The organism is Rheinheimera aquimaris (assembly GCF_020531985.1).
In the GTDB taxonomy this organism is placed as follows: domain Bacteria; phylum Pseudomonadota; class Gammaproteobacteria; order Enterobacterales; family Alteromonadaceae; genus Alishewanella; species Alishewanella aquimaris.
In genome coordinates, this window is the sequence record NZ_JAJAVQ010000001.1 from 287,246 (window position 1) to 402,588 (window position 115,343).

The following is a 115,343-nucleotide window of genomic DNA, read 5'->3' on the forward strand; positions in this document are numbered from 1 at the left end:
GCCATTTACCTGGGGAACGATATTGTTGATTGCCACTGATGCTAAAGCGCTGATAGCCGTGATTGACCACATCAACACCAAAGCGTTGCATCAGGGCCAGCGTAATGTCGATATAAGGCTTGGATACCAACTCGCCAATAATCTCTATTTCACTGTTACCGTTAAGTAACGGCGCCACCATTAATACTGCAGTTAAAAACTGGCTTGAAATACTGCCATCGATTTTTATCGTGCCACCGTTCAGTGGCTGGCCTTTAATACGCAAAGGCGGAAAACCATCTTGCTGTAAATAGTTTATCTCCGCATGCCACTGCTGCAACGCATCAACTAAGTGACCAATTGGCCGCTCATACATGCGGGGCTCGCCAGTCAGGGTAACATCGACACTGGATGCGGCTAACGCCGCAGTTAAAGGCCGCATGGCGGTGCCGGCGTTGCCGAGAAACAGGGTGATGGCATGAGGATGACTAAATAACCCGCCCAGCCCCTGTACCTTACACTCAGTGCGGCACGGCGACAGTGTGTAGTTGACCCCAAGCGAGGTTAGCGCATTAAGCATGTGCCTGACATCGTCACTATCAAGTAAGTTACTGATCTGCGTTGTGCCTTCTGCCAGAGCCGCAAGAAGCAACACCCGGTTAGAGATGCTTTTTGAGCCCGGCAAATGTACTTCGCCGTTAACTTTCGCAATGGGTTCTAATGTCAGTGTCTTCATCCGTGCACCCGCTCAAATTCTTGCATAAAACTTACCAGGGTTTGTACGCCTTCCAGTGGCATAGCGTTGTAAATACTGGCCCGCATACCGCCAACCATACGATGGCCTTTAAGTGCCAGCAGGCCATGATGCTCCGCCTGTTCGACAAACATATCATTCAAACGCTCATCGCCAAGGAAAAAAGGCACATTCATCCAAGAGCGGTAGCTTGGGTCCACATCGTTAGAGTAGAAGTCACTTTTATCAATATAATCATAAAGTAAAGTAGCCTTCGCTTGGTTACGCGTAGCCATGGCGGTTACGCCACCCTGGTGTTTTAACCATTTAAACACCAGCCCGGCGAGATACCAGGCAAAAGTTGGTGGTGTATTAAACATGCTGTCATTTTCAGCAGCCAGACGATAATCCAGCACGGAAGGAATAACGGTTTCTTTAGACGGCAATAAATCTTCGCGTACGATAGCCAGTGTTAAACCGGAAGGACCGATATTTTTCTGTGCGCCAGCATAGATCACGCCATAACGGCTGATATCGATTGGCCTTGATAAAATCGTTGACGATAAATCCGCGATAATTGGGCTGCTGGTATCAGGCAAACCGGTAAACTCAACACCGTCTACGGTTTCATTCGGGCAACAATGCACATAAGCGGCACCTGCTGTTAGTTGCCAGTCTGATGGTGCAACGATTGAGCGAATACCTTCCGCCGTCTTCTGGCGGATATCCTGCACATTAATCTGGCCGTATTTAGTTGCTTCTTCAACCGCTGATTTGGACCAGGCACCGGAGACGATGTAGTCGGCAGTTTGTCCTGCCTTTAACAAATTCAATGGTACTGCCGAGAATTGGCCACGACCACCGCCGTGCATAAATAACACTTTATAATTCTGCGGAATAGCGAGCAAATCGCGTAAATCTTGTTCCGCTTGCGCGGCGACCTGAATAAATGCCTTGCTGCGGTGGCTAAGCTCCATCACTGAGCAACCCTGCTGTTGCCAGTTTATAAACTCCTGTTGTGCCTGCTGCATTACCTCTACCGGCAACATTGCCGGCCCGGCACAAAAATTAAAGGTGGTCATAATGTACTACTTGCTCCTGAATTAGCGTTCTAATGCACTGGCTTGGTTGTTAAACGTGCCGCCGGCTTAACCGGTCTTTTATCTGCGCTTAAAAGCAAAACGAGCGCAAAAGCGCCCGTTTTATCTGGGTGTTACTCTTCTTCATCCTGCGCTAACTGCGTATCGGTCAGTACAGTGCTTGCGGCTTTCTCTGCTTCTGCCGCTGCTAACTCTTCAGCATCCTGGATTTCGTCAATCTTTTCCACGCCAACTACTTTTTCGTTGTCTGCGGTGCGGATCAGAATAACGCCCTGGGTATTACGGCCAACTTCAGATACTTCGTTGACACGGGTACGAACCAGAGTGCCTTTGTTTGAAATCATCATGATTTCATCCAGCTCATTTACCTGTACGGCACCTACAACCAGGCCATTACGCTCTGATACTTTAATCGACACAACGCCCTGTGTAGCACGGCTCTTCGCCGGGTATTCCTGTAGTGCCGTGCGTTTACCGTAACCGTTTTCGGTGACTGTCAGTACCGGGCCATTGCCATTTGGAATGATCAATGAAACCACTGAGCCACCTTCGCGCAATTTAATACCGCGTACGCCCGTTGCGGTACGACCCATGCTACGCACCTGATCTTCAGCAAACCGTACTACTTTGCCGTCATCTGAGAACAGCATTATTTCACTGCTACCATCGGTAATGCCGACGCCGATTAAGCGGTCGCCGTCGTTCAGGTTAACCGCAATAATACCGTTAGAGCGCGGGCGCGAGTATTCAGTCAGTGCGGTTTTCTTCACGGTACCATTAGCCGTTGCCATGAAGACGTATTTGTTTTCTTCGTATTCACGTACCGGCAGAATAGCATTAATGCGCTCACCTTCTTCCAGTGGCAGTAAGTTCACGATTGGCTTACCGCGCGCCGTGCGGCTGGCCAGTGGCAACTGATATACTTTCATCCAGTACAGACGGCCACGGTTAGAGAAACACAGAATAGTGTCGTGCGTGCTGGCTACCAGCAGTTTGTCGACAAAATCTTCATCTTTTACTGTGGTGGCGGCTTTACCTTTACCACCACGACGCTGTGCTTCGTAATCTGATAACGGCTGGTACTTGGCATAACCTAAGTGAGACAGTGTAACCACTACATCTTCTTCGGTGATCAAGTCTTCCATATTGATATCCAGCATATTGTCCTGGATATCAGTGCGACGCGCGTCGCCATATTGCTCTTTTACCGCCTGCAACTCTTCACAGATCACTTCCATTAAGCGCTCTGGGCTTGCCAGAATATGCAGCAATTCAGCAATCAGTTCTAATAACTGCTTGTATTCGTCAAGGATCTTCTCGTGCTCAAGTCCGGTCAGCTTATGCAAGCGTAAATCCAGAATGGCCTGTGCCTGCTGCTCAGTTAAGAAGTATTTACCGTCACGAATACCAAAATGCGCTTCCAGCCACTCTGGGCGGGCAGCGTCTTGCCCTGCCCGTTCCAGCATGGCGCTTACATCACCTAACTGCCAGCCGCGATCGACTAAACGTAGTTTCGCTTCTGCCGGGCTGGGCGAGGTTTTAATCAGCTCGATAATTTCGTCGATGTTTGCCAGCGCTATAGCCAAACCTTCCAGGATGTGGGCGCGATCGCGTGCTTTACGTAAATCGTAAACAGTGCGGCGGGTTACCACTTCACGGCGGTGCAGCACAAAACACTGCAACATCTCTTTGAGGCTTAACAGCTTAGGCTGGCCCTGATCCAGTGCCACCATGTTGATACCAAACACGGTTTGCATTTGGGTGTTGGCATACAGCTGGTTCAGCATTACATCACTGGATTCACCGCGCTTAAGCTCGATGACAATACGCATACCGTCTTTATCAGACTCATCACGTAGCGCCGAGATACCTTCAATGCGTTTTTCTTTAACCAGTTCGGCAATCTTTTCAATCAGACGCGCTTTGTTAACCTGATACGGGATCTCATTAACGATAATGGCTTCGCGGCCGGTTTTCTCGTCAGTTTCAATCTCGGTTTTAGCGCGGATATACACCTTACCCCGGCCGGTACGATAGGCCTCTTCAATACCTTTACGGCCGTTGATAATAGCCGCCGTGGGGAAATCCGGCCCCGGGATAAATTGCATCAATTCATGCAGTTCAATATCAGGGTTCGCAATCAACGCTAAACAGCCGTCAATCACTTCCGTTAAGTTATGTGGCGGTATATTGGTCGCCATACCAACTGCAATACCGCTTGAACCGTTTACCAGCAGATTAGGTACCTTGGTGGGCATAACCGCCGGAATTTGTTCAGTACCGTCGTAGTTAGGCACATAGTCGACAGTTTCTTTATCAAGATCGGCCAGCAATTCGTGCGCAATGCGCGCCATACGTACTTCGGTATAACGCATCGCTGCAGCAGAATCACCATCGATAGAACCGAAGTTGCCCTGGCCATCAACCAGCATGTAACGCAGTGAAAACGGTTGCGCCATACGTACAATAGTGTCGTACACAGCACTGTCGCCGTGCGGGTGATATTTACCGATAACGTCACCTACCACACGGGCAGACTTTTTATAGGCTTTGTTCCAGTCATTGCCCAGTTCCTTCATAGCGAACAATACGCGACGATGTACTGGCTTTAAACCATCCCTTACATCCGGTAAGGCGCGGCCAACAATAACGCTCATGGCATAATCGAGGTACGAATTCTTTAATTCGTCTTCGATATTAATAGGAACTATTTCTCTGGCCAGATCTGTCATAAAACGCTAATTTCCCTTAAAATCAGATAGATAACTCGCTTTTGTCGATGTTATAAAGCGCGAGACAACGCAGGATTCTAACACAGAAAATCCCGCTTGCCATGCATGAAATGCAGTGCAAATCTATCAGCGGCATTGCCGTAACAGGTCAAGGCTTTATAATGCGCAAAAACCTAAGAGCTAGAACATATGACTGCAGATGCAAAACAGCCCCAAGTTAACGTCGATCCGGATGAAATCGCTAAATTTAACGATATCGCCTCACGCTGGTGGGATCCGGACGGTGAATTTAAACCCTTGCACTTATTAAACCCGGTACGCCTGAGTTATATCAGTGACGAGTTGCAGGGTCTGTTTGGTAAAACAGTTATCGACATAGGTTGTGGCGGCGGTATTTTGGCTGAAAGCATGGCTCGCAGCGGGGCCAATGTGACCGGTCTTGATATGGCGCAAGACTCGCTGAATGTCGCCAGACTGCATGCACTGGAAGCTGGCGTGACGATTAACTATCAACAAGCCACAGCCGAGCAATATGCAGCAGAACACGGTGAGCAATTCGATGTCGTTACCTGTATGGAGATGCTGGAGCATGTGCCTGAACCTATGTCAGTGATTCAGGCTTGTGCGGATTTGGCAAAGCCAGGCGCCACCCTATTCTTCTCAACGCTGAATAAAACCTGGAAAGCTTACCTGTTAGCTATTGTAGGTGCAGAGCATGTTATGAAATTGGTGCCTAAAGGCACGCATGAGTTTAGTAAATTCATCCGTCCGTCCACGCTTATGCGCTATCTGGAACAGGCCGGTCTTGAAATCACTGACACCACGGGTTTGCATTTTAACCCGGTCAGTAACAGCTTTAAGACAGGCCCGGGGCTGGATGTCAATTACATCGTTGTTGCACGTAAACCAGCCTGAAACTCCGGGGCTGGTGATTTTATCCGCACTCAAATAGCTACTCGCTATAAAAAAAAGTTTGATAGAACAAATAAATTTAATCAGAAAAAAAGCTTGCGTAAGGCAGGCTTTTCTCAGCACACTAGCGGCGCGGTTAGCAGCCACTTACCGCTAATTCAGACGACATTTTTTCCCTTTCGTCAAGCCTTGCAAAAAGATCTGATCCACACTATCTTGTGATTACTTTCTTAAAAGCATCTATATGTTGTGTAATTAAGCAACAATAGCTGCTGATATAATGGCCGTGCGCTACATGGCTGACTATAACCATTAATAACAACCGAAATGGAAATCTGCAGCAATGACTCAATCTCTATTCGTCACTAAACGTGATGGCCGCCGTGAACCTTTAGATCTGGATAAAATTCACCGCGTAATTACCTGGGCGGCCGAAGGTTTATCTAATGTGTCGGTGTCTCAGGTAGAGCTCAAGTCTCATATCCAGTTTTATGATGGTATTAAATCCGAAGATATTCATGAAACCATTATTAAGGCTGCCGCAGATCTGATTTCAAAAGACAGCCCTGACTATCAGTACCTTGCTGCCCGTTTAGCCGTATTCCATTTACGCAAAAAAGCCTATGGCCAATTCGAGCCGCCGCATTTATATGACCATGTGGTAAAAATGGTTGAAGCACGCCGTTATGACCAGCATATTCTTGCCGATTACAGCCGTGAAGAGCTGGAGCAGATGAACAGCTTTATTGACCACAGTCGCGATCTGAATTTCAGCTACGCTGCAGTGAAGCAACTTGAGGGTAAGTATCTGGTGCAGAACCGGGTAACCGGTGCTATTTACGAAAGCGCACAGTTCTTATATATTCTGGTTGCGGCCTGTTTGTTTGCTAATTACCCCAAGGCAACCCGTCTGGATTACGTGCGTCGCTTCTATGACGCTTGCTCATTATTCAAACTGTCACTGCCAACACCGATTATGTCAGGTGTACGCACGCCTACCCGTCAGTTCAGCTCTTGTGTGCTGATTGAGTGTGGCGATAGCCTTGATTCAATCAACGCTACCTCAAGTGCCATCGTAAAATACGTTAGCCAGCGTGCCGGTATTGGCATCAACGCCGGTCGCATTCGTGCGCTGGGCAGCCCGATCCGTAACGGAGAGGCATTCCACACCGGTTGTATTCCGTTTTACAAGCACTTTCAGACTGCGGTAAAAAGCTGCTCGCAAGGTGGTGTACGCGGCGGCGCTGCAACATTGTTTTATCCGCTGTGGCACCTTGAGGTGGAATCACTGCTCGTACTGAAAAATAACCGTGGTGTTGAAGAGAACCGTGTCCGTCATTTGGATTACGGCGTGCAGTTTAACCGCCTGATGTACACCCGCTTAATTAAAGATGATTATATTACGCTGTTTAGCCCATCTGATGTTCCTGGCTTATACGATGCGTTTTTTGAAGATCAGGAAAAGTTTGAGCAGCTGTATGTTCAGTACGAAAACGACAGCAGTATCCGCAAAAAACGCTTAAAAGCGCTGGAACTGTTTACGCTGTTTATGCAGGAACGCGCCAGTACCGGCCGTATCTATCTGCAGAACGTTGACCACTGTAATACTCACAGCCCGTTCAACCCGAAATTTGCTCCGGTTCGCCAGAGTAACCTGTGTCTGGAAATCGCGCTGCCAACTAAGCCGATGAACGATGTGAATGACCCGGACGGCGAAATAGCACTTTGCACCCTGTCGGCATTTAACCTGGGCGCAATTGAGAACTTATCAGAGCTGGAAGAATTAGCTGAGCTGGCCGTACGCTCATTAGATAGCCTGCTGGATTATCAGGACTACCCTATTCCGGCTGCTTTCCATGCGTCTATTAACCGCCGTACCTTAGGCGTGGGTGTAATAAACTATGCCTACTATCTGGCAAAAAATGGCGTTAAATATTCTGACGGTTCAGCTAATGGCCTGACTCACCGTACTTTTGAAGCAATACAGTATTACCTGTTAAAAGCCTCAAACAAGCTGGCGCAGGAATTCGGTGCTTGCCCGAAATTTAACGAGACGACCTACGCTGAGGGCATTCTGCCGATCGATACCTATAAAAAGGATCTGGATAAAGTCTGCACAGAAGCGCTTCAGCTGGACTGGGAGCAATTGCGTAAAGATATTCTGACCCATGGTCTGCGTAACTCGACATTGTCAGCGCTAATGCCGTCAGAAACCTCGTCGCAAATTTCCAACGCGACCAATGGTATTGAACCACCACGGGGCCATATCAGCGTTAAAGCCAGTAAAGACGGTATTCTAAAGCAGGTTGTTCCAGAGTATGAGCGACTGAAAAATAACTATGAATTGCTGTGGGATATTCCGAATAACACCGGTTATCTGACACTGGTTGCGATTATGCAGAAGTTTATAGATCAGACAATTTCGGCCAATACCAACTACGACCCGAATAAGTTCGAAGGTGGTAAGGTACCTATGAAGCTGTTATTACAGGATCTGTTGTCGGCGTATAAGCTGGGTGTGAAAACCATGTACTACCACAATACCCGTGACGGTGCAGCGGATGTCCAGGAAGATATCAAAGCTGAGCCCGAAGATGATGGCTGTGCAGGCGGCGCCTGTAAAATTTAAGCATTGAGTAAACGGGCTACTTAGGTAGCCCGTACTTTGTATTGAACCTCTGTTAGGAAGATAAGTGGCAATGGCGTACACAACCTTCAACCGACAAATTAATGATCAGATGAAAGAACCGATGTTCTTCGGTAACCCGGTTAATGTCTCCCGTTACGATCAGCAAAAATACGGTATTTTTGAGAAACTGATTGAAAAGCAGCTGAGTTTTTTCTGGCGTCCGGAAGAAGTAGATGTCAGTAAAGATCGCATTGACTACCAAAACCTGCCAGAGCACGAAAAGCACATTTTTATCAGCAACCTGAAATACCAGACTCTGCTTGATTCAGTTCAGGGCCGTTCACCTAATGTGGCGTTTTTACCTATTGTTTCTCTGCCTGAGCTGGAAACCTGGATAGAAACCTGGGCGTTTAGCGAAACCATTCACAGCCGCAGTTATACTCATATCGTGCGTAATATCAGTGCCGAACCGCATAAGGTCTTTGACGATATTATGCTGAATGAAAAAATTCTGCAGCGCGCAGAAGATGTTACCCGTTACTACGACGCGTTGATTGATGGCATAAACCTGTATCAGCGCTGCGGTGAAGGTACGCATACCATTAACGGTGAAACCGAGACTATCAGCCTGTATGAGCTTAAGCGCCGGCTGTATCTGTGTGTGATGTCAGTGAACGTACTTGAAGCTATCCGTTTTTATGTCAGCTTTGCCTGCAGTTTTGCCTTTGCCGAACGCGAGTTAATGGAAGGTAATGCTAAAATTATCCGCCTGATTGCCCGCGATGAAGCACTGCATTTAACCGGCACCCAACATATGCTGAATATAATGGCAGCCGGTGATGACGACCCACAGATGGCGCAAATTGCCAAAGAATGTGAAGAAGAAGCTTACGCAATCTTCCGCAAAGCTGCGGAGCAGGAAAAAGACTGGGCTGAGTTTCTGTTTAAAGATGGTTCAATGATCGGTCTGAATAAAGATATTCTGTGCCAGTACGTTGAATACATTACCAATAGCCGGATGCAGGCAATTGGGTTAAAAGCCATCTTCCCTACCACTCAAAATCCTATTCCGTGGATCAACACCTGGCTGGTGTCAGATAACGTACAGGTGGCGCCGCAGGAAGCAGAAATTAGCTCATACCTGGTTGGTCAGATAGACAACGAAGTTGATGGTGCTGATTTTGGCGACTTCGACCTGTAATTGTAGTGATGCCCAGCGTTAAAATAAGCGGCGGTGCTGTTATTGATTTTGACGGTAGCCGCCGTACGCTGCTTGACGCGCTGGAGCAGCAGAAACTCGATGTAAATTTTCATTGCCGTGAAGGATACTGTGGGGCTTGTCGCTGTAAGTTGCTTCAGGGAGAAGTGCGCTACCTGAACGAACCGCTGGCATTTGTCCGTAAAGGTGAGTTTTTACCTTGCTGTAGCATTCCGCTGACAGATATCGATATTGAAATCCCCTGACATCGTGGTAATTTACCGGCAAATGCCGCAGACTACGCGCCAATAACCCCGATCTTTAAGGAGATCACTGATGAAAGCCTTGCTGTTACTTATTGCTTCTGGTCTGGCAACTGTAGATGTGCCGCACTATGAGCAATTATTGGCCAAAGCCCAGTATACAGAACTGGAACATCAGCTGGTGCAACAAGACAACTATAAGCAGAATGCAGATTTGCTGGTGATTTATGCCAGAGCGTTAATTGCACAAAAGAGACTGGAAGACGCCAATACGTTATTAAATTATGCCGTTGAAACATTCCCACAAAATAGCGAGCTGGCTTATCTTGGCGGCTTAAGCAAAATTCGTCTTGCCAGCGATGGTAATGTGTTCTCCGCTAAAGATCGTGCAGCACGGGGCGTCGCGCTGCTACAAAAAGCGGTCAGTCTTAAACCCGACCATTATGCAGCCCGCCAGGCATTAATTGACTTTTATAGCATAGCGCCCGCTGCTGCTGGTGGTGATAAAGCCTTAGCTCTGCAAATGACAGAACAACTGGCAAAAGAAAGCCCGGCACAGGCACTACTGGCGCAAACCAGGGTTTTACTTAACGACAATAAACCTACAGAAGCTTTGGCGTTACTCAATAGTATGATGCCGGATCCGCCTAATGCCAGACTGCTGGCACGCAAAGCGCAGATTGAAAACGAACTGGCCGAATTTGATGCAGCTTTTCACAGCTATAAGCAAGCGGCAGAATATGCCACTGATTTAACAGATAAGTACAACGCGCTCTATCATATTGGCAGGCTGGCTGTTATCGCTGACCAGGACGCAAATGCCGGTATAAAGGCACTGCAGCAGTATTTACAGTTTTATCATGATACCGAAAATAAAACTCTGCCTTGGGCCACATTGAGATTGGCACAACTAATGTATCGTACCGGTGATACTTATGAGGCAACGTTGCTGGTAAGCAATCTGACCCACGTACAGGTAGAAGATGAAGAATTTAATTTAATTCTGGTTAGTCTGTTAAGTGCGTTAAAAGCCAAGCAGGCGGCAGAGATCCAGCACGAATTGCCACAGCACGCGGTGGATGGCACCGCCGCAGCAAACACAAAGCAGGAAAACTAAGCTTTCCTGCTTTGCCGTACTTATTATTTACGGATACCTTCAACGCTCAAATCCAGCTGCACTGTCGCAGATGCCGGACCTAAATCAGTATTAATAGCGAAGTCTTTCAACGTCAGTGTGGTGGTGCCGGCAAAACCTGCACGGTATCCGCCCCACGGATCTTTACCCTCACCCAGTTTCTCAGCCGCAATGACAACTTCTTTGGTCACGCCGTTAAGCGTCAGGTTACCATAAAGATCGAACTTGTCGCCTGATTTAGGCTCAATGCGTGTACTAACAAACGTTGCCTTAGGATGTTTGCTGACGTTCAGGAAATCACCACTACGTAAGTGTTTATCGCGTTCTGCATGGTTTGAATCAACACTGCTGGTGTCAATTGTCAGCTGAATTTTAGCATCCTTTAGCTTGTCAGCGTCATAGCTGAAGTCACCGGAAAAAGTGTTAAAACGGCCATATAACCAGCTGTATCCCAAATGGCTAATCTTGAACTGAACAAATGCATGCGCACCTTGCGTGTCAATGGCGTAATCTGCCGCTTGCGCTGGCACGGCCATCAAACCGGCCAGTGACGCTGCTAACAATAGCTTTTTCATCATAATCTCCTGAAGTTAAGGTCTTTTTCCAAACATACGTTTAAGGGTATGGTCTTTGTCAATAAAGTGGTGCTTTACTGCGGCCAGCCCGTGCAGGGTGGCTAAAAAAATTAAACTATAAGCCACGTATTCGTGTACCAAGCCAGCAATATCGGCTTGATTCTCAAACAACGCGCCAAGTGACGGCACTTCAAACCAAGTGAACACAGCTATGGCTCTGCCGTCTTCAGTGGATATCAGATAGCCACTGAGCACCAGTACAGTAATACCCAGATACAAACATAACTGCATCATCGCCGATAATTGCTTTTCCCAGCTTTTATGTGTCGCGAGCGCTTTGGGCGGCGGACTGATAAAACGCCAGCACAAGCGGAAAATCATCGCTAACGCCATTAATATACCTATGCTCTTATGCCAGTATGGTGCAGTTTTGTACCACTCGCTGTAATAGCTTAAATCTACCATCCAAAAGCCCAGTGCAAACAAGCCAAATACGACCAGCGCAATTAACCAGTGCAGTAACACACTGACCAAACCATAGTGAGTAAGACTGTTTTTGAACATGCAGAGCTCCTTGATAACGCCACGATAATAAACCAATAAAACCTTTATAAAATTACATTATTGTCGATATTTCATTCTAATTTATCGAACGTTACAACATCTAAGGCAGAGAAGCAGCCAAATAAAAAGCCAGCATAACGCTGGCTTTTTATTATAGGGAGCTAAAAGGCTTATTCAAACTTACCATCACGGATATGCTTTTCACCGCGTTGCTTAGCCAACTCAACCTGACGCTGGCGCTCTGCAAACGAGGCTTTTTGCTCGGCAGTAGTATTTTGAAAGCAATGCGGACAGCTTAGTCCCTTAACATAGTTGTCAGATAACATTTCTTCTTTGGATAAAGGCATACGACAAGCGTAGCACTGATCATAACTACCTTGTTCAAGGCCATGTTTCACTGCTACCCGTTGATCAAATACGAAGCACTCACCTTGCCACAAGCTTTTTTCTTCAGGCATGTCTTCGAGATACTTTAAAATACCACCGTCAAGATGATAAACCTCATCAAAGCCCTGCTCTTTTAAATAAGCGGTGGATTTTTCACAGCGAATACCGCCTGTGCAGAACATCGCTACTTTTTTATGCTTGCGCTTGTCGAGATTATCAGCTGCCCACTGTGGGAATTCGCGAAACGTAGTGGTATTCGGGTTAACCGCGTTCTTAAAGGTACCGATGGCGACTTCATAATCGTTGCGGGTATCGATTAATACCGTATCAGGATCAGAGATAAGTGTGTTCCAATCTTCACCTTTAACATAGGTACCAACAATATTGGCAGGATCGATACCTTCAACGCCCATAGTTACAATTTCTTTTTTCAGCTTCACCTTGGTGCGGTAAAAAGCCAGCTCTTCTGACAGCGATTCTTTATAGCTCATGCCGGTAAAACGGCCATCGGCATCCAGCCAGGCTTTCACCGCATCGACACCCTCGCGCGAGCCACAAATAGTACCGTTAATCCCCTCTTCCGCCAGTAATAAAGTGCCTTTGACTTTATTCGCAACCATCGTATCGTACAGGGTGTCACGTAAGGTGACATAATCGGCTAAACGCACAAACTTATATAAAGCAGCAACTACGTACATATCAAACCTCTTGCAGGGCCGGATCGCAAATCCGGAGCAATTAAAAAAACGCGCGTATTATACCGTCCATGCTACTGATAGCAAGGCCATAGGGTTAATGCGGCTTTTCCAGCAGTGATGCCAGATTAAGTTGCACCAGGTGCTCCCCATCAGTAATACAGAGTTGGGGGTCCTCACGCCAGACACTGAGTTTCATATGACTTTTCAGCATCAGGCTGAACGCCGCAAGTTGCTCAGCACTTAGTGTAAAAATACGCTGATTCGCAACAACGTTATGGCGAACCTTATCGGTTTCGGCTTCATCCAGTACTAGCAGTAGTTCATCTGCCAGATGAGAAGCCCGTAGAAGACGTTTTTCCGGCAACAATTCCAGTTGGCACCACAACTGCAAATGATGCTGTGGATCTTCAATATAAATATCAGGTGATTTGCCGCCAGATCCATCTTTGGCAAAATGAGGTTGTTGTTCGTACAAACTCAGGTAAGTTAATAAACGCTTGGCAAAATGGCCGGCAGTTTCGCCAAGCCATGGCGAAATATAGTGGCGTTGTTGTTGATACATATGACTGGCGTCACAACTGTAACTGAGATCCACTGTTACCACTTTACTGGCCATTTGCATGGATATTCCCCATCAGGTCAGACTTTGCCTGACAGCGACAAAGTTTAGCTGCTAAAACTACTGACGACCAGATGCATAGCTAATGCCAATAGTAACCCCCCCATTACACGGTCAAACCAATAACCTTTAAGTAGCAAAAAACCTCTTACTTTTGTGTGAGTTAGAACCACAGACAGCATACAGAACCAGGCAGCTGTCGCAACAGACATGTAAAGCCCGTAAATAACTTTGTAATTAAGTGGCGTATCAGGTGAAATAATGACTGCAAACAACGACAGAAAAAATAATGTCGCTTTTGGATTCAGACCGTTGGTAATAAAGCCAGCAATGAACGACTTGCCGGCAGACGGAACGGCATCGGCTATCTTATGTTCAGAGAGCTGTTCAGCCTCTGCCGGTGCCTTACTTCTTAGCGCCTGCACGCCGATGTAGAACAAATATGCCGCTGCTGCCAGACTCAGTGTTTTGAATAACCATGGCGTGGTTTTAATAAGCACCGCAATACCGACTAACGACCAGGTGACGTGCAACAGTATCGCCAGGCCTATACCGATACTGGCATAAACCGCCTGCTTGCGGCCAAAACGGACTGCATAGCGCAGCACTATGGCAAAATCAGGCCCGGGACTGGCAACAGCCATCAGATGTACCGCAGCAATAAGTAAAAATTCCGGCCAAAACAACATAGGGTGATGCTCATATAACAAAAAGCAGCATTCTAATGATATAACAGCTTATTACGCCAGCATTTAGTCATTCTGGTAGTAACTTTTGCCCGCTATTCGCATCACAACTTGCCGCTAGGCCTTAAAACTGTAAAATGTTATAACATCACCGACCATAGCACTACACAGGGAATACCATGCGCCGCTCTAACCCTTTTCTTCGTAAACCACTTGCCCGGTACAGCGCGTTGGCAGCTGCTATTTTTCTAACTTCGCCTTTATCTGCCCAGCAGTATGCTGAGCGTTATTCAGGCGTGGTAACTGACCTGCAAGGTCAGCCATTGAAAAATGCCCGCATCCATGTTCATGGCCGTCAGCAATATGTATATGCTGATGATCAGGGGCGTTTTAGTATTCAGGCTCCGCCTAATGCTGAACTGCATATTATTGCTAAAGGCTACACCGACAGTTTCGTCACAGTTGACAGCGCCCAGCAGTCGCTGAATATTCAGCTGTCTCCCGGTGCAATCGAGCGCGTCACCGTGACAGCATCCGGTATTCATCAGAGTAACCTGGAAATGGCGACCCCGGTGTCAGTATTAAGTGCCGAAGAGCTTAGCAAACGCACAGAGCCAACTATCGGTGAAACATTGAAGTACGAACCGGGTGTGCACGCGAATTACTATGGCCCCGTGGCTTCCAGTCCGGTGATCCGTGGTCTGGATGGCCCCAGAGTTAAAGTGCTGAACAACGGTTTGGATACTGCTGATGTATCACGGGTCGGCCCGGATCATGCCATTACTGCAGATGCCATTACCGCGCAACAAATTGAAGTGCTGCGCGGCCCGGCAACACTGTTATATGGAAGTGGTGCTATAGGCGGTGTGGTGAACGTGGTTGATAACCGTATTCCCCGCCAGCTACGCGCCGAAAGCGAGACGAAACTGGAAAGCCGCTATAGCGATGTATCTGAAGAAAAAACCGTTGCGTTAAATCATGAAGGCAGCCGCTCTAACATTGCCTGGCACCTGGATGGCTTTAATCGCGATGCGACCGATTATGAGGTGCCAACGTTTATCAATGATGAGAGCGAGACGCTGACGACCCTGGAAAATTCCTGGCTGCAAAGTAAAGCCCTGAATGGTGGCTTAAGTTATATTGGCGAACGTGGTTTACTGGGATTCAGTGTTGGCAGGTTAGAGTCTGATTACGGTATCCCTGGGCATCATCACGATGAGCACGAAGACGGCGAAGAGCATGAAGACGCGGATCCTAAAAGCGTATTCGCCAGGTTAAAACAAAACCGCTTTACGCTGGCCGGTGAATGGTATCACCCTGTTAAAGGTGTTGAAACCCTGGCACTGACAGCGGCTTATACTGATTATCAGCATCAGGAAATAGAGCACGATGTACCCGGCACCACCTTTAAAAATAAAGCGCTGGAAAGCCGTTTGACGATAGAGCACGAAGAGCTGGCGGGCTGGCACGGTTTAGTCGGATATCATATACAGCAAAGCGACTACCAGGCCTTTGGCGAAGAAGCGTTTACGCCCGATTCTGATAGTCTGTCGCAAGCGCTGTTTGTGCTGGAGGAAAAACAGTTTGGCAATCTTAGTGCTCAGTTAGGCGGCCGGATTGAGTACGTCAAACATGACGCCAAACCTTTGTCAGATACCGCCATCTCAGGTGCCGTAAAAGACAGTTTCACCGCTGTCAGCGCATCTGCCGGTGTAGTGTGGGAGTTTATCCCCGGCTTTTCCTGGGCTTTTGCCATCAGCCACTCAGAGCGGGCGCCAAGTGCCGCAGAGCTTTATGCTAATGGTGCCCATATGGCGACCAGTAGCTATGAGCTTGGCCTTGGTTACCAGCTGCAGAACGGCGACATTGTGCTGACAGAGCACGAAGCTGAAAAGGAAGCAGCAAACAATATCGATATCACCTTTCGTAGTTTTAAAGGTGATCTGACCTTTACCTACAATTTCTTCTATAACAAAATTAATGACTATCTGTATTTAGCTGATACCGGTCTTACCATGGCTGACTTATCTGCTGATCATGGCGAAGATGACGAGCATCTGCACGATGATTTCCCGCTATATCAGTATCAACAGCAGGATGCGACCTTGTACGGCTTGGAGTTCGAAGCACGTTATCAGTTGAATAATTCAAACGCCTTGTTGGTGTTTTTCGACGCCGTGCGGGCAAAACTGGATAACGACGGCTACTTACCTCGCATTCCACCTTATAAAACCGGCTTGGGATATCAGTACAGCGGCATCAGCTGGAGCGCCGACCTAGGTGTAACGCGTTACGCTAAACAGGACAAGGTTGCTCAGTACGAGAGCCCTACTGCAGCGTACACCTTGCTGGACGCCAATATAAATTATGACTTCAGCATATCACAGCTCGATATGACGGCGTTTTTACGTGCAACTAACGTGACTGACGAACTGGCGTTTGTGCATAGTTCTTTTATCAAGCAAGACGCGCCTTTACCCGGTCGAGCTATTACTGTGGGGATCAGAGCTACATTCTGAGCAAGCTAAATCCCGGCTGCTATTCTGGTTGCCGGGATTTACAGATAGCGATCTTTAAATCTGCCCCACTGGTAATAAGCCTGCTGGCCTAAACGTCTGAAAGCAGGTAGTGGAAAGGTGCGTAGCGGCGTCTGATAGATTGGGAGTTCTGGCAATGGCAGCCCCATAGCCAGTTCAGCCAGCCGGCGCCCGGCCTGAGTGCTGAATGACACGCCACTGCCACAATAGCCAGCAGCGTAAAAAAGATTTTTGCCGTCCTGCACCACACGGGGTAAATCGTCAAATGACACGGCAACCCAACCGCTCCAGTGATACTCGTATGACACATCCTGTAGCACCGGGAAGCAAGTTTTAAGTGCCTGTAGTAAGCGCTGTGGATATTTGGGGTTAGCGGCATCTTTGCCATGCACGGCGCTACGCCCGCCGAACAAAATCCTGTTATCAGGCAGCTTGCGGTAGTAATACTTCAATGCTCTGGTGTCCATTACCAGCTGAGTATGATTAAGGCCGGTCTGCAGGATTTGCTGCTCTGTCAGTGGTTTTGTCACGATGACGCTGCTAAGGACGGGTAAACAGGCTTCATTAAGGGTTGGATAAAAGCTCTTCGCAGTATAAGCATTGGTCGCCATAACCAACTGCTTACAATGCACGTTAGCTTCTGGGGTGTGTAAAATAAAGCCCTCGGCTGTCCGTTGCCAGTGCAATACCGGGGAGCCAGTATATAGTTTTACGCCGTGTTCCAAAGCAAGCTGGCCATAGCCTTGAACAAGAGCCAGCGGGTTCACGCCAAAACAATCTGGAAACCGGATTGCGCCATATGCCTGAGCATTATGCATATACTCAGCGCGAAGCACCTCTTCAGACAAGTGTTGAACCTTATAGCCAAATTGTTTCTGCAAAAATTCGGCCTGCAGCGGCAGATCTTTTGCCAGCGAAGCGTTATGGGCAACTTTAAGGTAACCTGCAGGTTGCGCCTGACAAGTAATGTTACCCTGTCTCATCATATCCTTTACCAGCGTAATGGCCTCACCGTACTCCTGAAAAAATAGCCGGGCACAATCGATGCCAAACTTCTGGCCAAGCTGTGCCATCCCAAGCCGGCCAGTGCCGCGCAACACAAAACCAGCATTGCGACCGCTACAGCCCCAGCCAGTTTGATGTGCATCAAGCACAACGACTTCACGCGAAAACTGCTTAGCCAGCTGAAAAGCACAGCTCAGGCCGGTGTAACCCGCGCCTATGACAACAACATCAGTTTGAATGTCATGCCGAAGTGGCAAGGTTACTACACCGGGTTCTGTGTGATTGGCCCAATACGATGAAGGATAAGGCGCGTTGCAGCCAATTTGCTGATTTACCAAAGGATCATACAACATAGACACCCCGGAATTACCGCTAAAAAACCAAGACCATTTCTGCTGCGCTGCAGCGGCACAAGGCGCCACAAACAGGGCAATAATAACCGGCAGATTCAGACAAATGCCGCCATTTGTCAGGGTGTACTTTCAACAGCGTCGCTCCTGCCTGACTAAAATACTGCTGAGCGGCATTACCCGGGCTTTCCCGCCAGATATGTGCCAGCCCGGCCAAAGCCCCTTGCTGCTTCAGTGCCTGTACAGACTGGCGTAACAGTGCCGACGCCACGCCCTGCCCCCGTGCAGCTACTGTAACCCCTACTGACTTAAAGTACGCCATACGATCTAACGGCACTGGCCACAGCGCCTCACTGCACCAACTGTCACTGTGCCATTGCCCGGCGGCAAAACTCAGCCGGTATCCGATAATGTCACCTGTGTTATCAACTGCAACAAAGCTGGCATTGATGCCGTTTTTCACGCCCTGACATTGCATCGACTGCAGACTGGCGTTATCCAGGTAATTATCGCCATGGATCTGGTTGGCAAGTTCCACCACAGTAGGAAAATGTTCTGGGGTAAGTTTTGTAATTAACACAGTGAGTTATCCATAGGTAATTCATCCTGTTGTTATAAAGCAGTTAAACGCCTAAACGCAATCTCTTTTGGGTTGTGCAATCGTTGGCATTTTACCTATATGAGGGATGAAATAACAAAAATATACGATAGACAACTGCCAAGTTATCCAATATGGTTAATAGGACGCAAAAACAAAAACATAAGCGTTGGGTAGATAAAATAATAATCCAGGAACAGAGCTATGAAAAAACAAAGTAAATATCATCCGGTTGCGCGTGCGGTAAAGTTTAGTCTGGCGGCTTCACTGTCTTTAGGCATCAGTTCAGTCGCGCTGGCACAGGAAGAAAGCTCAGCCAGTGCTCAGAAAGAGCAAAGTGTTGAAAAAATAGCAGTTGTAGGTACCCGCTCTGCGCCGCGGTCTATTGGTGACTCTCCGGTGCCAGTAGATATCATTGGTGGCGAAGAGCTGAATAAGAATGGTAACAGCGATATGCTGAACCTAATCAGCACAACAGTGCCATCACTTAACGTTCACGCCCAGCCAATCAGCGATGCGGCGACACTGATCCGTCCGATTAACTTACGCGGCCTGTCGTCGGACAGCACACTGATTTTGTTAAATGGCAAGCGCCGTCACCGCGCGTCGGTTATTTCCTTCTTAGGTGGTGGTATCAATGATGGCGCCCAGGGCCCGGATATCTCGGTAATTCCGGGTATCGCACTAAAGCAAGTCGAAGTTCTGCGTGACGGTGCTGCTGCTCAGTACGGTTCAGACGCTATAGCTGGCGTAATTAACTTTGTACTGAAAGATGCAGCAGAAGGCGGCAGTATTGAAGTTAAACATGGCGAGTATTATGAAGGAGACGGTACTTCTACCGAGGTAGCCGCTAACGTCGGCATGCCGTTGACCAAAGACGGCTTCGTTAACGTTAGTATGCAATACAAAAACGTGGATGCTACCAGCCGCAGTGTGCAGCGTGGTGATGCTCAGGGTTTAATTGATGGCGGTAATACCTTTGTCGCGACACCCGCGCAAATCTGGGGCTCACCTGAAATCAAAGATGATATTACCATTTTTGCCAATGCAGGCTTAGACCTTGGCAACGGTGGTGAAGCCTATATGTTTGGTAACTACTCTGAGCGTGATGTGCGTGGTGGTTTTTATTACCGCAACCCACACAACCGCGGCGGCGTATTCTCAAATGACGGCGGCGAAACGCTGGAAGTGGTTGATTTAGATGGCACCGGCGGTTGTAATAACGTTGCAATCGGTGGCCTGAATCATCAGGAAATCACTGATAAAGTTAATGCGCTGCCTGATAACTGTTTCACCTTCTTCCAGATGTTCCCGGGCGGTTTTACGCCAAATTTTGGTGGCAACATTACCGATACATCTTTAGCACTTGGCACCAAAGGCGAGTTTAAAACTGGTTTTATGGAAGGCATCTTATATGACTTCAGCGGAGTTGTTGGCCGCAGTGAATCGACCTTCCAGCTATTTAACTCTGTAAACGCCTCACTTGGCCCTGAAACACCGACTGATTTCAATGCCGGTAAATATATCCAACTGGAAAAGACCTTCACGGCAGATTTTGTTAAATATGTACCAGCCGGTTTGTATGAAGACTTAACTGTTGCCTTCGGTGCACAGTGGACTGAAGAAAGCTTTGAAATTGTTGCCGGCGAGCAGGCATCCTGGGAAGTTGGTCCTTATGTTGACCAGGGCTTAAGCAACGGCTCCAACGGTTTCCCAGGCTTCCAGCCACAAACTGCCGGCACCTCAACCCGGCGTAACTATGCTGCTTATGCCGAAGTAGAAGCTGAATTCACAGAAAAGTTGCTTGGTGCACTGGCAGTGCGCTTTGAAGACTATGACAGCTTTGGTACCACTACAAACTATAAGCTGACCGGTCAGTACCGTTTAACCGATGACTGGGCACTGCGTGCTTCAACCAGCACCGGCTTCCGTGCCCCCACCGTTGGTCAGGCGAATGTCAGTAACGTTCGTACTGAACTGAATCAGGGCGTGCTAGTTGATGTCGGCGTACTGCCGCCAACCAACCCGGTTGCAATCTTAAAAGGTGCAACAGAGCTGGAACCGGAAGAATCAACCAGCTATGCATTTGGTGTGGTTTATACCGGCTACGATTTCTTTATCACAGCCGATTACTATCGCATTGACGTTGATGACCGTATCAGCCAGTCCACAGCCTTTGAAGTAACACAGGATGAGATCGATGCGTTAAAAGCCGCAGGTGTGCGTGGTATTGATTCATTAACCAGCATCACTTACCTGACCAACGACTTTGATACCCGTACTCAGGGCGTTGATGTGGTTGCCAACTACTCCATGGACTTGTTTGACGGTCGCAGCAGTTTTGCACTGGCATACAACTGGAACGACACCGAGGTTACCCGTTTCACCGATATTACCGGTGAATTCCGTGTATCCAGGCTGGAAAACGATCTGCCGAATCATCGTGCAACGTTTACTTGGACTCAGAGCTGGGATGACTTATCGATGTTCCTGCGGACAAACTATTACGGTAGTTATCAGGGCGTACATGCGGACGATCCGGGCTTTGCTGTGAATGCAACCTGGGAAGTAACGCTGGATGCAGAAGTCAGCTACTTCGTGAATGATAATTTCATTGTATCTGTTGGTGCGCAGAACCTGCTGGATAATGAACCGGCTGAATTACCGGAAGAGTGGAAAACCATATTGGGAGGCAAGTACTTTGAAACCTCACCTATGGGTATCAATGGTGGCTACTGGTATTTAAAAGGAACCTATAAGTTCTGATAGTTACACTGAAATAGCTCAAAAAATCCGCCGTTAAGGCGGATTTTTTTATGCCGTGAAATCAGTCCTTGGTTACTGCCGTCAGTAACGCCTGCAACGGGTGACGAGGTTTGTCACCCATCAACCTTTTTACCTGGCTACGGCAGGAAAAGCCTGTAACCAGAACTTTTTCTGTGCCGTATTTTTCAACAGGCGTACGCCAGCTCATATCAAACAGAGCCTTAGAGTTTTCCAGATTCTGGGCTTCATGACCATATGTGCCCGCCATACCACAACAGCCTACGCTCACTGGTGTCAAACTCATACCGACGTTACTGAATATTTGTTGCCATGCTTTCTCTGTTGCCGGCAACGCGGTTTTCTCTGTACAGTGTGCCAGTAAGGCATAGTCCCCGGCAGCCTTTACCGGCGGTAATGTTTGCTGCACCAGCCACTCATGTAACAGCTGAACATGGAAATTGCCGCGTTTATCTGCAAGCGCTTTATTGTATTCATCCCGGTATACCAGCACCAATGAAGCATCCAGCCCAAGCATAGGGATATTCAGCTGCTGAAGCTGATTTAAAAACTGTGCAGCCGTCGCTGCAGTGTGGGCAAACTGGCGCAAGAACCCTTTAACATGCTGCGGCTTACCATTCGGTTTAAAGGGTAATAGCACCGGGGAGTAACCAAACTTTTCCAGCAGGCTTAATGCATCATGCACCAGTTCCGCTTCGTAAAAGCTAGTGAATGGGTCTTGCACCAGTAACACCGTTTTTAACCGCTGCGACTCAGTTAGTTGCTGCAGCTGCGCTAAATCAAACCGGTATTTACCCCCAATCTGCTTCGTCAGTGACGGTACAGACAGCAGCGGTGTATCAACATAACCAACCGTTTTCTTCAGTATTTTCGCGGTAAGATCACGTTTGAGAATAAAATTAACCAGCCGCGGCGCTTTTGCTAACAGTGGCGCCGTGCGTTCAATATTGCCAACAATATAATCTTTAGCCGGGCGCAGATAACGGCTATGGTACAGCTGTAAGAAACGAGAGCGGAACGCTGGTACGTCAACTTTAACCGGGCATTGCCCTGCGCAGGCTTTACAAGCCAGGCAGCCTTCCATCGCGGCCATCACCTCGTGCGAGAAGTCTTCCTCGCCCTGTCGTTTGGCAAGAGTGTTTTTAAGACGCGGCCACAACGTACTTAAACCTGACCGCGTACCTTGTAGCTGCTGCTCGTGTTCGAGAACATCAAAACCGCTGTTGTGTGCCAGTCGTAACCACTCACGCATCAAGCCTGCCCGCCCTTTAGGGCTGTGCCGCCTGTCTTTTGTCACCTTGCTGGACGGGCACATCGGCGAGGTTTCTTCGTAGTTAAAGCACAAGCCATTACCATTGCAGTTTAAGCTGCTGTCAAAGCTGTCTTTTACTGCTACGGGTATCTGCCGGTCAAACCAGGCACGTTTTTGATCGTCCACTGACACCAGTTTATCGGCACTGTTATAAGGCGTACAAATTTTGCCAGGGTTAACCCTGTTACGCGGGTCGAATGCCGCTTTGATTTTACGCAGCTCAGTAAACAGCTCTTCGCCAAAAAATGCCGGGCCATACTCACTGCGATAACCTTTGCCATGTTCGCCCCACATCAGGCCACCGTATTTGGCCGTAAGTGCTACAACCTGATCTGAAATGGTTCTTAGTAGTTTTTCCTGTTCAGGGTCGCATAAATCCAGCGCAGGCCGTACATGCAAAACACCAGCATCAACATGACCAAACATACCATACTGCAAACCGTGACTGTCCAGCAGAGCGCGAAACTCCAGAATAAAGTCAGCCAGATTTTCCGGCGGTACCGCGGTATCTTCTGCGAAGGCCAAAGGCTTCTGCTTGCCTTGCGTATTGCCCAGTAAACCTACTGCCTTCTTACGCATTGCATAAATATTATTAATCGCTACCGTATCATAGGTAAGCTGATAGCCGATAATGCCATCCGTTTTATCCGCTATTGCGGTATCCAGCCGTGCAGTAAGCGCGGTTATTTTCTGCTCAATACTGGCTTGCTCTTCAGCATTATACTCAACCATATTGAGCCCCTGCATATCGATACCGGGCACATCGGTTATCAAATCTTTTACCTGATGCCAGATAATATCGCGACGGGCTAAGTTCAGCACTTTGCTATCAACAGTCTCTACAGAGGTTGCGTCTGCCGCCACCAGAAAGGGTGCATTGCGAAGTGCACTTTCAAAGCTGTCATATTTAACATTGACCAGGCACTTGTATTTGGCGATAGGCGTAATATTCAGCTTTGCTTCAACAACAAATCCAAGCGAGCCCTCTGAACCGGTGATGATGCGGGATAAATCAAACTCAGTCAGATCATCATTAAATACATGCTCCAGATCGTAACCGGTTAAAAAGCGGTTTAAGCGGGGAAATTTATCCAGGATCTGCGGACGAAAATTACGGCAGCTGTCCAGCACCTGACGGTAGATGCGACCAATACTGTTTGACTGCTCTGCCCGGTGTTCGGCTTCAAAAGTAGCCATTTTATGCGTCTTTAACACATTACCGTCTATCAGTACTGTTTTTAACGCCAACACATGGTCGCTGGTTTTACCATAAACCAGTGAACCCTGACCCGATGCATCGGTGTTAATCATGCCACCAATTGTCGCCCGGTTAGACGTCGACAGATCAGGTGAAAAGAAAAAGCCATAAGGTTTTAAAAAAGCGTTCAGCTGATCTTTAATGACGCCAGCCTGTACCCGCACCCAACGCTGCTCAACATTCAGCTCAAGGATATTGCGCATATGGCGTGATAAATCTACCACGACATGTTCCGTCAGAGATTGACCATTGGTGCCGGTACCCCCGCCGCGAGGGCTAAATTTGATATGGGAAAAGCTTGAAGTCTGCGCCAGAGAGGTCAGGATCACCAGGTCATCTGTCGTTTTTGGCAAAACAACTGCCTGCGGCAAGGTTTGGTAGATGCTGTTATCTGTCGCTACTGCTAAACGGCTACCATAGCTGGTTTCAATATCACCGCTAAAACCGGCCGCGACCAGCGCTTTGTTAAATGCAACAATACTGGCATCTAATGCCAACTCAGGATTAAGCTTTGGGATCATAACTGCAGACACTCGGCAATAAGTGCCTGCAGTATAACATTAACTTGATAACAGGGTCAGCTGGCTGCCGGACGGAATTTCTGCTGGATCCCGCGTAAAAAATACCTGAGTACCTGATCCTGACATTCGCGATAATGCCGGTGGTCAGGCCGGCGGAAAAACGCACTCAGTTCAGATTTCCCCAGACGAAAATCTGCCGTGTTCAGTAGGTTGATAATATCGTCATCTTTTAAATCAAACGCTATTTTAAGCTTTCGCAACATGATGTTGTGATTCAACCTGGTTTCCGGCGCTGGTATTTCACCATCTCTGGCGCCGCGACGTTGAATAATAAGACCATTTAAAAACCTGGCCATCAATTCATCGCTTACGGCGCTGAACCCTTCGTCTTCATCTTTTTTCAGCCAAGACACAACCTGCTCTTTGGTCACGTTTGCCCCACCCAGAGCAAAAATATCAATCATGCCATAGTCATGAACATTCAGGCTGTAGCGCAAGCTACGCAATACATCGTTTGGAGTCAAAGTTAGGCCCTGTAGCGGATAATTGGGAAGTGGCTATTATAATAACACAGCCAGCCAGAAATCATCAGACAAGCGGCTTTGTCAGGGTAAATGCCCAAGTTTGCTGGCTTTTGTAGCCAGGTAGCGATGGCTATGTGCCGTGGTTTTAACCCTGTGCTGAACCCTTTCCAGAACATTCACACCGGCGTCAGTCAGCGCCTTTAGTTTGCGCGGATTGTTCGTTAACAGCCGGATTTGTTTAATACCCAGTTGCTCGAACATCTGCGCAGCAATATCGTATTCGCGCATGTCAGGTAAAAACCCCAAAATTTCATTAGCCTCTACGGTATCAAAGCCTTTATCCTGCTCGGCATAGGCGCGGATTTTATTAATCAAACCTATACCACGGCCTTCCTGCCTTAAGTAAAGAATACAACCCCGCCCTAAGTCTGCAATTTTTCGCATCGCGGCTTCTAACTGCGGGCCACAATCGCAGCGCAGGCTAAACAGCGCATCTCCGGTTAAGCATTCAGAGTGCACCCTCGCCAGCACAGGTTCCTCACCACTAACGTCGCCAAGCGTCAGTGCTACATGCTCTTTGCCGTTTGGCGCTTCAAAGCCGTGCAAGCGGAACTCTGCAAAAGGTGTAGGTAGTAATGTTGACGTTACAAGTTTTAATTTCATCATGACATCTCAGCTAGTGGCTGCAACACAACAGCGCAGGCTTTATTGGGCCACTGCTACAGTAATTCAAGCCAGACAGATACCGTTATTATAGCCTTTGGCCAGATAGCGGCCGCTTATTGTGATAATATCACACTTGCGGCACGCTCACTATGGTTGTGTTGCTTACAGCTGGGCACTCTTCTGCGGATCTGTTGGCTGGCTGGTCACTTTTGCCTCCTGCAACGCATGGGCAGAAATTAAACTGACTAGTTCAACATCCCCCGGAATGGCTGCACCGGTGTTGGCTGTAATGACATGTAGCTTCTTATCTTTAATATACAACAGCGGCAAAGCGCCATCGCCGTATCGACGCTGAAAATGTTCAAACGTAAAATTCTCAGTTATGTTTGTAGTTTTAATCACAGCGCCTCTGGCAACCAAGCTCGATAACTTAGCGTAAGAGACCTGTTCGCCAAATAAGCTAAGCTGTTTAACATAGGTTTCCGACATTTGATGACGGGCGCTGCCGGGTTCTGAGTTATTTAAACCGAATACTTTATTGACGCCATATACGTCCTGAAAGTGAAAATTTACCAGCGGGTTTAACTGACGATACGGCGAAATAACAAACACCCGGCCAATACCAGTCAGATCAAGGTAAGTTTCAGCATGTTCTGATGCCGGGTTCCCAAAATAGACCGGTATGTTATCCATTCTGGCAAGTCGTATATTGTCCCAGTTGGTATCGGCCAGCACCACACGGATTTGTTTGCTTTGTAGCACCTTGGCCAGATCACGGGAAAAACGCGATGCACCAAAAATCAACAGCCCTTGATTTGACCCCGCCGATACCCCCAACCATTTCGCCCAGCTGCCTGCGGTAAGGCTTTGCACTACTACTGTTCCGATGATGACCAGAAACACCAGTGGCACGATATGTTCAGCACCAGCGTAGCCGAGGCTTTCAAGTTTAATGGCAAATAATGACGACACAGCTGCAGCCACTATACCCCGCGGGGCTACCCAACTTAAAAACCATTTATCAGCACTTTTTAAAGAAGATCCCAATGCCGAAACCCAAACACTCAGTGGTCTGGCAACAAACATCACCACCAGTAATAACCCCAGGCCACCAAAGCCAAGATCCAGTACTGCAGCAGAGTCCAGCCGTGCAGCCAACAGAATAAACAGCGCTGAAATTAGCAGCACGGTTAAGGTTTCTTTAAATTCCAGAATATCGGCGATATCGACGCCGCGCATATTGGCAAGCCAAATCCCCATTACGGTAACCGTTAATAAACCCGATTCTTCCTGCAACAAATTTGAGCCGACAAAAACGCCCAGCACGATCGTTAATACAGCAGTATTTTGCAGGTAATGCGGCAGCAAATTTTTTCTAAGTACGATACCTACCAGATAACCGGATAATGCACCAAGGCCAAAGCCGATAGACAACATCAGGCCCAGTGCTGTCAGGACGTGATTACCTGATTCTGACGAAAACGCTATATACTCAAACACCAAAACCGCAATAAGCGCGCCTAACGGGTCGATAACAATACCTTCCCAGCGCAAAATACTGGCCAGTTTTGATGTTGGCCTGACACTTCGGAGCATCGGCACAATAACTGTCGGCCCGGTCACCACCACCAGGGCGCCAAACAACATGGCGATTTCCCAGCTAAACCCTACCAGAACGTATGATGCTAATGTGATACACGCCCAGGTTATTGCTGCCCCTATGGTAACCAGGCTCGTTACCATGCGACCATGGCTTTTAATTTCTTTAAAGTTCAGTGTCAGTGAACCTTCAAACAGAATCACCGCCACACCAAGAGAGATAATCGGAAACAACAAGTCACCGAACAATTCGTCCGGGTCCAGAACGCCCAGAGCCGGCCCAAGCAGTAAGCCTGCTACCAACAATGGTAAAATAGCCGGCAGTCTGAGCTTCCAGCCCAGCCATTGACAAAATAACGATACGATACCTAAAAGCGCCAGCGTGGCAGAAATTTTTTCCATGAGAACCCTGTAAGACGTTCAGCCCGTATAAAGATGGCTTAAAAACATAGTTTTAGCATGAATCATGCTACACAGCGAAAAGAATAATCCCAGTATTATGCCATGTTATTACCGTACGATGATCAGTATCGGGCATGCAATTTAAGATAACTCAGGTACAATACGCGCCTCTATATTGTTATCCGAGTCTGTTATGCTTAGTTTTTTTGAGCGTATTATCAAGCCCTTTCCTGCCGCTGAACCAACACAACCCCCTAAAGGCATCTGGGCTTTCTGTCGCCACTATACCAAAGGTATGGAGGCTTCTCTCATTCTTATGTCTATCAGCACTGCTTTACTGGCAATGATGGAAGTATCGTTGTTCAGCTTTATGGGCCAGTTGGTTGACTGGTTGGTAAAAAATGACCCGCAAAGCCTGTTTACCGAGGAGCGCAGCACACTGATAAAAATGGCTTTATTCACGGTAATACTGCTACCGGCGTTGAGTTTTTTCCATGCGGCCATTGTTCACCAAACGTTACTCGGTAACTATCCGATGTCTATCCGTTGGCTGGCACACCGTTATTTGCTTCGCCAGAGCATAAGTTTTTACCAGAACGATTTTGCCGGACGTATAGCAACCAAAGTGATGCAAACATCTCTTGCGGTGCGCGAAACGGTGATGAAACTCCTCGATGTCATGGTCTATGTGCTGGTGTATTTTGGTTCCATGCTGTTTTTTATCGCCGAAGCAGATATACGCCTGGTGCTACCGATGTTGGTATGGCTAGCCATTTACATTGCCATGCAATTTTATTTTGTACCCCGGTTAAAGGCGGCTTCTACCCGTCAGGCTGATGCGCGTTCAGAAATGACTGGTCGTATTGTCGACAGCTATACCAATATCACTACCATCAAGCTGTTCTCACACACCAATCGCGAAGAAGCTTACGCAAAAGACAGTATGGAGGTGTTTTTAAAGCCGGTATACCGCCAGATGCGCTTAGCAACTGGTTTAAGTGTGTCGGTACAGACACTTAACTACTTACTGGTGTTTAGCATCGCCGCACTATCAATCTATCTTTGGTCAGATAACGCTATCAGTGTTGGTGCTATCGCTATTGCTGTCAGCCTGGCGCTACGCTTAAACGGCATGGCGCAATGGATCATGTGGGAAGTCAGCAGTTTATTTGAAAATATTGGCACCGTGGCCGATGGTATTACCACGCTGTCGCAGCCGGCACAGGTTAATAATATCCCCAATGCTAAAGCACTTACCGTCAACCAGGGCGCGATCCGCTTCGAGCAGGTCGGCTTTAACTACGGTAAAGCAGCAGATAACGGCAAGGCCGCCGTGCTGCAGCAACTTAATTTGGATATAAAGCCGGGCGAAAAAGTTGGATTAGTAGGCCGCTCAGGGGCCGGAAAATCAACATTGGTTAACCTGCTGCTACGTTTTTACGATGTCGAAAGCGGCAGAATATTGATTGACGGCCAGGATATCAGTCAGGTGGACCAGGAAAGCTTGCGTCAGCACATCGCCATGGTGACACAGGATACCTCTTTGCTGCACCGCTCCGTCCGTGACAACATCGTGTATGGTAAACCCGATGCTTCTGAAGCAGAGTTGCTGCTTGCGGCAGAGCAAGCTGAGGCAACTGATTTTATTGCTGAACTGACAGATCCTAAAGGCAACACCGGTTTTGACGCTCAGGTTGGCGAGCGAGGGGTTAAATTATCCGGTGGCCAGCGCCAGCGCATTGCTATAGCCCGGGTGCTGCTGAAGAATGCTCCTATCCTGATCCTGGATGAAGCAACCTCAGCATTGGATTCTGAAGTTGAAGCCGCAATTCAAAACAGCCTTAATAGCCTGATGGCAGGAAAAACCGTTATTGCCATTGCGCACCGCCTGTCAACAATTGCACAGATGGACCGGCTTATCGTACTTGACCAGGGTGCTATTGTAGAACAAGGCAGCCACAGTGAGCTTATCGCATCAGGCGGTATTTACGCTCAGCTGTGGGCACATCAAACCGGTGGTTTTATTGGCGTAGATTAATATCAGAACACGTCCCGCTGTAATTTCTTAGCTTTACGCGCTGCACGGTAATCGGCAAATTGAGGAGCCAGAGCCGTCAGCGCAGATCCCAACACTACCAAAGCTGCACCAATCCACGACCAGATATTAAGCACTTGCGCACTGATAAAATCTGGTAGCTGCCATGCAAGTAACTGGGCAAATAAAATAGTAAACAAAGGCGTCACAGCCAGCACTGCGCTAACTTTAGATGCTTCCCAATGATGCAAGGCTTCAGCAAAAGCGCCATACGCCACAACAGTATTCAGACAGCAGAAAACCAGTAACCCCCAGTGTAAAGCAGTCATCGTTTGCAAAGGCGAAAAGTCTGATACCGGTATAAAAGCAACAGTGCCGGCCACATAAAGCAGATACATAATTTGTTTTGAGCTGTAGTGCATAAGCAGCTGCTTTTGCGCCAGAGCATAGGCCGCCCATGTCACAGCTGCCGCAATCACCAACAGTACGCCCAGCGTTTCGCTACCGGCATATTGCAGCAGCTGCACTAATCGCTCGTTAAAAAACAGTAGTAAACCGGCAACCAAGCTAAAAGCTCCTACTTTTTGCCAAAGCAACAACTGCTCTTTGAATATCACCACACCACCTAACATCATCAGAAATGGCGCTAACTGTATAACAACCTGGCCAGTCTCTGCGCTAAGATAGTTAAGCCCACTCAGATACATGATGTAGTTGGATAACAAACCAAGCACAGCAATGATCATCAGGCTGCCAGCCTTTTTGCTGAGCAGTAAACGCAGTTTTGGCAGTTTTCCGCTTAGCCAAAGCCACAATCCAACCATCACAGCGGCTGCGAAAAAACGCACTGCGGTGATCGTATTTGCAGTCAATACATCCAGCAGCACCTTAAGTGCAATAGGAAGCATACCCCACAGGATTGCAGTCGTTAATGCCAGTGATAAACCAATCATGCTTTTACCGGTGATCTGATGCATGGAATTTCCAATCAATAAAGCGGAGTGCTGCCAGTGAAGTGCTATTTTACCTATTCACCGGGTGTTGTCTTTAGCTAACACCGCTTTCGCGACAAAGTAACCGCAGGTTGCGCTATATCAAAAGATACCAAGTGGTTAACCGCTATAGTTAAAGCGATTATGTATAAAGGAAAAATCATGATTAAACGCATCGGTATACTCACATCAGGCGGAGATGCACCCGGCATGAACGCTGCGATCAGAGCCGCGGTATTGACCGCAGCAGCCAATAACATTGATGTTATCGGCTTTCATCATGGCTTCAATGGTTTGCTGGATAATGAGTACCAGACCCTGCTACCGCAACATGTGCAACATATCATTCAGTACGGCGGTACTATTTTAAAAAGTGCCCGCTGCAAAGCACTGTACACGTCAGAGGGTGCAGCAAAAGCGGCTAAAGCATTGGAGGCGCTGCAGCTTGACGCTGTTATTATTATTGGCGGGGACGGCAGTTTTCGTGGAGCTTTGAGTATTGCCGAGCATTATAACGGACAAATTATCGGCGTTCCGGGCACCATCGACAACGATGTTGACGGTACAGACTATACCATTGGTTTTGCCACTGCCATTGATACCGCCTTAGACGCCATAGATAAGATACGTGATACCGCCGATGCCTTTGAACGTATTTTTCTGATTGAACTGATGGGCAGGCATTCGGGGTATATTACGTTGTCTGCAGGCATTGCCGCTGGCGCTGAGCAAATCATCTGTCCGGAGTTCGCCGCCATTAAACCCGATAATCTGAAAGATCTGATAATTCCGATACAGCATGCGCAATTGCTCAGGGGGAAAAGCAGTTACATTATCGTTGTGGCAGAAAACAGTTACCCTGCCGGTACCACGGCCTTAGCAGAAGCGCTAAGTGAAGCCTTAGGTATTGAATGCCGGGCCTGCATACTTGGTCATATTCAGCGTGGAGGTCGGCCCGTCGGAGCAGACCGAATATTGGCGACGAAGCTTGGTGCTTACGCCGTTGAGCAGCTTATTGCCGGCGCCCACCTTATGATGGCTGGTGAAGTTAACCAGCAACTGAGCTTATATCCGCTGGCCAAAACCGGAGACAAAACAAAACAGATAGATCCTTATTTAGTCCGCTGGCAACAATACATTGCCAGCGACTAATATGCGTTTATTGGTTGAATACCTGTTTAACGCGATCTTTATAGCTGCGACTGACTTTTACCGCCTGCCCATTTGTCAGCATTAACTGATGTTCGCCATTGGCAAGCATCTGCAGCTTGGCAATGGTTTGCACATTAACGATGGCAGAGCGATGCACACGGACAAACTGTCTGGGATCAAGCTCCTGTTCCAACTCTTTCATTGTGCGTCGTAAAATATGCGTCTGGCCATCACGGGTATGGATACACATATAGTCGCCAGCCGCATCGACCCATTCTATCGCCGTTACAGGCACTCGGGTGATCTCGCCGCTGTCTTTAATGCTGATCGCATCTGGAAACCGGTCATTAACAACCGGTTCGGCATTGTCCAGACGCTGCAAAATGTTACCGGTATCTTCTCCGGTCAGTTTGGCAACGGCTTCTGCTAACTGGCCTTTGTGCTTCTGTGTATCCTGGGCCTGATAAATCTTCAGTACTTTCTCTACTGCCTGGCGCAGTCTGATCGGCTCCACCGGCTTTAGCACATAGTCCAGCGCGTTTACTTCAAAAGCGCTGAATGCATAGTGATCATATGCCGTTACAAACACAACATAAGGCAGTGCGATATGCTTTTCCTGCAACTGTTTTAACACGGTAAAACCGTCCATACCCGGCATTTCAACGTCCAGAAAAACCAAATCCGGCGCTAATTCGCTGATACTGTCGATAGCCTGCTGCCCATTACTGCACTCTGCGACAACGTCTAGCTCAGGGAACTCCCGTAAACGCACCAACATTCCCTTACGGGCTAAAGGTTCATCATCAACTACTATTACCTTAAGCATGTTCCTGTTCCGTTTTTTCTAATTCTAGTGGGATTCTAATGTTTACTTTCAGCCCATGAGGCTGGTTATGTGTCAAAACCAACGCAAAATTATTGTCGTACAATGCCGATAAACGCTCTTTGGTATTAACCAGGCCTACCCCGCTATCACTGCTTTTAGGCAGACCATTTGTAATCGTCATGCCCGGGCCATTATCAGCAACTTCAAGCAGTAGATCATGGCCGAACTTTTTCGCTGTGATAGCAATTTCACCGCCGTTAATCTGGCTGGCAACCGCGTATTTAATGGCATTCTCTATCAACGGTTGCAGTATAAGGCTCGGCACCAGTGCTTTTTCTGTTCCGCTTTCCAGATCAAAAGCAACGGACAAACGCTCGGAAAAACGTACCTTCTCTATCTCAAGGTAGAGCCTGGCTGCATAAACTTCCTGTTCGAGCGCAACTTTATTGATAGGGTCTTTGTACAACGAATAGCGTAAAAAGTCACTAAGCCTGGTCACCATTTTATTAGCGGTGTCAGTTTCGTTGATTAAAACCAGCGTTGAGATAGCATTTAACGTATTAAACAAAAAATGTGGATTTAACTGATAACGCAGCATTTTTAGCTGTGCTTCGTGCGCTTTGTTGGTTGCAGTTAACGATTTCTGTTTTTCCTGCTGCAGCGTCTGATAATACTTAATACCAAAATACAAACCACTCCAGCTTAGTATCACATAAAACGCTACCGGCGTATCGCGGATATACTTCAGCCAATCATCGGGTCTCGCCCCATGGCGATAGATTTCCCAATAGTTGAAGTTACGCACTGCTGTCCAAATCGCTGCAACCAGAAATGCCAGCAATAGCACAGTGAGTATCATTCGCCAAGGCGTCCAGTGCCAGACTCTCTGATAGGCATACCGCAGCGGTATAGTAATCAGCCAGCCTATGTAGGAATCCAGCATGACAACAATCAAATAGGCATCGCGGGTTTCCTGCACCAAAGAGCCAAGATAGTTGACGATAGCGAAACCCAACCAGCCCAGTGTGTGCAGGATCCAAAACTGACGTGTACGATCTTCAAATAATTTATACAAAATGACAATCCGCAGAGCACCGGAGTAATGGTCCGATTATAACCAAACTGCCATAAAAACCATTGTTAACTGAGCTTATTTGCCTAAGCATTAATCGCATAACATCAGCCAAAACGGATTGAATAGCTTCAACCTTACCCCAGTACCGGTGTTGGTTTACGATCTGGCCCTAATGCCACGAAAGTAAAACTACCTGATATCGCTTTATGCTGGTCATCATTAAACATATTCTCAACAAAAATATCGACGACAACCCGGATACTGGTGCGCCCGACATGTTCTATCTTTGCGACCAGTTCAATAATACTGCCGGCCGGAATAGACTCTTTAAAATCTACCCTGTCTGAACAGACTGTCACCAGCGGCTTACGGCAAAAACGGGTCGCAGCGATGAAGGCCGCTTCGTCCATCCAGGCCAGTGCTTCACCGCCGAACAAGGTATTGTGATGGTTAGTTCTACCCGGAAATACCGTTTTAGTCACTCTGGTTACGGCATGTTCCATACGCTTAGCGATCTGGCTTTCATCATTCATTACTGTCTGTTCCTATAGTGCTCAGGCCGCGGATTCTATAAGAGCTGACTGTAAATGCAACACTCAGCTGAAAATAACTGTCGGTCTTCTTTAACGGCAAAGCATCGGGCCCAAAGAACGACCGCCGACCAAATGCAGGTGTATATGATAAACCTCCTGCCCGCCGTGAGCGTTACAATTCATAATTAGTCTGTAGCCCTTATCTGCTATACCATGCTCTGCCGCTAGCTTACGGGCAACAGTAAACAACCTGCCAAGTGCCGCCTCATGTTGTGGCTCTACATCATTTACTGTCGGAATAAGCTGGTTAGGTACCAGTAAAATATGCACAGGTGCTCTGGGTCTGATATCACGAAAGGCAGTTACCAGTTCATCCTGAAACAGAATATCGGCCTTAGCTTCCCGGCGGATAATTTGACTGAACACCGTTTCAACGGCCATATCGTTTTCCTTCAGATGATTTAACGGCATAATGGCCAGCTTAATACGCGTCAGAGAGTATTGCTATGAATTCTGTCAGATATCAGCTGGATATTATCGACATTGCCGCCCACCTTATTTCGGTGACGTTAAGTTTTGAGCCTACAGACGAGACACATCTGCTTACGTTACCGGCCTGGATACCAGGCAGCTATATGATAAGGGACTTTGCACGCAACATAGTCTCAATTGAAGCTTCAGACAGTTCTGGCTTATTGAACTTAGTGCAGCAGGATAAACAAAGCTGGCTACTTGGCTGCCAAAACAAACGCGTAACGGTAGTTTATCAGCTTTACGCCTATGACCTGTCAGTCAGAGCGGCCTATATTGACGACGAAGTTGCCATACTGAATCCTGCCTGTTTGTGCCTTGCAGTGAGCGGACAGCGTGAGTTAACCCACCAGCTGCAGGTGAACAAGCCACAGGCTGAGGCTGCGATAGATTGGCGGCTTGCTACCGGCTTGCATCGCAGTAGTGATACTGAATTTCTCGGTTTCGGCTGTTATACCGCACAAGGCTATCAGCTACTGATAGATGGCCCGTTATTATTAGGTCGTTTTGGCTGGCGCAGCTTTACTATCGCCGACGTTACGCATTATCTGGTTGTCACTGGCGATAATCAGACCGATTTGACTCGTTTTGCTGAAGACTTACAGCGGATCTGTCAGCAGCAGCTGGCTGTGTTCGGCGCTTTGCCAGACGATCTGAGCAGTTACTGGTTTCTGCTTTGGGTAACAGAAGACGGTTATGGCGGTCTGGAGCACCTGAATTCCACGTTACTGTTATGCAGCCGGTCTGATTTACCTGTTCCACATCTGCCAACCATTAGCGAAAGCTACCAAAATCTGCTGGCGCTTTGTAGTCACGAATACTTCCATACCTGGTGGGTAAAACGCTTAAAGCCTGCCGCTTTTCAGCAGTATGCACTATCTAATGAGCAATATACGCGGCAACTTTGGCTCTATGAGGGGTTTACGTCGTACTTTGATGACCTGGCATTAGTAAAATCTGGCCTGATTGACGACAAAACCTACGTTAAAACGCTGGAAAAGGTTATCTCCAGGGTTACACGTAACCCAAGTGATAATGTTCAAAGCCTTACAGATAGTAGCTTTAACGCCTGGACCAAGTTTTACAAGCAAGACGAAAACGCCGTCAATGCTATTGCCAGTTACTATGCTAAAGGCGCATTACTGGCGCTCTGTCTTGACGCGGCTTTGCGACAAAAAGATAGTACGCTGCAGCACGTCGTGTCCGGCTTGTGGCAGCGTTATTTAGCCAGTGGTACGCCTGATAATGCACTGATGCAGCTACTAACGGAATTTGGCTTTTCAGATCTTGCCGCCATTTGCCAGAGATGGCTCGACGATGCTGCCCCCTTACCGCTGGCCGAGCATTTGCCTGCACTGGGTCTTGAGCTGACGTTAAGACCAATGCAGCACGCCGACGACCTGGGTGGAGAAACAGACAACACCAACCAGCTGTTTATTGGGGCTCTGACTAAACAGCAACAGGGTTTATTGCAATTAAGCCATGTTTATCACAACGATGCAGCACATCAGGCTGGCTTAATGGTCGGTGATATACTGCTGGCACTGGACGGCCGCAGGATAACCAGTGCCAACTTTACACAGCTGCTACAGCGGTACACCAGTAACAGTACGGTGAAAATTGATTTTTTCCGCAAAGACCGTTTGCTGCAATGTAGTCTGACACTGCAGCGTTCAAAACGTGAAGTGGCAGTGTTGCGTATCAGCGATCCATCCTTATGCAGCAACTGGCTGGCTACTCAGCCATAACCAGCCCCGGCAGCAATGCCGGGTCAAGCCGCTCCTGATGCCAGTTAATACGCCAGTCCAGATGGGCACCGGTTACCCTGCCGCTGGCACCAACCTCAGCAATACGTTGTCCTTGCTGCACTGAATCGCCAACCGCAACATTAAACTTACTAAGGTGCATAAAGGTAGAGCTGATACCAAAGCCGTGATCAATAATAAGTGTGAGGCCTGAGTAATACAGATCTTCCGCCAGCAGCACGGTACCGCTTAATGGCGCGATTACCGGCGCTCCGACAGGCGCAGCGATATCCAAGCCGTAATGTGGATTACGCGGCTCACCGTTGAATACCCGTTGGCTACCATAGACTCCGGATACCCGTCCCACGGCCGGCATCTTTGGCGTATCGAAAATAAATGGTAAATCAGACTGTGTTTCTCTTGCCTTTCGCACTCTGGCATTATCCTGCCTGATACGCTCTGTTACCGCATCAGGCGGAGTAACATACTTTTGTGCCACGCCATTAACATGCTGAATATCATACTGACGCTTTTTGAAATGTAATGTTTTAACCTGCTGCTCAGCCCCAGCCTGCAACGTCAGTTTGTGCTCTTCCGGTGCATCACGGCCCACGCCAAATACAAACTGACCGTCTGAGCTGACAGGAAGTGGTTGGCCGTTAAAAAATACCTCGGTACCAGGAGCCGTCTGCCCCCGTATCAGGCTGCCCTGGCTAAAAGAGCCCTGCAACTGCACATCCGGCTGTGCAAGCAATGGATTACTGATACTAGCTAAAAGCGACAGCGCCTTTACCCACGCCTTCATAAGCAACAACCTTATACTGTTTGGTATTATCGAGCTGCTTCAGCTCAGCAGCGATATATTCAGCCAGACATTCAACTGTTGTGTCACAACTGATGATTTCACAATGCTTCTTAGGCATAGTAAGCTCAAACCAGCCCTGTGCGGCCTGATAATGAAAGTTATACCCGTCATTATCAGCTGTCAGATGCTGCAGCTGCTGTGGCTGACATAAATCTTCCGCCGTACCCAAATAAATGTCTTGCCAGCGCTCACACCAGTATTTGTTCAACCTGGGCGATAGCATATTGTCAGTGTATATCTGGATGGTAGAACGGTGGCCATGCGCGATACGCTGGCAATTGCCATCGTGTTTTTTCAGACCATGGCTGTAATGATAATAAAAACCAGAGCTTTGCTCAGCTCTTAGCGACAAAACCAGCTTCTCAACATTTGCCGGCAGTAAGGGCTTAATGCACTGCTGTAGATAGTCACTAACACTGTGCTCATCTATTTTTGCCGCAGGAATGGCTACCACAGCCTGCTCTGGTGCGGCCATCTGGATAACACCGCGCTGACTTTCGAAACGCAACACATGGGTCGAAGCTGAGATACCGGATTGCAAGGCTGCAGACTGTGCGGGTAGCGCTAACTTATGATCAACCAGTTGATCTATCGCCTTCTTGATGACCTTTTTAACGTTGCTAAAATCCAGCACCATAGAGACATCATCGAGATCTCCGTGTAACTCAACGTCAACGATATAACTTTCACCGAGCATGCCACGCTTTTCGCACAGGTAAGAAAAATCGATAACGGTTAAATCCCGAACAAACAAAATCATCAGCTGAACTCTTTTACCAAAACTGCCCGTATTATACCGTTGATTGGCGCATCACAACAGTAAACCGCAGCGGGATTCACCGTTTATGCTCGGTCAACCAACTGTTTAAAATACCCACCTGACCACATTTATGTGCGGCATACATCAGCCGAATAGCATTACTCAGTAAAGTGCTGTCGTTCCAGTCTGTTTTCTGCTGGATCTCTTCATAGCAGCTAAGCGCTTCGGGCGTCAGATACCCTCTTAGTTCCTTTTTACCGGATTGCTTTTGTTTGTCTCGATAACGCTGCTGTTTCTCTGCATTTGTCAGGGCTTTTCCAGTTGAATTCGTCATGCTGTCACTCTTTAGCAATAACCTTGTCATACCCTTCAGCCTGAAACAGGCTAGAAAGTAATTTGATGCTTCTCACAAATCGGACTTGTTTAGCGTACAAGTGTTCGCTAAAGTGGCCCGGCATTTTCACTGGATTAAACATACATGACTAAGAATAGCTTTACAAAAGAAGATTTGATTGCCTGCGGTGAAGGTAAACTGTTCGGCGAAGGAAATAGCCAGTTACCTTCTGATAATATGCTGATGATGGATCGCGTTATTCATATTTCTGAAGAAGGCGGTTTGTATGGCAAAGGGCAAATTATTGCTGAGCTGGATATTACACCGGATTTATGGTTTTTCGCCTGCCACTTCAAAGGCGATCCTGTGATGCCTGGCTGTCTTGGTTTAGATGCCATGTGGCAGCTTGTTGGTTTTTTCTTAGGTTGGTCTGGTGGTCCTGGCAAAGGCCGTGCTCTAGGCGTTGGTGAAGTCAAATTTACCGGGCAAATCCTACCGACCGCCAAAAAAGTTACTTATACCATCAATATGAAAAGAGTGATTAAGCGCAAGCTGTTCATGGGTATCGCAGATGGTGTGGTCAGTGTGGATGGCCGGGATATTTATGCAGCAACTGATTTGAAAGTTGGCCTGTTTCAGGATACATCCAGTTTCTAAATTCATAATACTGTTTTACAGAATGACAAAAGCCCCGTTGATTTATGATGCCGGGGCTTTTTTCATTCCTATTCAAAATAACGTTGATTACTGGCCTTTATTAAACAAACCTACACTGCGATCTTCAATCGCCTCGCGCCACCCTCCAAGCCATTGCGAGCGCGTATCTAAACTTTGATATGGGCAGATTTCTTTTGACCGTCCGGTTACACCGGCACGATAACCTTGAGCATGAGCACGTTCCAGACGATCACGTTTTTGTCTTTTCATACGGCAGTCTTCCTCAACTTTATGTGATAAAAATAACCGCAATATCGTTCGCGGTTACCTTTTTATTGATAGCTGACAGAGGATAAAGGTTCAATCTAAAACGAGTAGATTAATCGCTTGACAAAGCCTAACGATCTGAAGTTGTTTAAGATTTGATGACAAATTTATTTATATCTAATTACACTATAAAACTGGCTTCTTATAGCTCGCTAATGCAATAAGCTGATATGTAAAAATAAAGCTGCCGAAGCAGCTTTATTTCTATCTTTACAGACTTGCTGAACGTCGTCTACGCCACCAAAGTAGCGCAGCGCCCATCATCAAACTGCCGAGGCCTGTACTACCGCCGTTACGCTCATACTCTTGATCATTAGCTGCACAGTCTTCAGGTTCTCCGTTAGCAACAGGCTGCAGCTTTACAGTCGTAGTCACTTCTTCCATAACAGGATTGCCTTGCGTGTCGACTACGACATCACCCATAACATCCCGCGCTTCTCTGCTTACTATGGCGGTAGCAAGAACAACACCGTTATTATTAATGTCATTAGCTTCAACCACCGTGTACGGTGAATCACAGGCTATCAGCGTATTCAGATCTCTGAAATTATCGCTTTCGATATCATAGATAAAGCCATGCCGCCGCCGTGTGGTGGTACCGGCAATAATAACCTCTGCACTACCAACGACCTGATTACTATCGTTAATGGCATGCGGAACTGTTGTAGAACTTGAGAAAAACCCGGTAACAAAAGTTACCTTATCTGCCGGATAATCGTAATAAAATAATTTACTGCGATTAGCACTGTTAATCGTTTTAATAGCATAACCTACAGCAATATCATTATTGTTAATTGCCACAGCTCTGCTGTTTTGCCACTCGGTTGCGTCGACCATTGGCAATGCTTCCCCCTCAACAAACAAGGTCGCATGTTCTGTACGATAAATCTGGTCCGTCGTCACAGCCGCTCTGTCTGAGTCGCTGTATAAAGACACACCTACTGCCACACCCGAATTGTTTACATCAAATGCCTGACTAGAGTAGTTGATCGGTCTGATCCCCTCTTTATTGTGTGCAGCCTGGCTATTTTTATCACCCAAAAAGCCCAAAACCGTAGGCGCAGAGACTGAACTGCCATTTAGCTGCCACAATAACCCACGTTGGGTATAACCAAATGAATCCAGTTGTTGGTTATATGCGCCGGGAGACGTACTGCTACTCGTATGGTAATTGTAATAGCAGGTGTTTATCGGTTGATTAGCACCATCGCAGTTTTCTTCAATTGTTTCAATGGCTTCCTCGACTAAACCAATACTACCAAAGCCGGCGACTATACCATTGTCACTGATATTATTTGCTGCGCTTACGCCGCCACCATACTCGGTGTATGGCGGTGGCAGTGGAATGGCACTACCGGCTACAACCGCTGCAGCGCTTTGATAAGGCAAATCAGCCACCCAACGTTCTACCGTTTCAGGGTCTGGCGTATCTTCTGTCGCTTCAGGTGTAAAACTTTGGCGGGTAAAAGGGCTGGTCGCAGTACCAACGACTACTCCCGATATATTTATACCGTAAAAATACTCGCTATTGCCGCGAGTCAGCGAGCTATCAACCATCACCAGATTCTCAGGCTCAGCATTACCTGCCCGTAAATAACCAATTGAGTTGCCTATAGGCTGGTTGGTTGGGTTAATCCGCAGCAGAATATTCTGAATATCAGCGTCTATATTACCGTTTGAAATGTCTGCCAATTGCTCGTCAGTAAAAAATGCCTGCACATCTTCATTTTCAAAGTCTATTTCTTCCAGCCGGATCGGAAAATTGTAATACTCAAATACCGTTACCTGTGTACCTGTACCAATCGGTGTTTCCGTCACCTTAATCGCGCCGTTAAAAACAACATCGCCTGCATCATTTATTGCCGACGCATAAGTCGATTTCAACTCAGCTACTTCGCCAACTTCCACGACGTTATAAACAGCCGCTTGCACAGAACACAGACTTAACAGCGGCAGTATCGCCAGGCTGATGCGAGATAACTTCATTCGGGGCCCCTAAATTTTACTTCTTATGCGTCTAATTCTTCCCAGCGCGCGTACGCTTGCGCCAGCTTCGACTCGGTCTGTTGTAATTGGTTCAACGTAGCCTGGGTATACTCGGCATTTTGTTTAAAAAACTCTGCATTATTCACAGTTGTCTGCAAAGCTTCAAGCTCTGTTTCCAACTGCTCAATAAGCGCTGGCAGTTGTTCCAGTTCACGTTGTTCTTTGTATGATAACTTTTTGCTGCTATTGGCAACAGTTGCAGCGGGTGTTCGTTCTGTAATAGTTTGTTCGCTCTTTGTCACCTTTTGTGAAGGCGCAGCAATGGTTTGCTGGCGTTGCTGATACGCAATTACGTCATCATAACCGCCTGCAATTTCCACTATACGCCCCGCTCCGGCGAACAGCAGTGAACTGGTCACAGTATTATTAACAAACTCGCGGTCGTGGCTGACCAGCAGCACTGTGCCTTGATATTGCTGAAGAATATCTTCCAGCAGCTCCAGTGTTTCAACGTCCAAATCATTGGTTGGTTCATCGAGGATCAGTAAGTTACTGGGTCTGGCAAACAACTTTGCCAGTAATAAACGGTTTTTTTCGCCGCCTGACAACGCTTTTACCGGGGTGCGGGCACGTGCCGGTGGAAATAAAAAGTCCTGCAGATAGCTAAGCACATGCCGTGTTTTGCCGTTCTGGGTAATTTCCTGCTTACCTTCAGCAACGTTGTCTTGCACGGTAGACTCTAAATCCAGTGCCATCCTGTGCTGATCAAAATATGCCACGTCCAGATTAGTACCGCGCTTAATGTCACCACTCTGTTGCTTGTAATCGCCGAGTAACAGCTTAATCAACGTTGATTTACCGACACCGTTAGGGCCTACCAGCGCAACTCTGTCACCACGCATCACCAGTAAATCCAGCTTGTCGATAATAGTTTTACCATCAAAACTGCAACTGACAGCCTTAGTTTCAAACACCAGCTTACCGGAACGATCGGACTGTTCGATATTAAAATCAACCTTACCTAAGGTCTCAACACGCTCGGCACGTTCACGCCTTAGCGCCTTTAGCGCTCTTACTCTACCTTCATTGCGGGTACGCCGGGCTTTAATGCCCTGCCGGATCCAGACTTCTTCTTCTGCCAGCTTTTTATCAAACAGTGCATTATGCTGCTGCTCGTCTTCAAGCATTTTTTGTTTACGGTCAAGATATTCCTGATAGTTACCGGGGTGTGATGTTAGCTGACCGCGGTCTAAATCAATAATACGGCTGGCCAGTGCACGGATAAACGCCCTGTCGTGCGAGATAAAAATAATGGCGCCAGAAAAATTCAGTAAAAACTGCTCCAGCCACTGAATAGCCGCAACATCCAGGTGGTTAGTCGGTTCATCCAGCAACAGAATGTCGGGTTTCGCTATCAAGGCCCTTGCCAGCGCCGCTTTACGCAGCCACCCGCCTGACAATGTCGCTAAACTGGCATCCGGGTTCATCTCAAATTGTTGGCACAAATCGATAACACGGGCTTCCAACCCCCAACCGTCGCGGGTATCCATCTCGGCTTGCAGTTGTTCAAATAATCGGTAGTCTGCATCACTGGCACCGTCTAAATTCTCTGATAACGTATAAAACTGCTGCAACTTGTCAGCTAAATCACCAGCGCCTTCACGAATAAAATCTGCAATTTTCACGTCCATTTTTGCCGGAGGGTCTTGCTCTAAACGACTGATTATCACACCGGTATTGACGACAATTTGGCCGTCATCCAGATTCTGCTGACCAGTCAGCAATTTTAAAAATGAAGACTTGCCCGCACCGTTTCGGCCGACCAAACACACTCTCTCGCCACTAAATAAACTGAAATCAACATGATCTAAAATGGGATGAGTGCCGAATGCCAGACAGGCCTGTTGAAAACGTAATAATTCCACTACCTAATATCCTTTAACCAGGTTGTAAGCTGTGCCGCATCAAACGGCCAGCACAATTCTTTCTCGCCAAAGCTCAGCACAGGTATCGACACACGGAAGCGGGTAAATGCCTGCTCATCATCAACGATGTCCACTACCCTGTACTTCTGAATTGTTGTCACGTGCTTTAATAGCTGTTCCGCTTCGTCGCATAAATGACAGCCCCAAGTACTATATAAAATCAGCTCTGGCTGCATACTAGCGCGTCAGCTCAAAACAGACATGAATATGCACGTTGCGCTTAAAATCTTCCGGCAGAGTCGCTGCCGAGATATCTTTTACCTGCCAGCCAGCATCATTAAGTGCTTGCATATCAATTTTAAACCGACGTTTATTATTGGAGAATATTACCTTGCCACCCGGTGCCAGGCGTGGCGTTAGTAAGTTAAGCAATTTCACATGATCGCGCTGCACATCCCAACTGTCCTGCATCCGTTTCGAGTTTGAAAACGTCGGCGGGTCGACAAAAATCAAATCAAACTGATTGCGACAACGGCTTAGCCACTGCAAACAGTCGGCCTGTTCAAACTGATATTGTTTGCCTTGCAAGCCATTCACTGTGAAATTACGCTTCGCCCAATCAAGGTAGGTATTGGACATATCAACCGTCGTCACACTACTTGCACCACCAATAGCAGCGTGTACAGACGCACTGCCGGTATAGGCAAACAGGTTTAAAACGCTTTTGCCGCTGGCTTGCTGCTGGATCAGACGGCGGGTGATGCGATGATCTAAAAACAAACCGGTATCTAAATAGTCGCGCAGGTTTACCAGAAACTTAGCACCGTACTCACTGACTTCTTTATACTGACCAGCCTTATTCAGCGCCTGATACTGCGATGTGCCTTTTTGTTTCTCTCGCACCTTAAGTATCATCTTGTCCGAACTGATACCAAGCACTTGCGGTACCTGATTTACCACATCAAATAAGCGTTTTTGCGATACCTGTTCATCCACCGTACCTGGCGCCGCATATTCGTGTACCACTACTTCGCCATCGTACCAGTCTACCGCGACGTTATATTCCGGAATATCCGCATCATATAGCCGATAGCAGCTTAAACCTTCTTTATTGGCCCACTTTTGCAGTTGTTTCAGGTTTTTCGCTAAACGGTTACCAAAGGAGCTACTTTCGCTGAAAAACAGCGCTGGCGCATCTGAACTTACGGCGACTTGCTTGTCAGTCAGATCAAACAATGTAAAGTCGCAATCTAGCGGACCGTTAGTGAATTTATAGCTTTTGGTTTTTGATAAGCGTAGAGCCCTGAGCAGGTCGGTATTAGAGGTAATAATAGCTAAACGCCAGCCAGCATAGTGTCGCTTAAGTGCCAGTGAAAACTTGCTGTAAAGCGGAATTAACGAGGGCAAATCGCCCAAACGCTCACCATATGGCGGATTGGTGACGATCACACCAGGCTGTGCCGATACTGCCATGCTCAAAGCTGTCGCATCCTGATGGCTAAACTGCACCATCGCTGAAATACCTGCTTGCTGAGCATTGTGCCGCGCTTTGGTCAGGCTGCGCTCATCAGTATCCGAACCCCAGAATTTAACCTCTTTTGCCACGGGCTTAGCTGCCGCTTTAGCTTCGGTGCGAAGTTGCTGCCATATAGCTTCGCGGTGACCAGGCCAGCCTTCAAAGGCAAATTTCTCACGGCTGAGCCCCGGAGCCCGGTTCAGCGCTATCAATGCAGCTTCGATCACTAAGGTGCCACTGCCACAAAACGGGTCAAAAAACGGCTGCTCTGGCTGCCAGCCTGAGCGTTTGATTAACGCCGCTGCCAAATGCTCTTTCAACGGCGCATCGCCCTGGCCAGCGCGATAACCACGCTGATGCAGCGACGGGCCAGAGAAATCCTGTAAAAAATGAAAATGTGCTTTATCTAACCGCACCTGAAAGCGCACATCCGGGTTCATGCGGTCAACATCTGGGCGATTGCCGGTTTCTTCGCGGAATTGATCGACTATCGCATCTTTTAAACGAATGGCGCCAAACTGGGTATTATCAATTTTCGGATGCTTGCCAACGCACTCTACCGCCAGCGTATTACGCAGGGCCATATGCTGTAACCAGTCAATTTTACCTGCCACCTGATACAAGTCGCTATCAGCCGTAACCGGCTCAGACTGAATAAGGCGCAAGACACGGGTAGCCAGACGCGACCATAAACACAGCATATAGGCGCTGCGTAAATCGGCACTAAACCGCACCACGCCCATCGTCACTTTAATGACGTCTCCACCATGCTGACGAATTTCATCCGCCAGCAACTCTTCTACCCCTTTAGACGTTAACGCCCAGAATTGCAGCATTGCATTACACCCGAAACAAAAATGGCGCACAGTATAGCAGAACCACTGCTTTATCAGGTGTGCTTTTTTCTTGCCACCATAATGCCGCTTAAAACCGCACTTTGCTTAAGAAAGCGGCAGTTAACTGCTTTAAGTAAAATAAAACTGAGTAAGGGCTTGCATGGCTAAAGTAAAAACACTAAGATGCGCCCCGCAATGACGGACGCGGGATGGAGCAGCCTGGTAGCTCGTCGGGCTCATAACCCGAAGGTCGTCGGTTCAAATCCGGCTCCCGCAACCAACTTTTAGTTGAACGGCATTGCAAATCAACATATTACAACCACTGCTCAGTTGTAATATCACGGACGCGGGATGGAGCAGCCTGGTAGCTCGTCGGGCTCATAACCCGAAGGTCGTCGGTTCAAATCCGGCTCCCGCAACCAACATCTAAGCCAGCATTAAGCTGGTTTTTTTGTGCCTGAAATTCAACTACCCGAAGGTCGTCGGTTCACTCTTCATAAAGATCAGGGCTCCCGTAACCAGCATCTAAGCCAGCATTAAGCTGGTTTTTTTGTGCCTGAAATTCAACTACCCGAAGGTCGTCGGTTCGCTCTTCATAAAGATCAGGGCTCCCGTAACCAACTTAAAGGCCGGCTTAAAAGGCAGTTTTTTTGTATCTGAAATACTCCCCCTGTACACTGACAGTCTTTTGTACCGTAGCAGTGAAACAGCATGCCCAAGTTTAATCCTAAGCACAGCCTCGCCCAACTTGGCGAACCTTATTCATTAAGTTGCTCACCAACCAGGGTTTCTGCACCGCAATGGCTGGCATTTAACCCTGAACTTGCCGCACAACTACAGATTCCAGAAGTGTTCTGGGGCACTGATACCGGTCTGGGCTTGTTTAGCGGTAACCAGCTACCGGATTGGGCCAAGCCAGTAGCACATGCTTATGCCGGCCATCAGTTTGGCAACTTTGTACCGCAATTAGGCGATGGTCGCGCCTTGCTGCTGGCAGAGCTTGAAGATGTTAATGGGCAGTTGTTTGACCTTCAGCTAAAAGGTGCCGGCCAAACGCCGTTCTCACGCAGGGGTGATGGTCGTGCGCCGCTTGGCCCTGTGCTACGGGAATATCTGGTGAGTGAAGCTATGCATGCGCTGGGGGTACCAACCACACGCGCTTTAGCTGCCGTGTTAACCGGCGACTGGGTGCAGCGCGAAACGGCAGAACCCGGCGCCATTATCACCCGCGTGGCCAAAAGCCACATTCGTATTGGCAGCTTTCAGTATTTGGCAGCACGGGGCGATACGGTGAAACTTAAAACCTTTGCAGATTATGTGATTGCAAGGCATTACCCTGCCTGTGCTGATTCAGATACACCCTATCTGGCGTTACTGGAGGCAATAGTCGCTGCGCAGGCTGCGTTAATAGCACAATGGATGAGCTTAGGCTTTATTCACGGTGTAATGAATACCGACAATATGAGCATCACCGGTGAAACGATTGATTATGGTCCCTGTGCCTTTATGGACAGCTTTAATCCGGCGCAAGTGTATAGTTTTATTGATACTCAGGGGCGTTATGCCTGGGGTAATCAGCCCAAAATAGGCAGTTGGAATTTAGCCCGCTTTGCCGAAACCTTACTGCCACTTGTCAGTGAAAATGCTGAGCGGGCTGTCGAGTTGGCAACACAGGCACTACAGCAGTTCAACATGCTAAATGAAACAGAGTTTCGCCGTCTGATGGGTATTAAGTTGGGAATTACAGAGCCCGTCGCCACTGATGAACCACTGATCCGCGATTATCTGACATTAATGGTAAAAAACAATGCAGACTTTACGCTGGCGTTCCGGTTGTTAAGCCAGTCCGTTACTGATAGCAGTGCCGGTGCCGCTGGCTTGTTTGCCGATAACAACGGCTGGCAAGACTGGGCGATACGCTGGCATAAACGATTGGCTGAGCAAGGTGTGAGCACAGCGGATATTGCGCTGCAAATGAATAAGGTTAACCCGGCACTGATCCCGCGTAATCACCAGATAGCCAAAGCGCTGGAACATGCAGCTAATGATGGGGATTTATCACTGTTTAACCGCTTGCATAAAGCCCTCAAAACACCATTTGAACTCAGTGCTGAAACTGCAGATCTGGCGCAGCCACCAACAGCTGAGCAGTGTATAAGTAATACTTTTTGTGGCACCTGACAACAAAACCCCGCTTATGCGGGGTTGTATTTGTAAGACAGACAATCCTGTTAGAACTGATAACGTAAACCCACTGAAGCGGTGCGACCATTGATAGTGCGGGCGCGGATAATACCATTTGCCGGAACCGAACCCTCTTCCGCTTCTGTTATACCAACCTCATCAAACAGGTTGTTGATGTTAGCTGATAACTGTAAGTTTTCGGCTAGCTCGTAACTGGCGAAGACATTCACCTGAGCATAACCGCTGAATTTTAGATCGTTATTATCCTGCGCATAAGCATCACTGGTACCAATAACACTGAAGCCCAGCTGCGCTTTATCCAGATAGTAACGTGCCATTAAACTGTACAACATATCAGCCTGACGACGAGGCGTATTGCCTTCCAGCTCTGGGCTTAGCGCGTCTTTGCTGATCTCAGCGTCGGTTAATGTAACAGCACCACGCAATTCCAGATCGCCCAAACGATAGCTGCTTTCAAGTTCAACACCTTGCGCTTTGTATACGCGGTCAAAGAAACGCTGGCTGGTAGCTTCAAAGTTCTGCTCTTCTGTTTCGGCAAAAAATGCAGTAGCGAACACATTTAAGTTGCCATGACGGCTTTTACTACCAAATTCGTATTGTGTGACTTCATCTACTGCATCTTGTTTTGCCACGCTACCATCGGCGTTAACTTTACCAAACAGCAAGCGATCGGCATTGGCGCGTCCACCTTTACTAATGCGGGCAAATACCGCCCAATCATTATCGAACTGGTAATTGGCACCGACGGAATACGAGTTGTAACCCCAGCTGTAATTGACCAGGCTAGGGTTGGCAAGGTCGATACCGGATACACTTTGTTCAACCTGACTTATCACGCCATCGTTGTTCATATCTCGCGATGCTTGTGCTGCGCCTGCGTATGTGCCGTCTGCTGAACCGATATCACGGCGAATGCTGGCATCAAGTGACAGTTTGTCTTTCGCCCAGCTAACACCAGCATAAGGTGCTTTGATACTGTAGCTAGTGTCGTAGTTGCGCTGGCAGCAGTTGCCCCAAAAAGGCACACCGTACGCCAATAAGCCCTGCTCTGAAAACGCTGTACCATCCTGTGCGTTAACGTTTAACAGTTCAGCATTATCGCCTTTCAACGCCATAAAGTAACTGTTCCATAACCAGGACATGCTGATGTTCTGATCGGCAACGTAGTAACCGACATTAACATCAACATCACCAAAGCGGCGGGATAACTTGAGATCATTGACGATGGAGCCAAAATCATTGATTTCAACATCGAAGGTATGAATACGCATTGCATTAGCACCGTTATAAACGCTACCTGCATTTGGCCCAACAGCATAACTTACCGTTGCACCGCTGCCAGCAATACTGTCGGCAATTTGCTGAGTGTTACCGACCTCTGCCGGAAACAGAGTATTAAAGTTACCGCTGACATCACTGATACGAAAACGGTTTTCCAGTGTCCAGCCTTCCGATAAATCAAATACTGCCTCAACGCCAACGCTATTTATTTCAGGGTTCATGCCATCACGCACATCACCACGTGATATCTGGTTATCACCATTTAACCGTACAGTCTGGGTTAAATAAGCTGACTGCAAGGTATCCCGCTGCGCATCAAAGCCCTCAACGGAGCTGCCATCTGCCAACATAGGCATCGGCATATAGCTGGCGGCTTTATCATTTAAGTGCTTAACATACAAACGAACATAACCGCTGTTAAATTCACGGGTCAGGTTGGCTTTTAACTGATAGCCGGTCTCGCCCTGGTAACCAGGATCACGCACACCCTCGCCCTGGCGGACGAAACCGCCAACATGAAACCGGGTATCGCTATTTAAGTCACCACCATATTCAAAATCAGTACGAAAACTGTCGTAATTTAAACCTGAGGTAATGGCAAGGCTACCACCACCCGCTTCACCGGTTTTACTGACAAAATTAATAATACCGCCGGGAGAATTACTGGCCGCGGTGCTGGCTGAACCGCCGCGTATCACGTCTAAGCGCGATAAGGTAGCATCAGCGCGCAAAAAGATATCGGCATTACCAAAGGCAATGTCGCCAAACTGCAGCACAGGTAAGCCATCTTCTTGTAAGGCTAAAAACTTTGCCCCGCCTGATGCGACAGGTAAACCGCGTACCGCAATATTGGCATTACCCTCACCGCCGGTCGACTCGCTGCGCACCCCTGGTAACATGCGAAAAATCTCAGCTGTGCTGCGCGGCGTAGCAATTTCAATATCAGCAGGCGTTAAGCTACTGACAGACACACTGGATTGCATCACGGTTTGATTACGTGATACTGCACCGGTGACTACGATACGCTCAAAACCTAAACCAGAAGCGCTTTCACCTGCTTGCGACTGTGCTTCTGTGCTTGTCGTGTTTTGCGTATCAGTTGATGCCATTTGCTGTTCTTGCGCATAAGCAGTATTAAGCGCCAGGCTAACGGCTAATGCCAGATACGCAAGTTTAATATGTTGTTTCATCGTCTAGCTCCCGTGTTGATTTTGCTATCTCTTTTGTTGGATAGCTAATTTAACTACAACTTAATCGTTTAAGTTTTGAGGCGATAATTTTCATTTAAAACTTAAAGACTTATCACTTATATAAAATTTAATCGGTTTGTTGCTGTGCTAATTTTTGTTTTGCTGGTTGCGCCAGCCAGTTATAAATCATCGCCGCTGCCAGCAGCGCTGAAAATGCGGTGGCAAGATAAAAACCGACACTTACATTTGCTGCCATATCGCCAATTATCGCCATCAGAGCCGGTGCCAACGCAGCTGATAGTGCAGTAAACGCCAGAATAAGCCCGGCTACCGCACCATGTTGCTGGCGTGGAAAGCAGCTAATGCCTTTAGAATTTAACGTTGGATATATCATGGACATAAAGAGGCCGGAAAGCGGCATTAACCATAGCGCAACTTCTTTTCCGCCTAGCATGCTAAGCATAAAGCAAATAAAAATGGCCAACGTAAACACCGCCATTACACTGCTCCAGCAAAACCGCTGTAAAATGATACCGGCCAGAAACCTGCCAGCTGCACGCAGAATAAAAAATATCGTAATCGCATGCATGGCCACAAAGCCGAAACTACCGTCGTAGCCTGCCAGTAACGTTGGCAACCAGACAAAAATTGCCACTTCACATGCAACGTATAGCGCTATCGCCAGCGAAAAACCCAGCGCATAACGATCTTTGAGTAAACCCAGTGACTGACGAAGCGTGCTCTGTGTGATGGAGGCTTTGTAGGGAGGATAAGGCAAACGTGTAGCCATAATCACTAATACAGTGCACAGCAGCCCTGCCACCAAATACAGTTGTTTCCAGTGTATCGATGCAGCAATCATTAGCGTGACAAGCGCCGGGCCGGCTATCGCACCCAGGGCAAAGAAACCCTCAACTTTGTTCATGGTGCGGGTATGGCTAGCACTGTCTTCGCTAATATCGCCTATCAGCGCCAGCGCCGCCGTTTTAAATATGCCTATTGCCAGGCCACAAATCCCCATCAGCAGGATAAAAAACACTGCACTATCGCCGGCGATAAAACTATAACAGGCTGCCGCATACAGGCTCAGTCCGATAATGATAAGTGTCTTGCGACCCAATTTATCGGCCAGGCGGCCAAGCAATAGGCCGGCGAAACCAATCGCCACCATCGGCACATAGTGAAATGCACTGGCCTGAAACATCGTCAGCTGATACTGCGCCATCACTTCAGGAATAATCACGCCAACGGCGTCTGTCGTCATAGCGAAGACAAAAAACATCAGATAAGTCATCCAGCGCACCTGACGCTGTAACCGTACCGCCGTATCGTTTGTTTCAGCTGCCCCGACAGCTAAAACGCTACTTTTGCTAGTCAGCATTTTGTTCCCCGTTTGCGGCAGACCGGTGTAAGCGCACCGGCCAGTTAACACCCGTTGTGGCACGGCTCTGATAATTTGCCCTGTTATTGTTATCGCGGGGCTTGACAAAGTTGTGCGTTGGCTTAAAGCTATATCTTAATCGTTTAAGATGCAAATATTTTTTTCAGGAAGCCGACAATGACTAACGCAGTACACACCAACCAGATCCAGTTAATCACTTATGTTGACAGGCTAAGTGGCGGAAAAATATCAGATTTACATAAGTTGCTTAATGGTCAGCTGTCCGGCTTATTTGACGGGGTACATTTATTGCCGTTTTATCCGCCAATCGATGGTGAAGATGCCGGCTTCGACCCATCTGACCATACGGCGGTCGATAGTCGTTTGGGAACCTGGCAAGATATTGAGCATCTGGCAAAAGATTATCCAATCATGGCGGATATGATTGTTAACCATATATCAGCACAATCGCCGCAATTTCTCGACGTTCTGCAACATGGTGCCGCTTCCAAATACTGGCCACTGTTTTTAACACGCGATAAAGTCTTTGGTACCAAGCCGGATGCTACGCAGCTAAGCGCCATTTACCGGCCCCGCCCTACGCCATGCTTTACTGGTATCAGATTGGCAAACGGCCAAATTGTGCCATTTTGGACCACTTTTACCGCAAACCAGATTGATATCGACGTTGACTCTGAACCGGGTAAGGCCTATCTGCAGGCGATATTGCAACGCTTTACCGATCATGGTGTGAAATATATCCGCTTGGATGCGGCGGGTTATGCCATTAAAAAAGCTGGCACCAACTGCTTTATGTTGCCTGAAACGTTTGACTTCATCGCTCAATTGTCAGAGCAGGCCAGAGCGCTCGGTATGACGTGCTTAGTCGAGATCCATGGTTATCACAAAACACAAATTGAAATCGCCAAACGTTGTGACATGGTATACGACTTTGCCTTACCACCTTTGGTGCTACATACACTCTTTACCCGCAATGCAAAGGCGTTAAAAACCTGGTTAGATATAGCACCGCGTAACTGTATCACGGTATTGGATACTCATGATGGCATAGGCATTGTTGATGCGGCTGATCACAATGGTGAACCCGGGCTATTAACTGATCCAGAGCTGGATGCGTTAGTGGAAAAAATCCACCAGAACAGCAAAGGCAGTTCCAAACTTGCCACCGGCAATGCTGCTAACAATGTTGACTTATATCAGGTTAACTGCAGCTTTTACGATGCGCTGGGCCAAAACGACGGCGATTATTTACTGGCACGGGCAATTCAGCTTTTTTGCCCGGGTATCAGCCAAATTTACTACGCTGGCTTGTTGGCGGCCGAGAATGACGTAGCGTTATTACAACGTACCGGCGTGGGGCGTGACATTAACCGCCCCTATTTCAATCAAGACACCATTAACCAGGCTTTGCAAAAGCCAGTGGTAAAAGCCCTGCTTAAACTGATTAAGTTGCGCCATAACATGCAGGCCTTTAATGGCAGCTTTAGCCACACGCTATCAGATAACACTTATCAGTTAAGCTGGCAGCATTTGGGTCATACAGCAAGCTTAACATTGACACTTGACAGTCTGACAGCGGCCTTAGCCTGGCAGAATGAAGGTGAAGCTGCAGAGCTGTTGCAACTTCACAGCTTGCTGGCGTAAGCCCGGCACCAGATATATTTAACTACTCTCCCCCAGCTTAAGCTGATATGGCAATAGCTGGGGGCTGTTATCTGCTGATAAAAACGCCCTAACCGCAGCCTCGCCTTTGACGTCACTAAACTGCCATACGCTGCTTAATGTCGGGTGATAACGTAATGTCTCGTCAATGCCATCAAAACCTACCACTTTAAGCTGCTCTGGAATGGCAATGCCGAGCTGAAGCGCTTCGCGCATCGCACTTAGCGCGATTAAATCACTCATACATAACAGCACTGTAGGCCTGGGGTTTAGGGCTAACACAGATCTGGCAGCGTACTGTGCGAATTGCTGGTTACTCTCTGGAATATGCCATAGATAATCAGGCCGCAGAATGAGATCATACTCTGCCATCGCGCGCTGGTATCCGTCGAGCCGCCGGTGAGCAATAGAGCTTTGATTATCCCACAGCGGTGCATCCAATACCGGTCGGGTATCGCTGGCGTCAATCAACCTCAAACCGAGTATCGCAACGGTATCATCTTTATTGATGACCGCTTTTGCGCTTTGATACGCTGCTTGCTCGTTATCTATGTTTACTGAAGGGCGACCGGGTAGATCGAAGTCGACCGTCAACACGCGTTTCGGGCTTTGTGCCAGCTGTTTTATTAATGCCAGATTTCGCGGTGCACCGTAGCAGATAAAGCCATCAACAAAATCGCTGATCGCATCCAGGTTGGCACTACTGCCGGAGAACAATAACAAATGCAGTTTATGCCGCTCTAACTCGCGGGTGACACCTTGCAAAAACTGACTGGCCACCGGATCGCTGACCATATATTCCAGCGAGTCAGACAAAATAACTGCAACAATGCCAGAGCTACCGGTACGTAACGATTGCGCCGCTTTATTCGGACCAAAATAGCCCAATTCAGCACAGGCACTAAGTATCTTTTCCCGCAGGGCAACCGACAGTTGATCCGGCCGGTTAAACGCATTGGAAATGGTCGCAGTTGATACGCCAAGGGTTTTAGCAACACTTTTCAGCGTTAATTTACTCATCGTTCCAGTCACTTCAGGCTTTCTTCTTAATTGATTAAGTTATATGATTTTTAACTTATTGCCAAATGCTATCTTTGCACAGCTCATTGCGACAGGAAACTACTATGCTTGCGGTTATTGGAGAGAACGTTGTTGATATGCTGCCAGAGCACAATGGCTTGTATCGCCCCTGCCTGGGCGGCTCGCCCTTTAACGTTGCTATCGCCGCAGCAAGGCAACGGCTTAACGTAAGCTATATATCACCATTATCACAAGATGCGTTTGGCCAGCAGTTTGCTGCTTATCTTCAACAAAATGGTGCTAGCTACGGTTTACAGTACTTTAGCCGCCGTCCCAGTTCGCTGGCGATGGTATCGATGGATGCGCAGTTACAACCGCAATACAGTTTATATCGCACCGGTATTGCCGATAGAGATATCAGCGCTGAAACACAAATTGCCGCCTTGCCATCCGATTGCACAGTATTACATTTGGGTTCGCTGGCATTAGAAAGTGAAGACGCGCCACGTATTGCTCAGGTAGTCAGTGCGGCAAAAGCCACAGGTATACGTATTGCGCTGGATATCAACGTAAGACTCAATGCTGTAACTAATGTCGCGGCTTATCGCGATTTTGTGCAGCAAATGATTAAGCAAAGCGATTATATAAAAGCCAGTGATGAAGACCTCGCGCTGCTATTTGAAGGTGAAGACCTCTCTGACGCTGTTTCTTTAGTGCGACACAGCGCACCCAGTGCAATGCTGGCGTTAACTGAGGGCGACAAAGGCGCCACATTGTATTGGCAGCAACATCACATAACATTACCGGTTATTGCAGCAACGCCCTTTGTTGATACCGTCGGTGCCGGCGATACGTTCTGGGCAAACTTACTGGTATCGCTAATTAAACAGGGATTACCTAAAGCCGATGACGTCTCGTTGGATATCTTGAGGCATTGTTTGCAGCGAGCCATGTTGGCGGCAAGCTTAAATATCGCCACTAAAGGCTGCAACCCGCCAACACGTGAAGAACTCGACCTCGCTTTGGCAAAACTGAGTTAAGACAAAAAAACACCCCGCCTAAGCGGGGTGTTTTTAAGCTGTTAGTTTTTGCCGTATTTCTCGGCCAGGTACAGCCAGGTTTCCAGTACCGTATCCGGGTTTAACGATACGCTGTCAATGCCCTGCTGCATTAACCAGGCGGCAAAGTCTTCATGATCTGAAGGGCCCTGGCCACAAATACCAATGTATTTACCTTTGGCTTTACAGGTCTTAATCGCCATTTCCAGCAGTTTGTAAATCGCCGGATTACGCTCATCAAATAAATGCGCAATTAAGCCGCTATCGCGATCCAGGCCCAGCGTTAACTGAGTTAAATCGTTAGAGCCTATTGAGAAGCCATCAAAGTATTCCAGGAACTCTCCTGCCAGTAACGCATTAGATGGCAGTTCACACATCATAATAACGCGCAGGCCATTCTCGCCGCGTTTTAAACCATGTTCTGCCAGTAAGTTGATCACCGCGCTTGCCTCTTCCAACGTGCGCACAAACGGGATCATCACTTCAACATTGGTAAAGCCCATAACATTGCGAACACGCTTTAACGCTTCTACTTCCAGCGCGAAGCAATCTCGGAAGTCTTCAGAGATATAACGTGAAGCGCCCCGGAAACCGATCATCGGGTTTTCTTCATGCGGCTCATACTGACGACCACCGACCAGGTTGGCATACTCATTCGATTTGAAATCTGACATCCGCACGATGACTTTTTGCGGCGCAAAAGCACAGGCTAAGGTGGCAATGCCTTCGGTCAGTTTGGCGATGTAAAACTCAACCGGATTGTCGTAACCGGCGATCATCTCGCTTATTGTTGCCTTTAACTCCGGTGTTTGCGCATCAAAATTCAGCAATGCTTTAGGGTGCACACCAATCATACGATTGATTATGAATTCCAAGCGAGCTAAACCAATACCAGCGTGCGGTAATTTAGCAAACGAAAAAGCGCGCTCCGGGTTGCCGACGTTCATCATGATTTTTAAATCAAGCTTCGGCATCTGATCAACGCGGCTGCTTACGACCTTATAATCCAGTTTACCATCGTAGATAAAACCGGTATCGCCTTCTGCGCACGACACGGTAACTTGCTGACCGGTCTTAATTTTACTGGTGGCATCACCGCAGCCTACCACCGCAGGAATACCCAGCTCTCGGGCAATAATGGCAGCATGACAGGTACGGCCGCCACGGTTAGTCACGATAGCAGAAGCACGCTTCATAATCGGCTCCCAATCCGGATCGGTCATATCGGTCACCAGTACATCGCCGGGCTGGATCTGATCCATTTGCTCAATGCCTTTAAGCACCTTAGCCGTACCACTGCCAATGCGCTGACCAATGGCGCGGCCTTCCACTAACACAGCTGCCTTACCCTGCAATTGAAAACGTTCCATGCTGTTGCTGTCTTCACGGCTTTTTACCGTTTCCGGCCGTGCCTGCACTATGTACAGCTTGCCGTCATTGCCGTCTTTAGCCCATTCGATATCCATTGGCCGGCCGTAATGCTTGGCAATGATCACGGCTTGCTTGGCTAACTCTTCAACTTCAGCATCGGTCAAAGAAAATTGGCGGCTGCGCTCTGCAGCAATGTCGACAACTTTTACCTGCTTGCCGTGGCCTTGCTCACCTGAGTAGACCATCTCAACTTTTTTGCTGCCCAGGTTACGTTTTACCACCGCCGGACGACCAGCGGCCAGCGTCGGTTTATGCACGTAAAACTCGTCCGGGTTTACTGCGCCCTGCACCACCATTTCGCCTAAGCCGTACGAAGAGGTAATAAACACCACATCTTCGAAGCCCGATTCAGTATCGATACTGAACATCACGCCTGAAGAGGCTAAATCTGAACGCACCATTTTCTGCACACCAGCAGACAGCGCTACACCGCGGTGGTCATAGCCCTGGTGTACCCGGTAAGAAATAGCGCGGTCGTTAAATAATGAAGCAAACACATGCTTAATGGCGACGATAACTGCATCATAGCCACGTACGTTCAGGAAGGTTTCCTGCTGACCGGCAAAAGACGCATCCGGCATATCTTCTGCTGTCGCTGATGAGCGCACGGCAAAAGACACATCCTGTTTAGCGTCAGGATGCAGCTGCTGATAGGCCTCACGAATGGCTTGCTCTAATTCGGGTTGAAACGGCGTGTCGATAACCCATTGCCGGATTTGCGTACCAGCTTTGGCCAGTTCTGTCACGTTATCTACATCTAAGCCATCCAATAACTGATAAATCCGCTCGTTGACACCGCTTTGTTCAAGAAATTGATTAAAGGCATAGGCTGTGGTGGCAAATCCACCCGGTACCTGTACACCGGCATTAGCCAGATTACTGATCATTTCACCCAACGATGCATTTTTACCGCCAACGCGGTTAACATCATGCATTCCCAGGTTTTCATACCAAATAACAAATTCCTGCACAGTTCGTCTCCAATTTTTGTCGTATGGCGTGTAAGCTTACGGTCAGCATTACAGTGCCAGATGATTTTACACTGGCACTTGTGTTAATTAAAACCTTAATTTTCAATGTAATTTTATAACAACAAAACGGAGTTAACGTGCGTACAGCCTTTTATATTTCTGATGGCACAGCGATTACTGCCGAAGTGTTTGGTCATGCCTTACTTACTCTTTTTCCAGCACAATTTGAGCATGTAACCATCCCATTTGTCGAAACTGAAGATATGGCAGAACAAGTCAGGCAACGAATAAACGATCGTTATAAAACCACAGGGCAAAAGCCTTTAGTGTTTCAAACCTTTGTTGACGACAACTTACGCAAGATCATCAATAGCAGTAACGGTGTCTGTTATGACTTCCTGAACAACTTTGTTGACCCTGTACAACGAGAGCTTGGCGTCGCGCCCGTACCCAAAACCCACCGCACCCACAGTATTCATGAGCAAACCTACGATTTTCGTATCGACGCTGTCAATTTTGCGCTGGCTAACGATGATGGTTCCAACCTGAAAAACTTCGATCAGGCCGATATTATTCTGGTGGGTGTCAGCCGCTCGGGTAAAACGCCTACCAGCCTGTATCTGGCACTACAGTATGGTATTAAGGCGGCAAATTATCCGTTTGTAGAAGAAGACATGGAACGACTGAGTTTGCCTGAAGTGTTAAAGCGGAATAAAAGTAAACTGTTTGGCTTAACCATCACTGCAGAGCGCTTAAGCCAGATCCGGGAACAGCGACGAGCGAATAGCCGATATGCATCTTTACGCCAATGCCAGCTGGAACTGGCAGAAGTGGAAAAACTGTATCAGCGCGAGCTGATCCCTTTTTTAAACTCTACTCATCTGTCCATAGAGGAAATTTCGGCAAAAATAATCGCAAAAACAGGGCTTAAAAGACGTAAGTACTGAGCTCTAGGGCGATTTAAGCCAGTTGGCGTAGTAATTCTTTCGCCGTCAACGGCCTGTTATCGCCGCTTTCAAGCCGCTTGATCTGCTCTACCAGTAAGGTATTGACCGGTGTGGGAATATGGTACAACTGGCCCAGGCGAACCACAGCGCCGTTTAAAAACATAATTTCAGTGCGTTTTTTTGCCTGAATGTCGTCCCACATTGATGATCTCGCCTGTGTGTCCATTGTCAGCATGCTTTTTGCCAGCACAGTAAATAACGGTGTGGGTAAGCGTAACAACCAGGGCAACAACGCATTGGGCAAGCGAGTATAAGCTGCAGGTTTTATACCGATGCGCTCACATATCGCCAGCCACTCCAGCATCGCATAAGACAACAAACAGCGAAAATTCCTATCAAGCAATTGTTGTTGTAACGGCAAGCCGCTAATCGCATTTAAAGCGTTATTCAGATTAAGCAGTAACTTGCCATATTCGGCGCTGGTGATATCGTCACATAGCTCGACCTTTAATTGCAGTCGGTTAAAGACACTAACAACATAGTTAACCACGTCAAACTGATTGCGCTGCAGAATAATGTCGCCGGATGTAGCCCGGTGAAACTGGCCGGCGTTGTTTTTAACCACATTAAACGGCACTATTGCCCTTAACACTGGGTTGGCTAAATCCTGTGCCAGCATTTCACCGATACCAATACCGTTTTGCATGGCAACAAGAGGCACTTCGGGACGCAGAAAGCGTTGCAGCTGTGCAAGCATCGGCACCAATGCCGTTGCTTTAACCGTTAATAACACGATATCGCATTCAATCAGGCTGTTAAGCGAACTGAAAAACGCCACTGGCTGGGCATAATAAGTCTGATGATTAAACGACGTTACGCTGAGGCCATGCGCGGCAAGTTCAAGCGCCATGGTTTCCCTGCCAAAAAATTTGACGTCCAACGCCGCATCCTGGCAAAGATGCGCGCCCAGATAGCAGCCTATACTGCCTGCACCGACTATTCCTACACAATAACGCTGGCCAGCTGTTGCCAGCTGGCCATTATCATTTTGAGTCCGTTGCTCTGGTTGCACTTACGCTCCTGTGAGCGCGTGGCTATTTACGCGCTGTGCGTAAAGTATCGGCAATCAGGAACGCTAATTCCAGTACCTGATCGGCATTTAACCTTGGGTCACATTGCGTGAAGTAGCGCTTACCAAGATCATGCTCGCTTAAACCATAGGCTCCGCCGGTACATTCAGTCACGTGTTCACCGGTCATTTCCAGATGGATACCCCCCGCGTGGGTTCCTTCGGCTTTATGTACTGCAAAGAAATTACGAATTTCGCGTAAAATCGCTTCAAAATCCCGCGTTTTATAGTCATTGCTGGCTTTAACAGTGTTGCCGTGCATCGGATCTGAGCTCCAGACTACTTTGCGCCCTTCCTGCTGTACCCGGCGCACTAATGCCGGTAATTTATCAGCCAGTTTATCTGCGCCCATACGGGTTATCAGGGTTAACCGCCCTGCGACATTGTTCGGGTTGAGGGCATCAATTAACCTGATCAATTCATCTGGCTGCATGCCCGGACCAACTTTCACACCGACCGGGTTATGAATACCACGGAAGAACTCGATATGTGCATGATCCAACTGCCGTGTACGTTCACCAATCCATACCATATGGGCAGAGCAATCATACCAGTCACCGGTCAATGAATCCCGCCGCGTCAACGCCTCTTCATAATTGAGCAACAACGCTTCATGTGAGGTAAACAACTGCGTCTCACGGATAGAAGGAGAATTTTGACCGGTAATACCGCAAATTTCCATAAAGCGCAGCGCTTCCTGAACTCTCTGCGCGACGTCCTGATAGCGGTCTTTAAGTGGATTTGACTCGACAAAGCCCATATTCCACTTACTGACCTGATGTAAATCGGCCAGACCACCCTGAGCAAACGCCCGCAGCAGGTTCAGTGTTGCTGCAGAGTGGTGATAAGCTGTAGTTAACCGGTTAGGGTCAGGCTGACGGGCCGTTTCGGTAAATTCAAAACTGTTTACAATATCGCCGCGGTAACTTGGTAAAGACACACCATTAATTGTTTCGAGGTCGCTCGAGCGCGGCTTAGCATATTGCCCGGCCATACGGGCAACTTTAACCACCGGTAAACCGCCGGCAAACGTCAGCACCACCGCCATTTGCAGTAATACTTTGAACGTATCGCGGATCTTAGGCGCATTAAAATCGTTGAAGCTCTCGGCGCAATCACCACCTTGCAGTAAAAATCCCTGACCGTTGGCGACCTGACCGAGCTGACTAAACAAATCACGCGTTTCCTGTGCAAAAACAAGTGGCGGATATTTGTGTAGTTGCTGTTCAACACTGTGCAGCAGTTCCCTGTCCTGATAATTAGGTTGCTGCTGGATCGGTAGGTTGCGCCAGCTTTGAGGCGTCCAGGTGGTCACGATGATTTTCCTATGGTTAATGAACTGCCAAGCAAGTTATAGACTTCTGGACGTAAATTCAATGCTGCTTTTAGCATAATTTATGACATTTACCGCAGCAGCACCTTAACTGGTTAAGATTTATGCAAATTAGCCTGCATAACTTAGCTATCTTGCTGCTTAAGATGCCTGAGCAGTCCATCACATCCCTGCTCTATCATCTGAAACACCAGAGCAAATCCGCGGCTGCCGCCATAATACGGGTCTGGTACTTCCTGTAACTCGGGATATTGCGGATGATACTGCAAAAACAATTGTATTTTATGCTGCCATTGCGCCGGGCAACGCGATTGCAGCTGTTTTAGATTGTCGTTATCCATCGCCAGGATCAGATCGTAGTAGCTGAAATCAGCATCCTGCACCGGTCTGGATACGATATCGCTGAATTGATAACCAAGCTGCATGCCTTCCCGTACAGCCCGCGGATCGGGTTTTTCCCCTCTGTGCGATGCACTGGTACCGGCAGATTCTATTTCTATAAAACCTGGCATTGCAGCAGTTTTATGCCGCATGACGGCATGAGCTGTAGGTGAACGGCAGATATTCCCTAAGCAGACAAACAGTACTTTTTTTGTCATAACAGATTTCCCTATTATTATCTGAGGTCATGCTAGCATGGGTCGAACATCAGGTTAAGACTTGCATTCGCCACATTCGGGGTACAGTATACGTCTGAATGGATTAACAATATAAGCAGTACGCAGGAGTATATCTGATGGATAAGTTTACCAAACTTATCGTACTCACAGAGCAAGAAAACCAAAGCAGCATCAGCTTACTGGCGCAGTCTGTCGGTATCACTGTTGAGCAGCGTAGCAAGCTTACCATCTTGTATGGTGGCACACTGAAGACCGGCACCTTGCTGGCTTGCCCTTTTCACCATGTTGACTGGAACAAAAAAAACCTCTCCACTGAACTGCAGTACCTGCAGACAAAAGCACCTTTGTTTTTATTTCAGGCGGAGCGCACTTTAGTTGACCCAATCCAGGCGCTGTACAATGGCATAAGGGGTGTTATCTACCGGGACGAACAACTAGACCGCGTCCTTACTGCGCTAAAATCGATGATGGATGGCCAGTTATATTATGCCCGCTCAGTGATGTCTGATTTGGTAGATCAGTTACTGTTGCAAAAGTCCGCGGCGTCAACTGAACAGCTAGTCCTACCCGATAATAACTTACTGACAAAACAGGAGAAACGCATCATTCAGCTGGTGGCTGAAGGTGCCCGGAATAAGGAAATAGCTCTGACACTGAACATCAGCGCACATACAGTCAAAGCGCACATGTCAGCGATTTTCCGTAAAACCCAATCCCGGAACCGGGTTGAATTACTGCGCTGGGCACAACAGCCTGCTCGTCATGAGCCTTCAGCTTCAACAAGGTTGAGCTGATCTTCTGCACGCCAGAAGCCGCGGAGCTGCCCCTGGGTAATAAGTTCAACCACCGCCGTTTCCATAGCTTGTTTAACACAATATTGTACCGGCTCATTTGTTGAATACCCGGCCTCGGCTTCTGCCAGACGGTTAAGTGATACGTAGCGGAATAAGCCGGCACGAAGCTCCTGGGAAAACACTTTCTTATTGCTCGACACAGACATTAGAACCTGGCCGGTATGCACATCAATCACCCGCAGGTAGACCGTAACCTGATCCTCCCGGTACAGCTCAGAGGCCCCTATGCCAAAATATTCAGCCCCAATACCCCCTGTACTCAGATTTGTTTCATAGCCAATAATCCCGCCTTCAAACAGCAAGCGTGCCTCTTTTAACGCTGGCAGCTCAACTGATTTTTTGTTTGAGCCATAAATTTTGCGTTCAGTCAGTAAATTTTGCAGCCCTTCACGCTCCATTGGCGCGAACCAGCCTGTTTCAAGCAAGATTTGCGTCAGCATTGAGGTTGCCCCCTGCGTAACGGCAGTAGAAAAACTGGACACGTTGGCCTGTGGCTTATATTGACCGGTTTGATCCCGAAATGCGTACACTGATACCGGTATAGCGCTGCGCGGCTTTCCTTGCTCACGTAAAGCTTGCATGACAGTGCTGGGAGCATCAATGCTGGCGGGTGTAATGTTGATATCTAGCTTAGGTATTAATGAGCAACTACCGAGCAGCAACACCATGCAAAGTAAAACTTGTTTTTTAATCAGCACCATTATCAACCTCCTATTGACGGAATAGTGATAACGGTTACTTCACCGGTCTCAATATTGGTTATGTTTACGATGACACTGCCATCTGTGCCAGAATTCACCTCCACCAGAAACTCACCGGTGTTATACACTCCTTCAACCAGTTCTCCGTCAGCAATCCTGCGCGTCAAAGAGTTGATAATATTGCGCTCAAGCGCATCCTGAAATTTTTCAACAAAAGATAAGCCGGGAGAGTCGGCTTTATGGGCATTCTGGCTTTGGGCCTTTTGCAGTAAAAAGTTGCCGTTTAGCGGATTACCGCCGAAGCTTGGATTAACCGGGGTATAAACAATTTCTGTAGCATGAGCAACACCACAGCTAAGGGTTAGAATCAGCGCGACTAGCTTCATTGTTATTATTCCTTTTACAACGGGTCAATTGTTGTGTCGCCAAGCATTTTACCAGCCTGAATATTGGCTAACTCGTTAATGCTTAACAGAATTGCTTGTTCAGCCATTTGTTTGACATCGTTATAACGGCGACCAAAATAGGTTTGGTATACCCGGGTCTGGTTCATTTCCACCCACAGAAAAGTGCCAGACTGCGGATAAACCTGCTCGTAAATAACGACTGTGACGCCCTCGGTAGCAGGCATATCGCGCCAGTACCCCGAGTAATAAAAAGCGAAATCTTTACCAAAGCGGGAAATAGAACGATCGAGCACCATTCCGCTAAGCTCGATATCATCAGCGTATGACGGTGCCGAATGAAGTTGCACTAGCGGTAACAGGCAACTGAAGAATATTGACAGATACTTCATAATTAACAGGCGAAGGCAGCACAGCCACCTTCGCCTTAACACTAGTTTTGTACGACAATAGCGGTATTAAAATCACCTACCTGGGTGACAGTTATCATATTCCCCTCGCCAGACTGACCGCCCAATACCAGGTTGTCATTACCTTGTTGGGTAATGCTGAGCAACCCGCTGTTGCCTGAAAGAGCGAAGTAACCGTCATCGCCCGCTATCCAGTTACCTGAACCATTTTGCAGAATGTCCAGCGTATTGCCATTTCCTGAGATTAGCAGATCAACCAGGTTAATATCGCCGTTCTGCTCAATCGTTACAGTGTTAGCCGTCACTACCGTATCGCTGGTCAGCAACAAGGCGTTAGCGCTACCCGACTGATCAATCATGATGTCGTTGTCATCACCGATGATATCGACCTCTGCAGTATTATCATCACCGAGTTGTTGAATGCGCCCCTGGTTTGATGCACCGGACAAGCCCAATGCGGCGGTATTGTTATCACCCCGGCTGTAAATGATACCCTCGTTAGCGGCACCCGAGAGCAACATTTCGCTGCTGTTACCATCGCCCGTTTGGCGGATCTCGACGTTATGGCCATCGCCTTCTGTCGCAAAAACAGCATTGTTTACATTGCCATCCTGCCAGACATCAATCTGGTTATCATTGCCAACCATACCAGTTGGGGCATTGACCACATTTCCATCACCACGCTGATCAACCAGTAGTAAGTTCTGTTCTCCGGCAAGCGGTTGCAGCAAAAACTCATTCGCATTGCCCGTTTGCATCACGTCGATCAGGTTATCATTGCCCGCTACATCTGTGCCGATGAAAACGTTGCCGTCTCCCTGCTGTGATACAAAGAAGCTGTTATTGTCTCCGGTCAGGCCAACAATACCGCCCACATTGGCATTGCCAAACTGCTCGGATTCAAAAGTGTTGCGGTTTCCGCTGAGGTTAAACATGCCGGCTTCATTGTTATCTCCGGATTGTAAGCTATACAGCTGATTGTCATCACCGCTAAAACCCGCATTACTCCAGTTAGCATTACCTTGCTGCTCTATTTCAACAACATTGTTCATGCCTGCAAGATTGACAAAAGCCTCACTCGTTTCCCCTACCTGGGTAACGGCTGCGTCATTCATATCACCGGTTATTACCAGCTCAGCTGTATTATAAAAACCGTCCTGAGTCACCGTTGCCGTGTTTTCATTACCGGCGATATCAACATACGCGATATGCCAGTCAGCCAGTTGCTCAGTTCTGACCTGGTTATCATTACCCGCAACAAAGTTATAGGCTTCTAACCAAACCCCATCCTGTTGAACAGAGCTGCTGTTAATGCCTCCGGCCTGGTCCACTGCCGCCAGGTTAATATCGCCACTCTGATGCACCTCTGCCAGGTTGCCTTCCGCTGCCGCAGTCGAATTCTGATTGATAATAACTTCATTATTTGCCGCAGACAGCGGCGCACTTAACACCAGCGTAATAGCCATTCCCAACATATGCTTACGTGGATTTGTCAGCTTCATCGTATTCTCCCTAACTTATTATTAGTATTGAATAATAGAAATTTCAGCACCAACGCCGGTTTGCTCTACGGAGAAGTGCCGGTTGCCTCTTTGCTCAATCTGAACCAGGTTGTTGTCACCGCGTTGGATAATCACAGCAGTGTTACTATTGCCCGACTGCAAAGCCTGAACATGGTTACCAAGTCCGGCCTGGCGCAACTGAATATGGTTCAACACACCTTGCTGCAACAAAATGGCATATTGCCCCTGCCCTGATTGCATTACATCGGCCACATTAAGGTTACCCAACTGAGTAATATCAACTCCGTTCGCCAATGCCTGACGCTCCAGCAATGAGGTCAGCTGCAACGACACATCAGCTTGTACAGCTGAAGCCAATAACATAGCGCTAGCTATCATTCCCCGGCGGGCTAAGTTAACCATGCTAATTCCTTGTAAACTTCGTGACCAAACTAGGCTAAAGCACAGTAAAAATGCTGCAATAGGACGTAATAACTATTTTATTTAACTTTTATTAACCTATGGTTAATTTAATTTATCTAATAATTTTAGTTATTTGCAGATTTAAATTAACATTAACTAACCATTATAAACTAGTACTTATGCCCTATTTTGCATGATTTGTATATTTTTAGTTAACATAAGTGCTATTCATAAAGGTGCTAAAAATAAGCATATTATTAACAATTAATTGAATGGGAACTTGTATGACGAAGAAATCACTTTTGGCTGGCGCCATTGCAACAGCGCTATTTTCAGCGACAGCACTGGCTAGCCCGCCTTCTGATCCAGACAATGCCATTTTAGTCATGTTTAAACCTGGCGTATCAAAACAGGAACGACAGAACCTGATACATAAGCAGGGAGCAAGCCTGCGCCAGCTGGATGAACAAGGCCGTGACATGAAAATGCGCTATGTCGCTGATGGTCGTATTGTCAAAGTGCTGGTTCCCAAAGGAACGGATAAAGACACCTTGATCAAACGTTTATCTGTTCACCCTGCCGTAGCAGTTGCAGAGCCGGACTATCCTTTGCACGCACTGGCGACACCGGACGACCCTGACTTCGGGCAACTATGGGGCCTGCTCAATACCGGGCAGAACAGCGGCACCGCCGGTGCTGATATCAAAGCGACGGATGCCTGGGATATTTCTACCGGCAGTCACGAGGTCGTTATTGGCGTTATCGACTCTGGTATGGACTACAACCATCCTGACTTGCTCGATAACCGCTGGGTCAACCCAGGCGATTTACCGGGCAGTACTTATGGCTATTCAACATTAAATGCTGAGTTAGATCCGATGGACAGCGACAGCCACGGCACCCACGTTGCCGGTACTATTGGCGCGTCAGGCAACAATGGTATTGGCGTTGCAGGCGTTAACTGGAGCGTCACGCTATTACCTTGCCAGTTTCTGGGACCAACCGGCGGCAGCACCGCCGGTGCGATCGAATGCATCAACTACTTTACCGATTTAAAACTGAACCATGGCGTTAATGTAAAAGCGACAAATAACTCCTGGGGCGGTGGCTCCTACTCCGACACGTTAAGAGCAGCAATTGAATCGGGTGGTGATGCCGGTATTCTGTTTATCGCTGCAGCGGGTAATAGTGGTGTTGATGCTGACAGCACACCTATGTATCCGGCGGCCTATGACCTTGACACTATCGTCTCTGTCGCCTCGACAGATCGTAATGACCAGCTGTCAATTTTTACCAGCGGCGCCTCTAACTATGGTGCCGTATCGGTCGATCTGGGCGCACCGGGGTCAGCAATTCTATCTACAGTCCCAGGTGGCGGCTACGCCAGTTACTCGGGCACTTCTATGGCCTCTCCGCACGTTGCAGGTGCAGCAGCGCTACTGTGGTCGGTTAATCCTGATATTACGGCTTTGGAAATGAAGAGCATACTAATGGACTCAGGCGACAGCCTGTCTGCTCTGGAAGGTAAAACCGTATCAGGCAAACGACTAAACCTGGCAAATGCTATGGTAGATGCAGACCCGACACCTTCATTCAGGTTAAGCATCACACCGAGAAATCAGCAGATCACCGCCGGTGAAAATGCGCAGTATACTGTCGATATTGGCAATATCGCTGACTGGATGGGTGAAGTTGCCTTAACTGTTGATGTTGATCCGGCACTTGAAGGCGTAAGCTTATCAGCAGACACGGCAGAGCCTGGTCAAGCTGTCATGCTTAACATAAACACAACCGCCGAAACCGGCTGGGGCACATATCAGTTCACCGTTACCGGCACCGACACGGCAACCGGTGAACTGGTGAAGTCAGTTAATGCCAGCCTGGAGATTTTGCCGCAAGGGTTACAGGACTACCCATACAGTAACGACAATGCATCGCCAATTCCGGATAACACACCTGAAGGCATCAGCAGCATTATCTCGGTCCCACAATCAGGCAGCCTGTTCGGCGTGAACGTCAGTGTTGACATCACCCATACCTGGCGTGGTGATTTAATTGTTGTGCTGCGCTCGCCTGAGGGGACAGAGCACACATTACATAACCGTACCGGTGGCAGTGAAGACAACCTGGTGCAAAGCTGGCAACTTGACAGCTTTAATGGGGAAGAGATGCAAGGTGACTGGACACTGACGGTATCAGACAATGCTAATCTCGACACCGGGACGTTGAATAACTGGCAGTTAACGCTAACAGCATTATCAGACGATACGCCACCGGAACCAGTAGCGCCTGTAGCGGCCTTCAGCTATGCCGCCTCCGGCCTGACAGTAAGCTTTACCGATATGTCGACCGACGCCAACAACAATATCAGCAGCTACAGCTGGGATTTTGGTGATGGTAATACCTCGCAGGATGCCAACCCACAGCATAGCTATGCTGAGCCCGGCAGTTATCAGGTGAGTCTGACAGTCACCGACAGCACCAGCCTTACAGACACCAGCAGCCAAATGATTACGGTATCGGTCGACGATACTGAGCTTGAATTAACACTGCAACGCAAAGTCCGCACCCGCACCGGTTCAACAATTGTTGACCTGCGCTGGACAGGCACCGCCGAAGCTGTTGACGTGTACCGTGATGGTCAGCTGGTCGACACCACTGAGGATAATGGACGTTACCGCGACCGCTTTAACTCTATGGCAGAGACCGTAACCTATAAGATCTGTGTTGCAGGCACTGATACCTGTTCTGCCGAGCTGGACGTTAATTTCTAAGCTATACAGCTATCCTTTTGCTTTAAAGCGGCTTAGGCCGCTTTTTTTCTGGTTGCAGTTCTGTGTTACAGCGGTACTATTAAGCCAATAGCCATCAGCAGTGGTACCGCAGCTTTTAGTACGGTAACCGTTGGCCAAAACACAAAGGAGTCATAGTGTTAGCACAGTTGCACCGCGTTGAGCAAAGCCTGAACCAGGTTATTCTGGGTAAACCTGAGCAGGTACGTCTGGCCCTATGCTGTTTGTTAGCTGAAGGCCACTTGCTGTTAGAAGACTTGCCCGGAATGGGCAAAACGACGCTGGCACATGCATTGGCAAACAGTCTTGGACTAAGCTACCGGCGTGTACAGTTTACCAATGACTTGTTGCCCGGTGATCTTATCGGTATGAACATCTACGATACCCGGTCACAACAATTTCATTTTCAGGCCGGGCCGGTGTTCAGTCAGGTCTTGCTTGCCGATGAGATTAACCGCGCCAGCCCCAAAACCCAGAGCGCCCTGCTGGAAGCTATGGAGGAGAAGCAGGTGTCGGTTGATGGTGAAACCCGTAGTCTGCCCAAACCATTCTTTGTTATTGCCACTCAGAATCCGTTATTTCATGCCGGTACCTCTGCCCTGCCAGAGTCACAACTTGACCGCTTTATGTTTCGCCTGTCGCTGGGTTTTCCAGACAAACAAGCCGAACATCTGTTGTTGCAGTGCGATAGCAGCTCTTCTCGCCTGGAGCTACTGACTGAACAGTTAAGCTCTGAGCAGTTAAAACAATTGCAGGCACAGGTGCCCAAAATTACCGCCTCAGATGCCCTGCTCGATTACCTGTTGTCGCTGGTGCATGCCAGCCGCCACCGCAGCGATATGCTGCCGTTATCCCCCAGAGCCTCTAAGGCGATACTACGCGCAGCAAAAGCCTTTGCACTGATTAATCAGCGTGAATTTGTCAGTGCATCAGATGTACAGCAGGTATTTCCTTATGTGGCCGAGCACCGCCTGGATCCTTCCTCAGCAGCGCAGGAAAGCAGATTAAGCCAGTTGTTACTGCAACAAACACCATGCCCAATCTGAACTTAAAGTCGCGCTTGTATCCACATTACTGGCAGTTTATCGAGCGTTATCTTAATAAGCGCCAAAGCCCGGCTGACAAAGTTACGCTGGTACAAAAACTGATTTTCATTCTGCCAACGCGTTATGGCTGGTGGTTTCTGTTTCTAATCGGCTTGTTGTATTTGCTTGGCACCAACTATCAGAACAACCTGATCCTGCTGGTCAGTTATTTACTGCTAAGTGTGTTTTTACTCAGCATAGTGTTGACCTACCAGAATCTTAGCGGTCTGACGGTGCAATGCCCAAGCAGCGCCGAGGGTTTTGCCACCGACAAAGTGCACCCAGTTATCAGCTTTAGCTCAGCCAAGATGCACTATATGCTGCAGCTAAACCTGATGCCGCATTATGACACCGTACAACTTACAGACACCTCACAAAGCGCTACCCTAAGCCTGACAGTCGCAAAACGCGGTCGCTACCTGTTGCCTCGGTTGAAAATTACCAGCCAGTATCCACTGGGGTTATGGCGTGCCTGGAGCTATATCGCACTGCGTCAGCATTACTGGGTGTATCCGGTGCCCGATAGCAAAACCGCTTTACATCCGGCAGCGGATGAGCCTGCTGTTCCAGCAGGCAACAATATTGGCGATACGCTGACCAGCTACCGTAGTGGAGAAAGTATGCGACATATTGTCTGGAAGCGACTGCCGCAAAACCCGACCAACCCGGTGGTGCGTGAACACCATCAGCACAACATCACAGAGCCTGAGTGGGTCATCGTACAGCCGTTGTCTGGTGATGCACTCGAGCACGCTTTGTGCCGGGCTTGCCAGCAGTTGCTTACGCTGGAGAACGGTGGCAAGCACTACGGCCTGAAGCTGCCAACGGTGACAGTACCTCAGGCTCAGGGCGCATTACATCTACAGCGCTGCTTGCAGGAACTTGCTTTATGCTAGAGCGCAAACCCTTACTACTCCTGTGGTCCGGTATTCAACTCAGCTTGCTGTTGCTGCTTAATCAGGCCTTTGCCTTATGGGTCAGCGCCGTTTTCGCCGTGTTAATGCTGTACCGGCTGCTGACAGTATTTAAAGCCAGACGAGCGGTAAGCCTGGGGCTGGTTAATATCCTCGCCGGTGTTATTGCGCTGGCATTTTTTCTGCAGATAAAGCAATCCGGTGTACTGCATTTCATGTTGCAGATCCTATTGCTTGCCGCCACAGCGCGCTTGCTGGCACTGCAACATTTATATGAAGCCCGCCAACTGGTGTGGGTGCATTATTTTCTTATCGCCAGCTGCTTTATTTTACATCAGGATATGTTCGTAGCCGTTATCGTTCTTAGCGTGTTGTTTGCAAATTTATACAGTCATTACCGGCTATTTTCGGTTGCGACGGCAAAAATTAACTGGCTCCAAACCGGCCGCGCCGCGCTGATTATTCTGCCGCTGTGGCTTGGCATGTTTTTATTGTTTCCGCGCCTGCCACCGTTTTGGCAAATACCGAATACAAAAGCTGCCACGACAGGCTTAAGTGACAGCCTGGATCCTGGCAGTATCGAACAGCTGGTGCAGGATGACAGCCCGGCGTTTAGGGTTGAGTTTACCAGTGCTTTACCCGCCCGCGAACAACTATACTGGCGCGCCAGATTGTACGAAGATTTTGACGGCAGAAGCTGGCAGGTTAACACATCGCGTCAGTATCAGCGGGGTAATCAGATCACGGCCAGCAATGAACTGAGCGTCAGTGCTAACTTAACAGACTACAGCATTATCGCCGAAGCCAGCCATCAACGGGGCTTATTCGCACTGGCCACGCCGGTATCAAGCAGCGACAACGTATTTATCGCGCCGGGCGGCATGTTAAGCAGTCATAAGCCTGTCAGCCAGCGTGTCAGTTATCAGGTAAGCAGTGTGCTGGCCCCCGTTGTCGCTACATCAGCCGAAGAGCAGTTAAATTTACGCCTGGCACCAGGCAACCCACAAACCAAGGCGTTTGCGACCAGGTTAAAACAACAGTATCCGGATACTGATAAGCTGGTTCAGGCCCTGGCAAGCTATTACAGCCAACAACCGTTTTTTTATAGCCTGACACCACCGCGCCTTGGCAGCAACAGCATAGATGCATTTTTGTTTGACAGCCGAACCGGTTTTTGCAGCCACTACGCCTCGGCAACGGCAGTTATCCTGCGCCAGGCTGGTATTGCCGCACGGGTTGTCGGTGGTTATCAGGGCGGCATTTGGTACCCCGAACAAGGCTATCTCGCTGTGCGCCAGCGCGAAGCACATGCCTGGGTCGAATATCTGCATCAGGGTGCCTGGCACAGGTTCGATCCGACAGCTTTTGTCGCTCCTGAGCGCATTTTAAATAATTTGGACAGTATGCTACCGGAGCAGGAACGCGCACTGCTAAACAGTGGCTGGCGACAATTTAAACTGTTGCAGACGCTAAGACAGCAGTTTATGCATCTGGATTACTACTGGTCGGTTTGGGTGCTGGGGTTTAACGATAACGAACAGCGTGAATTATGGCGCAGTATCCGCCGGCATTTGCATTTGCTGGGCTATACCCTGCTGCTGATATCCGTAATAGCAGTTGCTGCTTTGGCGCTATATCTTGCCCGGGCACGGCATGATAAAACTTTGCCGGCAGCTGCTAAGTTGCTGTACCAACATCTGGCTCCGCTACTCAGCACCAAACAGCCGCAGCAACCGGTTTCAGTGTTTTTGCAGGGCTGCATGGCAAAGTACCCGCAATACAGCCCGCTGCTTAGTGATATTAAATCTTTATATGATAAAGCGTTATATCAAAATGATGCCTCAGCTTTGGCACAGCTTAAGGTTGAATTGAAACAGCATCGACGCCAATTACGACGGCTGCACCGGGCCATTAAGAATGCGTAGCGCGGTTTGCAGATGCTCCGCGCAGTGGATCCCAAGATCGGTCAGATAACCGCCGTCTTGCTGTGTCAGCAAGCCTTTTTCGTATAAACGCTGTATTGCACCTAACGTATCAGCATCCGCCGACTTATGTACTTTTATCCCTTCCATAGCGCTATCAAGATTAAACAGTGTTAACACCCGGATTTCTGCGTTCAGTTGTGGTGATATTGGCATATGACACTCCTGTTTTGTGTTAATAACAACATAGCTGGCAGCTGGCTAAAAGCAACGTTATCTGCAAAATGCACAAATAAAAAAGCCCGGTATTGCGCCCGGGCTTTACACAGTTTCAGCGTGATAATCAGTGACGAATATCCGCAGCAAAAGGCGTCGTTAAAGGCGCTGCCTTCAGCTCTGGCACCGGCTGCGCTTTTAGCTTCTGTTTAAGGTAAGCAATGGCTTGCTCAAGTTGTGCATCTTTACCGTTAAAGCGCTCGAACGGCAGGTTGTCTACCTCGATATCCGGCGCTACGCCCACACCTTCAATAATCCAGCGGCCATCGATGGAAAATTGCGCAGTTTCCGCTACCCGCGCCATACCGTTGTCAGCCAGCCTGTTGCGTCCGGACAACCAGACGCCGGCACCGGCGGTGCGCTTGCCAATCAGGGGCCCAAGCCCTAACGCTTTAACACCGGCGGAGAAAGTTTCGCCATCTGAGTAGGTCAGCTGATCTGATAGCACCACTAAGTGCCCCCGAAAAGCCTGCTGCATATTGGTGTAAGCCCCACCCTGCGTTGGCTGCCAGAATGCCCAGGCACGACGCAGCAGCTTCTCTATAATCCAGCTGTCAATATTACCGCCACGGTTACGCCTTACGTCGATAATCAGTCCCGGTTTGTCAAAATTGGCATAAAACTCACGGGCGAAACTGGCAATATCATTGGAACCCATCGCATATAAATGCAGATAACCAAACTGACTGTCGCTGGCATCCGCGACCTTTTGCTGGTTTGCTGCGACCCAATCCTGGTAGCGTAGCTGATTATCCTGAGCTGTGCTTACCGGCTCGGCTACGGTTTGCCATTGTTTTTTACCACGTTTTAGCGTTAGCAAAACTTGTTTGCCTGCCTGATTACGCAGCGCCTGGGTAAGCGAAGGTACGTCGTTAACCGTTATGCCATTCACAGTAATCAGGGTATCACCTTCAGTTGCATTAACGCCCGGTCTGGCCAGAGGTGCTGCTTGTAGCGGAAGATCGGTATCCGTGCGGTAGATATGGCGGATCACCAAGCCAGCGTTATCACTGTCAAACTCAGCGCCCAAACTGGCCGCCCGTGATGCAGTGCTATCGGTACGATACTCGCCACCGCGTACCTGCGAATGCAAGGCATTCAGCTCGCCCATCATTTGGGCAAATACATCATCCAGCTCGTATCTGTCTGTCACCCGCTTTAGCAGTGGCTGGTATTTGGTTTTACTGGCGCTCCAGTCCAAGCCTCGCATACCTTTATCAAACAGAAAATCACGGTGCATACGCCAGGCGTCAGCAAACATCTGTTGCCACTCCTGTGCAGGGTCAATACTTAGCTGCCAGCTGCTGATATTCAGCTTAGCCTTCGCCAGCTCTTGCGGAGCCTTGGCGCCCGCCTCAACCACGAACATATCTCCGGCACCATTCTCACTGTGCTTGCGCAGAAACAGTTTTTTACCGTTGGCTGCGAGCTGATAATCACTGACATCTTTCGCAAATACCTCTGCTTTCGCATCTGTCTGACTGAGTTCAATCTGCTTTAACACCGGTTTACTGCCTGCAGAGCTTGAGCTGTCCAGTACAAACAGTCGCTTGTCATTCAGCGCCAATTGCCGGTAGTTAGCCGCCTCTACCGGCACCTGCCACAACCGGCCAGCCAGCCCCTGCCAATCTACCAGCGTGCTCTTTTTGCTATTGCGGCTATCTTTAGCTGCACTGTCATCGCAGCCATCGACTTCCTGCTTTGGCCGAAACGCAAAGCAAGCCTGTTGCTTCAGACTAACGGCAAAAATCTGGCTACGCCGGTCAAATAACGGCCCCAGATTGCGATCACCCCACGGATGCCCGGGCGTGGCACTAAACTGGCGGTTAGACAGAAAATATAACCAAAGGCCGTCCGGGCTGAATGCGGCAGAGTAAGCGTCATATTTATCTGAAGTGACCACAGCACTGTCGCCGGTACTTAGCTGATACAGCACCACTTTAGAACGGCTTTGATCCAACGGATTTAGGGTAAAAGACAGCAGCTTACTATCAGCAGACCAGCTGATGTCATCATAACCTGACAGCCCTACGCCACCGCTGTAAATCCTGGTATTGCGCCCGCTTGGCAGATGCAGTAGCCACATATCGCCATTTTTATCATCATGGGCCAGATAGTCACCGTCAGGCGATAACCTCAGTTGCCAGCGGTGCACGCTGCCATCTTTCGTCAGCTGCCGGGCATTGTCAGAACCATCTGCTGCAAAACGCCAGATCTCGTTTTCACCACTGTGATCATTGATGGCATAGACCCATTTGCCATCCTTTGATAGCACCGCCTCTCGCGACCGGCTGCCTTCAGGCGTGTTGATTTGCACCAAACGCTGCTTGCCCGGCATGGTCAGTACTATCTGGCTGCGGGCGGTGACCAACACTTTATCACTGTCATCCTGCTGGGCCTGATAATGCGCGGAGGTAAAGTACTGCAGTGGCTTGCTAATAATGCGTTCTCGCCGCTGTACTAAGTCTGACTGGATCTGCAGCGGCAGCGTACGGCTGTCACCGCTCTTAAGATTCAGCAGCTGTAAGTCTGCGCCCAGCTGGTACAATACCTGATCATTGGCAACACTGATGCGGCCAATACGCCAGTCTTTGTGAAAACTGTGCTGGGTAAAATCTTCACCGCCGGCAGCAACGGACCAGATGTTGCTGTTGCCATCGGCGTCACTGACAAAATACACCCGGCCCTGATAGTATACGGGCTGGCTGATACTGCCTTTGTGCCCTGCACTTAACAGCTTAGCTTCCTGTTTACTGCCAAGCTGCCAGCTCCACAACTCGCCCATAGCGCCGCCGCGGTAAACTTTAGTGTTATCCCCTGTCAGTTGCAGGCCAAAACGGCTGAAATACACAGTGCCGCTTTGCCCGTCAATACTGCCCGCTGACGCATCAGCCAGAGGCAAGGTTTCTGTTGCCAGGCTGTCAGGCTCAACAACTTTAAGCAGCCAGTAATTCGCCGGGCCAGCCGCACTGTCGGTAGCATACAAAATGCGCCCGTCAGCTAACCATTGCTGAATACGAACCCGGCTGTTTTCATAACTGATACGTTTGGCAACACCACCGGCGACTGGCATCAGGTAAATCTCACTGGCGCCATCATAGTCGGCAACAAAAGCCAGTTGTTTGCCGTCAGGTGACAACACCGGCTGGCTTTCCTCTGCCAGATGGCTGCTAAGGCGGCGCGCGGTCATATTATCCAGCGACGCCTGCCACAAATCACCTTCAGCAGTAAAAACGATTTGATCCTGTTGCAATACCGGTGAGCGGTAATAGCCCTGAACGGCATGCAAAGGTAATGCGAAAATGCCTAGTAAGGCAGTACTTAACAGGGAGTGATGCAGTTTCATTCCGGCCTCGTTATTGTTGTTTATCAGCTGCCGCTTCAACTTAGCAGAAGCGGCAGACTGCACCAAACAAAAACGGCCAGCGGCAGGTATTTAGTGATTAAGCTAAAACTTCTTCCAACGCCTTGATACAAAGCGCAATATTTTCACGTCTGGCACCATAACCCATCAAGCCAATACGCCAGGCTTTACCGGCTAAATCGCCCAGGCCTGCTCCAATTTCCAGATTGTATTGTCGCAGTAACTGCTGACGAACAGTGGCGTCATCAACACCGGAAGGAATATAAATACTGTTCAGCTGCGGCAAACGATACGGCTCTGCTACCACAAATTGCAAGCCCAATGCCTGCAGCCCTTGCTTTAACAGCTGGTGCATTTCCTGATGACGCTGCCAGCTTTGTTCCAGCCCTTCCTGTGCCAACACCCTTAACGACTCATGCAATGCGTAAAGTGCATTAACCGGCGCGGTGTGGTGATAACTGCGCTTAGCGCCACCGCCCCAGTAAGCCATCACCAGACTTTGATCTAAAAACCAGCTTTGTACCGGCCTGGTTCGCTGTTTAATCCGCTCAACTGCCGCTGGCGAAAACGACACCGGCGATAAGCCCGGCACACAGGACAAACACTTCTGACTGCCGGAGTAAATGGCATCTATGCCCCATTCATCTACTTTAAGCTCGACGCCGCCAAGAGAAGTCACCGCATCAACAATTGACAAACAGCCATATTTTCGTGCCAGCGCACACAACGTCGCGGCATCAGACAAGGCGCCGGTTGAGGTTTCAGCATGCACAAATGCCAGAAAACGCGCTTGTGGATTAGTCTTTAATGTTTCTTCCACTTTTTGCGGGTCAACGGGTTCTCCCCAGGCGTTATCAACCAAAACCGCCTGGCCGCCACAACGCTCAACGTTCTGGCGCATGCGCTCACCGAACACACCGTTGCGGCAAACCACTACGGTATCACCGGGCTGCAGCAAGTTAACGAAACAGGTTTCCATGCCGGCACTGCCCGGTGCTGACACAGCCAGTGTCATTTCATTGCGGGTTTGAAAGGCATATTGCAGCAGTTGCTTCAGCTCGTCCATCATACCGATAAACAGTGGATCTAAATGCCCAACGGTAGGCTTAGCCTGCGCAGACAGTACTTGGGGGTAAACATCTGACGGCCCCGGGCCCATCAGGATACGCCGTGGCGGTTCAAAGGCGGAAATTACAGGTGGTTTCATCGACTAGACTCCTGAGTATTAACCGCCATACCATAACAAATTGCTGGTATCTTAAGGTTAATTCTGCGATTAATAGTCGTTATTCAACAGACAAATGCCGCACCACTCTGTGACCGCAACGCCAGGAATACTGACATAATGCCCGCTATTTTGCGCCTGCCAATAACCAATGTGTACGCCAAAGGTGATTTTACTGTCAGGGTTTTGATTGGCAGTGAAGCCAACGAATTACAACTGATTATTGACACTGGCAGCAGCACGCTGGCACTGCACAGCAGCCGGTACCAACCAGAACAGGATAACCATTTACAACGAACGACACTGGTGCAGGAAGTGATTTATGGCATTGGTGGCTGGGCCGGGCCGGTAACAAAAACCTCAATGCAACTGCATGGTGATGTGTCGCTGACATTGCCGCAGAATTTTGTTGCGCTGGCTACGCGCGGCGAGCCACCATTGGCCAAAGCAGATGGTATTCTGGGCCTGGCCTATAACCGGCTTAATCAGGCAACTGATATCAGCGAGTTCCTTGCACAACAGCACCCCCCTCTGAGTACGAGCCTGCCGTGGCCATTTAGCCAGTGTGGTGTTGATGCATTACAGCAGATAGCAGGCATTCTGCACGTTTACCCAAAACAAAACTTAACCCCCTGGTTTAGCAACATTGAACAGCATGGTGTTGTTGCCAACATCTTTGCGTTTTATTGCCAGCGCTCATCTATTCATCACAGAGCACAAAAAGCACAGACGGCGCAGGATCCACTGAATCAGGGCTGGTTTATTCTGGGTGGCGGTGTCGAACAACACGATTTATACAACGGCGACTTTCAAAATATCCGCGTATGGCACGACGTTTACTATAACGTGCAGGTAACCGCGATCCAGGTCGGCGATTTAGCGCCTATCCCCTGTCCGCCCGGCAATGGTGCAGATAGCGCCAATGGCTTTTTTGATACCGGCTCGTCAGTCATTTTACTACCCGATACAACATACCAGAGCCTGCTACAGCACTTGGTGCAATTTAACCCGCTACTACAAACAGTGTTGCAACAACTACCGGCTTTTACCGGGGTTGAGCAAGGTCTCGATGCAAAGCTGATTAAGCTGTCTGAATGGCCTGAGTTGTATTTTTACTTTGTTGCAGATAACGGCGACCTGGTAAAGCTCGCCTGCCCGCCGCACGACTATTGGCAAATGAATGCTCCGGCTTTTGGGCTATGCAGCTTTAAAATTATTGCGCAGTTACCGCATTTTTCTAACCAGAGCATTATCGGCCTGCCACTGCTGTGCAACTATTTTACGGTGTTTGACCGCGCGGTGCATCAAACCGGTGTGATACGCTGTGCCACCGCCAGACGCTAATTTTATCTGCTGAGTAACCGGCTGTTCCGTTATAATGCTTTTTTTATCCGGTTATGCTTCGTCATTAACCATCAAAAGAGAGTATGTTATGTCAGCTTTACCTGCCTGCCCACTATGCCAGTCTGCCTACACTTATGACGATGGTAATTTATTAAACTGCCCGGAGTGCGGTCATGCCTGGTCAGCCGCACAATCAGAGCAGGACAACACACAGCAGATCCGCGACAGCGCCGGTAATGTGCTGCAGGATGGTGATACCGTAACGGTGATTAAAGATCTGAAAGTGAAAGGCTCTTCATCCGTGGTTAAAATAGGCACAAAAGTAAAAAATATCAGACTGGTGGACGGCGATCATGATATCGACTGTAAAATTGATGGTTTTGGCGCGATGAGCCTCAAATCGGAGTTTGTGCGAAAAGTACAAGATTAACACCAGAAAAAACGGGGCATAAGCCCCGTTTTCTTTACCACTGACTATCAGAACTGGCTACGTAACGCCGCGATGCGTTTCTCCAGCGGGGGGTGGCTTAAAAACAGCTCAGATTTGTTAGCGCCACCGGCAATACCAAACGCCATCATACTGCCTTCCAGTCGGCTTTCGTGGTTATGCTTTAACCGCTCAAGCGCCGCAATCATCTTATTCGGCCCGCCTTCAAGCCTTGCTGCCCCCGCATCTGCGCGGTACTCACGCTGACGCGAGAACCACATCACAATAATACTGGCTAATACGCCAAACACGATCTCCAGAATCATCACAGTGGCAAAATACGCCAACCCACCACCCTGGTTGTTATTATTACCATTATTATTCAGCATGCCCGCTATCAGGCGCGCAAGGAAAATAACAAAGGTATTTACCACGCCCTGGATAAGCGTCAGGGTAACCATGTCACCATTGGCAATGTGCGACACCTCATGCGCCAACACGGCTTCAACTTCATCCTCACGCATGTTACGCAATAAGCCGGTGCTGACGGCAACCAAAGCATCGTTGCGGTTCATACCGGTGGCAAAAGCGTTCATTTCCGGTGAATCGTATATCGCCACTTCCGGCATACCAATACCGGCCGCTTTCGCCTGACGCGCAACAGTATTCATTAACCATTGTTCCGTCGCATTGCGCGGCTGTTCAATCACCACAGCGCCGGTTGAACGTTTCGCCATCCATTTAGACATCGCCAGCGAAATAAAAGATCCACCAAAACCAAAAATAGCAGCAAACACCAGTAACCCACCGATACTGCTGCGGTCAATGCCAAGAAAGCTGAAGACAACGTTCAGCACAATACTCAACACCAGAATAACCGCCAGGTTGGTGGCTAAAAACAACATCACTCTTTTCATACTGCATACCTCAATTGGCTAACTGCACTGTACTATATGGGCTTAGAGCGCATTTTCAATCAAAGCTCCGCGTAAACCGTCATGAAAATTTGTAAGTAAAGATGTCGCCAGCGCCTGTTTTCGCTAGAATAGCGACGTCGTAAAGGAGTTGATTATGCAATTACTACTATTAAGCAGTTCACGCGCCCAAAACAGCGATTATCTGGCACCTTACATGAACTGGATCACCGATCATCTGAACGGCGTTACTGAGCTATTATTTATTCCTTACGCCGGTCTCAGTGTCAGTTACGACGATTATCTGCTAAAAGTGCAGCAAGCTTTGGCGCCCCATGGTATTCAGGTACGCAGTATCCACCAATACCCAGACGCACGTCAGGCAATACTCGACGCCCAGGCGATTGCTGTAGGTGGCGGCAACACTTTTCACCTACTTTATCAGTTATATCAACATGATATCGTAAGACTCATTAAGGAACGCGTAACCTCAGGTGTGCCTTACATCGGCTGGAGCGCGGGCTCAAATATTGCCGGCGCGACCATCTGCACCACTAACGATATGCCGGTTATTCAGCCAGCATCTTTTAATGCACTTAATTTGTTGCCGCTGCAGCTGAACCCGCATTATACCGATTACAAACCGGAAGGTTTTCATGGTGAAACCCGTGATATGCGCTTAGCAGAATTTATGCAGCTGCACCCGGCCACTCCGGTCATTGCACTGCCGGAAGGAACTGCGCTTAAACGCAGTGGCAATAGCCTGACCTTGCTTGGCGTTGCAGGGGGTTATGTATTTCTCGGCGGAAATAAAACACCGCTGGCACAAAACAGTGATTTAGCTGAGTTTTTGCAGTAACAATGCCGCCATCTGTTGTGCCAGCTGCTGGTGCTGCGCCTTTGCGGGCGCATGGGGCACCACTGCCAAACAAGGCGCGTTAATGCGTTGTTGTAAATCGGCAATATTCTGCTCAAGCAATGCCATATCCGGGTCAATGCAATTTGCTACCCAGCCCAGCAGCTGGCAGCCGCTACGCTCTATCTCGCGCACGGTCAGCATGGCATGGTTTAAACAGCCCAGTTTCATGCCAACCACCAGCACCACAGGCAGTTGTTGCTCAGCCACCCAATCCGCCAGATAACGGTGGGCATTTAATGGCAATAACCAGCCTCCGGCGCCTTCTATCAACAGTTGCCGTACCGGTAATTGCTGCCAGGCGGCCAGAGCCTGGTTTAGTCGAGTTTCGTCTATTGGTTGTTGCTCATTAACTGCGGCCAGATGCGGTGCCACCGGCGCCTGATAACAGATTGGATTGACCATCTCGTAAGGTAACGCGATACCAGAGCACCGCTGCAACAGTAACGCGTCACCGTTAAAACCCTCAGCGTCAGCCCCCGCCGCTATTGGCTTTACGCCCATAGCTGGGATATCTAGCGCGCTAAAGCCCTGTAACAGCATACTGCTGATATAGGTTTTGCCTGCATCAGTGTCGGTCGCTGCAACAAAACAGGTTTTAATTGCCATGTTTTACCCCGCTTATCACGACCACCTGATAGCTTGCCGGCAAGCCCAGCATTGTGCGGTGCTTCTCATAAGCCTGAGCCAATTGCTGCCAGTAGCCTTTCCCGGTCAGGCCGCCTGCCTGTCGCCCGGCAACCTGATTCGCGCCTAATATTTTAAGTTCTCGTGCTATCGCCTGCACATTGGGGTAATACAGCGGGTAGCGCCGCTGCTCGAACTGCCACTGCATACCTCTTACTGCACTGGCGGCTTGCTTCAGTGCGTCCAGCGGTAAAAACTGGTTAACATGCGGCTGGTTATCCAGCTCAGCGAAGGCCTGTTTAAGCTCGCTAAGAGTGCCATCCACTAATGTAGTCATTACCACAGTACCGTCAGGTGTCAGAATGCGTGCCATCTCATTAAATACCGCTGCCGGGTCTTTACACCACTGCAGCATCAGGCTGGAAAATACCTTGTCAACGCTGGCATCAGGCAACGGCAGTTGCTGCGCATCAGCTTGCAGATACTGGCTGGCGATGTTTGCCTGTGCCGCTCTTGCTAACATACCGGTGCTTAAATCAATGGCGGTAAGCTTTTGGCAATACCGGATCAGTCTAGGATGTAACCACCCTGGGCCACAGCCCAAATCAAGCAGATGGCCATGCGGTTGTTTTGGTAGCAAGGCCAGTGCATCCAGCGCCACCTGCTGCTGCAAACGGGCGCCCTGTATATAACTGTCACTGGCGGCGCCAAAGCTTTTGGCGACCTTATTTAAAAATGGTTCAGACGGTGTTTTCACTGAACTTTGCATTACAGCACTCATATTAACTGCCTTAACTGCTGTACTAGTTGCTTAATATCATATTCGGTATGCTGAGCACTCAGGGTAATACGCAGCCTCTCGCTGCCTTTAGGTACCGTAGGTGAACGAATAGCACTTAGCCAGAACCCTGCGGCCTTTAACTGCTGACTGACCGCAAGCGCCCGTTCACTGCTGCCCAGCACTACACCCTGAATGGCGCTTTCTGATTTTAACAAGGCTAAATCTTCTGCCAGATGGCGAAACAACGCGATATTGCTTTGCAGTTTGTCACGGCGCCATTGCTGGCTGCGACACAGTTCAATACTTTTTATCACCGCGGCACAAAGCGCCGGTGACAAAGCGGTACTGTACACATAATGGCGGCCAAACTGGGTCAAGTAATCAATCACCGTTTTACTGCCGCCAATAAAGGCGCCGCCTACACCCAGCGCTTTGCCAAAATTCGCCATCAGACAAAACAGCTCTGTTGCGGCAATACCTTGTGCAGCAGCAGAGCCTTTGCCATCCGGCCCGGTTACGCCCAGGCCATGGGCATCATCCAGCAGCAAAGGCGCGTTAAACTGCTGACAAAGTGCCTGCATCGTGCGTAAGTTGGGGCTGTCGCCGTCCATACTGAATATGCCTTCGGTCACGACCAGCGGTTGTGCCGTTTGCTGCAGTATCATTTCAAGCTGTGCAATATCATTATGCGCAAAGCGCTTTAACACGGCATCACTGTGTAAAGCGCCGTCGATAAGCGAAGCGTGGCTTAGTTTATCCAGTACTAAGGTATCGGCTTTTTGCGCCAGGGTTTGCAGCATGGTCTGGTTTGCCGCAAAACCGGACGAAAACAGCATCACCTGCTCAGTCCCCAGCCAGTCACATAAGGTATCGCACAACCTGGCATGTACCTGATGCTGGCCCGTTACCAGCGGCGAACCGGTGCTGCCGGCGCCAAAATCTCTGGCGCCATCAGCATAGGCTTGCAGCACTTCAGGCTCGGTCGCTAAGCCCAGATAGTCGTTGCCACTGAAATTAAGATAAGGTGTGCCGGCGACACTTAGCAACCTGCCGTTATAGTGCTGCAAGGTTACCGGTGTACGCAGCAGTTGCTCTGCACTGCGCTTATCAATCGCTTGCTGTAACTGTGCCAGTCTGTCGGCGGACATCTTTTTTTACTGCGCCGCGTGAAACAGTGGCGGGTTGGCCTGCTCTTTTATCGCATCGGCTAATGCCAGTTCATGCGCTTCATCCGACACATCGTGGCGCTGCTCTGGCTTAATGCCCAGCTTGGCGAAAAGCAGCATGTCGGCATCGGCTTCCGGGTTATCTGTTGTCAGCAGCTTATCGCCGTAGAAAATAGAGTTGGCACCGGCAAAGAAACACAGCGCCTGCATTTGTTCATTCATGCGCGAGCGGCCGGCCGATAAACGCACATGGCTTTGCGGCAGCATAATGCGTGCTACCGCTATGGTGCGGATAAACTCAAAAGCGTCCAGATCGTCAACGTTCTCAAGCGGCGTACCGGCCACTTTAACCAGCATATTAATCGGTACACTTTCCGGATGTTCTGGTAAGTTAGCCAGTTGCATCAGCAGTGCTGAGCGGTCGTTAGCACTTTCGCCCATACCTAAAATACCGCCACAGCAAACTTTCATGCCGGCATCACGCACGTGGCTTAGGGTATCCAGCCGGTCCTGATAAGTGCGGGTAGTGATAATTTCGCCGTAAAACTCCGGTGAGGTATCCAGATTGTGGTTATAGTAGTCCAGGCCGGCATCAGCCAGCGTTTTAGCCTGTTCGCCGGTTAACATACCCAGTGTCATACAGGTTTCCAGCCCCATATTTTTTACGCCCTGCACCATTTCAATAATGTAAGGCATGTCGCGCTGTTTCGGATTGGTCCAGGCGGCACCCATACAAAACCGGGTTGCGCCTTTATCCTTTGCCGCTTTGGCTTGTGTCAGCACCTTTTCCACTTCTAATAAACGCTCGCGCTCAAGGCCGGTATTGTAGTGGCCACTTTGCGGGCAATATTTGCAATCTTCGGCACAGGCGCCGGTTTTAATCGACAGCAAGGTGCTTACCTGTACTTCATTCGGCGTAAAGTGTGCCCGGTGTACTGTTTGCGCCTGAAACAGTAAGTCGTTAAAGGGTAAAGCATATAAAGCGTTAACTTCGGCAAGTGTCCAGTTGTGGCGCACGACAGAATGCATAATATTCCCTGCGTTGTTTGAGGTTATAGTGATTTTCGGCTAGTCTAACCGCCGCCTTAGCGTTGTCAACGCTGACCAGAGTTAAAACTTTACTACAGGTTAATAAATGAGCATTGATTTAGCATTTGATCGCGACCATATCTGGCACCCCTACACGTCTATGCTAAAGCCGCTACCAGTCTACCCGGTAGTTGCAGCTGACGGCTGTGAGCTGGTACTGGAAAATGGTCAGCGTTTAATCGATGGCACCGCATCCTGGTGGTCGGCGGTACACGGTTATAATCACCCCGAATTAAATGCTGCCGTTAGCAACCAGCTTGGTAAAATGGCGCATGTAATGTTTGGTGGTATCACGCACCAGCCAGCCGTTACGCTGTGTCAGCAGTTGCTGGCTATGGTACCGGCGAATCTGACTAAGGTATTTCTCGCCGACAGCGGCTCTATTGCTGTAGAGGTGGCGATAAAGATGGCACTGCAGTATTGGCTGGCCAGCAACATGCCGCAAAAACAAAAACTGATCAGCCTGCGTAAGGGTTACCATGGCGATACGTTTGCGGCGATGGCGGTATGCGATCCGGTGGATGGCATGCATGATATGTTTGCTAATTTACTGCCACAGCACTTTTTTTTGCCGGCGCCACAAAGCCGGTTTGATGGCGATTTTCAACCAGAAGATATCGAAGCGCTGCAAAACCTGCTGGCAGAGCAGCACCATGAAATTGCCGCCCTTATTTTAGAGCCCATAGTGCAAGGCTATGGTGGCATGCGCTTTTATCACCCTGAGTATTTACGCCGCGCCCGCGCCTTGTGTGACCAGTATCAGGTATTGTTGATAGCCGACGAAATAGCCACCGGCTTTGGCCGCAGTGGTAAGTTGTTTGCCTGTGAGCATGCCGGTATACAACCGGATATTATGTGTATCGGCAAGGCATTAAGCGGCGGTTACATTACGCTGGCGGCCACACTGTGCACCGATGATGTCGCCCGCGGCATCAGCTTAAGCGCAGCCGGTGGCTTAATGCACGGCCCTACTTTTATGGCAAACCCACTGGCCTGTGCGGTAGCCAGTGCCAGCCTTAACTTAATCAGCCAGGGTCACTGGCAACAGCAGGTAGCACAAATTGAAGCCCAGCTACAACAGGAGTTAGCACCGTGCCGGGCCTCTGCGCTGGTAAAGGATGTGCGGGTACTGGGCGCCATTGGCGTACTGGAGATGCACAGCAAAGTGGATGTTGCCGCACTGCAACAGCAATTTGTCGAGCTGGGTGTGTGGATCCGCCCGTTTAATAACCTGATTTATATTATGCCGCCTTTTATTATCACCCCGGCGCAACTTAGCAAGCTGACTGGCGCTATGCGCACTGTGGTTAAGGTTTAGGTGTGCCAGAACAGATACAGCAATAAGCTCAAACAACTTATCAGCAGCAACACAATATTAAAATGCAGGTGATCTGAACGCCGGCGCAGCCTTAGCCGGTTCAGCGCCAGGCTAAGGCCACTTAGTAGCGCTGCGAAGGTTAAAAAATACTGCAACAAGTCTGTCAGCATCGGGTGCCACTCGTCGCGGATCTCGATACCCCAGTAGCGCACCAGGCCGGTATCCATTTCCGGCTTGGCGTAGTGCGCAATAATCATTGCCACCAAAAATAGTAACCAGCCCAGCACCGCCAGCCAGCTGAACGCCCGGCAGATAACATCCGGCCCCTGGCGGCGTTCATATTTTTCTGGTTTCTGCGCTTCCGTGTTCAAATTCTGTTGTCCTGTTAAGTTTTTCTTGTCTGACTAAGTTTTACTTGTGTTGTGCGTTTGGCTCAGTATCATTACAGCCTTTACGCAGTTGTCTAAGTTTACACCCTCTGGAGTTTGTTGCATGACGCACGCCGTTATTAAAGATGTTTTAGCTGGTCGCTTTGCCATTGGTGATGTTATCACCGTTAAGGGCTGGATCCGCACCCGCCGCGATTCAAAAGCCGGCATTTCCTTTTTAGCTATTCATGACGGCAGCTGCTTCGACGCTGTGCAGGCCGTTGTGCCGGCAGAGCTGAATAATTATGAATCTGAAATAAAACGCCTGACCACCTCTTGTTCTGTAGTGGTAACAGGCACTGTAGCGCGCTCTGAAGGCCAGGGCCAGGCGTTTGAGTTACAAGCCAGTCAGGTTGACGTTGTTGGCTGGGTAGAAAACCCGGACACCTACCCTATGGCACCCAAACGCCACAGTATGGAATACCTGCGTGAACACGCTCACCTGCGCCCGCGTACCAATATCATGGGCGCCGTTACCCGTGTGCGTCACTGTTTAGCACAGGCTGTACACCGTTTTTTCCACGAGCAAGGCTATTACTGGATCAGCACGCCGATCATTACCGGCTCAGATGCCGAAGGTGCCGGTGAAATGTTCCGCGTCAGCACGCTCGATCTGGAAAACCTGCCACGCACAGACAAAGGCGCTATCGATTACAGCCAGGATTTTTTCGGTAAAGAAACCTTCCTGACCGTATCTGGCCAGCTAAACGGCGAAACCTACGCCTGTGCCATGTCGAAAATTTACACCTTCGGCCCGACGTTCCGTGCTGAAAACTCGAATACCAGCCGTCACTTAGCCGAGTTCTGGATGATTGAGCCTGAAGTGGCTTTTGCCGAGCTAAAAGACATCGCCCAACTGGCAGAAGATATGCTCAAATACGTCTGTAAAGCCGTACTGACCGAACGTGCTGACGATATGGCGTTCTTTGCCGAGCGCATTGACCCCACCGCCATCACCCGTTTACAGCAGCTGGTTGACTCAAGCTTTGTGCGGATGGATTACACTGATGCCATTGAAATCCTGAAAACCTGCGGTAAGAAATTTGAATACCCGGTTGAATGGGGTGTCGATTTACAATCTGAGCACGAACGCTACCTGGCCGAAGAACACGTAGGCGCGCCTATCATTATGCAAAACTACCCGAAAGACATTAAAGCCTTTTACATGCGCTTAAATGACGACGGTAAAACAGTGGCCGCGATGGACGTACTGGCGCCGGGCATCGGTGAAATTATCGGCGGCAGCCAGCGTGAAGAACGCCTGGACGCTTTCGACAAACGCTTAGATGAAATGGGTCTGGATAAAGAAAGCTACGGCTGGTATCGCGATCTGCGCCGCTACGGCACTGTACCGCACGCCGGTTTTGGCTTGGGTTTCGAGCGTTTAGTATCGTACGTTACCGGCATTGGTAACATCCGGGATGTTATCGCCTTCCCGCGTACACCAGGCAACGCCGAATTTTAATCTCGCAAAACATAAAAGGCGCTGTTACAGCGCCTTTTTTTGTTGCAGTAACACCTTTGCCATATACCAGACGATAAGAACGTTGACTAAAAACACGGCCACGCTCCAAATGTTGGCATGCGCAAATATCTCATAAATTTCAAACGGTATGTAAATGGCGCCGCTACCAAGCGCAAACCATTCTGTCCAGACAAGGCCGTGCCAAAGACCATAGGCTTCAATTAAACGAACCAACGCATAAACTAATGCCCCAACAGCCATCAAGCTAAGGTCGCTAACCGGAAACGAGCTGGCAGCGTGAATAAAAACACCCGGAATATGGCTTGCCGGGTTCAAATGCGCATGACTTACCAACGTCTCAGCAATTTGCTGTAAGTTACGCCCAGCCAACGTGTGAAGCCCAATACCGACCAACAACGATATGACGCCTTTAAACGCTTCCAGCGCTGCAATCAGTTTTAAGCCATTTCTTGCTCGCATTACCTTACACCCTGTAAAAAAACAACGCTGAAAATTTGTCAGCACTTTCAAGCCAAGCTTATGCTAGGAAAATAAACCTTCAAGCTGTGCTTTTTGCTCTGGACTAAGCTCCTTTATCGATCTTAATGCGTCGGTAAGTGCAGCTTTAGCTTCTTCGGCCTTTTAAAAATGTAAGTAAGCCCGGATTAACGCAGCCTATGAGTAGTAGTGATCCATAACCTATTCTTTTCATTATTTTTCCTCAGTTTAAAAATGCTACCCGCGATTAGAATACAAAATATTTTCAGCACTGACGCCTTGCACATGTGCGTAAACGTTAAAGCTCTGCATAAACTTCAGATCCTACAATGACGCTTGAAGCTCATAATTTATCTCAGTAGCCCAATCGCCAAACTGCTAAACGGATTCGGTTTGAATAAATCTCAGTTAGCAACACCGTGCACCCAATCCAGTAATGGCTCAACCCATACCGGATGCGGCATATAAAACGCACCATGCAATTTACCCGTCGAGATTTTAAGCTCCTTGAATGACCGCAATTGTTCAGACTGGTCCGCGAGAGGCTTGCAACTTCCGGCTAACGTATCACTTTCTTCGTAAACCGAAAGAACCTGGCCCGTCAAACTAATTTGTGGTGCAGCAGAGCCACCAGGGCAAGCAGCCAGAAGGACGAAACGAACGTGCGGCCGCCGCAGAAAGCTAGAGACGCGCGTTGCGATTGCGCCGCCTTTTGAGAAACCAACAACAACAATATTGCCAGGCGAAACGCCGCGTTCAATCAACTTTTCGACTTGAGAGACAACAATGCCTGCATATGCATTGATATCCGTTTTAGCTGGGCGCTGCGCCGAAATGACTAAAGCCCCCCGGGATGAAAGTGTCTCAAGTATCGCGGGGTAATCGTATAGCCCAAAACGCGGATCTGTAGGGCGAGGCCCAGAATTCTCAATGATTCGCCCATGCAGATAGAACAAGTAGATCTTTGTGGGCTCAGGCGTATCGGGCACTTCGGTATAGATGGTATCTGCATGTGCTGTCATGAAGACCGTGAGTAAAAGCGCACAGATGTATCTAACATATTTTCCCATTTATTTACTCATGATTTGTTAGCTGTTGCCAGCAAGATATTTTTTAGCACACCGGCCAACGAAACTCCGCCCAGGGTTTGCACCGCTAATCCGTTTATCCAAAGAGAACTGGACTTCCCTAAAATTCCGCAAACCTGCTAACGCCAGCCATAAACGCGAGCAACGTGTTGCGAGTCGAGCGCCCAAAGGGCGCGTTTTTGATGGCGATTGTTATGCATTACTGACTCTCTGATAAATACATTTTGCCGTCTTTAACCACAAACATTCCGCTTTTCGTGCCAATGTACAAAGTCACTTCGTGTACATTGCTTTGTAGAAGATGAAATTCGTTTGGATATGGTTGAAGATGGGTTGCTACCATTGCTGAAACATCAGGTTTTTTGGGACCCAAACTTAAGCAACCTTTTGTTGAGCTCTGCGCCGAGTCTAAGGCAATTACACCATCAACTACCGGAGCTTTAAAATGCCGTCCGATAATGACTTCTTTACCCTTCGAACCAACAAGATAAAAATACTGCTGTTCTTCACCAATTAAGTAGCCTTCGTACTTAACTCCTGGACACTGATTCTCTTTAAGAAATTTTTTGATTTCTATGTATTCAGGTCTTTTTTTTAAATTTACTTTAGTTTTTTGCTGAATAGCATCTGTAAGCAATACACCCCAAGCCTGAGCATCTTCTAGCTCATCTGCATAGGTGTTGCCGCTACTCAAAACGGCGAAAGGCAAGAATACAACTGATAGTAGTTTATGCACTGATCTCTCCCTTCATGGCATAACGCCCGCCACAAACGCGAGCAAAGTGTTGCGAGTCGAGCGCCCACAGGGCGCGTTTTTGATGGCGCTTGTTAGGGTGCATTTATAATGCCTTACAAATGGATAAACAATAGCTAGCCAAACTGTAATGCAACATATGGCACCAAAAAGAGCAGTAAACCGCATTAATATGTCCTGAGATGGGTTAGTTTTGTAGCGCCTTAGAACGAGCAGGCAAGCAGAAACAGCAAATATGGCACTAGCAATCAAATACAACCAAAATGAGGCTTCTAGCATGCTGGTTGAATCGCTCCACCAACTCACAGCCCCAACCAATAGCGTTGCAAGCAAAAAAATGAAGAGTATTTGAATAAGTGCTTCAACTTGTCATCCTGACCATCTACTGATTAACCCTAACGCTCGCCTAAACGGCGAGCAACTTGTTGCGAGTCCAGCGGCCAAAAGCCGCGATGTTTAAGGCGCTTGTTATGTAACACTTATCTCGAGCCTTTCATTATGTTTTGATTTAATTGCTCAAATTCTTGCATCAGTTTGTCACAGTCTTCTTTTTTAGCTTGGCAGAGGGCAGACATTTGAATGTATATCTTTTGGTTTTTCTCAACAACTTTGCGCTTTATTGCGGCTGGGTGAGCTGGATGCGAATCAGGAGTGAATGACCACAAAACCAAGTTTGATTCCTCTTTATCCTCAATTATTGTCCAGCCGCCCTGGATGCTTAGATTTGTGCCCTCTTTATTTTTGAGTGCATTTAGCGCGAGCTCCACTGTTTTATATCCAATCGAGCTACTCTCAGAAGCGAAAGCGGAAAAAGCAATTGAAATGCTCAAGAACGCTAAAGGTATAATTTTCACTAAACTCTCCGTGTTACATAACGCTTTACTAATGGGCTGCCGCAGCGAAGCGTAGGCAGTCCCGTGCAGGCCACGCCGTTTGTGGCCGGAACGAAATTAAGTAACTTGTTATACATAATTTTTGTCTACTGCACGCTTAATTAGCTGAAATTGCAACCAAACCATAATTGGCATAGTTATAAAGCCATAGATAACCCATGCATAAGGCGAAGCCTGAATTACATTCAAAATGTATGTTATGAAAAAATAAGTAAGCCAATATCCTATCTGGATTTTTATGCTTATTGGCAATCCCAGAACGACTAAGGTATCTAAGACACTAGCCTTTTTATGGTTTGCGCAAGCCCTATAAACTTTAAGCGCGCCAAGATGAAATACAGCCACAGTGATCACATAAGAAGCGAACGTAAACAAGTTAATCGAATAAGAATACCCTAATAAAAACATTGGCATTACAGTACCAATAACCTGTAAGTAGAAGCATGCAACGTAGTACACCGTTTTCTGCTTTTGATCAATTTCGTCTTTAGCTAACTTTGTAGCGATGACGTCCGTGTTCCAGATGTCCATGTAACCTCAATTATGTATAACGCCTCAATAACCGGCTCAGCTTTGCTGCGTCCGGCGCCGAAGGCGCGAAGTTGATTGACTTGATACTCATTGAGCCTTCTCCCCAGCCCAGCCATTTGGCTAAGCTGGAAGGCGACCAAACCAAAAAGGAGAAGACCCAATGAAATTTTATACTACACAACATCCGTATTATTGTGGAATTGATTTGCATGCCCGCTCTTTGTACGTCTGTATTCTGGATGCGAATGGTGACACCATCTTACACCGCGAAATCAAAGCATTACCAGAAAATCTACTCAATTTATTAACACCTTACATCGGCAATATTGTGGTCGGCGTTGAATGCATGCACTGCTGGTACTGGGTCAGTGATTTCTGCGCTGAACACGGTATCGATTTCATCCTCGGTCATGCGCTGTATATGAAGGCTATTCACGGTGGTAAAGCCAAAAATGACCGCATTGATTCTTATAAAATCGCTCACCTGATACGTGGCGGCAACTTCCCACTGGCCTATGTGTATCCGCCCAAAATGCGTGCTGCCCGTGACTTGCTGCGCCGTCGCACCCGTATAGTCCGTCACGGTGCCGATTTAAAAGCGCACGTCAAAAACACGGTTAGTCAGTACAACTTGCCGCCTACTAATTTAGACCTCAAATATCCTTATGCCCACGAAGCAATGCGTGATTGTTTTGCAGATCAGTTCGTGCAGCGCAATGTTGATTTGGATTTGAACATCATCGCGTTTTACCGTCATGAGCTCAGCTCCATCGAGTGTTTTATCGAAAAACACTCCAAGCATCACAACGGCAACGACTACCATATCCTCACCAGTTTCCCCGGCATTGGTCGCATTCTGGCACTGACGATTTTGTATGAAGTTGGCGATATTGCACGCTTTAATACCGTGCAGGATTTTGCCTCCTACAGCCGGCTAATTAAATGCAAAGCTGAATCTGCAGGTAAAAGCTATGGCACCCAAGGCAATAAAATTGGCAATGCCCACCTTAAGTGGGCCTTCGGTGAAATTGCCGTGCTTTATCTGCGCGGTAACGACAAAGCAAAAAACTATCTGTTAAAGCTACAAAAGCGCATGAGCAAAGCCAAAGCACTCTCCGCTTTGGCTCATAAAGTGGGGCGCTGCGTGTATTACATGCTGAAAAACCAGAAGGTGTTCGATGAAAAACGTTTCTTAGCCGGTTAAGTCGCGGGGCAAGGTGAGCTGAACATCTAACTGGAACACCATGGCTGATGCTCAAATGATGGTTGGGTAACCCGTAGCACTAAGCTCAATCACCCGCCTTCTGGCACACTGCCGTAACCAGGTTGCCTTGATTAGACACCTTGTCGCCGCGCATACCCATCAGCAAGATGGTTTGCACCTGTGCTGAGCCTGAAACTAACTGGCTTTAAGCCAAACGCCTTGAATAGTGCCAGCGGCAGGTTAACCGATGAATGTCTGGTGCCCCTGCTGTCAGCAAGGATGCTGAAATCAGCAGGCACTCATTGAGCATGAGATAAGAGAGCCCCGATATGTGTTTGTTGCAGGCTATCGCCTGGCAATCATGATGACAGATGAAGCAGTCTATCTTGCTGATGGACAACAGACTGGCCGCTAACGCGGCCAGAAGAGCGGTTTTACCTATTGACTCCGAGAGGGCTCATATGTGTTAGGGTAGCTGGCTTGCATGATGTGATAGATACTCGAGCATTGGGCGCTCTAGTGGAAGCGCATTATGTGCAGGGTTAATTACAACGCCATCATATGTATTGCCCTGAAGCGCGAATGACCATACATCTCTGCTGGGTAATATCCACCCGGAGACTTTTTGATCTGTGTATTGACCTAAAGCCTTCCAATCTGTGAATAAAACCAAGTAATTCTTACCTGCGCTCTCGGCAGATAAAACTCCAAAGGTGCTGCCTTTTTCTATTGTTTGCTGATTTCTATCATCGGACGATACCTTTAGGCCATCAGTAAACATTGCAGCTAGGTAATTTGCCTGCAAAAGCTGTTTTAGAAGTTCATCTTTGGCTTCATCTGAACCTTCGCGAGCGACACGATCCATCGCAGAAACTAAAGCTGGATTTTCAACCGCTTGATTTACGTCGATTCTTGATTCTTCCTGAGCCATCGCTTCGCCAACCCCAAATATAAGTATGATGTAAACAATATATTGAATTCTTCGGATCATAATAACCCTAACGCCCGGCACACGCGCCGGTTTGGAGCCGCGAAGCGGCGGAAAAGCGGTCGCTGTGATGCCGCTTGTTATGCGGAATCAATCAACCACCCTGAGTTGAATTTCAGCCCCATCAGGAAGGTCTTTAATCTGTTTTGCGAGATCACCTGAGAAACGAACTAGATCGACAAGGGGCGCGGTTTTGATGTTTGAGATTCCGTATTCCCCTCCTAGCGCACCAGGAATGACGAGACAGTATTTTCGGCCCTCCGGAAGTTCACCGAAGCTTTCTTTTGCTTGCTCAACCAACGCCTGCATATACCAATCTTCTAAAAAATCTTGGTCTTGAGACAGTCGTTCTAAATCACTTCGGTCGTTGGCCACCACCTCGCAATAGACATCCTCAGGACTAAGGCGCCAATACTTACCGCCCACGTCTTCAATCATAAGATTGCCAAAATCGTTTTCGCCCACAATTGTGAGCGGTTCGATTCCGATCCAACCCCATGAATCTTTCACTTCCTGAATGATGCTCATGACTTCCTTACCGCATAACGCAAAGCACACGGGCGGAAAAACGCGATAGCGTTTGACGTCCCAGCAGCCGTAGGCTGCGCGTGATGCGCCTTGTTATGTGTGTTGTGGGCCATGTTTATTACCCAAAATGTATTTTGCTAATGCACATGTCGGTATTAAAAGCACAGACCACAGAATTGAAAATACAAATATAAATACTGGGGCTGACAAAATCCCCCCTTCAAGCTCGATGTTTAGCAACGCACCTGATATGAACGAAAGCAATAAACACGTAAACGCCATGCGATTGGGCGGCATAGCATATTTAGCTGGAAGCCATCTGGCAGCTAATAGCCACATTAGCCAGGAAGGAGAAACGGCCACTAGTAATAGAAAAAGAACCAAAGCAGCAAGTAACGCTATTTCCAACCTAGATGCTCCCTAAATACACCGTAAACACATAACGCCCGCCACAAACGCGAGCAACTTGTGGCGAGTCGAGCGCCCAACGGGCGCGTTTTTGATGGCGCTTGTTATATGCCCACATTATTTAAAAGACTTTGGCTCTGGCAAACCATCAGAGCGGTATTTTGCGATAGCATCGTTCCAAAATTCTATCATTCCGCTATCTGCCGGTGCCATTTTGCCTATTTCCGGGTTGGCAAAGTTTATGTGCCCATTCTCTAAGAATCCAATAGGCTCAGATGCAGAAAGAATGTCACTTAGATCAAATGCACCCCCAGATAAATCGTAATGCTCTTTTAGGAAATACCACATAACCCAAAAGGCATCCTCAGCGGTCAGAGTTTCATCTTTAAAGGTAAGCATTTTACACACCGACTCCGATATTTAATCCCATATAACGCTTTGCTAATTGGCTGCCGCAGCGCAGCGTAGGCAGTCCAGTGGAGGCCACGCTTTTTGTGGCTGGAACGAAATTAAGCAACTTGTTAGGCAGCCTTACGGTTTAGCAAGCACCAGCCTGTTTTGCCCCGTAGGTTGCTTGGCTCTGGGTGTACTTATCTCCATAACTCGATGAAAGCTGCTCAATGAGCCCTTTGCACGAAAAACCTTGAATACTTAGGTATTGCTTTGCAGATCTTACCGCTTGCTTATTCCAATCAATATTCATGCTATCGACAGCTACAGTTGCATCAGAAACGTTATAACCATCTCCATAGTCTGAAGATAGTTGCTCAATAAGTCCGTTGCGTGAAAAGCCTTGGATGCTGATGTATTGCTGGGCAGACCTGACGGCATTTTTTTGAGGGCCAGTTAAGCTGTTGGCCCACGTAGGCACAGAAGCGAACAAAACGGCAATCATAGCTAACTTCAAAAAATTCATACCAATTTCTCCATATGTGAAAAATATGTACCTAACGCTTTAAACAGCGAAAAACGCAAGTCAACGAGTGGTTTCCGGATGCTTTAACTTGTCAGCTTCCGGAAACGAGCTCATTTATATACCACTGTTTGTGAAAGTCGGTTAAGTCTTCCATTTGTTTACCAAGCACACCTATTAGCCCGCCAATCCATGTTGGAAAAGCTTGTGTTCCATCTAAGTTATATACATTTTGAGGTAAGCTTCTAAGTGTATAAACAGGATTTTGAATTCCGTACTCCATACCTGTTTTTTTAAAAAAATCTCCCTCAAGCATAAATTTCGGACGGCCTTTAAATGAGAGAATGACTTTCTTATAGTTGTTGTCTTTTAAAGCTTCAGATAACTGTAACAAGACTCTGGAAACATCCATTGGGCTTTTATCTGACTTAACTTCACGAATATCAAAAACGATAACGTTTGGATTTACGAGCCACTCAAAATGAAAAAAAACACTAATTCCTTCATTTCGGTAATCAGAATCTATGATATCTGTCACCTTTTTTTGGAGAGCAAAGTAATTCCACAGACCAATAGAAGATAAAAGTAAAACTAATATAATTAAAATTTTACGCATAATGATTGTCTTCCTTGCTTTGCCTAACGCTCGCAGCACAGGCCGAAACCCGCGCAGCGGTTGAGGTCCAGGCCACGCAGTGGCCGTTTGTGACTGTGTTTGTTAGGCGTCTTCATTAAAAACTTCTATGTTCACAATACAAAATCCTTCACCGTTATATTGAGTAAGTGTTTCGAATGCCTCTCCAGGCATGTCAACTACCAAATATTCGAGTCTTATCCTCTTTCCAATCAATTGATACTGAGATGCCAAGAAATCATGAAAACATCCCTTCAAGCTATTTCTATGAGGCTGCAAAATCTCGAAATTTATATCGCCAATACTGAACCTATCAACTCCATCCTTACTGTAAGGAGCATCAAGTTTACCTTCAGCTCGTTGATAATTACCACTAACGATCATTGATTGCAGTGTCTTGGATTGATACTGATACTTATCGAAAGCAAGCACGTTGATAAGCAATACCCCATACAGCGCAGTTAATAAAACTCCAACACAAAAGAGCTTTTTAAAATCAAAACGTTCTTCAAGCCATTTAAATTTGAACCTGAAAAATAAACATATTTTCGAATAAACAATGACTATAACTAACTGCTCAAGCCTTGTTGTTTCGAAGGGTTCAAATTGAAAAAACACATCCATAGAATGCACTGCCTAACGTTTGGTTAAGGGGCGGGCTTTAGCCCGTCCCAGTGAGCGCAGCGAACGGTTTGAACCATTTGTTAGGCCAAACGCCGAGCTAACGCCTTGCCGAATAAAAATAAGATACACGCTGCACCTGTTGTTAGTGTGACGAAAACTGTGGCCTTGATTTGATGCAGTGCCGTGAATAAAGGCAGCAGATGCCAAGTATTTATATCTGCTGTTCTCGCCCCGAAAAATGTTGCCCAGTTGATGTAAATAGACGCCGATAGCACCGCTGCTAGTGTTGCAGCAAGCAAAGTCACTGCCGGATAGATGCTCTTAAAGAAGCGATAGTAGACCTCAGTGCATAGGGCCATTACCACAACTGATGCAACTACCCATGCGGAACTTAGATAAATGGCTTCACCAATCCATTCTGGTTTGTCTCGAAAGTATATATACAGGCTTGGTATAACGGCCAAAGCCATTCCAATGCTGAGCAGTATTCTACTGGCGAAGATGATTTTTCGCATAAGGCCTAACGTTTGGTTAAGGGGCGGGCTTTAGCCCGTCCCAGTGAGCGAAGCGAACGGTTTGAACCTGTTGTTAGGCGCACGAACTTAATCACGAAGGTGTTCGAAAATTTGAAGCATTCGAAAAACGGGATTCCTAGCGTCGTGGGTGGTATTTCCAGCAAGTTCTCTTAATTTAGAGATTCTTTGCTTGTATTCACCATTGATGATTAGTTCTAGGCTGGAGACCTCTCCTAGATTTTTTGTGATGTAGCCAACAGGGACAACGGGAGACCAGAATTGGAATTTTTTATTTTCAAAATTAGATAAGTATTTTAAAGCATATGCTTTTTGTCTCTCGTGCTTTTTTATTATTCTGGTAACAGTTTCTTTGTTGTTTATATATAGCAGCCCTCTAATATGAGTTGTTACTTCACAAATGAAAGCTGTCTGCGTCTTGAAATTAAGTCCTATAACGTCTAGTTCTCCTAGCCCGTCAAGACCGCCGCCAGGTACACGGACATTGTAATCAACGAAGTCGCAGCCCTCTAAAAGTTGGAGGCAGCCGCCAACTATGTATTCGCCGATGTCAGTGATCATATGCTTTGTGCCTAACAGCTTAATAGTTTGGAGCTTACACGCTTTCAAGCAGTGTTTGCTCCCTTCTATCTTTATTTAATTGCAACAAGCTAAACAATAAGCCTTGTTAAATCAACAGATTTTTAACGTGACGCAGCATCAAATGTGGATAAAGCGGGGTTAAACCTCGCGATTAACTTGCTTACAATAAATTTACCAACTACTGTATATACATACATGTTAATTTATTTTTTGGTGAATGTTATGGCCTCGCCGTTTTTGCAATATATCGCTGAGTTTATGTATGCCCGCCGTTATGCCAAAAGGACGGTTGAAGGCTATGTGTACTGGATAAAGATGTATATTTTGTTTCACAAAAAGCAACACCCAGCACAACTAAAAGATCGTGATGTTGAATACTTCTTAACCTATTTGAGTAACCAGCGAAACGCAGCTCCGCGCACCCAGGCTGCGGCTCTGAATGCACTAAGCTTTTTATACAGCAAGGTATTGCAGCAACCGTTATCATTAAACCTCAATTTTAACCGCTCTCAGGTTACGCCAAAGTTACCGGTTGTACTTACTCGTGGCGAAATTACCGCTCTGCTCAAGGTTATTGAGCCGCGTTACAAATTGCTTGCGCAGTTAATGTATGGCAGTGGACTGCGTTTGATGGAGGCCGTGAGGCTTCGGGTACATGATATTGATTATGACTATTTTTCGGTAATGGTGTGGCAGGGTAAAGGTAATAAAAACCGGCGCACTACTCTGGCGCCCGAATTAGTTGTTTCGCTAAAACAGCAAAGCCAGTATGTGCTGCAATATTTTCAGGCAGATACAGCAAACCCCGGGTATGCCGGCGTCTGGTTGCCTTATGCTTTAGCACGTAAGTACCCATCTGCGTCTAAAGAGCTGGGTTGGCAGTATCTGTTTCCTTCACTGCAGCTAAGCGTAGACCCGGATTCTAAGCTTTTGCGTCGTCATCATCTAGACGAAAGTTGTGTCAGGCGCGAAATTAAAATTGCAGCGAGAAAAGCAGGTATCCGCAAAAACGTCACCTGCCATACATTAAGACACAGCTTCGCCACCCACTTGCTGGAGGCCGGTGCCGATATCCGTACAGTACAAGAGCAACTGGGGCATACCGATGTTCGCACTACACAAATTTACACTCATGTTTTGAATCGTGGTGCGGCAGGTGTTAAAAGTCCACTATCTCAGTTGCTATAACAAAGGCGCCGCAGCGCCTTGTTAAGCTAAACCTGATTGGTTAGAAACAATCACCCGGCACTCTTACCCAACCTTCCATCAACACTCTGGCGCTGCGGCTCATAATGGCTTTAGTCACTGTCCATTGTCCGCCAACCTGCTCTGCGGCTGCGCCGACACGTAAGGTGCCGGATGGGTGGCCAAAGCGCACGGCTTCGCGCTTGCCGCCACCGGAGGCCAGGTTTACCAAAGTGCCCGGAATAGCAGCTGCTGTGCCTATTGCCACAGCAGCTGTGCCCATCATGGCATGGTGTAGTTTACCCATTGATAACGCTCGTACCAGTAAATCGGTATCAGCTGCGTTAACCTGTTTTCCGCTTGAGGCTGTGTAGCTTTGTGCCGGAGCCACAAAAGCGATTTTGGGCGTGTGAGCACGGCTGGCGGCTTCACTGATATTGCTGATAAGCCCCATTTTCAGCGCACCGTAGGCGCGGATAGTTTCAAAACGCGTCAGCGCTGCGTTATCGCCGTTTATTGCGTCCTGCAGCTCAGTGCCGGTATAGCCGATATCAGCCGCATTGACAAAAATGGTTGGAATGCCGGCATTGATCAGCGTGGCTTTGAAGGTGCCGATACCAGGGACTTCTAAGTCATCCACCAGATTACCAGTGGGGAACATAGCGCCGCCGCCCTCGCCTTCATCGGCGGCCGGGTCTAGGAACTCAATTTGAACCTCAGCGGCGGTAAAAGTGACGCCATCAAGCTCAAAGTCGCCGGTTTCCTGTACTTCGCCGTTGGTGATGGGCACATGGGCAATAATGGTTTTATTAATATTGGCCTGCCAAATGCGTACTGTGCAGATGCCATTGTGCGGAATACGCTCGGCAGCCACCAGTCCATTGCTGATGGCAAACGAACCCACTGCCGCGGTTAAATTGCCGCAGTTGCCGCTCCAGTCAATAAAAGGCTTATCTATGGCAACCTGACCAAACAGGTAGTCGACATCGTGCTCAGCTTTAGCGCTTTTGCTTAATATCACGGTTTTGCTGGTGCTAGATGTGGCACCTCCCATACCGTCGGTGTGTTTGCCGTATGGGTCTGGGCTGCCGATAACTCTAAGCAGCAGGTTATCACGCGCTGTACCCGGCACTTGGGCCGCCTTGGGTAAATCGTCCAGTTTAAAAAATACACCTTTGCTGGTGCCGCCACGCATATAAGTGGCGGGGATTTTTATTTGTGGAACAGACATAAGTACTGGTCTCTTCTAATGCGTAACTTGTTAAGTCCGGGTCGACAACCTCTTTCTGCTCATCACAGCAACTCGCCCTAATGCCTGCGGCAGGGCTCAGACACTCTGTGATGACATAAAGAGGTATCGGCCCTCCCTTGTCGATATCAGTTGAACTTGATAGCACAGGTTGGAATCCCGGAAAAGTCGACACAGAGTGTCTGAGTGAGCGCGCCAGCAGCGAGCGAGTTGCTGTGGCGAGCTTTTCGGGGAGTTGCAACCGAAGCCTAAAAGGCTGCTTGCTATTCGTTAAACAGCCCCTTGCAAAAAGTCCTGCGCAAAACGCTGCAGTACGCCACCGGCCTCATAAATAGACACTTCTTCGCCGGTGTCTAAACGGCAGATTACCGGCACATTCAGCGTTTCGCCGTTTGTACGGTGAATAACCAGCGTTAAAGTCGCACGCGGTGTACGCTCTCCAACCACATCGTAGGTTTCAGTACCATCTAAGCCCAGTGTTTTACGGGTGGTACCCGCTTTAAATTCCAGCGGCAGCACGCCCATACCTATTAAATTAGTACGGTGAATACGTTCAAAACCTTCAGCTGCAATCGCTTCGACACCGGCTAACCTTACGCCCTTTGCGGCCCAATCGCGTGATGAACCCTGGCCGTAATCGGCACCGGCAACGATGATCAGCGGCTGTTTACGCTGCATATAGCTTTCAATGGCCTCCCACATGCGGGTTACCTTACCCTCTGGTTCTATCCGTGCCAGTGAGCCTTGCTTCACTTTGCCATCAACAATGGCCATTTCATTAATCAGTTTGGGGTTGGCAAAGGTAGCGCGCTGCGCCGTTAAGTGATCGCCGCGATGCGTGGCGTAAGAGTTAAAATCTTCTTCCGGCAAGCCCATTTTATGCAGATACTCACCGGCAGCGCTGTCCAGCATAATGGCGTTCGACGGAGATAAATGATCAGTGGTAATGTTGTCGCCCAGCAACGCCAGTGGCCGCATGCCTTTTAATGAGCGCTCCCCTGCTAATGCGCCTTCTCCCTCTGTCTGCCAATAGGGCGGGCGGCGAATATAAGTGCTTTGTGGCCGCCAGTCATACAGCGGACTGATCTGCTCACCAAAGTCGACAGCAACATCAAACATTGGCTCGTACACTTTGCGAAATTGCTCCGGTTTTACACTGGACGCTACCATTGCATCAATTTCAGTGTCGCTTGGCCAGATATCTTTTAATGTGATTGCGTTACCTTTCTCATCATAACCCAGCGCATCTTTTTCGATATCAAAACGCACGGTGCCGGCGATAGCATAGGCCACAACCAATGCCGGCGACGCTAAAAATGCCTGTTTGGCATAAGGGTGAATGCGGCCATCAAAGTTACGGTTGCCCGATAACACTGCAGTAGCATACAGATCGCGCTCTATCACTTCTTTCTGGATCACCGGATCCAGCGCACCGCTCATACCGTTGCAGGTAGTACAGGCAAAGGCGACAATACCAAAGCCCAACTTCTCCAGCTCTGGCAGCAAACCGCCCTCTTCAAGATACAGCTGCACCGCTTTAGAACCAGGCGCCAGTGAGGTTTTAACCCAACTCTTTCGGGTTAAGCCATATTTGTTCGCATTACGTGCCAGCAAACCAGCCGCAATAACATTGCGCGGGTTACTGGTGTTGGTGCAGCTGGTAATGGCAGCGATAATCACTGCGCCATCGGGCATCTTACCTTCTTCAAGCTCATACTTGCCGGCAATACCTTTAGCGGTAAGATCTGCAGTCGATAACCGCGCATGTGGGTTAGATGGCCCCGCCATAGTGCGGCCAACGCTGGACAAGTCGAACTTCAGTACCCGCTCATACTCAGCGGTTTTTAAACTGTCGCTCCAAAGGCCTGCTGTTTTAGCATAGGTTTCTACCAGTTTAACCTGCTCTGGTGCACGGCCTGTCAGGGTCAGATAATCCAGCGTTTGCTGATCAATGCTGAACATGGCTGCGGTAGCACCGTATTCTGGTGTCATATTCGATATAGTTGCCCTGTCACCCAAACTTAAGCTGTCAGCACCTTCGCCGAAAAACTCCAGGTAGCTGGATACCACTTTTTCTTTGCGTAAAAACTCAGTCAGCGCAAGCACAATATCGGTCGCCATGATGCCTTCCTGCGCTTTACCGGTCAGCTCTACGCCGATAATATCGGGCAGGCGCATCCAGCTGGCACGGCCCAGCATCACGCTTTCTGCCTCTAACCCGCCTACACCGATAGCGATAACGCCCAGCGCATCAACATGCGGTGTGTGGCTATCGGTACCGACCAGAGTATCCGGGAAAGCCACGCCGTCTTTGGCATGAACTACCGGCGACATCCGCTCTAAGTTAATCTGATGCATAATGCCGTTGCCCGGTGGAATAACATCGACATTTTTAAAGGCTTTTTTCGTCCAGTTAATAAAATGAAAGCGATCGTCGTTACGGCGGTCTTCAATAGCCCGGTTTTTTGCAAAGGCATCTTTCTCGAAACCGGCATGCTCTACCGCTAACGAGTGATCCACAATCAGCTGAGTAGGCACTACCGGGTTAACTTTGGCAGGATCTCCGCCCTTTTCGGCTATGGCGTCTCGCAAGCCAGCTAAATCTACCAGAGCGGTCTGGCCTAAAATGTCGTGGCACACCACACGGGCAGGAAACCAGGGGAAGTCTAAATCGCGTTTGCGGTAAATCAGCTGTTTTAAGGCATCTGTTACCATCGCCGGATCGCAGCGGCGTACTAAGTTTTCGGCATGCACGCGTGAGGTGTACGGCAGTTTTGCATAAGCGCCGGGTTCTATTGCATCTACCGCGGCCTGGGTGTCGAAATAATCCAGGTTGGTGCCGGGCAGTTTTTTACGGTATTGGCTGTTCATGGTGTTTACTCTGTCTGGCAAAAAGAGGGCTAAGCCCTCTTTAAAGTGTTCTTGTAGTCAGTGAAACCTAACGGTTGCAAGCCCGCCGTGCTCGCCACAGCAACTCGCCCTAATGCCTGCGGCAGGGCTCAGACACTCTGTGGCTGCGCCAACGGGTTCCAACCTCAGTTCCGAGTTTAACGCTGCGCAATCGGCTTCACATTACGTGGCTCTACGCCCACATAATCTGCACTTGGCCGGATAATACGGTTATCGGCGCGCTGCTCCATCACATGGGCTGCCCAGCCGGTTAACCGGCTACAAACAAAGATTGGTGTAAACAGCTTAGTTGGAATACCCATGTAGTTATAGGCAGAAGCATGGAAAAAGTCGGCATTGCAAAACAGCTTCTTCTCGCGCCACATCACCGCCTCACAGCGCACTGACACATCATACAGCTTGGTATCGCCATTGGCCTTGGCCAGCTTTTCTGACCACTCTTTAATTACCGCATTGCGTGGGTCCGACTCTGAGTAGACTGCATGACCAAAGCCCATGATCTTCTCTTTGCGCTCCAGCATACCCAGCAGTTTTTGCTCGGCATCATCCGGGTTCGCCATTTTTTCAATCAGCTCCATAGCGGCTTCGTTGGCACCGCCGTGCAGCGGACCACGTAAAGAACCAATAGCACCGGTAATGCATGAATGCATATCACTCAGGGTTGAGGCGCATACCCGGGCAGTAAAGGTAGACGCATTAAACTCGTGCTCGGCATATAAAATCAGTGACGCCTGCATCACATCAACATGCAATTGCTGCGGCTTTTTGCCATGTAACGTCCATAAAAACTGCTCAGCGACAGAATTAGCATCGGTTTCAACTTCAATGCGTTTACCGTGATGACTATAGTTGTACCAGTAATTTACCAGACCAGGAAAAATCGCCAGCATGCGATCAGTTGCATCCTGCTGCTGAGTAAAATTCTGCTCAGTTTCCAGGTTACCCAACATTGAGCAGCCGGTACGCATTACGTCCATTGGGTGTGCAGTGGCCGGTATACGCTCCAGTACATCTTTCAGTGCCTGCGGCAGGCTACGCATACTTTTTAGCTTGGCTTTGTAAGCGCTTAATTCAGTGCTGCTTGGCAACTCGCCTTTTAATATCAGATGGGCTACTTCTTCAAAGCTGCAGTTGGCGGCTAGATCTTTAACATCGTAGCCACGGTAGGTTAAACCAGAACCGGTTTTTCCCACCGTTGATAAAGCCGTTTTACCCGCTACCTGGCCGCGCAGGCCCGCGCCTGTCAGTACTTTTCCTGTCGCCATTGTCTTGTCCCCGTTTTCTATTTGTGAATACTTATTTCGCTTTATTGCTAAACAACTGATCCAGTTTTTCTTCAAAACTGTGATAGTTCAGAAAATCGTATAATTCAGCACGCGTTTGCATTGTATCGATAACAGCTTTCTGATCGCCATTTGCCAGTATCGACTGATATACGTTCAGCGCCGCTTTGTTCATTGCCCGGAATGCACTTAACGGGTACAGCACCATCGCCACTCCAACACTTGCCAGCTCCGTTTTATTAAATAAAGGCGTTTGGCCAAACTCTGTGATATTAGCCAACACCGGTACTTTTAGCGCTTTGGTAAAGGCCTGATATTGCTCCAGTGTATGCACGGCTTCAGCAAAAATAGCATCTGCACCAGCGGCTTCACAGGCCAGAGCACGTTCAATAGCCGCATCTAAACCTTGCTGAGCTAACGCGTCGGTACGCGCCATAATAAAGAAGCTCTCATCGGTGCGGGCATCCACACTGGCTTTTACCCTGTCGACCATTTCATCCAGGCTAACAATTTCTTTGTTCGGCCGGTGGCCACAACGCTTTTGCGCCACCTGATCTTCAATATGAAAACCGGCGGCGCCGGCGCGGGTCATTTCCTGTACCGTACGGGCAATATTAAAAGCCCCGCCCCAGCCGGTATCGGCATCAACCAACAGTGGCAGGTCGGTTGCACCGGTGATGCGGCGGATATCTTCACAGACATCATTCAGTGACGTCATACCCAGGTCCGGTAAGCCAAAAGAGGCATTTGCTACACCTGCACCAGACAAATACAGCGCCTGATGCCCTGTTCGTTCTGCCATCATGGCAGTGTAAGCGTTAATCGTGCCAACGATTTGCAGCGGCTTGTTCGCGCTAATCGTTGCACGGAATTTTTGTCCGGCGGTAAGTTTGGTCATGTCAGGTCCCCGTTTGTTCCAATTGTTTTTCAATATTGCGTCTTGATGCCACTATGTGTCTGCGCATCAGTAAGTCGGCCAATTCACCATCGCGATTGGCAATGGCATTAAGGATAGCTTTATGTTCATCAAAGGCCCGGGATACACGGGGCCCGTTCATACCAAGCTGTACCCGGTACATCCGTACCAGATAGTAAAGCTCGTCGCATAAGATGTTGATAAGATAGTCATTCTTACTACCCAAGATGACACGGTAATGAAAATCCAGATCGCCGGCTTCCTGGTAGTAACTTTCACCTTCCCGCACCCGCTGCGTGCTTAAGTGCTGATCCAGTAACTGACGCAGCTCAGCGATTTCGCTATCAGCCATATGCTCGGCTGCCAACCTGCAGGCTAAACCTTCCAGAGTTTCGCGCAGCTGATATAAAGACAGTAAACCCTGTGTCGACAATTTCACTACCCGGGCACCGGCATTGGGTATACGCTCAATTAAATGACAACGTTCAAGCCGGGCAAGTGCTTCCCGCAATGGCGCCCGGCTTAAATCAAAGCGTTTAGCCAGCTCCGGCTCGCTAATCTTACTGCCTGCCGCAATTTCGCCCTCTACAATAGCGCGCTGTATTTCCAGCAGCACTCTGTCTGAAGCGGTAATTGCAGGTCGCAGTGACGGGTGAATAATAGCCATAATTGTCGACAAAGAATAAGAGTTAGCGTTGTTTTATAGCGTTTCAAAGCGTGAGTCAAGCTTAACGCCAAATAGATTGTCGACAATTCAGATAAAGCTTGTGCATTTCACTTTACAACTAAAGACATTAAAACGACTACCGTCTCTGTGCTGGAAACGCTTTTTTACTGCAATTTTTAGATTTTTTTTTTATTAAACGACACCTTAAAATGCGTTTAAGAACTAAAAATAGCCACAAAAACACTTGCACCTAAAAAAGGTTCAACGCAGTAACCTTGCCTGTTTGATGGAATAAGCTGGGGATAATTTGAGGATAAGTTGGGCACAAAATAGAAAATTAATATTATGATCATCAACATCGCGACAGCGATGCATTTCAGCAAAATGCTGTGTTTTAACTACACTAAATCTTACCTTTTAAACGTCTTAGCAGTTGTAACGATAGCGCACGGCTCATTCCCTATGAGCCATTCCCCTAAGCCCGGAACAATGCGGATTGGTTCCGGGCTACTTTTATCTGCCAAGCAAAGCTATAACGAAAGACAGACAATTAAGCGACTCTTTTTACGCGATTAAATAAGCTGTAAAAGTTAGCTGTTGTTGCGTCTGCCAGTTCAGTTATGCCGATATTTTTAACCTGTGCTATCGCATCTGCCACTGCGGTTACATAAGCGGGCTGATTGGTTTTGCCTCTGTAGGGTACCGGTGCCAGATAAGGCGAGTCAGTTTCTATCAACAGACGATCCAGAGGTAATTTCTTCACCACATCACGTAGTTCAGTTGCATTACGAAATGTCATGATACCGGATATAGAAATATAAAAGCCCATATCCAGTGCAGCCTTCGCCATTTCCCAGTTTTCAGTAAAACAGTGCAGCACTCCACCAGCATTAGCCGCGTTATGGCTGCGCATTAATGCCAACGTATCTGAACGGGCATCGCGGGTATGAATAATCAGCGGCTTATTTACCTGATTGGCCACCTCAATGTGGGTAACGAAAGCTTGCTGCTGACTTAACTTGGACTCAGGTGAGTAAAAGTAATCCAGCCCTGTTTCACCTACGGCAACGACATGTTCCAGCTGGCAGCACGAAAGTAGATGCTGCGGATCAACATTATCGTTCTGATGTAGCGGATGTTCACCGCAAGAAACAGACACCATCGGGTAAGGCGCTACTACTTGCTGCATCTGGTCAAATTCAGCCAGGCTAACACATACACACAACATGTGCTGTACTTGCCCTGCTTGAGCGTTGGCTATTACCTGCTCCAGCGTAAGCCCTAGTTTATCCAGTTCCAGCCGGTCAAGATGGCAGTGCGAATCAACAAACAACGTTATTCTCTCAATTTAAATAGTATGGGTTGGATCGGGGGAGTTAAGCATTCCGCCGAGCAATTTTTCAATCTGGGCGCTCAGTTGAGATTTATCATCAATAAAGCTGATCCCGACACCGGCTGGGTTTGAACTTTGCGATCCATGTGGTGTGATCCAGGCAACCTTGCCTGACACCGTTATGGATTCAAGTGAATCCGGTAAAGTAACGCTCAGTGCCAGTGACTGCCCCATTTTATATTGCCGGGCAGTACGGACAAACAAACCACCATTTTTCAGAAACGGCATATAACTGCGGTACAAGTCTTTTAAATCATTAAAACCTATCGTCAGTTCTTCCATATGTCCTCCGGTTATCCGTGCAACCGTTTAAGCTCTGTTAAAAATGCACTTAACGCCAGTTGCTTATTCTGCCCTAAAATCTGACTATCGTCACGGCACCAGCGGTTATACAGCATATGCATGGCCAACAAGCGTTGCGGGTTCTGGCCGTCTGAAGGCACAAGTCGCTGGCGCAAGAACCAGCCCAGCAATTGGCTGATCCCCTCTGACTGCTCCAGCTGTTTTACGCATTCAGTCAATGACAATTGTTGCTGCAGATACTGGGTTAAATGTTGCAGTGAGACCTGAAGCTGGTCAGCCGCACCACTTTCCAGCAATGCTAAAGCCTTTAGCGGCCCGCCTCCACAGTATGTCAGTAGAAAATCCGGTACTGCTCTGTTCGTTTGCTGTCGCAACCAATCTTTAGCATCATCACCAAATTCTGCTGCCAACTGCCACTGCTGGCAGCGACTCATGACTGTCGCAGGTAAAGCATTGGCTGAGTTGCAGTAAAGTATAATAAAACTATTCTGAGGTGGTTCTTCCAGAGTTTTTAACAGCGCATTGGCTGCCGCCTCTGTTAATTTATCCGCATCGCTTACCAGCACCACTTTGTTTGGCTGTTGCTGTGGCCGCCCCTGCATAAACTGACTTAACTGGCGCACCGCATCTATACCAATAGTGGTACCAGAGTTGTCCACCGCCAGAAAATCTGCATGGCTACCGGCTGCAAACAGCAAACAGCTTTTACATTCACCGCAGGGCTTATTTTTTGCAGTACACAGCAAAGAGGCGACCAGATACTGTGCAAGCTGATGTTTGCCGATGCCAGACGGGCCTGTTAGCAAAATACCATGCGCCAGTTGCTGTGTCGCAAGCAGCCGACTCAACTGCTGCTGATACCGCTCTAACCAGGGCAGCAGCATCGTTTACTCAAACACCCGGCGCAGTACAGCTAAAATACTGTCTTGCACCTGCTCCAGCGACTGGCTGGCATCAATAACTTCTATATTGGGCTCACTGGCGGCGATTTGCAGATACTTCTGCCGCGTGCGCTGGAAAAACGTCAGCTGCTCCTGCTCAATCCGGTCCAACTCGCCGCGTGCCTTCGCCCGCTCCAGCCCAATCGCAGGATCAATATCCAGATACAACGTCAGATCAGGCGTCAGATCTCCAAGCACAGCATGGCGCAACTGATTAATAAAGGCTTCGTCCAGCTGTCTGCCGCCACCCTGATAAGCACGGGACGACATATCATGCCGGTCGCCCAGTACCCACTTACCCTCAATCAGCGCAGGCTGAATGACATTGACGAGCAATTGCATCCTGGCGGCATACATCAGCAATAATTCTGTTTGCGGGGCGACGACCTCGTCATCCTGAACCTGTTTAACTAACGTTCTCAGGCTTTCTGCCAGCGCAGTACCGCCCGGCTCACGGGTGCACACGACCTCGTGGCCAGCGCGCTGCAGATACTGCTTCACAGTAGCAATAGCGCTGCTTTTCCCGGCCCCTTCCAGGCCTTCGATAACGATAAATTTGCCCTTACGGTTCATAACTTGGATCCCAGAATGTATTTCTTTACCGCACTATTGTGCTGTTCCAGCGTTGAAGAGAACTGATGCGTACCATCACCTTTGCTGACAAAATAATATAAGTCTGTTTCAGCGGGTTGGGCAGCGGCCAGCAATGACGCCTTGCCAACCAGACTGATAGGGCCTGGCGGCAGACCAAAATGGCGATAGGTATTATATGGATGTGGGTTGTTCAAATCAGTACGGGTGATATTACCATTAAAATTTTCCAGTCCGTAAATCACTGTTGGATCAGTCTGCAGACGCATATTTTTACGTAAGCGGTTTACAAATACAGACGCAACCATGGTTTTTTCCGGTGGGTAACTGCTCTCTTTTTCAATAATCGACGCCAGAATAAGCAGCTGATAAGGCGTTTGCAGCGGTAAATCGCCTTGTCTTTGTTCCCAGGCCTGCGCCAGCTCGTTTAATAAAGCATGTTGTGCTCGCTGCACCAGTTCACGGGCAGAACTGTTGGCAGTGTAATAATAAGTATCAGGGTACAACAGTGCTTCTGCATTCACCGGGGTTTCACCCCACTCTGGGGGCCATTGCAACATGGCCTGCACTTCCTCTGCAGTGTGCAGATCCTGCGTTAAATAACGGGCTTGCGTTATCCGCTGCAAGCTCTGCTGCACGGTTTCGCCTTCTATAAGCGTAAGCGCAAACTGGGCTTCTTTACCGCTTCGGAACAGTGCCAGCAGCTGTAACAGTGTCTGCTCACCGGATAACCGGTATACCCCCTGCTTTACACCTGCCTGTGCCGGGTGCAGGCGCAGATAAAGTTTAAGCGCCAAACAGTTTGTTGATGTAAGTTGTTGTTGCTGTTGCCACTGCCGACATAGTGACGCTGCAGAGCTGCCGGCAGTCACGGTGTAAATATCATCTGGTAAGTGCAGCGGGATCTGCTGTATATAGCGGACTAACGCGTAATAGCTGACACCAAGTAACAGCGCTACGATAAAGCCTAAGCGGATAAGTTTTAACATACTACCTGCGTTCTCATTTGCTGTACTGGTGTCAGTGATAAATCCCTGTTACAAAACCGGCGCACCGGGACTATCCCCATCAGGGCGTTGCAAACGGCAATAGCGTCCACCGTCTTTAACTCGTCCAACTGCCAGTTCACTTCCTGTACCGGTAATTGTTGCATAATGTTCTGCCGCATTACCCCAGCTACGCCGGCCCGTGTCAGCTCGGGGGTATACCAGTTGCCTTCCCGGCAAAATAATACGTTAGCAGCACTGGCTTCAGTGACAAAACCCAGCTGATCAAGTACCAGCAGATCGTCATATGCACTGCCCTTAAGCTGCTGCTTAATCAGTACCTGCTCGAGGCGATTGTTATGTTTAAGCCCAGCCAGCACAGGTTGCACAGCTAGCTGTAAAGTTGCCAGGCCAAGACAAATGCCTTTTTGCGCTTCAGTATAATCTGGCATAGCACTGCTACTAACATAAATGCGCGGTGATGTTACACCAGAACAGCCATAGCCACGTCCGCCTTCGCCACGGGAAATCAGTATTTTGACCACCTGCTCAGACATAGTGATAGCGGAACGCGCCTGGGCAGTCACTAAATCCCAGTCAATATCACCAAACATTAACTGTCGCGCTGAACGTTGTAGCCGCTGCAAATGCAAAGACCACAGCTGTATCTCACCTGCACGCACCTGTATCGTGGTGAAAATACCATCGCCATAATTAAAACTACGGTCCTGTGGGGAAATTGCCGATTGCACACCTGTCACCGGGAAATTAATATCAGCGGCAGTATGCCTTAAAACGCAGATAAAACAAAGGCTGCACTTGAGGCAGCCTTTGTCTGTAAAAACAGCAGATTAAAGACGTTTGAACAGGATTGAGCCGTTTGTTCCGCCAAAACCGAAAGAGTTGCAAAGTGCATACTCCATCGATACCTGCCGGGTTTCATGCGGCACATAGTCCAGATCACAACCGTCATCCGGATTATCCAGATTGATGGTCGGCGTAACAATATTTTCCTGCAGTGACAACACAGTAATGATCGACTCAACTGACCCAGCTGCGCCAAGCAGATGGCCAATCATTGATTTGGACGAACTAACCATCACTTTCGATGCATGATCACCAAACACAGACTTAATAGCTTTCGTCTCTGCAATATCACCGGCAGGCGTTGATGTGCCATGCGCGTTAATGTAAGCAACCTGCTCCGCATTAACCTTGGCATCATTCAATGCATTACGCATTGATGCTGCTGCACCGGCACCATTTTCTGGTGGCGAAGTCATGTGATAAGCATCACCGCTCATACCAAAACCAATCAGCTCGGCATAAATTTTCGCTCCGCGGGCTTTGGCGTGTTCATACTCTTCCAACACCATAACACCGGCACCATCACCCAGCACAAAACCGTCGCGGTCTTTATCCCATGGCCGGCTGGCTTGTTGCGGCGCGTCGTTACGGGTAGACAACGCCCGCGCAGCGCCAAAACCGCCCATACCAAGCGGAGTAGACGCTTTTTCTGCGCCACCGGCAATCATCACATCCGCATCACCGTAACTGATCATGCGAGCAGCATGGCCGATATTATGCACGCCTGTGGTACAGGCAGTCACAATGCTGATATTTGGCCCTTGTAAACCGAGCATAATAGACAGCTGACCGGATATCATATTAATGATGGTAGACGGCACGAAAAACGGCGATAACCGTTTTGGCCCACTGTTAAGCAGCTTGGTATGATTTTCTTCAATCAACCCCAGACCACCAATACCAGAACCAATTGCCGCGCCAATACGCGGAGCATTCTGCTCGGTAATTTCAATGCCTGAGTCACGAAACGCCTGGATCCCAGCCGCAACGCCATATTGAATAAACAGATCCATCTTTTTGGCGTCTTTCGCCGGAAAATATGGTTCTACATCAAAGTTCTTTACCAAACCTGCAAATTTAGTGGTGTAAGCGCTGGTATCGAAATGTTCAATCAGCGAAATACCACTTTGGGCTTGCTGTAAACCCTGCCAGCTTGAGGCAACATCATTACCCAGCGGCGTCAACATGCCTAAACCGGTAACGACCACACGACGTTTTGCCACAAAACCCTCCGCCATGGAAATTTTATCGATCGTAAAATGAAAACGGGTAGCTTAGCTACCCGTTCTGCAAGCTGTTAGCTTACTCAGCGTGCGCTTTGATGTAATCAATCGCAGACTGAACAGTAGTAATTTTTTCAGCTTCTTCGTCAGGAATTTCAGTATCGAATTCTTCTTCCAGAGCCATTACCAACTCTACTGTATCCAGTGAGTCAGCGCCCAGGTCTTCAACGAAAGACGCTTCGTTTTTCACTTCGTCTTCTTTAACGCCCAGTTGCTCAATAATGATCTTCTTAACGCGTTCTTCGATGTTGCTCATCTTTTCTTCCTTTTTCTCATATAAATCGCAACAATTCGTGCAATTTTGTGTGGCGCTAGTTTATGCGTAAGCTTTGTGGGTTGCAAGCTCGGAACACAGCATTTTATGCTGGTCTAACCTGCTCCCAGATCGGCCTACACCATATACATACCGCCGTTTACGTGAATTGTTTCACCGGTAATATAGGCTGCCTGCTGTGATGCCAAAAATGCAACCGTTGCTGCAATCTCTTCCGGCTGGCCTAAACGATTCGCCGGAACCTGAGCGAAAATAGCTTCTTTTTGATCATCAGATAGCTCTTTCGTCATGTCGGTATCAATAAAGCCTGGCGCTATCGCGTTCACGGTAATACCACGCGATGCCACCTCTTTAGCCAGTGACTTGGTAAAACCCAGCACACCGGCTTTTGCAGCAGCATAATTTGTCTGGCCGGCATTTCCCATAGACCCTACTACAGATCCGATATTGATAATCCGGCCAAAGCGCTTTTTCATCATACTACGCATCACAGCTTTACTTAAGCGGTATACCGATGTCAGGTTAGTTTGCATAATGTCAAACCACTCTTCATCTTTCATCCGCATCAATAAATTATCCCGGGTAATACCGGCATTATTAACCAGAATATCAATATCACCAAACTGGTTTTTTATCTGTTCCAGGCATTGTTCGATTGACGCCGTATCACCAACATTTAACATCAGGCCACAACCTTTGTCACCAAGATACGCACCGATAGCTTCGGCACCTTTCTCTGATGTGGCAGTTCCGACAACCTTGGCACCAAGCGCAGCAAGTTGTTCCGCGATAGCACGGCCGATACCACGGCTGGCGCCAGTGACCAGCGCGACTTTACCTTCTAATGAAATAAACTGTGTCATGTTAAATCCTTTACTCTGCACTAAGCGCCGCTTGCAGTGAGGCGACATCACCTACTGAACCGGTAGTTAATTCTTTATTTATACGCTTAATTAGCCCGCTTAATACTTTGCCAGCACCAAGCTCCAGTACATCTGTTACGCCCTGTGCAGCTAACCACTCAATCGTTTCTGTCCAGCGAACCGGGCTGTATAACTGACGGACCAGTGCGTCCTTTATCGCCGCTGCGTCATTTGTGATTACAACATCAACATTATTGACCACCGGTATGACAGCATGATTAAAATTAAGTGCCGCCAAATCGATGGCTAATTTTTCCGCCGCTGGTTGCATCAGTGCGCAGTGAGATGGCACGCTGACCGGCAATGGTAAAGCCCGTTTTGCACCGGCAGCTTTACAAAGCTCACCAGCACGCTCAACAGCAGCTTTATGTCCGGCAATAACAACCTGCCCAGGTGAGTTGTAATTAACCGGTGACACAACCTCGCCCTGAGCGGCCTGTTCACAGGCGGCAGCGATAGCCGCATCATCCAGCCCAATAATGGCAGACATAGCGCCAACACCAGCAGGGACCGCCTGCTGCATATAGTGGCCGCGCTTCTCCACCAGTTTAACTGCGTCTGACAGGCTTAATACCCCGGCACATACCAGCGCTGAATACTCTCCCAGCGAGTGACCAGCGAAGTATGCAGGCTTAAGGCCATCTTGCTGTTGCCACAAGCGCCAGACCGCAACCGATGCGGTTAACAGCGCCGGCTGAGTCCGCTGAGTTTCGTTTAAGTCGGCTTCAGGTCCATTTGCGACCAGTGCCCATAAATCATAACCAAGCGCATCAGATGCTTCAGTAAAAGTCTGTTTTACAATATCAAATTCGGCATATAAATCGGCCAGCATACCAACACTTTGCGAGCCCTGCCCCGGAAAGACGATTGCAAGTTTTGTTGTCATGTTAATTCCTGCAGAAAAATATAAAGTACTGACTAAGTTTAGTAACGCACC

General features: G+C 48.4%; 104 protein-coding genes, 2 tRNA genes and 1 pseudogene (2 of these 107 running past the window's edge). 29 read left to right on the plus strand and 78 right to left on the minus strand.

Features of this window, described 5'->3' with window-relative positions:
- The 3 genes from aroA to gyrA all read right to left on the minus strand — a co-directional run.
- Nucleotides 1-715 carry the 5' portion of a 3-phosphoshikimate 1-carboxyvinyltransferase gene (gene aroA / locus LHL18_RS01310; RefSeq protein ID WP_226765458.1) on the minus strand. It extends 566 nt beyond the left edge of the window, so only the first 715 of its 1,281 coding nucleotides appear in the window; it begins with the start codon at nt 713-715; its stop codon lies beyond the left edge, outside the window.
- Entirely contained in the window at nt 712-1,794 is a 1,083-nt protein-coding gene (serC, locus tag LHL18_RS01315) for a 3-phosphoserine/phosphohydroxythreonine transaminase (protein WP_226765459.1), read from the minus strand. The genes aroA and serC overlap by 4 nt, the downstream gene beginning before the upstream one ends.
- Nucleotides 1,795-1,925: 131 nt before the next feature.
- A complete protein-coding gene (gene gyrA, locus LHL18_RS01320; protein WP_134054734.1) occupies nt 1,926-4,544 on the minus strand; it encodes a DNA topoisomerase (ATP-hydrolyzing) subunit A in 2,619 nt (872 codons plus the stop codon).
- Nucleotides 4,545-4,733: 189 nt separating this feature from the next.
- Here gyrA and ubiG point away from each other — a divergent pair, with 189 nt between their 5' ends.
- The 5 genes from ubiG to LHL18_RS01345 all read left to right on the plus strand — a co-directional run bounded on the left by ubiG (nt 4,734) and on the right by LHL18_RS01345 (nt 10,663).
- Complete coding sequence (gene ubiG, locus LHL18_RS01325; protein ID WP_226765460.1) at nt 4,734-5,459, plus strand: bifunctional 2-polyprenyl-6-hydroxyphenol methylase/3-demethylubiquinol 3-O-methyltransferase UbiG; 726 nt, start codon at nt 4,734-4,736, stop codon at nt 5,457-5,459.
- Nucleotides 5,460-5,799: 340 nt separating this feature from the next.
- On the plus strand, nt 5,800-8,085 hold the full coding sequence (gene nrdA, locus LHL18_RS01330; RefSeq protein WP_134054729.1) for a class 1a ribonucleoside-diphosphate reductase subunit alpha: 2,286 nt from the start codon (nt 5,800-5,802) through the stop codon (nt 8,083-8,085).
- A gap of 70 nt (nt 8,086-8,155) precedes the next feature.
- Entirely contained in the window at nt 8,156-9,286 is a 1,131-nt protein-coding gene (gene nrdB, locus LHL18_RS01335) for a class Ia ribonucleoside-diphosphate reductase subunit beta (protein ID WP_226765461.1), read from the plus strand.
- An 8-nt stretch (nt 9,287-9,294) separates the two neighbouring features.
- Nucleotides 9,295-9,549: a class I ribonucleotide reductase maintenance protein YfaE gene (yfaE, locus tag LHL18_RS01340; RefSeq protein ID WP_226765462.1), complete on the plus strand. Its 255-nt coding sequence runs from the start codon at nt 9,295-9,297 to the stop codon at nt 9,547-9,549.
- Nucleotides 9,550-9,619: 70 nt separating this feature from the next.
- Complete coding sequence (locus LHL18_RS01345; protein WP_134054723.1) at nt 9,620-10,663, plus strand: tetratricopeptide repeat protein; 1,044 nt, start codon at nt 9,620-9,622, stop codon at nt 10,661-10,663.
- A gap of 23 nt (nt 10,664-10,686) precedes the next feature.
- On the opposite strand, the gene LHL18_RS01350 is transcribed toward LHL18_RS01345, so the two are convergent.
- From LHL18_RS01350 to LHL18_RS01370, 5 genes are all read right to left on the minus strand, one after another.
- The gene (locus LHL18_RS01350; RefSeq protein ID WP_226765463.1) at nt 10,687-11,256 is read right to left on the minus strand and encodes a YceI family protein; all 570 of its coding nucleotides are present in this window, start codon (nt 11,254-11,256) and stop codon (nt 10,687-10,689) included.
- Nucleotides 11,257-11,271: 15 nt separating this feature from the next.
- Nucleotides 11,272-11,820 carry a cytochrome b gene (locus LHL18_RS01355; protein WP_226765464.1) on the minus strand — a complete coding sequence of 183 codons (549 nt, stop codon included), beginning with the start codon at nt 11,818-11,820 and terminating at the stop codon, nt 11,272-11,274.
- A gap of 170 nt (nt 11,821-11,990) precedes the next feature.
- The gene (trhO, locus tag LHL18_RS01360) at nt 11,991-12,905 is read right to left on the minus strand and encodes an oxygen-dependent tRNA uridine(34) hydroxylase TrhO (RefSeq protein WP_226765465.1); all 915 of its coding nucleotides are present in this window, start codon (nt 12,903-12,905) and stop codon (nt 11,991-11,993) included.
- Between the two features lie 94 nt (nt 12,906-12,999).
- Nucleotides 13,000-13,527: a YaeQ family protein gene (locus LHL18_RS01365; protein WP_226765466.1), complete on the minus strand. Its 528-nt coding sequence runs from the start codon at nt 13,525-13,527 to the stop codon at nt 13,000-13,002.
- A gap of 44 nt (nt 13,528-13,571) precedes the next feature.
- On the minus strand, nt 13,572-14,213 hold the full coding sequence (locus tag LHL18_RS01370) for a LysE family translocator (RefSeq protein WP_226765467.1): 642 nt from the start codon (nt 14,211-14,213) through the stop codon (nt 13,572-13,574).
- A 176-nt stretch (nt 14,214-14,389) separates the two neighbouring features.
- On the opposite strand from LHL18_RS01370, the gene LHL18_RS01375 reads away from it, so the two are divergent.
- Nucleotides 14,390-16,729 carry a TonB-dependent receptor gene (locus LHL18_RS01375; RefSeq protein WP_226765468.1) on the plus strand — a complete coding sequence of 780 codons (2,340 nt, stop codon included), beginning with the start codon at nt 14,390-14,392 and terminating at the stop codon, nt 16,727-16,729.
- Between the two features lie 38 nt (nt 16,730-16,767).
- Here the strand turns inward: LHL18_RS01375 and LHL18_RS01380 are convergent, their stop codons facing one another.
- Nucleotides 16,768-18,105, minus strand: coding sequence for an NAD(P)/FAD-dependent oxidoreductase (locus LHL18_RS01380; RefSeq protein WP_226765469.1), 1,338 nt, complete (start codon nt 18,103-18,105; stop codon nt 16,768-16,770).
- A gap of 19 nt (nt 18,106-18,124) precedes the next feature.
- Nucleotides 18,125-18,682 carry a GNAT family N-acetyltransferase gene (locus LHL18_RS01385; RefSeq protein ID WP_226765470.1) on the minus strand — a complete coding sequence of 186 codons (558 nt, stop codon included), beginning with the start codon at nt 18,680-18,682 and terminating at the stop codon, nt 18,125-18,127.
- A 222-nt stretch (nt 18,683-18,904) separates the two neighbouring features.
- On the opposite strand from LHL18_RS01385, the gene LHL18_RS01390 reads away from it, so the two are divergent.
- The gene (locus tag LHL18_RS01390) at nt 18,905-21,466 is read left to right on the plus strand and encodes a TonB-dependent receptor plug domain-containing protein (protein ID WP_134054709.1); all 2,562 of its coding nucleotides are present in this window, start codon (nt 18,905-18,907) and stop codon (nt 21,464-21,466) included.
- A 61-nt stretch (nt 21,467-21,527) separates the two neighbouring features.
- Here LHL18_RS01390 and ydiJ read toward each other — a convergent pair whose 3' ends face one another.
- The 4 genes from ydiJ to LHL18_RS01410 all read right to left on the minus strand — a co-directional run bounded on the left by ydiJ (nt 21,528) and on the right by LHL18_RS01410 (nt 27,766).
- Entirely contained in the window at nt 21,528-24,575 is a 3,048-nt protein-coding gene (gene ydiJ, locus LHL18_RS01395; RefSeq protein ID WP_226765471.1) for a D-2-hydroxyglutarate dehydrogenase YdiJ, read from the minus strand.
- A 56-nt stretch (nt 24,576-24,631) separates the two neighbouring features.
- Nucleotides 24,632-25,099 carry a YehS family protein gene (locus LHL18_RS01400; RefSeq protein WP_134054705.1) on the minus strand — a complete coding sequence of 156 codons (468 nt, stop codon included), beginning with the start codon at nt 25,097-25,099 and terminating at the stop codon, nt 24,632-24,634.
- Nucleotides 25,100-25,180: 81 nt separating this feature from the next.
- Entirely contained in the window at nt 25,181-25,765 is a 585-nt protein-coding gene (gene ribA, locus LHL18_RS01405; RefSeq protein WP_226765472.1) for a GTP cyclohydrolase II, read from the minus strand.
- A gap of 162 nt (nt 25,766-25,927) precedes the next feature.
- Complete coding sequence (locus LHL18_RS01410) at nt 25,928-27,766, minus strand: cation:proton antiporter (protein ID WP_134054703.1); 1,839 nt, start codon at nt 27,764-27,766, stop codon at nt 25,928-25,930.
- A 316-nt stretch (nt 27,767-28,082) separates the two neighbouring features.
- Between LHL18_RS01410 and LHL18_RS01415 the strand changes: the two genes are divergently transcribed.
- On the plus strand, nt 28,083-29,804 hold the full coding sequence (locus tag LHL18_RS01415) for an ABC transporter ATP-binding protein (RefSeq protein WP_319004156.1): 1,722 nt from the start codon (nt 28,083-28,085) through the stop codon (nt 29,802-29,804).
- A gap of 2 nt (nt 29,805-29,806) precedes the next feature.
- Here the strand turns inward: LHL18_RS01415 and LHL18_RS01420 are convergent, their stop codons facing one another.
- Complete coding sequence (locus LHL18_RS01420; protein WP_134054699.1) at nt 29,807-30,778, minus strand: DMT family transporter; 972 nt, start codon at nt 30,776-30,778, stop codon at nt 29,807-29,809.
- Nucleotides 30,779-30,955: 177 nt separating this feature from the next.
- Between LHL18_RS01420 and LHL18_RS01425 the strand changes: the two genes are divergently transcribed.
- Nucleotides 30,956-31,945, plus strand: a complete 990-nt coding sequence (locus LHL18_RS01425) for an ATP-dependent 6-phosphofructokinase (protein ID WP_226765474.1) — start codon at nt 30,956-30,958, stop codon at nt 31,943-31,945.
- 7 nt (nt 31,946-31,952) lie between these two features.
- Here LHL18_RS01425 and LHL18_RS01430 read toward each other — a convergent pair whose 3' ends face one another.
- The 4 genes from LHL18_RS01430 to LHL18_RS01445 form a co-directional block, all read right to left on the minus strand.
- Entirely contained in the window at nt 31,953-32,771 is an 819-nt protein-coding gene (locus LHL18_RS01430; RefSeq protein WP_134054695.1) for a LytR/AlgR family response regulator transcription factor, read from the minus strand.
- The gene (locus LHL18_RS01435; protein WP_134054693.1) at nt 32,764-33,846 is read right to left on the minus strand and encodes a sensor histidine kinase; all 1,083 of its coding nucleotides are present in this window, start codon (nt 33,844-33,846) and stop codon (nt 32,764-32,766) included. The genes LHL18_RS01430 and LHL18_RS01435 overlap by 8 nt, the downstream gene beginning before the upstream one ends.
- A 134-nt stretch (nt 33,847-33,980) precedes the next feature.
- Nucleotides 33,981-34,379 carry an acyl-CoA thioesterase gene (locus LHL18_RS01440; protein ID WP_226765475.1) on the minus strand — a complete coding sequence of 133 codons (399 nt, stop codon included), beginning with the start codon at nt 34,377-34,379 and terminating at the stop codon, nt 33,981-33,983.
- Between the two features lie 90 nt (nt 34,380-34,469).
- A complete protein-coding gene (locus LHL18_RS01445) occupies nt 34,470-34,850 on the minus strand; it encodes an HIT domain-containing protein (protein ID WP_425542610.1) in 381 nt (126 codons plus the stop codon).
- 35 nt (nt 34,851-34,885) lie between these two features.
- Here LHL18_RS01445 and LHL18_RS01450 point away from each other — a divergent pair, with 35 nt between their 5' ends.
- Nucleotides 34,886-36,658, plus strand: a complete 1,773-nt coding sequence (locus LHL18_RS01450; protein ID WP_226765476.1) for a M61 family metallopeptidase — start codon at nt 34,886-34,888, stop codon at nt 36,656-36,658.
- On the opposite strand, the gene LHL18_RS01455 is transcribed toward LHL18_RS01450, so the two are convergent.
- The 3 genes from LHL18_RS01455 to LHL18_RS01465 form a co-directional block, all read right to left on the minus strand.
- On the minus strand, nt 36,645-37,460 hold the full coding sequence (locus LHL18_RS01455; protein WP_226765477.1) for a M23 family metallopeptidase: 816 nt from the start codon (nt 37,458-37,460) through the stop codon (nt 36,645-36,647). The two genes, LHL18_RS01450 and LHL18_RS01455, sit on opposite strands and share 14 nt — an antisense overlap.
- Nucleotides 37,423-38,280, minus strand: a complete 858-nt coding sequence (locus LHL18_RS01460) for a 6-carboxytetrahydropterin synthase (protein WP_226765478.1) — start codon at nt 38,278-38,280, stop codon at nt 37,423-37,425. Before LHL18_RS01460 ends, LHL18_RS01455 begins: the two co-directional genes overlap by 38 nt.
- Before the next feature lie 76 nt (nt 38,281-38,356).
- Complete coding sequence (locus LHL18_RS01465; protein ID WP_134054681.1) at nt 38,357-38,614, minus strand: hypothetical protein; 258 nt, start codon at nt 38,612-38,614, stop codon at nt 38,357-38,359.
- A gap of 144 nt (nt 38,615-38,758) precedes the next feature.
- Here LHL18_RS01465 and fabA point away from each other — a divergent pair, with 144 nt between their 5' ends.
- The gene (gene fabA / locus LHL18_RS01470) at nt 38,759-39,271 is read left to right on the plus strand and encodes a bifunctional 3-hydroxydecanoyl-ACP dehydratase/trans-2-decenoyl-ACP isomerase (protein ID WP_134054679.1); all 513 of its coding nucleotides are present in this window, start codon (nt 38,759-38,761) and stop codon (nt 39,269-39,271) included.
- 87 nt (nt 39,272-39,358) lie between these two features.
- Here the strand turns inward: fabA and rmf are convergent, their stop codons facing one another.
- From rmf to rlmKL, 5 genes are all read right to left on the minus strand, one after another.
- Entirely contained in the window at nt 39,359-39,541 is a 183-nt protein-coding gene (gene rmf / locus LHL18_RS01475) for a ribosome modulation factor (RefSeq protein WP_008221477.1), read from the minus strand.
- Between the two features lie 267 nt (nt 39,542-39,808).
- Nucleotides 39,809-41,584: a DUF3466 family protein gene (locus LHL18_RS01480; RefSeq protein WP_226765479.1), complete on the minus strand. Its 1,776-nt coding sequence runs from the start codon at nt 41,582-41,584 to the stop codon at nt 39,809-39,811.
- Between the two features lie 23 nt (nt 41,585-41,607).
- Complete coding sequence (uup, locus tag LHL18_RS01485; protein ID WP_134054676.1) at nt 41,608-43,509, minus strand: ATP-binding cassette ATPase Uup; 1,902 nt, start codon at nt 43,507-43,509, stop codon at nt 41,608-41,610.
- A complete protein-coding gene (locus LHL18_RS01490) occupies nt 43,509-43,745 on the minus strand; it encodes a glutaredoxin family protein (RefSeq protein ID WP_226765480.1) in 237 nt (78 codons plus the stop codon). Before LHL18_RS01490 ends, uup begins: the two co-directional genes overlap by 1 nt.
- 1 nt (nt 43,746) lies before the next feature.
- A complete protein-coding gene (rlmKL, locus tag LHL18_RS01495) occupies nt 43,747-45,861 on the minus strand; it encodes a bifunctional 23S rRNA (guanine(2069)-N(7))-methyltransferase RlmK/23S rRNA (guanine(2445)-N(2))-methyltransferase RlmL (protein WP_226765481.1) in 2,115 nt (704 codons plus the stop codon).
- A 203-nt stretch (nt 45,862-46,064) separates the two neighbouring features.
- Between rlmKL and LHL18_RS01500 the strand changes: the two genes are divergently transcribed.
- The 3 genes from LHL18_RS01500 (at nt 46,065) to LHL18_RS01510 (ending at nt 48,042) form a co-directional block, all read left to right on the plus strand.
- Nucleotides 46,065-46,141, plus strand: a tRNA-Met gene (locus LHL18_RS01500).
- Nucleotides 46,142-46,206: 65 nt separating this feature from the next.
- Nucleotides 46,207-46,283: transfer RNA gene (locus LHL18_RS01505), tRNA-Met, on the plus strand.
- 289 nt (nt 46,284-46,572) lie between these two features.
- Complete coding sequence (locus tag LHL18_RS01510) at nt 46,573-48,042, plus strand: protein adenylyltransferase SelO (RefSeq protein WP_226765482.1); 1,470 nt, start codon at nt 46,573-46,575, stop codon at nt 48,040-48,042.
- A gap of 50 nt (nt 48,043-48,092) precedes the next feature.
- On the opposite strand, the gene LHL18_RS01515 is transcribed toward LHL18_RS01510, so the two are convergent.
- Together LHL18_RS01515 and LHL18_RS01520 are read right to left on the minus strand one after the other, a co-directional pair.
- The gene (locus tag LHL18_RS01515; RefSeq protein WP_226765483.1) at nt 48,093-50,537 is read right to left on the minus strand and encodes a TonB-dependent receptor domain-containing protein; all 2,445 of its coding nucleotides are present in this window, start codon (nt 50,535-50,537) and stop codon (nt 48,093-48,095) included.
- Between the two features lie 127 nt (nt 50,538-50,664).
- The gene (locus LHL18_RS01520; protein WP_226765484.1) at nt 50,665-51,918 is read right to left on the minus strand and encodes an MFS transporter; all 1,254 of its coding nucleotides are present in this window, start codon (nt 51,916-51,918) and stop codon (nt 50,665-50,667) included.
- Nucleotides 51,919-52,095: 177 nt separating this feature from the next.
- On the opposite strand from LHL18_RS01520, the gene gtfA reads away from it, so the two are divergent.
- Nucleotides 52,096-53,583 (plus strand): sucrose phosphorylase, encoded by a 1,488-nt coding sequence (gene gtfA / locus LHL18_RS01525; RefSeq protein ID WP_226765485.1) that lies wholly within the window; start codon nt 52,096-52,098, stop codon nt 53,581-53,583.
- 18 nt (nt 53,584-53,601) lie between these two features.
- On the opposite strand, the gene LHL18_RS01530 is transcribed toward gtfA, so the two are convergent.
- Nucleotides 53,602-54,621, minus strand: a complete 1,020-nt coding sequence (locus tag LHL18_RS01530; protein WP_226765486.1) for a LacI family DNA-binding transcriptional regulator — start codon at nt 54,619-54,621, stop codon at nt 53,602-53,604.
- A 104-nt stretch (nt 54,622-54,725) separates the two neighbouring features.
- Between LHL18_RS01530 and LHL18_RS01535 the strand changes: the two genes are divergently transcribed.
- On the plus strand, nt 54,726-55,661 hold the full coding sequence (locus tag LHL18_RS01535) for a carbohydrate kinase family protein (RefSeq protein ID WP_226765487.1): 936 nt from the start codon (nt 54,726-54,728) through the stop codon (nt 55,659-55,661).
- A gap of 41 nt (nt 55,662-55,702) precedes the next feature.
- Here the strand turns inward: LHL18_RS01535 and ppsA are convergent, their stop codons facing one another.
- Nucleotides 55,703-58,081, minus strand: coding sequence for a phosphoenolpyruvate synthase (gene ppsA / locus LHL18_RS01540; protein WP_226765488.1), 2,379 nt, complete (start codon nt 58,079-58,081; stop codon nt 55,703-55,705).
- A gap of 137 nt (nt 58,082-58,218) precedes the next feature.
- Here ppsA and ppsR point away from each other — a divergent pair, with 137 nt between their 5' ends.
- Nucleotides 58,219-59,028: a posphoenolpyruvate synthetase regulatory kinase/phosphorylase PpsR gene (gene ppsR, locus LHL18_RS01545; protein WP_134054666.1), complete on the plus strand. Its 810-nt coding sequence runs from the start codon at nt 58,219-58,221 to the stop codon at nt 59,026-59,028.
- A gap of 13 nt (nt 59,029-59,041) precedes the next feature.
- Here ppsR and LHL18_RS01550 read toward each other — a convergent pair whose 3' ends face one another.
- The 3 genes from LHL18_RS01550 to LHL18_RS01560 all read right to left on the minus strand — a co-directional run bounded on the left by LHL18_RS01550 (nt 59,042) and on the right by LHL18_RS01560 (nt 62,089).
- Nucleotides 59,042-60,100, minus strand: a complete 1,059-nt coding sequence (locus LHL18_RS01550) for a 2-dehydropantoate 2-reductase (protein WP_226765489.1) — start codon at nt 60,098-60,100, stop codon at nt 59,042-59,044.
- 22 nt (nt 60,101-60,122) lie between these two features.
- Nucleotides 60,123-61,472, minus strand: coding sequence for a class II 3-deoxy-7-phosphoheptulonate synthase (locus tag LHL18_RS01555; protein ID WP_226765490.1), 1,350 nt, complete (start codon nt 61,470-61,472; stop codon nt 60,123-60,125).
- Between the two features lie 143 nt (nt 61,473-61,615).
- A complete protein-coding gene (locus LHL18_RS01560) occupies nt 61,616-62,089 on the minus strand; it encodes a low molecular weight protein-tyrosine-phosphatase (RefSeq protein ID WP_226765491.1) in 474 nt (157 codons plus the stop codon).
- A 137-nt stretch (nt 62,090-62,226) separates the two neighbouring features.
- Between LHL18_RS01560 and LHL18_RS01565 the strand changes: the two genes are divergently transcribed.
- The gene (locus LHL18_RS01565) at nt 62,227-62,904 is read left to right on the plus strand and encodes a response regulator transcription factor (protein ID WP_134054658.1); all 678 of its coding nucleotides are present in this window, start codon (nt 62,227-62,229) and stop codon (nt 62,902-62,904) included.
- Here the strand turns inward: LHL18_RS01565 and LHL18_RS01570 are convergent.
- The 6 genes and pseudogenes from LHL18_RS01570 to LHL18_RS01590 all read right to left on the minus strand — a co-directional run bounded on the left by LHL18_RS01570 (nt 62,871) and on the right by LHL18_RS01590 (nt 66,404).
- The gene (locus LHL18_RS01570; protein ID WP_226765492.1) at nt 62,871-63,665 is read right to left on the minus strand and encodes a CsgG/HfaB family protein; all 795 of its coding nucleotides are present in this window, start codon (nt 63,663-63,665) and stop codon (nt 62,871-62,873) included. The two genes, LHL18_RS01565 and LHL18_RS01570, sit on opposite strands and share 34 nt — an antisense overlap.
- Nucleotides 63,666-63,667: 2 nt before the next feature.
- The gene (locus tag LHL18_RS01575; RefSeq protein WP_134054656.1) at nt 63,668-64,051 is read right to left on the minus strand and encodes a curli assembly protein CsgF; all 384 of its coding nucleotides are present in this window, start codon (nt 64,049-64,051) and stop codon (nt 63,668-63,670) included.
- Nucleotides 64,052-64,065: 14 nt separating this feature from the next.
- Nucleotides 64,066-64,461: a curli production assembly/transport protein CsgE gene (locus LHL18_RS01580; RefSeq protein WP_134054654.1), complete on the minus strand. Its 396-nt coding sequence runs from the start codon at nt 64,459-64,461 to the stop codon at nt 64,066-64,068.
- A 41-nt stretch (nt 64,462-64,502) separates the two neighbouring features.
- Complete coding sequence (locus LHL18_RS19840; RefSeq protein ID WP_404817929.1) at nt 64,503-65,126, minus strand: hypothetical protein; 624 nt, start codon at nt 65,124-65,126, stop codon at nt 64,503-64,505.
- A 450-nt stretch (nt 65,127-65,576) separates the two neighbouring features.
- Nucleotides 65,577-65,981, minus strand: a pseudogene (locus LHL18_RS19845) (hypothetical protein); the annotation flags it as partial.
- A 21-nt stretch (nt 65,982-66,002) separates the two neighbouring features.
- Nucleotides 66,003-66,404 carry a curlin subunit CsgB gene (locus LHL18_RS01590; protein ID WP_134054650.1) on the minus strand — a complete coding sequence of 134 codons (402 nt, stop codon included), beginning with the start codon at nt 66,402-66,404 and terminating at the stop codon, nt 66,003-66,005.
- 284 nt (nt 66,405-66,688) lie between these two features.
- On the opposite strand from LHL18_RS01590, the gene LHL18_RS01595 reads away from it, so the two are divergent.
- The 4 genes from LHL18_RS01595 to LHL18_RS01610 all read left to right on the plus strand — a co-directional run bounded on the left by LHL18_RS01595 (nt 66,689) and on the right by LHL18_RS01610 (nt 73,120).
- On the plus strand, nt 66,689-69,178 hold the full coding sequence (locus tag LHL18_RS01595) for a S8 family serine peptidase (protein ID WP_319004157.1): 2,490 nt from the start codon (nt 66,689-66,691) through the stop codon (nt 69,176-69,178).
- Between the two features lie 155 nt (nt 69,179-69,333).
- A complete protein-coding gene (locus LHL18_RS01600; protein ID WP_226765494.1) occupies nt 69,334-70,242 on the plus strand; it encodes an AAA family ATPase in 909 nt (302 codons plus the stop codon).
- Nucleotides 70,230-71,177: a DUF58 domain-containing protein gene (locus LHL18_RS01605; RefSeq protein WP_226765495.1), complete on the plus strand. Its 948-nt coding sequence runs from the start codon at nt 70,230-70,232 to the stop codon at nt 71,175-71,177. Before LHL18_RS01600 ends, LHL18_RS01605 begins: the two co-directional genes overlap by 13 nt.
- Complete coding sequence (locus LHL18_RS01610; RefSeq protein ID WP_226765496.1) at nt 71,171-73,120, plus strand: transglutaminase family protein; 1,950 nt, start codon at nt 71,171-71,173, stop codon at nt 73,118-73,120. The genes LHL18_RS01605 and LHL18_RS01610 overlap by 7 nt, the downstream gene beginning before the upstream one ends.
- Here LHL18_RS01610 and LHL18_RS01615 read toward each other — a convergent pair.
- The 3 genes from LHL18_RS01615 to LHL18_RS01625 form a co-directional block, all read right to left on the minus strand.
- On the minus strand, nt 73,085-73,333 hold the full coding sequence (locus LHL18_RS01615; protein WP_226765497.1) for a TIGR02647 family protein: 249 nt from the start codon (nt 73,331-73,333) through the stop codon (nt 73,085-73,087). The genes LHL18_RS01610 and LHL18_RS01615 overlap by 36 nt on opposite strands.
- A gap of 127 nt (nt 73,334-73,460) precedes the next feature.
- Nucleotides 73,461-76,739 carry a S41 family peptidase gene (locus LHL18_RS01620; RefSeq protein WP_226765498.1) on the minus strand — a complete coding sequence of 1,093 codons (3,279 nt, stop codon included), beginning with the start codon at nt 76,737-76,739 and terminating at the stop codon, nt 73,461-73,463.
- Between the two features lie 97 nt (nt 76,740-76,836).
- The gene (locus LHL18_RS01625; protein ID WP_226765499.1) at nt 76,837-77,964 is read right to left on the minus strand and encodes a pyridoxal-phosphate-dependent aminotransferase family protein; all 1,128 of its coding nucleotides are present in this window, start codon (nt 77,962-77,964) and stop codon (nt 76,837-76,839) included.
- 138 nt (nt 77,965-78,102) lie between these two features.
- Between LHL18_RS01625 and LHL18_RS01630 the strand changes: the two genes are divergently transcribed.
- Entirely contained in the window at nt 78,103-79,326 is a 1,224-nt protein-coding gene (locus tag LHL18_RS01630; protein WP_226765500.1) for a pepsin-like aspartic protease, read from the plus strand.
- Between the two features lie 88 nt (nt 79,327-79,414).
- Nucleotides 79,415-79,756 (plus strand): zinc ribbon domain-containing protein YjdM, encoded by a 342-nt coding sequence (locus LHL18_RS01635; protein WP_226765501.1) that lies wholly within the window; start codon nt 79,415-79,417, stop codon nt 79,754-79,756.
- Between the two features lie 47 nt (nt 79,757-79,803).
- Here LHL18_RS01635 and htpX read toward each other — a convergent pair whose 3' ends face one another.
- Nucleotides 79,804-80,670 (minus strand): protease HtpX, encoded by an 867-nt coding sequence (gene htpX, locus LHL18_RS01640; protein WP_226765502.1) that lies wholly within the window; start codon nt 80,668-80,670, stop codon nt 79,804-79,806.
- Nucleotides 80,671-80,824: 154 nt separating this feature from the next.
- Between htpX and pepE the strand changes: the two genes are divergently transcribed.
- The gene (pepE, locus tag LHL18_RS01645; protein WP_226765503.1) at nt 80,825-81,526 is read left to right on the plus strand and encodes a dipeptidase PepE; all 702 of its coding nucleotides are present in this window, start codon (nt 80,825-80,827) and stop codon (nt 81,524-81,526) included.
- On the opposite strand, the gene bioD is transcribed toward pepE, so the two are convergent.
- The 4 genes from bioD to bioB are packed head-to-tail and all read right to left on the minus strand — an operon-like array spanning nt 81,506 to nt 85,186.
- On the minus strand, nt 81,506-82,192 hold the full coding sequence (bioD, locus tag LHL18_RS01650) for a dethiobiotin synthase (RefSeq protein WP_226765504.1): 687 nt from the start codon (nt 82,190-82,192) through the stop codon (nt 81,506-81,508). The two genes, pepE and bioD, sit on opposite strands and share 21 nt — an antisense overlap.
- A complete protein-coding gene (gene bioC / locus LHL18_RS01655; protein WP_226765505.1) occupies nt 82,182-82,991 on the minus strand; it encodes a malonyl-ACP O-methyltransferase BioC in 810 nt (269 codons plus the stop codon). Before bioC ends, bioD begins: the two co-directional genes overlap by 11 nt.
- Nucleotides 82,988-84,139: an aminotransferase class I/II-fold pyridoxal phosphate-dependent enzyme gene (locus LHL18_RS01660; RefSeq protein WP_226765506.1), complete on the minus strand. Its 1,152-nt coding sequence runs from the start codon at nt 84,137-84,139 to the stop codon at nt 82,988-82,990. The genes bioC and LHL18_RS01660 overlap by 4 nt, the downstream gene beginning before the upstream one ends.
- Nucleotides 84,140-84,145: 6 nt before the next feature.
- A complete protein-coding gene (gene bioB / locus LHL18_RS01665; protein WP_134054620.1) occupies nt 84,146-85,186 on the minus strand; it encodes a biotin synthase BioB in 1,041 nt (346 codons plus the stop codon).
- A gap of 106 nt (nt 85,187-85,292) precedes the next feature.
- Between bioB and bioA the strand changes: the two genes are divergently transcribed.
- Entirely contained in the window at nt 85,293-86,564 is a 1,272-nt protein-coding gene (gene bioA, locus LHL18_RS01670) for an adenosylmethionine--8-amino-7-oxononanoate transaminase (protein WP_226765507.1), read from the plus strand.
- Here bioA and LHL18_RS01675 read toward each other — a convergent pair.
- Nucleotides 86,561-86,935, minus strand: a complete 375-nt coding sequence (locus LHL18_RS01675; RefSeq protein ID WP_226765508.1) for a hypothetical protein — start codon at nt 86,933-86,935, stop codon at nt 86,561-86,563. The two genes, bioA and LHL18_RS01675, sit on opposite strands and share 4 nt — an antisense overlap.
- A gap of 121 nt (nt 86,936-87,056) precedes the next feature.
- Between LHL18_RS01675 and asnS the strand changes: the two genes are divergently transcribed.
- Entirely contained in the window at nt 87,057-88,457 is a 1,401-nt protein-coding gene (asnS, locus tag LHL18_RS01680; RefSeq protein WP_134054614.1) for an asparagine--tRNA ligase, read from the plus strand.
- 24 nt (nt 88,458-88,481) lie between these two features.
- Here asnS and LHL18_RS01685 read toward each other — a convergent pair whose 3' ends face one another.
- From LHL18_RS01685 to LHL18_RS01705, 5 genes are all read right to left on the minus strand, one after another.
- Nucleotides 88,482-88,937 (minus strand): DUF2127 domain-containing protein, encoded by a 456-nt coding sequence (locus LHL18_RS01685; protein ID WP_134054612.1) that lies wholly within the window; start codon nt 88,935-88,937, stop codon nt 88,482-88,484.
- A gap of 422 nt (nt 88,938-89,359) precedes the next feature.
- A complete protein-coding gene (locus LHL18_RS01690) occupies nt 89,360-90,025 on the minus strand; it encodes an alpha/beta hydrolase (RefSeq protein WP_134054608.1) in 666 nt (221 codons plus the stop codon).
- A 217-nt stretch (nt 90,026-90,242) separates the two neighbouring features.
- Nucleotides 90,243-90,779 (minus strand): hypothetical protein, encoded by a 537-nt coding sequence (locus LHL18_RS01695; protein WP_226765509.1) that lies wholly within the window; start codon nt 90,777-90,779, stop codon nt 90,243-90,245.
- Nucleotides 90,780-91,276: 497 nt separating this feature from the next.
- Complete coding sequence (locus tag LHL18_RS01700) at nt 91,277-91,651, minus strand: molecular chaperone DnaJ (RefSeq protein WP_214450074.1); 375 nt, start codon at nt 91,649-91,651, stop codon at nt 91,277-91,279.
- Nucleotides 91,652-91,759: 108 nt separating this feature from the next.
- On the minus strand, nt 91,760-92,221 hold the full coding sequence (locus LHL18_RS01705; RefSeq protein ID WP_226765510.1) for a hypothetical protein: 462 nt from the start codon (nt 92,219-92,221) through the stop codon (nt 91,760-91,762).
- Nucleotides 92,222-92,381: 160 nt separating this feature from the next.
- Between LHL18_RS01705 and LHL18_RS01710 the strand changes: the two genes are divergently transcribed.
- Nucleotides 92,382-93,425 carry an IS110 family RNA-guided transposase gene (locus tag LHL18_RS01710; RefSeq protein ID WP_226765511.1) on the plus strand — a complete coding sequence of 348 codons (1,044 nt, stop codon included), beginning with the start codon at nt 92,382-92,384 and terminating at the stop codon, nt 93,423-93,425.
- A gap of 466 nt (nt 93,426-93,891) precedes the next feature.
- On the opposite strand, the gene LHL18_RS01715 is transcribed toward LHL18_RS01710, so the two are convergent.
- From LHL18_RS01715 to LHL18_RS01750, 8 genes are all read right to left on the minus strand, one after another.
- Nucleotides 93,892-94,416 (minus strand): SseB family protein, encoded by a 525-nt coding sequence (locus LHL18_RS01715; RefSeq protein ID WP_226765512.1) that lies wholly within the window; start codon nt 94,414-94,416, stop codon nt 93,892-93,894.
- Nucleotides 94,417-94,503: 87 nt separating this feature from the next.
- Nucleotides 94,504-94,941 (minus strand): T6SS immunity protein Tdi1 domain-containing protein, encoded by a 438-nt coding sequence (locus LHL18_RS01720; protein WP_226765513.1) that lies wholly within the window; start codon nt 94,939-94,941, stop codon nt 94,504-94,506.
- A 525-nt stretch (nt 94,942-95,466) separates the two neighbouring features.
- On the minus strand, nt 95,467-95,748 hold the full coding sequence (locus tag LHL18_RS01725) for a hypothetical protein (RefSeq protein ID WP_226765514.1): 282 nt from the start codon (nt 95,746-95,748) through the stop codon (nt 95,467-95,469).
- 139 nt (nt 95,749-95,887) lie between these two features.
- Nucleotides 95,888-96,265 (minus strand): Ltp family lipoprotein, encoded by a 378-nt coding sequence (locus LHL18_RS01730; RefSeq protein WP_226765515.1) that lies wholly within the window; start codon nt 96,263-96,265, stop codon nt 95,888-95,890.
- Nucleotides 96,266-96,356: 91 nt separating this feature from the next.
- Nucleotides 96,357-96,878: a hypothetical protein gene (locus tag LHL18_RS01735; RefSeq protein ID WP_226765516.1), complete on the minus strand. Its 522-nt coding sequence runs from the start codon at nt 96,876-96,878 to the stop codon at nt 96,357-96,359.
- A gap of 102 nt (nt 96,879-96,980) precedes the next feature.
- On the minus strand, nt 96,981-97,520 hold the full coding sequence (locus LHL18_RS01740; protein WP_226765517.1) for a hypothetical protein: 540 nt from the start codon (nt 97,518-97,520) through the stop codon (nt 96,981-96,983).
- An 80-nt stretch (nt 97,521-97,600) separates the two neighbouring features.
- Entirely contained in the window at nt 97,601-98,035 is a 435-nt protein-coding gene (locus LHL18_RS01745; protein ID WP_226765518.1) for a hypothetical protein, read from the minus strand.
- A gap of 87 nt (nt 98,036-98,122) precedes the next feature.
- Nucleotides 98,123-98,614 (minus strand): hypothetical protein, encoded by a 492-nt coding sequence (locus tag LHL18_RS01750; protein ID WP_226765519.1) that lies wholly within the window; start codon nt 98,612-98,614, stop codon nt 98,123-98,125.
- Nucleotides 98,615-98,857: 243 nt separating this feature from the next.
- Between LHL18_RS01750 and LHL18_RS01755 the strand changes: the two genes are divergently transcribed.
- Complete coding sequence (locus LHL18_RS01755) at nt 98,858-99,823, plus strand: integron integrase (RefSeq protein ID WP_226765520.1); 966 nt, start codon at nt 98,858-98,860, stop codon at nt 99,821-99,823.
- A 40-nt stretch (nt 99,824-99,863) separates the two neighbouring features.
- Here the strand turns inward: LHL18_RS01755 and prpF are convergent, their stop codons facing one another.
- The 16 genes from prpF to LHL18_RS01835 form a co-directional block, all read right to left on the minus strand.
- A complete protein-coding gene (gene prpF, locus LHL18_RS01760; protein ID WP_226765521.1) occupies nt 99,864-101,051 on the minus strand; it encodes a 2-methylaconitate cis-trans isomerase PrpF in 1,188 nt (395 codons plus the stop codon).
- Between the two features lie 288 nt (nt 101,052-101,339).
- Nucleotides 101,340-103,940, minus strand: a complete 2,601-nt coding sequence (gene acnD, locus LHL18_RS01765; protein WP_226765522.1) for a Fe/S-dependent 2-methylisocitrate dehydratase AcnD — start codon at nt 103,938-103,940, stop codon at nt 101,340-101,342.
- A gap of 176 nt (nt 103,941-104,116) precedes the next feature.
- Nucleotides 104,117-105,244 (minus strand): bifunctional 2-methylcitrate synthase/citrate synthase, encoded by a 1,128-nt coding sequence (gene prpC / locus LHL18_RS01770; RefSeq protein ID WP_226765523.1) that lies wholly within the window; start codon nt 105,242-105,244, stop codon nt 104,117-104,119.
- Between the two features lie 31 nt (nt 105,245-105,275).
- Nucleotides 105,276-106,160 (minus strand): methylisocitrate lyase, encoded by an 885-nt coding sequence (prpB, locus tag LHL18_RS01775; RefSeq protein WP_226765524.1) that lies wholly within the window; start codon nt 106,158-106,160, stop codon nt 105,276-105,278.
- A 1-nt stretch (nt 106,161) separates the two neighbouring features.
- A complete protein-coding gene (locus LHL18_RS01780; protein ID WP_226765525.1) occupies nt 106,162-106,845 on the minus strand; it encodes a GntR family transcriptional regulator in 684 nt (227 codons plus the stop codon).
- Between the two features lie 550 nt (nt 106,846-107,395).
- Complete coding sequence (locus tag LHL18_RS01785; protein WP_134054578.1) at nt 107,396-108,178, minus strand: TatD family hydrolase; 783 nt, start codon at nt 108,176-108,178, stop codon at nt 107,396-107,398.
- Between the two features lie 15 nt (nt 108,179-108,193).
- Nucleotides 108,194-108,520, minus strand: coding sequence for a PilZ domain-containing protein (locus tag LHL18_RS01790; protein ID WP_134054576.1), 327 nt, complete (start codon nt 108,518-108,520; stop codon nt 108,194-108,196).
- Between the two features lie 11 nt (nt 108,521-108,531).
- Complete coding sequence (holB, locus tag LHL18_RS01795; protein ID WP_134054574.1) at nt 108,532-109,425, minus strand: DNA polymerase III subunit delta'; 894 nt, start codon at nt 109,423-109,425, stop codon at nt 108,532-108,534.
- Between the two features lie 3 nt (nt 109,426-109,428).
- Entirely contained in the window at nt 109,429-110,055 is a 627-nt protein-coding gene (gene tmk / locus LHL18_RS01800; RefSeq protein ID WP_226765526.1) for a dTMP kinase, read from the minus strand.
- Nucleotides 110,052-111,062, minus strand: coding sequence for an endolytic transglycosylase MltG (gene mltG, locus LHL18_RS01805; protein ID WP_226765527.1), 1,011 nt, complete (start codon nt 111,060-111,062; stop codon nt 110,052-110,054). The genes tmk and mltG overlap by 4 nt, the downstream gene beginning before the upstream one ends.
- Entirely contained in the window at nt 111,056-111,811 is a 756-nt protein-coding gene (gene pabC, locus LHL18_RS01810; RefSeq protein ID WP_226765528.1) for an aminodeoxychorismate lyase, read from the minus strand. Before pabC ends, mltG begins: the two co-directional genes overlap by 7 nt.
- A gap of 99 nt (nt 111,812-111,910) precedes the next feature.
- Nucleotides 111,911-113,149: a beta-ketoacyl-ACP synthase II gene (gene fabF / locus LHL18_RS01815; RefSeq protein ID WP_226765529.1), complete on the minus strand. Its 1,239-nt coding sequence runs from the start codon at nt 113,147-113,149 to the stop codon at nt 111,911-111,913.
- Nucleotides 113,150-113,228: 79 nt separating this feature from the next.
- Complete coding sequence (gene acpP, locus LHL18_RS01820; protein WP_134054564.1) at nt 113,229-113,465, minus strand: acyl carrier protein; 237 nt, start codon at nt 113,463-113,465, stop codon at nt 113,229-113,231.
- A gap of 134 nt (nt 113,466-113,599) precedes the next feature.
- The gene (fabG, locus tag LHL18_RS01825; protein ID WP_226765530.1) at nt 113,600-114,346 is read right to left on the minus strand and encodes a 3-oxoacyl-ACP reductase FabG; all 747 of its coding nucleotides are present in this window, start codon (nt 114,344-114,346) and stop codon (nt 113,600-113,602) included.
- 10 nt (nt 114,347-114,356) lie between these two features.
- On the minus strand, nt 114,357-115,292 hold the full coding sequence (gene fabD / locus LHL18_RS01830; RefSeq protein WP_226765531.1) for an ACP S-malonyltransferase: 936 nt from the start codon (nt 115,290-115,292) through the stop codon (nt 114,357-114,359).
- Nucleotides 115,293-115,330: 38 nt separating this feature from the next.
- A protein-coding gene (locus LHL18_RS01835) for a beta-ketoacyl-ACP synthase III (protein WP_134054560.1) crosses the window boundary here: on the minus strand, nt 115,331-115,343 show its final stretch. Its footprint extends 947 nt past the window's final position; only the last 13 of its 960 coding nucleotides appear in the window; its start codon lies off the right edge, out of view; its stop codon occupies nt 115,331-115,333.

Bases quoted from the DNA above. Each gene is read 5' to 3' on its own strand.
- bioC (WP_226765505.1), bottom strand. From the start codon at position 82,991: ATGAGTGCTGTAATGCAAAGTTCAGTGAAAACACCGTCTGAACCATTT.
- LHL18_RS01620 (WP_226765498.1), bottom strand. From the start codon at position 76,739: ATGAAACTGCATCACTCCCTGTTAAGTACTGCCTTACTAGGCATTTTC.
- LHL18_RS01590 (WP_134054650.1), bottom strand. From the start codon at position 66,404: ATGGTTAACTTAGCCCGCCGGGGAATGATAGCTAGCGCTATGTTATTG.
- LHL18_RS19840 (WP_404817929.1), bottom strand. From the start codon at position 65,126: ATGGTTGGCAATGATAACCAGATTGATGTCTGGCAGGATGGCAATGTA.
- LHL18_RS01535 (WP_226765487.1), top strand. From the start codon at position 54,726: ATGCTTGCGGTTATTGGAGAGAACGTTGTTGATATGCTGCCAGAGCAC.
- LHL18_RS01490 (WP_226765480.1), bottom strand. From the start codon at position 43,745: ATGCAGCCAGAGCTGATTTTATATAGTACTTGGGGCTGTCATTTATGC.
- rmf (WP_008221477.1), bottom strand. From the start codon at position 39,541: ATGAAAAGACAAAAACGTGATCGTCTGGAACGTGCTCATGCTCAAGGT.
- LHL18_RS01685 (WP_134054612.1), bottom strand. From the start codon at position 88,937: ATGCGAGCAAGAAATGGCTTAAAACTGATTGCAGCGCTGGAAGCGTTT.
- acpP (WP_134054564.1), bottom strand. From the start codon at position 113,465: ATGAGCAACATCGAAGAACGCGTTAAGAAGATCATTATTGAGCAACTG.
- LHL18_RS01715 (WP_226765512.1), bottom strand. From the start codon at position 94,416: ATGATCCGAAGAATTCAATATATTGTTTACATCATACTTATATTTGGG.
- mltG (WP_226765527.1), bottom strand. From the start codon at position 111,062: ATGTTAAAACTTATCCGCTTAGGCTTTATCGTAGCGCTGTTACTTGGT.
- LHL18_RS01420 (WP_134054699.1), bottom strand. From the start codon at position 30,778: ATGCATCAGATCACCGGTAAAAGCATGATTGGTTTATCACTGGCATTA.
- trhO (WP_226765465.1), bottom strand. From the start codon at position 12,905: ATGTACGTAGTTGCTGCTTTATATAAGTTTGTGCGTTTAGCCGATTAT.
- LHL18_RS01790 (WP_134054576.1), bottom strand. From the start codon at position 108,520: ATGGAAGAACTGACGATAGGTTTTAATGATTTAAAAGACTTGTACCGC.
- LHL18_RS01560 (WP_226765491.1), bottom strand. From the start codon at position 62,089: ATGACAAAAAAAGTACTGTTTGTCTGCTTAGGGAATATCTGCCGTTCA.
- LHL18_RS01365 (WP_226765466.1), bottom strand. From the start codon at position 13,527: ATGCAAATGGCCAGTAAAGTGGTAACAGTGGATCTCAGTTACAGTTGT.
- LHL18_RS01375 (WP_226765468.1), top strand. From the start codon at position 14,390: ATGCGCCGCTCTAACCCTTTTCTTCGTAAACCACTTGCCCGGTACAGC.
- LHL18_RS01415 (WP_319004156.1), top strand. From the start codon at position 28,083: ATGTCTATCAGCACTGCTTTACTGGCAATGATGGAAGTATCGTTGTTC.
- fabD (WP_226765531.1), bottom strand. From the start codon at position 115,292: ATGACAACAAAACTTGCAATCGTCTTTCCGGGGCAGGGCTCGCAAAGT.
- LHL18_RS01750 (WP_226765519.1), bottom strand. From the start codon at position 98,614: ATGATCACTGACATCGGCGAATACATAGTTGGCGGCTGCCTCCAACTT.
- LHL18_RS01630 (WP_226765500.1), top strand. From the start codon at position 78,103: ATGCCCGCTATTTTGCGCCTGCCAATAACCAATGTGTACGCCAAAGGT.
- fabA (WP_134054679.1), top strand. From the start codon at position 38,759: ATGACTAAGAATAGCTTTACAAAAGAAGATTTGATTGCCTGCGGTGAA.
- LHL18_RS01565 (WP_134054658.1), top strand. From the start codon at position 62,227: ATGGATAAGTTTACCAAACTTATCGTACTCACAGAGCAAGAAAACCAA.
- LHL18_RS01705 (WP_226765510.1), bottom strand. From the start codon at position 92,221: ATGGACATCTGGAACACGGACGTCATCGCTACAAAGTTAGCTAAAGAC.
- LHL18_RS01575 (WP_134054656.1), bottom strand. From the start codon at position 64,051: ATGAAGCTAGTCGCGCTGATTCTAACCCTTAGCTGTGGTGTTGCTCAT.
- ubiG (WP_226765460.1), top strand. From the start codon at position 4,734: ATGACTGCAGATGCAAAACAGCCCCAAGTTAACGTCGATCCGGATGAA.
- LHL18_RS01660 (WP_226765506.1), bottom strand. From the start codon at position 84,139: ATGTCCGCCGACAGACTGGCACAGTTACAGCAAGCGATTGATAAGCGC.
- LHL18_RS01725 (WP_226765514.1), bottom strand. From the start codon at position 95,748: ATGCTTACCTTTAAAGATGAAACTCTGACCGCTGAGGATGCCTTTTGG.
- LHL18_RS01440 (WP_226765475.1), bottom strand. From the start codon at position 34,379: ATGAATGATGAAAGCCAGATCGCTAAGCGTATGGAACATGCCGTAACC.
- LHL18_RS01735 (WP_226765516.1), bottom strand. From the start codon at position 96,878: ATGCGTAAAATTTTAATTATATTAGTTTTACTTTTATCTTCTATTGGT.
- LHL18_RS01355 (WP_226765464.1), bottom strand. From the start codon at position 11,820: ATGTTCAAAAACAGTCTTACTCACTATGGTTTGGTCAGTGTGTTACTG.
- LHL18_RS01390 (WP_134054709.1), top strand. From the start codon at position 18,905: ATGAAAAAACAAAGTAAATATCATCCGGTTGCGCGTGCGGTAAAGTTT.
- LHL18_RS01635 (WP_226765501.1), top strand. From the start codon at position 79,415: ATGTCAGCTTTACCTGCCTGCCCACTATGCCAGTCTGCCTACACTTAT.
- LHL18_RS01780 (WP_226765525.1), bottom strand. From the start codon at position 106,845: ATGGCTATTATTCACCCGTCACTGCGACCTGCAATTACCGCTTCAGAC.
- LHL18_RS01570 (WP_226765492.1), bottom strand. From the start codon at position 63,665: ATGGTGCTGATTAAAAAACAAGTTTTACTTTGCATGGTGTTGCTGCTC.
- LHL18_RS01350 (WP_226765463.1), bottom strand. From the start codon at position 11,256: ATGAAAAAGCTATTGTTAGCAGCGTCACTGGCCGGTTTGATGGCCGTG.
- LHL18_RS01720 (WP_226765513.1), bottom strand. From the start codon at position 94,941: ATGAGCATCATTCAGGAAGTGAAAGATTCATGGGGTTGGATCGGAATC.
- LHL18_RS01380 (WP_226765469.1), bottom strand. From the start codon at position 18,105: ATGTTGTATGATCCTTTGGTAAATCAGCAAATTGGCTGCAACGCGCCT.
- LHL18_RS01425 (WP_226765474.1), top strand. From the start codon at position 30,956: ATGATTAAACGCATCGGTATACTCACATCAGGCGGAGATGCACCCGGC.
- serC (WP_226765459.1), bottom strand. From the start codon at position 1,794: ATGACCACCTTTAATTTTTGTGCCGGGCCGGCAATGTTGCCGGTAGAG.
- LHL18_RS01445 (WP_425542610.1), bottom strand. From the start codon at position 34,850: ATGCCGTTAAATCATCTGAAGGAAAACGATATGGCCGTTGAAACGGTG.
- pepE (WP_226765503.1), top strand. From the start codon at position 80,825: ATGCAATTACTACTATTAAGCAGTTCACGCGCCCAAAACAGCGATTAT.
- prpB (WP_226765524.1), bottom strand. From the start codon at position 106,160: ATGACCAAACTTACCGCCGGACAAAAATTCCGTGCAACGATTAGCGCG.
- acnD (WP_226765522.1), bottom strand. From the start codon at position 103,940: ATGAACAGCCAATACCGTAAAAAACTGCCCGGCACCAACCTGGATTAT.
- LHL18_RS01530 (WP_226765486.1), bottom strand. From the start codon at position 54,621: ATGAGTAAATTAACGCTGAAAAGTGTTGCTAAAACCCTTGGCGTATCA.
- LHL18_RS01745 (WP_226765518.1), bottom strand. From the start codon at position 98,035: ATGCGAAAAATCATCTTCGCCAGTAGAATACTGCTCAGCATTGGAATG.
- LHL18_RS01615 (WP_226765497.1), bottom strand. From the start codon at position 73,333: ATGCCAATATCACCACAACTGAACGCAGAAATCCGGGTGTTAACACTG.
- LHL18_RS01730 (WP_226765515.1), bottom strand. From the start codon at position 96,265: ATGAATTTTTTGAAGTTAGCTATGATTGCCGTTTTGTTCGCTTCTGTG.
- holB (WP_134054574.1), bottom strand. From the start codon at position 109,425: ATGCTGCTGCCCTGGTTAGAGCGGTATCAGCAGCAGTTGAGTCGGCTG.
- LHL18_RS01455 (WP_226765477.1), bottom strand. From the start codon at position 37,460: ATGAAGGCGTGGGTAAAGGCGCTGTCGCTTTTAGCTAGTATCAGTAAT.
- LHL18_RS01460 (WP_226765478.1), bottom strand. From the start codon at position 38,280: ATGATTTTGTTTGTTCGGGATTTAACCGTTATCGATTTTTCTTACCTG.
- LHL18_RS01430 (WP_134054695.1), bottom strand. From the start codon at position 32,771: ATGCTTAAGGTAATAGTAGTTGATGATGAACCTTTAGCCCGTAAGGGA.
- tmk (WP_226765526.1), bottom strand. From the start codon at position 110,055: ATGAACCGTAAGGGCAAATTTATCGTTATCGAAGGCCTGGAAGGGGCC.
- LHL18_RS01610 (WP_226765496.1), top strand. From the start codon at position 71,171: ATGCTAGAGCGCAAACCCTTACTACTCCTGTGGTCCGGTATTCAACTC.
- fabG (WP_226765530.1), bottom strand. From the start codon at position 114,346: ATGACACAGTTTATTTCATTAGAAGGTAAAGTCGCGCTGGTCACTGGC.
- LHL18_RS01510 (WP_226765482.1), top strand. From the start codon at position 46,573: ATGCCCAAGTTTAATCCTAAGCACAGCCTCGCCCAACTTGGCGAACCT.
- yfaE (WP_226765462.1), top strand. From the start codon at position 9,295: ATGCCCAGCGTTAAAATAAGCGGCGGTGCTGTTATTGATTTTGACGGT.
- ydiJ (WP_226765471.1), bottom strand. From the start codon at position 24,575: ATGATCCCAAAGCTTAATCCTGAGTTGGCATTAGATGCCAGTATTGTT.
- gtfA (WP_226765485.1), top strand. From the start codon at position 52,096: ATGACTAACGCAGTACACACCAACCAGATCCAGTTAATCACTTATGTT.
- LHL18_RS01515 (WP_226765483.1), bottom strand. From the start codon at position 50,537: ATGAAACAACATATTAAACTTGCGTATCTGGCATTAGCCGTTAGCCTG.
- LHL18_RS01520 (WP_226765484.1), bottom strand. From the start codon at position 51,918: ATGCTGACTAGCAAAAGTAGCGTTTTAGCTGTCGGGGCAGCTGAAACA.
- LHL18_RS01690 (WP_134054608.1), bottom strand. From the start codon at position 90,025: ATGGGAAAATATGTTAGATACATCTGTGCGCTTTTACTCACGGTCTTC.
- LHL18_RS01370 (WP_226765467.1), bottom strand. From the start codon at position 14,213: ATGTTGTTTTGGCCGGAATTTTTACTTATTGCTGCGGTACATCTGATG.
- htpX (WP_226765502.1), bottom strand. From the start codon at position 80,670: ATGAAAAGAGTGATGTTGTTTTTAGCCACCAACCTGGCGGTTATTCTG.
- LHL18_RS01410 (WP_134054703.1), bottom strand. From the start codon at position 27,766: ATGGAAAAAATTTCTGCCACGCTGGCGCTTTTAGGTATCGTATCGTTA.
- LHL18_RS01755 (WP_226765520.1), top strand. From the start codon at position 98,858: ATGGCCTCGCCGTTTTTGCAATATATCGCTGAGTTTATGTATGCCCGC.
- LHL18_RS01625 (WP_226765499.1), bottom strand. From the start codon at position 77,964: ATGAAACCACCTGTAATTTCCGCCTTTGAACCGCCACGGCGTATCCTG.
- prpF (WP_226765521.1), bottom strand. From the start codon at position 101,051: ATGTCTGTTCCACAAATAAAAATCCCCGCCACTTATATGCGTGGCGGC.
- gyrA (WP_134054734.1), bottom strand. From the start codon at position 4,544: ATGACAGATCTGGCCAGAGAAATAGTTCCTATTAATATCGAAGACGAA.
- asnS (WP_134054614.1), top strand. From the start codon at position 87,057: ATGACGCACGCCGTTATTAAAGATGTTTTAGCTGGTCGCTTTGCCATT.
- bioB (WP_134054620.1), bottom strand. From the start codon at position 85,186: ATGCATTCTGTCGTGCGCCACAACTGGACACTTGCCGAAGTTAACGCT.
- bioD (WP_226765504.1), bottom strand. From the start codon at position 82,192: ATGGCAATTAAAACCTGTTTTGTTGCAGCGACCGACACTGATGCAGGC.
- LHL18_RS01710 (WP_226765511.1), top strand. From the start codon at position 92,382: ATGAAATTTTATACTACACAACATCCGTATTATTGTGGAATTGATTTG.
- nrdB (WP_226765461.1), top strand. From the start codon at position 8,156: ATGGCGTACACAACCTTCAACCGACAAATTAATGATCAGATGAAAGAA.
- LHL18_RS01450 (WP_226765476.1), top strand. From the start codon at position 34,886: ATGAATTCTGTCAGATATCAGCTGGATATTATCGACATTGCCGCCCAC.
- LHL18_RS01580 (WP_134054654.1), bottom strand. From the start codon at position 64,461: ATGAAGTATCTGTCAATATTCTTCAGTTGCCTGTTACCGCTAGTGCAA.
- bioA (WP_226765507.1), top strand. From the start codon at position 85,293: ATGAGCATTGATTTAGCATTTGATCGCGACCATATCTGGCACCCCTAC.
- LHL18_RS01345 (WP_134054723.1), top strand. From the start codon at position 9,620: ATGAAAGCCTTGCTGTTACTTATTGCTTCTGGTCTGGCAACTGTAGAT.
- LHL18_RS01740 (WP_226765517.1), bottom strand. From the start codon at position 97,520: ATGGATGTGTTTTTTCAATTTGAACCCTTCGAAACAACAAGGCTTGAG.
- LHL18_RS01605 (WP_226765495.1), top strand. From the start codon at position 70,230: ATGCCCAATCTGAACTTAAAGTCGCGCTTGTATCCACATTACTGGCAG.
- LHL18_RS01465 (WP_134054681.1), bottom strand. From the start codon at position 38,614: ATGACGAATTCAACTGGAAAAGCCCTGACAAATGCAGAGAAACAGCAG.
- ribA (WP_226765472.1), bottom strand. From the start codon at position 25,765: ATGATGAAATTAAAACTTGTAACGTCAACATTACTACCTACACCTTTT.
- nrdA (WP_134054729.1), top strand. From the start codon at position 5,800: ATGACTCAATCTCTATTCGTCACTAAACGTGATGGCCGCCGTGAACCT.
- rlmKL (WP_226765481.1), bottom strand. From the start codon at position 45,861: ATGCTGCAATTCTGGGCGTTAACGTCTAAAGGGGTAGAAGAGTTGCTG.
- LHL18_RS01595 (WP_319004157.1), top strand. From the start codon at position 66,689: ATGACGAAGAAATCACTTTTGGCTGGCGCCATTGCAACAGCGCTATTT.
- LHL18_RS01480 (WP_226765479.1), bottom strand. From the start codon at position 41,584: ATGAAGTTATCTCGCATCAGCCTGGCGATACTGCCGCTGTTAAGTCTG.
- prpC (WP_226765523.1), bottom strand. From the start codon at position 105,244: ATGGCGACAGGAAAAGTACTGACAGGCGCGGGCCTGCGCGGCCAGGTA.